Source organism: Cupriavidus sp., assembly GCF_057315035.1.
This window is the reverse complement of the sequence record NZ_DBHKYV010000020.1, coordinates 1-113,634: the sequence shown is the minus strand read 5'-3', so window position 1 is coordinate 113,634 and position 113,634 is coordinate 1. Positions and strand designations below refer to the sequence as shown.

112 protein-coding genes (1 of these 112 only partly in view) are annotated in these 113,634 nt (G+C 57.7%); 67 read left to right on the top strand and 45 right to left on the bottom strand.

All coding sequences use genetic code 11. The annotated features are described in order from the left end of the window. The 16 genes from ACO550_RS22675 to ACO550_RS22600 form a co-directional block, all read left to right on the top strand. Positions 1-253, top strand: the end of a protein-coding gene (locus ACO550_RS22675; RefSeq protein ID WP_315594126.1) for an aromatic ring-hydroxylating oxygenase subunit alpha. 1,019 nt of this gene lie to the left of the window's left edge; 253 of the gene's 1,272 nt are visible here — the last part of the coding sequence; its start codon lies off the left edge, out of view; it ends in the stop codon at positions 251-253. Between the two features lie 20 nt (positions 254-273). After that, positions 274-660 (top strand): hypothetical protein, encoded by a 387-nt coding sequence (locus ACO550_RS22670; protein ID WP_315594127.1) that lies wholly within the window; start codon positions 274-276, stop codon positions 658-660. Positions 661-685: 25 nt separating this feature from the next. Further along, the gene (locus tag ACO550_RS22665; RefSeq protein ID WP_315594128.1) at positions 686-1,102 is read left to right on the top strand and encodes a cupin; all 417 of its coding nucleotides are present in this window, start codon (positions 686-688) and stop codon (positions 1,100-1,102) included. Continuing rightward, positions 1,099-1,479: a cupin domain-containing protein gene (locus tag ACO550_RS22660; protein WP_315594129.1), complete on the top strand. Its 381-nt coding sequence runs from the start codon at positions 1,099-1,101 to the stop codon at positions 1,477-1,479. The genes ACO550_RS22665 and ACO550_RS22660 overlap by 4 nt, the downstream gene beginning before the upstream one ends. Then, positions 1,476-2,711 carry an NAD(P)/FAD-dependent oxidoreductase gene (locus ACO550_RS22655; RefSeq protein ID WP_315594130.1) on the top strand — a complete coding sequence of 412 codons (1,236 nt, stop codon included), beginning with the start codon at positions 1,476-1,478 and terminating at the stop codon, positions 2,709-2,711. Before ACO550_RS22660 ends, ACO550_RS22655 begins: the two co-directional genes overlap by 4 nt. Further along, complete coding sequence (locus tag ACO550_RS22650; RefSeq protein WP_315594131.1) at positions 2,708-3,274, top strand: nuclear transport factor 2 family protein; 567 nt, start codon at positions 2,708-2,710, stop codon at positions 3,272-3,274. Before ACO550_RS22655 ends, ACO550_RS22650 begins: the two co-directional genes overlap by 4 nt. A gap of 21 nt (positions 3,275-3,295) precedes the next feature. Further along, on the top strand, positions 3,296-3,670 hold the full coding sequence (locus ACO550_RS22645) for a non-heme iron oxygenase ferredoxin subunit (protein WP_315594132.1): 375 nt from the start codon (positions 3,296-3,298) through the stop codon (positions 3,668-3,670). After that, positions 3,667-4,710 carry an asparaginase gene (locus ACO550_RS22640; RefSeq protein ID WP_315594133.1) on the top strand — a complete coding sequence of 348 codons (1,044 nt, stop codon included), beginning with the start codon at positions 3,667-3,669 and terminating at the stop codon, positions 4,708-4,710. Before ACO550_RS22645 ends, ACO550_RS22640 begins: the two co-directional genes overlap by 4 nt. 75 nt (positions 4,711-4,785) lie before the next feature. Further along, positions 4,786-5,925 (top strand): porin, encoded by a 1,140-nt coding sequence (locus ACO550_RS22635; RefSeq protein WP_315594134.1) that lies wholly within the window; start codon positions 4,786-4,788, stop codon positions 5,923-5,925. Positions 5,926-5,982: 57 nt separating this feature from the next. Continuing rightward, positions 5,983-6,897 (top strand): dioxygenase family protein, encoded by a 915-nt coding sequence (locus ACO550_RS22630; RefSeq protein WP_315594135.1) that lies wholly within the window; start codon positions 5,983-5,985, stop codon positions 6,895-6,897. A gap of 1,013 nt (positions 6,898-7,910) precedes the next feature. Beyond that, the gene (locus ACO550_RS22625; RefSeq protein ID WP_315594136.1) at positions 7,911-8,888 is read left to right on the top strand and encodes a LysR substrate-binding domain-containing protein; all 978 of its coding nucleotides are present in this window, start codon (positions 7,911-7,913) and stop codon (positions 8,886-8,888) included. A gap of 290 nt (positions 8,889-9,178) precedes the next feature. Then, positions 9,179-10,522 carry an MFS transporter gene (locus tag ACO550_RS22620; protein WP_315594137.1) on the top strand — a complete coding sequence of 448 codons (1,344 nt, stop codon included), beginning with the start codon at positions 9,179-9,181 and terminating at the stop codon, positions 10,520-10,522. A gap of 27 nt (positions 10,523-10,549) precedes the next feature. Beyond that, entirely contained in the window at positions 10,550-12,046 is a 1,497-nt protein-coding gene (locus tag ACO550_RS22615; RefSeq protein ID WP_315594138.1) for an amidohydrolase, read from the top strand. Between the two features lie 38 nt (positions 12,047-12,084). Continuing rightward, the gene (locus ACO550_RS22610; protein ID WP_315594235.1) at positions 12,085-13,482 is read left to right on the top strand and encodes a M20 family metallopeptidase; all 1,398 of its coding nucleotides are present in this window, start codon (positions 12,085-12,087) and stop codon (positions 13,480-13,482) included. A gap of 26 nt (positions 13,483-13,508) precedes the next feature. Then, positions 13,509-14,201, top strand: a complete 693-nt coding sequence (locus tag ACO550_RS22605) for an ethyl tert-butyl ether degradation protein EthD (protein ID WP_315594139.1) — start codon at positions 13,509-13,511, stop codon at positions 14,199-14,201. Positions 14,202-14,261: 60 nt separating this feature from the next. Then, on the top strand, positions 14,262-15,440 hold the full coding sequence (locus ACO550_RS22600; protein WP_315594140.1) for a porin: 1,179 nt from the start codon (positions 14,262-14,264) through the stop codon (positions 15,438-15,440). A gap of 154 nt (positions 15,441-15,594) precedes the next feature. Here the strand turns inward: ACO550_RS22600 and ACO550_RS22595 are convergent, their stop codons facing one another. Next, positions 15,595-16,593 (bottom strand): ABC transporter substrate-binding protein, encoded by a 999-nt coding sequence (locus tag ACO550_RS22595; protein ID WP_315594141.1) that lies wholly within the window; start codon positions 16,591-16,593, stop codon positions 15,595-15,597. A 602-nt stretch (positions 16,594-17,195) separates the two neighbouring features. Continuing rightward, positions 17,196-18,140 (bottom strand): LysR family transcriptional regulator, encoded by a 945-nt coding sequence (locus tag ACO550_RS22590; protein ID WP_315594142.1) that lies wholly within the window; start codon positions 18,138-18,140, stop codon positions 17,196-17,198. A gap of 154 nt (positions 18,141-18,294) precedes the next feature. On the opposite strand from ACO550_RS22590, the gene ACO550_RS22585 reads away from it, so the two are divergent. Together ACO550_RS22585 and ACO550_RS22580 are read left to right on the top strand one after the other, a co-directional pair. Next, positions 18,295-19,314 carry a dihydrodipicolinate synthase family protein gene (locus tag ACO550_RS22585; RefSeq protein ID WP_315594143.1) on the top strand — a complete coding sequence of 340 codons (1,020 nt, stop codon included), beginning with the start codon at positions 18,295-18,297 and terminating at the stop codon, positions 19,312-19,314. A 159-nt stretch (positions 19,315-19,473) separates the two neighbouring features. Continuing rightward, the gene (locus ACO550_RS22580; protein ID WP_315594144.1) at positions 19,474-20,742 is read left to right on the top strand and encodes an MFS transporter; all 1,269 of its coding nucleotides are present in this window, start codon (positions 19,474-19,476) and stop codon (positions 20,740-20,742) included. A gap of 129 nt (positions 20,743-20,871) precedes the next feature. On the opposite strand, the gene ACO550_RS22575 is transcribed toward ACO550_RS22580, so the two are convergent. Next, positions 20,872-22,296, bottom strand: coding sequence for an amidohydrolase (locus ACO550_RS22575; RefSeq protein ID WP_315594145.1), 1,425 nt, complete (start codon positions 22,294-22,296; stop codon positions 20,872-20,874). Positions 22,297-22,912: 616 nt separating this feature from the next. On the opposite strand from ACO550_RS22575, the gene ACO550_RS22570 reads away from it, so the two are divergent. Genes ACO550_RS22570 through ACO550_RS22560 form a run of 3 tightly spaced genes read left to right on the top strand, consistent with a single transcriptional unit; the run spans position 22,913 to position 25,448 of the window. Next, positions 22,913-23,788, top strand: coding sequence for an iron-sulfur cluster-binding protein (locus ACO550_RS22570; RefSeq protein ID WP_315594146.1), 876 nt, complete (start codon positions 22,913-22,915; stop codon positions 23,786-23,788). Then, positions 23,782-24,720: a dihydroorotate dehydrogenase gene (locus tag ACO550_RS22565; RefSeq protein WP_315594147.1), complete on the top strand. Its 939-nt coding sequence runs from the start codon at positions 23,782-23,784 to the stop codon at positions 24,718-24,720. The genes ACO550_RS22570 and ACO550_RS22565 overlap by 7 nt, the downstream gene beginning before the upstream one ends. Before the next feature lie 26 nt (positions 24,721-24,746). Next, positions 24,747-25,448, top strand: a complete 702-nt coding sequence (locus ACO550_RS22560) for an EthD family reductase (RefSeq protein ID WP_315594148.1) — start codon at positions 24,747-24,749, stop codon at positions 25,446-25,448. A gap of 185 nt (positions 25,449-25,633) precedes the next feature. Here ACO550_RS22560 and ACO550_RS22555 read toward each other — a convergent pair whose 3' ends face one another. The 6 genes from ACO550_RS22555 to ACO550_RS22530 form a co-directional block, all read right to left on the bottom strand. After that, positions 25,634-26,446, bottom strand: coding sequence for an ABC transporter permease (locus ACO550_RS22555; RefSeq protein ID WP_315594149.1), 813 nt, complete (start codon positions 26,444-26,446; stop codon positions 25,634-25,636). Then, a complete protein-coding gene (locus ACO550_RS22550) occupies positions 26,443-27,279 on the bottom strand; it encodes an ABC transporter permease (RefSeq protein WP_315594150.1) in 837 nt (278 codons plus the stop codon). Before ACO550_RS22550 ends, ACO550_RS22555 begins: the two co-directional genes overlap by 4 nt. A 7-nt stretch (positions 27,280-27,286) precedes the next feature. Beyond that, the gene (locus tag ACO550_RS22545) at positions 27,287-28,159 is read right to left on the bottom strand and encodes an ATP-binding cassette domain-containing protein (RefSeq protein ID WP_315594151.1); all 873 of its coding nucleotides are present in this window, start codon (positions 28,157-28,159) and stop codon (positions 27,287-27,289) included. Positions 28,160-28,370: 211 nt separating this feature from the next. Next, positions 28,371-29,990, bottom strand: coding sequence for a malate dehydrogenase (quinone) (gene mqo / locus ACO550_RS22540; protein ID WP_315594236.1), 1,620 nt, complete (start codon positions 29,988-29,990; stop codon positions 28,371-28,373). A gap of 428 nt (positions 29,991-30,418) precedes the next feature. Continuing rightward, the gene (locus tag ACO550_RS22535) at positions 30,419-31,369 is read right to left on the bottom strand and encodes a LysR substrate-binding domain-containing protein (RefSeq protein ID WP_315594152.1); all 951 of its coding nucleotides are present in this window, start codon (positions 31,367-31,369) and stop codon (positions 30,419-30,421) included. A gap of 163 nt (positions 31,370-31,532) precedes the next feature. Then, positions 31,533-32,387 (bottom strand): pirin family protein, encoded by an 855-nt coding sequence (locus ACO550_RS22530; RefSeq protein WP_315594153.1) that lies wholly within the window; start codon positions 32,385-32,387, stop codon positions 31,533-31,535. A gap of 117 nt (positions 32,388-32,504) precedes the next feature. Here ACO550_RS22530 and ACO550_RS22525 point away from each other — a divergent pair, with 117 nt between their 5' ends. Beyond that, positions 32,505-33,437: a LysR substrate-binding domain-containing protein gene (locus tag ACO550_RS22525; RefSeq protein WP_315594154.1), complete on the top strand. Its 933-nt coding sequence runs from the start codon at positions 32,505-32,507 to the stop codon at positions 33,435-33,437. 66 nt (positions 33,438-33,503) lie between these two features. On the opposite strand, the gene soxR is transcribed toward ACO550_RS22525, so the two are convergent. Continuing rightward, complete coding sequence (soxR, locus tag ACO550_RS22520; RefSeq protein WP_315594155.1) at positions 33,504-33,935, bottom strand: redox-sensitive transcriptional activator SoxR; 432 nt, start codon at positions 33,933-33,935, stop codon at positions 33,504-33,506. Between the two features lie 263 nt (positions 33,936-34,198). Between soxR and ACO550_RS22515 the strand changes: the two genes are divergently transcribed. After that, positions 34,199-34,510, top strand: coding sequence for a tetratricopeptide repeat protein (locus ACO550_RS22515; RefSeq protein WP_315594156.1), 312 nt, complete (start codon positions 34,199-34,201; stop codon positions 34,508-34,510). Positions 34,511-34,765: 255 nt separating this feature from the next. Here the strand turns inward: ACO550_RS22515 and maiA are convergent, their stop codons facing one another. The 12 genes from maiA to ACO550_RS22455 form a co-directional block, all read right to left on the bottom strand. Further along, positions 34,766-35,419, bottom strand: a complete 654-nt coding sequence (gene maiA / locus ACO550_RS22510) for a maleylacetoacetate isomerase (protein ID WP_315594157.1) — start codon at positions 35,417-35,419, stop codon at positions 34,766-34,768. Positions 35,420-35,434: 15 nt separating this feature from the next. Next, the gene (locus ACO550_RS22505; protein ID WP_315594158.1) at positions 35,435-36,142 is read right to left on the bottom strand and encodes an ATP-binding cassette domain-containing protein; all 708 of its coding nucleotides are present in this window, start codon (positions 36,140-36,142) and stop codon (positions 35,435-35,437) included. A 6-nt stretch (positions 36,143-36,148) separates the two neighbouring features. After that, a complete protein-coding gene (locus ACO550_RS22500) occupies positions 36,149-36,898 on the bottom strand; it encodes an ABC transporter ATP-binding protein (RefSeq protein ID WP_315594159.1) in 750 nt (249 codons plus the stop codon). Beyond that, positions 36,895-37,908 (bottom strand): ABC transporter permease subunit, encoded by a 1,014-nt coding sequence (locus tag ACO550_RS22495; protein WP_315594160.1) that lies wholly within the window; start codon positions 37,906-37,908, stop codon positions 36,895-36,897. The genes ACO550_RS22500 and ACO550_RS22495 overlap by 4 nt, the downstream gene beginning before the upstream one ends. A 2-nt stretch (positions 37,909-37,910) precedes the next feature. After that, a complete protein-coding gene (locus tag ACO550_RS22490) occupies positions 37,911-38,831 on the bottom strand; it encodes an ABC transporter permease subunit (RefSeq protein WP_315594161.1) in 921 nt (306 codons plus the stop codon). Next, entirely contained in the window at positions 38,828-40,009 is a 1,182-nt protein-coding gene (locus tag ACO550_RS22485; RefSeq protein WP_315594162.1) for an ABC transporter substrate-binding protein, read from the bottom strand. The genes ACO550_RS22490 and ACO550_RS22485 overlap by 4 nt, the downstream gene beginning before the upstream one ends. Positions 40,010-40,073: 64 nt before the next feature. Continuing rightward, entirely contained in the window at positions 40,074-40,388 is a 315-nt protein-coding gene (locus ACO550_RS22480) for a Rieske 2Fe-2S domain-containing protein (protein ID WP_315594163.1), read from the bottom strand. Positions 40,389-40,398: 10 nt separating this feature from the next. Next, positions 40,399-40,869, bottom strand: a complete 471-nt coding sequence (locus tag ACO550_RS22475) for a nuclear transport factor 2 family protein (RefSeq protein ID WP_315594164.1) — start codon at positions 40,867-40,869, stop codon at positions 40,399-40,401. A 1-nt stretch (position 40,870) separates the two neighbouring features. Next, positions 40,871-42,127, bottom strand: coding sequence for a Rieske 2Fe-2S domain-containing protein (locus ACO550_RS22470; protein WP_315594165.1), 1,257 nt, complete (start codon positions 42,125-42,127; stop codon positions 40,871-40,873). A gap of 25 nt (positions 42,128-42,152) precedes the next feature. Next, complete coding sequence (locus ACO550_RS22465) at positions 42,153-42,851, bottom strand: fumarylacetoacetate hydrolase family protein (protein ID WP_315594166.1); 699 nt, start codon at positions 42,849-42,851, stop codon at positions 42,153-42,155. 32 nt (positions 42,852-42,883) lie between these two features. Further along, complete coding sequence (gtdA, locus tag ACO550_RS22460; protein WP_315594167.1) at positions 42,884-43,912, bottom strand: gentisate 1,2-dioxygenase; 1,029 nt, start codon at positions 43,910-43,912, stop codon at positions 42,884-42,886. A gap of 42 nt (positions 43,913-43,954) precedes the next feature. Beyond that, a complete protein-coding gene (locus ACO550_RS22455; RefSeq protein ID WP_315594168.1) occupies positions 43,955-44,944 on the bottom strand; it encodes a 2Fe-2S iron-sulfur cluster-binding protein in 990 nt (329 codons plus the stop codon). Positions 44,945-45,087: 143 nt separating this feature from the next. Between ACO550_RS22455 and ACO550_RS22450 the strand changes: the two genes are divergently transcribed. After that, positions 45,088-45,990: a LysR substrate-binding domain-containing protein gene (locus tag ACO550_RS22450; protein ID WP_315594169.1), complete on the top strand. Its 903-nt coding sequence runs from the start codon at positions 45,088-45,090 to the stop codon at positions 45,988-45,990. On the opposite strand, the gene ACO550_RS22445 is transcribed toward ACO550_RS22450, so the two are convergent. Continuing rightward, positions 45,972-46,949, bottom strand: coding sequence for a LysR family transcriptional regulator (locus tag ACO550_RS22445; protein ID WP_315594170.1), 978 nt, complete (start codon positions 46,947-46,949; stop codon positions 45,972-45,974). The genes ACO550_RS22450 and ACO550_RS22445 overlap by 19 nt on opposite strands. Before the next feature lie 219 nt (positions 46,950-47,168). On the opposite strand from ACO550_RS22445, the gene ACO550_RS22440 reads away from it, so the two are divergent. From ACO550_RS22440 to ACO550_RS22325, 24 genes are all read left to right on the top strand, one after another. Next, a complete protein-coding gene (locus ACO550_RS22440) occupies positions 47,169-48,080 on the top strand; it encodes an NAD(P)-dependent oxidoreductase (protein ID WP_315594171.1) in 912 nt (303 codons plus the stop codon). Then, the gene (locus ACO550_RS22435) at positions 48,077-48,391 is read left to right on the top strand and encodes an NIPSNAP family protein (RefSeq protein ID WP_315594172.1); all 315 of its coding nucleotides are present in this window, start codon (positions 48,077-48,079) and stop codon (positions 48,389-48,391) included. Before ACO550_RS22440 ends, ACO550_RS22435 begins: the two co-directional genes overlap by 4 nt. Before the next feature lie 9 nt (positions 48,392-48,400). Further along, entirely contained in the window at positions 48,401-49,324 is a 924-nt protein-coding gene (locus ACO550_RS22430; protein ID WP_315594173.1) for a VOC family protein, read from the top strand. Between the two features lie 7 nt (positions 49,325-49,331). Next, positions 49,332-49,709, top strand: a complete 378-nt coding sequence (locus ACO550_RS22425; RefSeq protein ID WP_315594174.1) for a YciI family protein — start codon at positions 49,332-49,334, stop codon at positions 49,707-49,709. 8 nt (positions 49,710-49,717) lie between these two features. After that, on the top strand, positions 49,718-50,623 hold the full coding sequence (locus ACO550_RS22420; protein ID WP_315594175.1) for a fumarylacetoacetate hydrolase family protein: 906 nt from the start codon (positions 49,718-49,720) through the stop codon (positions 50,621-50,623). A gap of 75 nt (positions 50,624-50,698) precedes the next feature. After that, entirely contained in the window at positions 50,699-51,868 is a 1,170-nt protein-coding gene (locus tag ACO550_RS22415) for an ABC transporter substrate-binding protein (protein WP_315594176.1), read from the top strand. Positions 51,869-52,003: 135 nt separating this feature from the next. Further along, entirely contained in the window at positions 52,004-53,095 is a 1,092-nt protein-coding gene (locus ACO550_RS22410; RefSeq protein WP_315594177.1) for a porin, read from the top strand. A 219-nt stretch (positions 53,096-53,314) separates the two neighbouring features. After that, positions 53,315-54,199, top strand: coding sequence for a tripartite tricarboxylate transporter substrate-binding protein (locus tag ACO550_RS22405; protein ID WP_315594178.1), 885 nt, complete (start codon positions 53,315-53,317; stop codon positions 54,197-54,199). A 405-nt stretch (positions 54,200-54,604) separates the two neighbouring features. Beyond that, positions 54,605-55,822: an NAD(P)/FAD-dependent oxidoreductase gene (locus ACO550_RS22400; RefSeq protein ID WP_315594179.1), complete on the top strand. Its 1,218-nt coding sequence runs from the start codon at positions 54,605-54,607 to the stop codon at positions 55,820-55,822. A 71-nt stretch (positions 55,823-55,893) separates the two neighbouring features. Further along, positions 55,894-56,304 carry a nuclear transport factor 2 family protein gene (locus ACO550_RS22395; RefSeq protein ID WP_315594180.1) on the top strand — a complete coding sequence of 137 codons (411 nt, stop codon included), beginning with the start codon at positions 55,894-55,896 and terminating at the stop codon, positions 56,302-56,304. A 35-nt stretch (positions 56,305-56,339) separates the two neighbouring features. Continuing rightward, entirely contained in the window at positions 56,340-57,143 is an 804-nt protein-coding gene (hpaH, locus tag ACO550_RS22390; RefSeq protein WP_315594181.1) for a 2-oxo-hept-4-ene-1,7-dioate hydratase, read from the top strand. Between the two features lie 5 nt (positions 57,144-57,148). After that, positions 57,149-57,955 carry a 4-hydroxy-2-oxoheptanedioate aldolase gene (gene hpaI / locus ACO550_RS22385; protein ID WP_315594182.1) on the top strand — a complete coding sequence of 269 codons (807 nt, stop codon included), beginning with the start codon at positions 57,149-57,151 and terminating at the stop codon, positions 57,953-57,955. 206 nt (positions 57,956-58,161) lie between these two features. After that, positions 58,162-59,133, top strand: coding sequence for a LysR substrate-binding domain-containing protein (locus ACO550_RS22380; RefSeq protein WP_315594183.1), 972 nt, complete (start codon positions 58,162-58,164; stop codon positions 59,131-59,133). A gap of 300 nt (positions 59,134-59,433) precedes the next feature. Further along, positions 59,434-59,760 (top strand): Rieske 2Fe-2S domain-containing protein, encoded by a 327-nt coding sequence (locus ACO550_RS22375; protein WP_315594184.1) that lies wholly within the window; start codon positions 59,434-59,436, stop codon positions 59,758-59,760. 116 nt (positions 59,761-59,876) lie between these two features. Further along, entirely contained in the window at positions 59,877-60,743 is an 867-nt protein-coding gene (locus ACO550_RS22370) for a fumarylacetoacetate hydrolase family protein (protein ID WP_315594185.1), read from the top strand. 13 nt (positions 60,744-60,756) lie between these two features. Further along, positions 60,757-61,755 carry an ornithine cyclodeaminase family protein gene (locus ACO550_RS22365; RefSeq protein WP_315594186.1) on the top strand — a complete coding sequence of 333 codons (999 nt, stop codon included), beginning with the start codon at positions 60,757-60,759 and terminating at the stop codon, positions 61,753-61,755. A 42-nt stretch (positions 61,756-61,797) separates the two neighbouring features. Beyond that, positions 61,798-62,895, top strand: coding sequence for a cupin domain-containing protein (locus ACO550_RS22360; RefSeq protein WP_315594187.1), 1,098 nt, complete (start codon positions 61,798-61,800; stop codon positions 62,893-62,895). A 4-nt stretch (positions 62,896-62,899) separates the two neighbouring features. Beyond that, positions 62,900-63,418, top strand: a complete 519-nt coding sequence (locus ACO550_RS22355; protein ID WP_315594188.1) for an aromatic-ring-hydroxylating dioxygenase subunit beta — start codon at positions 62,900-62,902, stop codon at positions 63,416-63,418. 19 nt (positions 63,419-63,437) lie between these two features. Continuing rightward, a complete protein-coding gene (locus ACO550_RS22350) occupies positions 63,438-64,691 on the top strand; it encodes an SRPBCC family protein (protein WP_315594189.1) in 1,254 nt (417 codons plus the stop codon). A 90-nt stretch (positions 64,692-64,781) separates the two neighbouring features. After that, positions 64,782-66,005 carry an ABC transporter substrate-binding protein gene (locus ACO550_RS22345; protein ID WP_315594190.1) on the top strand — a complete coding sequence of 408 codons (1,224 nt, stop codon included), beginning with the start codon at positions 64,782-64,784 and terminating at the stop codon, positions 66,003-66,005. Between the two features lie 81 nt (positions 66,006-66,086). Continuing rightward, entirely contained in the window at positions 66,087-66,950 is an 864-nt protein-coding gene (locus ACO550_RS22340; protein ID WP_315594191.1) for an ABC transporter permease subunit, read from the top strand. A 4-nt stretch (positions 66,951-66,954) separates the two neighbouring features. Further along, positions 66,955-67,959, top strand: a complete 1,005-nt coding sequence (locus ACO550_RS22335) for an ABC transporter permease subunit (protein WP_315594192.1) — start codon at positions 66,955-66,957, stop codon at positions 67,957-67,959. After that, positions 67,946-68,689 carry an ATP-binding cassette domain-containing protein gene (locus tag ACO550_RS22330; RefSeq protein ID WP_315594193.1) on the top strand — a complete coding sequence of 248 codons (744 nt, stop codon included), beginning with the start codon at positions 67,946-67,948 and terminating at the stop codon, positions 68,687-68,689. Before ACO550_RS22335 ends, ACO550_RS22330 begins: the two co-directional genes overlap by 14 nt. Further along, a complete protein-coding gene (locus ACO550_RS22325) occupies positions 68,689-69,384 on the top strand; it encodes an ATP-binding cassette domain-containing protein (protein WP_315594194.1) in 696 nt (231 codons plus the stop codon). The genes ACO550_RS22330 and ACO550_RS22325 overlap by 1 nt, the downstream gene beginning before the upstream one ends. Positions 69,385-69,440: 56 nt before the next feature. Here ACO550_RS22325 and ACO550_RS22320 read toward each other — a convergent pair whose 3' ends face one another. Continuing rightward, on the bottom strand, positions 69,441-70,214 hold the full coding sequence (locus ACO550_RS22320; RefSeq protein WP_315594195.1) for an IclR family transcriptional regulator domain-containing protein: 774 nt from the start codon (positions 70,212-70,214) through the stop codon (positions 69,441-69,443). Between the two features lie 393 nt (positions 70,215-70,607). Here ACO550_RS22320 and ACO550_RS22315 point away from each other — a divergent pair, with 393 nt between their 5' ends. The 6 genes from ACO550_RS22315 to ACO550_RS22290 all read left to right on the top strand — a co-directional run bounded on the left by ACO550_RS22315 (position 70,608) and on the right by ACO550_RS22290 (position 76,439). Then, positions 70,608-70,919 (top strand): DUF485 domain-containing protein, encoded by a 312-nt coding sequence (locus ACO550_RS22315; RefSeq protein ID WP_315594196.1) that lies wholly within the window; start codon positions 70,608-70,610, stop codon positions 70,917-70,919. Position 70,920: 1 nt separating this feature from the next. Continuing rightward, on the top strand, positions 70,921-72,465 hold the full coding sequence (locus tag ACO550_RS22310) for a solute symporter family protein (protein WP_315594197.1): 1,545 nt from the start codon (positions 70,921-70,923) through the stop codon (positions 72,463-72,465). 6 nt (positions 72,466-72,471) lie between these two features. Beyond that, a complete protein-coding gene (locus ACO550_RS22305; RefSeq protein ID WP_315594198.1) occupies positions 72,472-73,191 on the top strand; it encodes an aspartate racemase/maleate isomerase family protein in 720 nt (239 codons plus the stop codon). Positions 73,192-73,261: 70 nt separating this feature from the next. After that, complete coding sequence (locus ACO550_RS22300) at positions 73,262-73,783, top strand: cupin domain-containing protein (RefSeq protein ID WP_315594199.1); 522 nt, start codon at positions 73,262-73,264, stop codon at positions 73,781-73,783. Between the two features lie 46 nt (positions 73,784-73,829). Next, positions 73,830-74,699, top strand: coding sequence for an amidohydrolase family protein (locus tag ACO550_RS22295; RefSeq protein ID WP_315594200.1), 870 nt, complete (start codon positions 73,830-73,832; stop codon positions 74,697-74,699). Between the two features lie 381 nt (positions 74,700-75,080). Continuing rightward, entirely contained in the window at positions 75,081-76,439 is a 1,359-nt protein-coding gene (locus tag ACO550_RS22290; protein ID WP_315594201.1) for a hypothetical protein, read from the top strand. Here ACO550_RS22290 and ACO550_RS22285 read toward each other — a convergent pair. Beyond that, positions 76,430-76,564, bottom strand: coding sequence for a hypothetical protein (locus ACO550_RS22285; RefSeq protein ID WP_315594202.1), 135 nt, complete (start codon positions 76,562-76,564; stop codon positions 76,430-76,432). The two genes, ACO550_RS22290 and ACO550_RS22285, sit on opposite strands and share 10 nt — an antisense overlap. A 162-nt stretch (positions 76,565-76,726) precedes the next feature. Between ACO550_RS22285 and ACO550_RS22280 the strand changes: the two genes are divergently transcribed. Then, a complete protein-coding gene (locus tag ACO550_RS22280) occupies positions 76,727-77,809 on the top strand; it encodes a porin (RefSeq protein WP_315594203.1) in 1,083 nt (360 codons plus the stop codon). A 201-nt stretch (positions 77,810-78,010) separates the two neighbouring features. Here ACO550_RS22280 and ACO550_RS22275 read toward each other — a convergent pair whose 3' ends face one another. Next, positions 78,011-78,955 carry a LysR substrate-binding domain-containing protein gene (locus tag ACO550_RS22275; protein WP_315594204.1) on the bottom strand — a complete coding sequence of 315 codons (945 nt, stop codon included), beginning with the start codon at positions 78,953-78,955 and terminating at the stop codon, positions 78,011-78,013. 109 nt (positions 78,956-79,064) lie between these two features. Between ACO550_RS22275 and ACO550_RS22270 the strand changes: the two genes are divergently transcribed. The 3 genes from ACO550_RS22270 (at position 79,065) to ACO550_RS22260 (ending at position 82,238) form a co-directional block, all read left to right on the top strand. Then, a complete protein-coding gene (locus tag ACO550_RS22270; protein ID WP_315594205.1) occupies positions 79,065-79,859 on the top strand; it encodes a citryl-CoA lyase in 795 nt (264 codons plus the stop codon). Between the two features lie 188 nt (positions 79,860-80,047). Next, positions 80,048-81,046: a tripartite tricarboxylate transporter substrate-binding protein gene (locus tag ACO550_RS22265; RefSeq protein ID WP_315594206.1), complete on the top strand. Its 999-nt coding sequence runs from the start codon at positions 80,048-80,050 to the stop codon at positions 81,044-81,046. A 7-nt stretch (positions 81,047-81,053) separates the two neighbouring features. Beyond that, positions 81,054-82,238, top strand: a complete 1,185-nt coding sequence (locus ACO550_RS22260) for a CoA transferase (RefSeq protein WP_315594207.1) — start codon at positions 81,054-81,056, stop codon at positions 82,236-82,238. A gap of 475 nt (positions 82,239-82,713) precedes the next feature. Here the strand turns inward: ACO550_RS22260 and ACO550_RS22255 are convergent, their stop codons facing one another. The 9 genes from ACO550_RS22255 to ACO550_RS22215 form a co-directional block, all read right to left on the bottom strand. Beyond that, positions 82,714-83,706 (bottom strand): tripartite tricarboxylate transporter substrate-binding protein, encoded by a 993-nt coding sequence (locus tag ACO550_RS22255; RefSeq protein ID WP_315594208.1) that lies wholly within the window; start codon positions 83,704-83,706, stop codon positions 82,714-82,716. A 115-nt stretch (positions 83,707-83,821) separates the two neighbouring features. Continuing rightward, positions 83,822-85,009 carry a Gfo/Idh/MocA family oxidoreductase gene (locus tag ACO550_RS22250; RefSeq protein WP_315594209.1) on the bottom strand — a complete coding sequence of 396 codons (1,188 nt, stop codon included), beginning with the start codon at positions 85,007-85,009 and terminating at the stop codon, positions 83,822-83,824. Then, positions 85,006-85,944: a 2Fe-2S iron-sulfur cluster-binding protein gene (locus tag ACO550_RS22245; RefSeq protein ID WP_315594237.1), complete on the bottom strand. Its 939-nt coding sequence runs from the start codon at positions 85,942-85,944 to the stop codon at positions 85,006-85,008. Before ACO550_RS22245 ends, ACO550_RS22250 begins: the two co-directional genes overlap by 4 nt. A 54-nt stretch (positions 85,945-85,998) precedes the next feature. Beyond that, positions 85,999-86,859, bottom strand: a complete 861-nt coding sequence (gene nadC, locus ACO550_RS22240; RefSeq protein ID WP_315594210.1) for a carboxylating nicotinate-nucleotide diphosphorylase — start codon at positions 86,857-86,859, stop codon at positions 85,999-86,001. 50 nt (positions 86,860-86,909) lie between these two features. After that, complete coding sequence (locus ACO550_RS22235) at positions 86,910-87,899, bottom strand: ABC transporter substrate-binding protein (protein ID WP_315594211.1); 990 nt, start codon at positions 87,897-87,899, stop codon at positions 86,910-86,912. Between the two features lie 59 nt (positions 87,900-87,958). Next, on the bottom strand, positions 87,959-89,278 hold the full coding sequence (locus tag ACO550_RS22230) for a Rieske 2Fe-2S domain-containing protein (RefSeq protein ID WP_315594212.1): 1,320 nt from the start codon (positions 89,276-89,278) through the stop codon (positions 87,959-87,961). A gap of 332 nt (positions 89,279-89,610) precedes the next feature. Beyond that, positions 89,611-90,123 carry a MarR family winged helix-turn-helix transcriptional regulator gene (locus ACO550_RS22225; protein WP_315594213.1) on the bottom strand — a complete coding sequence of 171 codons (513 nt, stop codon included), beginning with the start codon at positions 90,121-90,123 and terminating at the stop codon, positions 89,611-89,613. A gap of 54 nt (positions 90,124-90,177) precedes the next feature. Then, on the bottom strand, positions 90,178-90,636 hold the full coding sequence (locus ACO550_RS22220; protein ID WP_315594214.1) for a hemerythrin domain-containing protein: 459 nt from the start codon (positions 90,634-90,636) through the stop codon (positions 90,178-90,180). 153 nt (positions 90,637-90,789) lie between these two features. Beyond that, on the bottom strand, positions 90,790-92,094 hold the full coding sequence (locus tag ACO550_RS22215) for a citrate/2-methylcitrate synthase (RefSeq protein ID WP_315594215.1): 1,305 nt from the start codon (positions 92,092-92,094) through the stop codon (positions 90,790-90,792). A gap of 264 nt (positions 92,095-92,358) precedes the next feature. Here ACO550_RS22215 and ACO550_RS22210 point away from each other — a divergent pair, with 264 nt between their 5' ends. The 5 genes from ACO550_RS22210 to ACO550_RS22190 all read left to right on the top strand — a co-directional run bounded on the left by ACO550_RS22210 (position 92,359) and on the right by ACO550_RS22190 (position 98,466). Next, positions 92,359-93,831, top strand: coding sequence for an aldehyde dehydrogenase family protein (locus ACO550_RS22210; protein WP_315594216.1), 1,473 nt, complete (start codon positions 92,359-92,361; stop codon positions 93,829-93,831). A 143-nt stretch (positions 93,832-93,974) separates the two neighbouring features. Then, positions 93,975-94,943 carry a tripartite tricarboxylate transporter substrate-binding protein gene (locus tag ACO550_RS22205; RefSeq protein ID WP_315594217.1) on the top strand — a complete coding sequence of 323 codons (969 nt, stop codon included), beginning with the start codon at positions 93,975-93,977 and terminating at the stop codon, positions 94,941-94,943. 3 nt (positions 94,944-94,946) lie between these two features. Continuing rightward, positions 94,947-96,698: a thiamine pyrophosphate-binding protein gene (locus ACO550_RS22200; RefSeq protein ID WP_315594218.1), complete on the top strand. Its 1,752-nt coding sequence runs from the start codon at positions 94,947-94,949 to the stop codon at positions 96,696-96,698. 120 nt (positions 96,699-96,818) lie between these two features. Beyond that, entirely contained in the window at positions 96,819-97,874 is a 1,056-nt protein-coding gene (locus ACO550_RS22195; RefSeq protein ID WP_315594219.1) for a porin, read from the top strand. Positions 97,875-98,091: 217 nt separating this feature from the next. Continuing rightward, a complete protein-coding gene (locus ACO550_RS22190) occupies positions 98,092-98,466 on the top strand; it encodes a nuclear transport factor 2 family protein (RefSeq protein WP_315594220.1) in 375 nt (124 codons plus the stop codon). Positions 98,467-99,064: 598 nt separating this feature from the next. Here the strand turns inward: ACO550_RS22190 and ACO550_RS22185 are convergent. From ACO550_RS22185 to ACO550_RS22150, 8 genes are all read right to left on the bottom strand, one after another. Continuing rightward, a complete protein-coding gene (locus tag ACO550_RS22185; RefSeq protein WP_315594221.1) occupies positions 99,065-99,283 on the bottom strand; it encodes a hypothetical protein in 219 nt (72 codons plus the stop codon). 82 nt (positions 99,284-99,365) lie between these two features. Further along, positions 99,366-99,551: a hypothetical protein gene (locus ACO550_RS22180; protein WP_315594222.1), complete on the bottom strand. Its 186-nt coding sequence runs from the start codon at positions 99,549-99,551 to the stop codon at positions 99,366-99,368. Positions 99,552-99,589: 38 nt separating this feature from the next. Further along, positions 99,590-101,110, bottom strand: a complete 1,521-nt coding sequence (locus ACO550_RS22175) for an MFS transporter (RefSeq protein WP_315594223.1) — start codon at positions 101,108-101,110, stop codon at positions 99,590-99,592. 10 nt (positions 101,111-101,120) lie between these two features. Next, positions 101,121-102,308 carry an HlyD family secretion protein gene (locus ACO550_RS22170; protein ID WP_315594224.1) on the bottom strand — a complete coding sequence of 396 codons (1,188 nt, stop codon included), beginning with the start codon at positions 102,306-102,308 and terminating at the stop codon, positions 101,121-101,123. Between the two features lie 9 nt (positions 102,309-102,317). Beyond that, positions 102,318-103,844, bottom strand: coding sequence for an efflux transporter outer membrane subunit (locus tag ACO550_RS22165; RefSeq protein ID WP_315594225.1), 1,527 nt, complete (start codon positions 103,842-103,844; stop codon positions 102,318-102,320). A gap of 24 nt (positions 103,845-103,868) precedes the next feature. Continuing rightward, positions 103,869-104,237, bottom strand: coding sequence for a MarR family transcriptional regulator (locus tag ACO550_RS22160; RefSeq protein WP_315594226.1), 369 nt, complete (start codon positions 104,235-104,237; stop codon positions 103,869-103,871). Positions 104,238-104,406: 169 nt separating this feature from the next. Then, entirely contained in the window at positions 104,407-105,021 is a 615-nt protein-coding gene (locus tag ACO550_RS22155; protein ID WP_315594227.1) for a TetR/AcrR family transcriptional regulator C-terminal ligand-binding domain-containing protein, read from the bottom strand. A 292-nt stretch (positions 105,022-105,313) separates the two neighbouring features. Continuing rightward, on the bottom strand, positions 105,314-106,831 hold the full coding sequence (locus ACO550_RS22150; RefSeq protein ID WP_315594228.1) for an NADH-quinone oxidoreductase subunit M: 1,518 nt from the start codon (positions 106,829-106,831) through the stop codon (positions 105,314-105,316). 471 nt (positions 106,832-107,302) lie between these two features. On the opposite strand from ACO550_RS22150, the gene ACO550_RS22145 reads away from it, so the two are divergent. Continuing rightward, positions 107,303-107,551, top strand: coding sequence for a hypothetical protein (locus ACO550_RS22145; RefSeq protein WP_315594229.1), 249 nt, complete (start codon positions 107,303-107,305; stop codon positions 107,549-107,551). A 502-nt stretch (positions 107,552-108,053) separates the two neighbouring features. On the opposite strand, the gene ACO550_RS22140 is transcribed toward ACO550_RS22145, so the two are convergent. After that, positions 108,054-108,374 (bottom strand): H-NS histone family protein, encoded by a 321-nt coding sequence (locus ACO550_RS22140; RefSeq protein ID WP_315594230.1) that lies wholly within the window; start codon positions 108,372-108,374, stop codon positions 108,054-108,056. A 106-nt stretch (positions 108,375-108,480) separates the two neighbouring features. Further along, entirely contained in the window at positions 108,481-108,756 is a 276-nt protein-coding gene (locus tag ACO550_RS22135) for an H-NS family nucleoid-associated regulatory protein (protein ID WP_485994961.1), read from the bottom strand. Positions 108,757-110,840: 2,084 nt separating this feature from the next. Here ACO550_RS22135 and ACO550_RS22130 point away from each other — a divergent pair. From ACO550_RS22130 to ACO550_RS22120, 3 genes are all read left to right on the top strand, one after another. Continuing rightward, on the top strand, positions 110,841-111,320 hold the full coding sequence (locus tag ACO550_RS22130; protein ID WP_315598911.1) for a YbhB/YbcL family Raf kinase inhibitor-like protein: 480 nt from the start codon (positions 110,841-110,843) through the stop codon (positions 111,318-111,320). Between the two features lie 394 nt (positions 111,321-111,714). Then, positions 111,715-112,455 (top strand): acetoacetate decarboxylase, encoded by a 741-nt coding sequence (locus ACO550_RS22125; RefSeq protein ID WP_315598912.1) that lies wholly within the window; start codon positions 111,715-111,717, stop codon positions 112,453-112,455. Positions 112,456-112,507: 52 nt separating this feature from the next. Beyond that, positions 112,508-113,293 carry a 3-hydroxybutyrate dehydrogenase gene (locus ACO550_RS22120; RefSeq protein WP_315598913.1) on the top strand — a complete coding sequence of 262 codons (786 nt, stop codon included), beginning with the start codon at positions 112,508-112,510 and terminating at the stop codon, positions 113,291-113,293. The last annotated feature ends 341 nt before the right edge of the window (positions 113,294-113,634 follow it).

Sequence of the window (113,634 nt, the reverse complement as noted above, 5' to 3'; positions counted from 1 at the left end):
GATTGCGCATAACAAAATGCTATTCGAAGGCCGCGTGTACTACCCCGAGATGACGACGGCCGGCGGCCGCTTCTTCCTCGAGTACATGAAGGTCGCGCTGCGCGACGTACTGCTTGAGGACATGAGCACGCTTGAACGCACACAGGCTGCGGCCGAAACCGGCGCCAAGACGCACATGATCCTGCAGGACAGCGAGATCCTGGTTCGTCATGGCGCGCATGTGGTCGACCGCCTGATCGGTGCGGCTCAATAGGACACAGCGAGAGCGAAATCATGGAAGAAAAAATCATCAATATCGGCGGCTTGCAAACGCAACGCACGCCGGCCCTGCCCGAGCGCTTTGCGCACCTGAACGCCATCGCGCACTGGAGCCTGCCAACAGAAACTGCGCGCAATATCCAGCGCCACCGCGCCTCGATGGACGAGATTCGCGCATTCGCAAACACCGTGCTCGGGGAACTCGATGCGATGACGGCATACCTGGACACCTTCGAGTTGGGTGCGATGCCGGCTGAGGCGCAGTTGCTAATGAACCTGCTGCTGTCGCTCGCCGAGGTAGCGCCGGCCATCGAGTTCTATCGCCAGCAGGCGGTAATCGATGGCTACGATCCTCGCCGCTTTGTAGCCGACGAGGCCTTCAAACTGTCGCCGTCGCTTTGACTGCCCGGCTATAGAGGAGTCCATCATGCCGAAATGCCGCGTGTTTGCCATCGACAACAACCTGAAGGAAGTGGTCGCCGATGGCTTGTACATGAAACACATGTTTGGCGAAACGGTCAGCGTTGCCGTCGTCAAGTTCGTCGAAGCCGCAGGCAAAGACCTGCCGGCGAAGTCCCACCAGCATGGTGAGGAAGCGTCGCTGCAGTTCTCCGGCGCGTGCTCCGTCTTCGAAGGGCTGGGTGAGGCCGGCGACCGAGAGTCGTTCATGGAGCAGGGCGACGCACTGCTGATCCCCGCCGGCCTGATGCACTACGGCAGCAATCGCTTTGCGCCCGCTGGCGTCAGCATGCGGCTGAACGTCGTAACACCGGCCCGCAAGGAGTACGGCGCGGAGGATACGGTGCCCTACTACCCACTGGCTGAACGGGGAGAGCAAGCATGAGCGCGTCGGAATATACCGCTGTCGACGATCGCTCCTGCGGGCCGCTTTGTCGCCGTGTGGCCGCCGGTCAGTCGAGCTCCACCGAGCCAGCGCGCCACGCCACCAGCGGCAACGCTTTTGACATCGCCGTCCACGTGTTGAGCCAAGGGCAAACGCTGGGTGCTGCGCCAGGCGAAGCAGGCGAGGAAGTGGCCGCCGTGCTGGAAGGCACATTCACGATTGAAGCCGCTGGAGAGACGTATCGACTGTCAAAGGGAGAGGGGATCATCATTCCCAGTGCGGAACCGCGCCGGTGGACCTGTGACACCGAAGGTGGGCGCCTGTATCGCGTCATCAACCGGACCTCGCTGCAAACGCAAGCCGGAGACGCGGCATGAACACTTCCCGGCACATTGTCATTGTCGGCGCCGGTCATGCGGGTGGCCGCGTCGCGCAGCAGCTGCGAGCGCAGGGCTATGACCAGCGGCTAACGCTCGTTGGAGAGGAAGTACACACTCCCTATGAGCGCCCGGCGCTGTCGAAAGAACTGCTCAAGGGCGAGCGTACTGCGGCAGAGCTCACGCTCGGTCCCGCCGCGTTCTGGACAGATGAAAGCGCCGTCGAGCATGTGCGGGGACGAGCGAACGCGATAGATGTGCACGCGCGGATGTTGACGCTGGACGACGGCGTCCAGATTCGCTTTGATGAACTAGTCGTCGCCACCGGTGGTCGCGCCCGCACGCTCAATGTTCCCGGCGCCGATCTACCCGGCGTCCTCACCTTGCGCACCATCGACGATAGCCTTGCATTGCGTGAGGCGCTTGTCCCGGGCCGGCGCGTGGTGATCGTCGGTGCGGGCGTGATTGGCATGGAAGTCGCTGCGAGCGCGCGGGCGCTCGGGGCCGAAGTGACGGTGCTGGAGGCGGGCGAGCGTATCCTCGCGCGCTGCCTGCCGGGGGCGGGCTCGGAATGGCTGCATGGCCTGCACACGGCAAACGGCACGCGCATCGAGACCGGGGTGCAGGTCAGTTGCATCGAACGCGACGGCACGGCCCTGTGCGTCAAGGCTGCTCGCAACGAGCAAACTTGGTGTTTGCCTGCCGACGTGGTGCTGGCAGCGGTAGGCATCGATAGCGGTGTTGACTTCCTTGCCGGGACCGGTATCGCCAACGACTACGGCGTTCCGGTGGGCGCCGATTGCCGCAGTCCTGTCGTGCCGTGGTGTTTTGCGGCGGGAGACGTGGCACTGACGTACAGCGCGCTATATGAACGTCCGATGCGCCAGGAAACCTGGCGCAACGCCGAGAACCAGGCGCAGGCCGTTGCCGGATTTCTTCTTGGGCGTACCGAGCCCTATGTCGAAGTACCGTGGATGTGGACCGACCAGCTCGGGCACAACATTCAGGTGGTTGGCCATCCGGGCGATGCCGACGAACTTGTCGTGCGTCATGGCGCCTCTGGAGATCCCGCAACCATGCTGCTGTTGCGCGGCGGGCAGATCGTATGTGGTGTCCTCATCGACAACGGGCGCGAGCGCAAGCACCTGGAAGCGCTGGTGCGCCACGGCGCGCGGGTTGAACTGGACCGTCTCGCCGACCCAGCAATCCCCCTCAAGGCGCTGGAATTTTGAACGCGCCCGGCATCGAACAGCGGCTGGCACGGTTGGAGGCCGCCGAGGCGATCCGCACCCTGAAAGCGCGCTACGCCGCGCTGGCCGACGCCAAGTACCGGCCCGACCACACACGCGTGTCTGACGACGCCCTGCGCGAGGTGGCATGGCAGCAGACGCTGTGCTTCACAGAAGATGCGATCTGGGAAGGTGGCCGGGGATTCGGCGATTCACTGGTTGGCCGCGTGCAACTGCACGACTGGTTCCAGCGCTCGCCCTGGTGCTTCGCCTTGCACTACTACGGCAGCCCACAACTTGATGTCGACGGCAATCAGGCACAGGGGGTTTGGCAACTGTGGCAGCTGGCACTGCGCGAAGACAATCGCGATGCCGTCCTGCTGGGCGCTACCACGCACGAAGACTACCGACGCGAGGTCGATGGCGAATGGCGGTGCTGTCGAATGCGCTTTACCCAGATTCATATGACATCGCTGGGCCAAGGCCCGATGCCGCTCGCGGCAACCCTGGCGGCGCTGGACGACAAGCTGGCAGAGCGTGCAAGGCACGCTGTGGCAGGCGCTTAGATTCAAGATAGAGGAGGCACCATGATTACCGAGGAAGCACATCCGGTCCGCGAGCCAGTGGCGCGCGAAGACGTTATTCACTGGCATCGCGCTGGAGAACTCGGCGCGCTGTTCGCCGCCAGCGATTGCCATGGACTGGACGTCGGCGGCCATCGCATCGGGCTTTTCAAGGTCGATGAGGAAGTCTATGCGCTCGATGACATCTGCACGCACGGCAACGCGCGGCTGTCGGACGGCGAAATGGATGGACATGGCATCGAGTGCCCGCTACACGCCGGCCTCTTCGATGTGCGCAATGGGCGAGCCATGTGCGCGCCGCTGACCCGCGATGCCCGTTGCCATGCCGTGAAAGTGGACGCCGGTGTGGTCTATGTCGCAACGCCGGAGATGACATGACTCACGCGGCCTCCACCCTTGCCGGGCACGACGCCGTGCGGCCACGCGTTGCAGTGATCGGCACCGGCGGTACGTTCGCGATGCATGCCCGGCATCGGTTCGACTGGATCGAGTACAGCGAAAGCGGTGTAGTCCATCCCATTGGAAAGTTGATCGAGGACCTTGGCGATCTCGGCGAAGTGGCTGATGGGGTAGAGCTGGTGCCTGTGCCGTTTCGGGCCCTGGGCAGCACAGGCATCACGCCGACCGACTGGCTTGCGCTGGCCCGACTGATCGCGGAAACCGCGCGGCACGATCCGGGCCTGGCTGGCTTCGTGGTGACCCATGGCACCGCCACGCTGGAAGAAACGGCATGGTTCCTCGACCTGGCCCTCGCGCTTGACCAGCCTGTTGTGATCACTGGCGCCCAGCGTCCCGCGAACACGGCGGGCAGCGATGTGCCGGCCAACTTGCGGGCGGCGCTCGCGGTGGCGCAGTCCGATGCGGCGCGCGGCGCCGGTGTCCTGGTCGTGATGGACGGACACATCTTCGCCGCGCGGGATGTCACCAAAGCAGCCAGCTTCGATCTCAATGCCTTCGAGGCCCCGCAATTCGGTCCACTTGGCCGCGTCGAGGCCAACGGCGCGGTGAGCATGCGGCGCCTGCCAGCGCGGCGTCGGGCTTTCCCGATTCCGGATCTGACGAATCTTGACGCGCTGCCGCGCGTGGACATCGTCATGTCATATGCCGGCGCCGATCGCACCGCGATTGACGCACTAGTGGTTGCAGGCTGCGCGGGCATCATCAGCGCTGGCTTGCCACCCGGGCGGCCAGCAAACGCAGAAGCGCAGGGCCTGGCCGATGCCGTGCTCGCCGGCACGACCGTGGTCCAGTCGACGCGTGCCGCGCGCGGCATGGTGCCGTCGCAAGCATTCCTGCGCGCCGCTGGCGTGCTGGCCGGGGGCGATCTATTGCCGCAGAAGCTACGCATCCTGCTGATGCTCGCGCTGACGCAGACGCGCGACCCCGTGCTGCTACAGCACTGGTTGCTGGAGAGCTGATCCCTCAGGGACCGGCAACGCGCCGGCCCTACGCAATCCCCACGAGAACCACGGCAGCATCATGAGGAGAAAGAAATGAAGTCGATGTCCAAGGCAGGTATGGCCACGCTCGGCGCATTTGCGACCATCCTGCAAACGGCTGGTGTCCACGCTCAGAGTTCAGTCACCCTGTATGGCGTGCTGTCTACGGGTATTGCCTATGTCAGCAACGAAGGCGGTCATGGTGCGACCAAGCTTGTCTCGGGCACGATGCAGAACAGCCGATGGGGCTTGCGCGGCACGGAGGACCTCGGTGGTGGCACGCGCGCCGTCTTCGCGCTCGAGAATGGCTTTGCCATCGATGACGGCAAGTTCCAGCAGGGCGGGCGGATGTTTGGACGCCAGGCCTATGTGGGACTGGGTAGCGATACGCTGGGGACGCTGACCCTGGGCCGCCAGTACGACGCAATCTATGACACGCTGGACGTGATGTCCGCGCCCGTCGCGGCAAGTGGGATGGCGGCTCACATTGGCGACAACGACGGCGTCTTCGGCAGCTTTCGGCACAACAACGCAATTAAGTATGTCAGCCCAAACTGGGGCGGGCTGCGGGCCCAGGCTTCCTATGCGCTGTCGGACAGCAGCGCTGGTGCAAACAACCGCTCTTTCAGCTTTGGCGCGACCTACGACCGCGCGGCCCTGCGTCTCGCGGCCGCGTACATGCAACTGGACCGTCCGGGCCTGCTCGCCAGCGGCAACGCAAATGGCGCAGTGACAGACGACTATGCCGGCGCGCCGTTCGTGCTGTTCCATGTCAGCCCGATAAATCCCGCGGCCGGTGTTTCCCGCCATCGCGTGGCCGGATTTGCCGCAGGCTATGGGGCCAATGCATGGCGCGCGAACGCCATGGTCACGCAGTCCCGATATGAGTACCAGGATGGTACGGGCCTGCGCCTGACCAACTACGACGTCAACGCTACCTACAACCTCACGCCGTCGCTGGTGCTCGGTGCGGCCTATGTATTCTCGGACGGTTCGTATAGCGGCATCAATAGCAATCCCAAATGGCACATGGGGCAACTGAGCCTGGACTACTTCCTGTCCAAGCGCACCGATGTCTACCTCTATGGCGTCTACCAGAAGGCTGCATCGGCTCAGGCTGACATTTACCTGTTCGCGCCATCATCGAGCAACAGGCAAACCGTACTGGTCGCCGGCATCCGGCACAAATTCTGATCACGCGGTCGGCGAGCGACCCATCGCATTTCCCACTACACAGACAAGGAGACAGCCATGTCCGAACTCGACATTCATCAACTGCTTGAACGGGTGAACAGCCGTCAGGTGGCACCCGCTGACGAACGCGTACGCGCGATCACTGCCCGCATTGTCGGGGACCTGTTCCAGACGATCGACGAATTTGATGTGAACCCAGACGAATTCTGGGCCGCCGTCAAGTGGCTCACCCGGTTGGGCCAAGCTGACATGTTTGGCCTCATTACAGCCGGCCTCGGTTTCGACCGGCTGCTCGATGTCCGCGAGGACGAGGCAGACCGTGCGGCCGAGCGCATGCAGGGCACGCCGCGCGCAATCGAAGGCCCCCTCTATGTCGCCGGTGCGCCACTGCATCGGCGCGAGGTGAAGCTCGATGAGGGCAACGAAGGGACGGGCCAGCCGCTGGTGATGGAAGGCCGTGTGCTCGACGTAGCGGGAAATCCTGTCGCGAACGCGCTGGTCGACGTCTGGCATTGCAACGACCTCGGCCACTATTCCCATTTCGACCCGGACCAACCGGACTACAACCTGCGCCGATGCATCGAGACGGACGCAAATGGCGCTTACCGTTTCCGCAGCTTCCTTCCTCCGGGCTATGCCATTCCTCCGAACAGTCCCGTCTCGGAACTGTTTGCACTGCTCGGCCGCCATGGAAACCGTCCGGCTCACATCCATTTTCTCGTCTCAGGTGCCGGCAAGCGCGCGCTCACAACGCAGATCAACATCCCAGGTGATACGTTCCTGGACGACGATTTCGCATTCGCTACCCGCGACGGCTTGATCGTTGAATTGGAACCAGTAAGTAGCGCGACGGGCTACGAGTCACTTGGCGTAGAAGGGCCGTTCACACGTGTTCGCTTTGATTTTCGCTTGCAGGATGCCCTGAGCGAGGATGAGATCGCGCCTATGAGTCGCTACGATAAAGCGGCTTGACTTCGGCCGCTCAGCGCTCGCGCTGAGCGATGCCACACCGTTTGACGTGTGGTGGCTCGCCAGGTTCAGGTCGCCCCAGTTTGCGGGGCGGTCTCTGGAAAAAAATTGGGAAATCAAATCCGCAACGCGATTGCATATGGTCAGCGCAGCTGGCTCGTGAGCAGGGCAGGCGTCGTCGCACTGCCTTGAGTCGCCAGCGGCTGATTGCATGCCGCGGCCGGTGCATCGTTTGCCCGGGTCCAGTACCGGACAGTGACCGGTTCGGAGCGGCGAACGGTTGCCGTGTGTCTACTCGACGTCTGACGAGGATACGGCTCGCCGCGACGGCGTCGTCCTCATTCGCTAGCAGATCAGCAAGACTGGCGAATCCAGGCGGTTTTCATGACCGCCTCCACTCGAAAATGGCACTGTCAGAGCTGCACCGTGACATTGTTTCATGCGTTCAGGCGGGTCTCGATTAGTGCGACCCAGGCATCGTACTGAGACCATTGGCAATGGCTTGATAGAGCCGTCGTCCGCAACCCCATTGCGGCGCTGTCAAACGCGCTAAGCCCGACTGACTTGCCCTCCGCGCACGTCGCGTTCCTCCAGTTTCGCCAACGGTGGTCAGATCTTCATAGGGCGCTCGCGCTTTTCACGGCGTTACCGCGTACCAGTCTAGCGCTCTCTGCGAGCCCATTGCTGCTCCCATACGCAAAGCTCCGCCATAGTCCAGCATCGATCATCCTCTTTATCCCACGACAGTGAAAGTAGTTTGTGCGTATCACGCGTCGCCCGAGAAGGTACCCGCACGCGAGATTGTAGGAAGCCACATACGTTTCGTTACCGGGCAACGCGACCACCAGGGGCGACTAAAGAGGCTTAGGATGAGCGCCAGGGCCGGCGATTGTTAAGGGTGTCGCCGTTCACCATAGGTCGCCGCCCTGCATAGGGATGTGAGGCAGCTCAACAGTCGTGTTGGCGTACACTTTTGGTTGCCATGAGTTTTGCCATCCATTACAGATCTCCTCAATATGAAGCTGCATCAGCTGCGTGCTTTAGTCGCGATTGCCGATAGCGGAAGCATTCGGAATGCCGCCCGCAACAACGACTACTCTCCCGCTGCAATCACCAAAGCGGTGCGCGAGCTGGAGGAGGAGGTGGGGGTCACTTTGATCATCCGCGAAACCACGGGCATCACGTTGACGCAGGCGGGCCAGGTTCTGCTCGAGCACGCGCGCTTTACGCTGGGTGCGATGTCACGTGCCCGCGAGGACATGGAGGCATTCGCGAGTCAACGCAAGCGAATTCTCAAACTTGCAGTGCCATCTTGGTTTGGGATGACCTTGTTGGTCGACATCATGGCTCGTTTTCAGGACGCGATGCCTGAAACCCAGCTCGAGCTATTCGAAAGCTTCCCATCTCTCACCTTGCCCAAGCTTCGTGACGGGACCTTGGATCTGTCGATCGGCAGGTCGTATGCCCAAACGCCCATCGAGCTCAGTCAACTGCCGCTATTCTCCATCGGCTATGCCGTGGTAGCCCGCATCGGGCACCCGCTGGCCGCCTGTCGCACGTTGGACGAGCTCTCGAGTGCCAGCTGGATTCTCAGTCGTAGTTATGAGGGCGAGGATGGCCCATATCAAGCCGCCTTTCAGGAGTACTGCGAGCGTTACGCGCCCCGAATTCATATTACGCATTCGAGCGCGGTCGCCACGAGTCTGATCGCCAGGACGGATCTGCTCAGCCTGATGCCATGGCCAATGGCCGAGTTGCTGATCGCCAGAGATGGATTGTGTGTACTGCCAATCCGCGATGCGCTCGCTGAGGCGGAAATCATGATCACCCATCGGCGCGGTATTCCCCTAAGCGCCCCGGCGAAATGCTTTATCGAATCAACGATGTCAGTCATCCGGGAGTCGCAGAATTCGACGGATCCCGAGAAGAAGCGGTTCTTCCACACCGTGGAAGTACTGCTCAAGGACAGCGAGAACTCTCGGGGCGGCCGCTAAACCCGCATCCTGCCATACCTGGATTGCCGCTCCCTGTTCGGGTGCGGGATCCACAGTAAGACGGCACCAGCCCTGTGCGCTGTTTCCCGATGTTCAAGGGGGAGCATGGTGCGCTTCAATTTTCCAGCAGAAAGGCATGCACATTCTATAGCGTTTGGCAACCCGCCAAGCGCCAGCATCGCCCTGCGTGCCTACCTCCGGTGCCACCCTACGTTGACGTTCATAAAAACGAAGAACACTATTTATTACGTGATGACGACAGTGTCATCACTCGTTTAACACGGAGAAAGATGGTGCCCCAGGAGTCAATCAGCGCCGGAGCGGCGATCAGCAAAGAGGCGAAGCGCTCGTCTCGAGGAAGCATTATTGCGGTTGTGGCCGGCAATGCCCTCGAGTTCTACGACTTCACTGTCTACGCATTCTTTGCAGTGTTTATCGGCAAGGCGTTCTTTCCATCTTTCTCGCCGGCAAGTCAGCTCATTGCGTCGGTTGCCGTTTTCGGTGTCGGCTTTGTTGCGCGGCCAATCGGCGGAATCCTTATCGGCGCCTATGCGGATCGCGCAGGCCGAAAGTCGGCACTGACACTTACGATCGGGCTGATGGCGTTGGGGACAGCGATCATCGCATTCACGCCAACATACCAATCGATCGGCCTCGCCGCGCCGGTCCTGATCGTGGTTGGCCGCCTCCTCCAAGGGTTCTCGGCTGGCGGCGAAACCGGCCCCGCCACGACGTACCTGCTCGAGATGGCATCGGAGGGCCGCCGGGGATTCTTTACGAGCTGGCAGATGGCGACACAAGGCATTGCTGCGCTGTTGGGCGGTCTCGTGGGCTACATCGTGTCTTCAGTGTTGTCGGAAAGTGCGCTCGCCGCGTGGGGATGGCGCATACCGTTCATCCTCGGACTTCTGATTGCGCCCGTTGGCCTGTACATCCGTAACAAGCTCCACGAGACGCTGGATACGGAGAGTGCAGTCAAGACCACCGGTGAACTCGTCAGCACCATCGTCCGAGGCCATCTTCCGGACCTACTTATTGCCTGCTGTGTGCTGATCGGGCCAACGGTGACTGTCTATATCGTGGGGCACTACATGACCTCGTATGGCATTCGCGTGTTGCACCTGCCCACGTCGACATCGATGCTTGTGGGGCTGATCACAGGCGCGGTCGGTCTCGTGACTTCATTGTTCGCCGGTCATCTCTATGACCGCTTCCCTGGGTCCAAACTGATTGTCCTTCCGCAATTCATTTCGGTGATGGCGGTCGTGCCCATCTTTTCCTGGGTGCTCGAACATGGAACCGGCAGTGTGTTTCTGAGCATGATCGCGGTACTGACATTCTTCCGCGTGTTGATGACGCCGTTTCATCTCTGCTTCATCCCGGAAATCTTTCCGAAGGCGGTGCGTAGCACCTGTGTATCGATCTGCTACAGCCTGCCCACGACGATCTTTGGTGGCAGTGCCCAGCTTGTCGTTGCCTGGCTTGCGAGCGTGTCGCCAAATCCGATGATGCCTGCCTGGTATCTCATTGGGACCAACATCGTCTCGCTGGTCGCGGTGCTCTGGCTCTATTCGCGCCGGCATCGGCAGAGCATCGGCTGCGCCAGTGCATTGGACCAGCAAGCCCAAGCCTAAAAAGACATCAAAAGGTAACTTGACGGAATGGACTTCACAGCAGATTTACAGGTAATCGACCAGGTGATCGCTGCGCGAATCGAGGCCTATCGCCCGCTTTGTTCGCATTTGAGCGATCGACTCTGGGACTTTGCGGAAACGGCATATGCCGAGCATGATTCCGTCGAGCTCCAGATCCGTGAGCTCGAAGCCCAGGGCTTTCGGGTGACGCGGAATGTGGCGGAAATTCCGACAGCCTTTGTCGCCGAAGCTGGCAGCGACGGGCCGGTGATCGGCTTCCTCGGCGAATACGATGCCTTGCCGCATCTTAGCCAGGAAGCGGACGCCACGGCGCGAGCGCCGCGTGTCGCCGCAGGTAGCGGACATGGTTGCGGGCACAATCTTCTCGGCGGCGCTACGCTCATGTCTGCACTGGCAGTAAGGGACTGGCTGCAAAGCACCGGACGCGCTGGACGAGTGCGGTATTACGGTTGCCCGGCAGAGGAGGGGGGCGCGGGGAAGGTCTTCATGACACGGGCCGGCGCCTTCGACGAACTTGACGCTGCCCTGACGTGGCACCCCGCGAGCATTCTTGCCATCGACGCCATGGCCACGCTTGCGACCGTACACGCCCGTTTCACATTCACGGGCGTGGCCGCGCACGCTGCCGCCGCACCGCATCTTGGGCGCAGCGCCCTGGACGCAGTGACTTTGATGAGCGTAGCGGCCAACTATCTGAGGGAACATATCCCAAGTGATGCTCGACTGCACTATGCCATTCACGATACCGGCGGGTCAGCACCTAACGTGGTGCAGGCGCGAGCTGAGGTGGTTTATCAGGTTCGCGCTCCGGAACTAGCCGTCGTGCAGTCCATCATGCAGCGTCTGCGCAAGATCGCGGAAGGCGCTGGCATGATGACCGATACGACGATGACATATCGCGTAGAGCGAGCAATGTCCAATATGCGGCCAAACGGTGTCCTCTCAGATCTGATGTACGAACGGATGCAGGCGCTCGGGCCGACACCCTTCGATGAGATCGACCGAGCCTTTGCTGCGCGTATGCAGGCGGTTATTTCCGGCGAGGAAGCGAAAGCAAGCCTTGAGATCTTTGGCGCGCAGCGGCTCTCGGGTGTGTTGCATGAGGGCGTGCTACCAGTGGACGTGATGCCCGCGGTGCTCAGCGCCTCCACCGACGTGGGGGATGTGAGTTGGGTCGTGCCAACCGCACGGTGTCTCGGGGCGTGCTTCGCACTTGGGACGCCCTTCCACTCCTGGCAACTGGTCGCGCAGGGAAAAGCGTCTGTCGCCCACAAGGGTATGACCCACACGGCAAAGGTCATGGCATCGACCGCCGCCGCGCTGTTCGCCGATCCGCAAATTCTTGCCCAGGCACAGGAGGAACTCCGCCAGACATCCGCTGGGCATGCCTACCGTTGCCCAATTCCAGATGATGTCAATCCGCCCATTATCCCTCGCGCCACCCGCGTACGTAGCACGCTGCGGGGTGCATTCCCGAGCCAGTATGCAGGAGCGAACGAGTGAGCGCAGAACTTCAAGAGCATACCAAGCTTGTCGAGGACATGATCGATGCCAAGTGCCAGCCCTATATCAAGCTGGCCGACCGCATATGGGACCTCGCGGAGACGCGCTGGCAGGAGTTTCAGTCGGTTGAGGCCCAGATTGCGCTGCTTGAAAGCGAAGGGTTTCGTATTACCCGCAATCTTGGCGGCCTACCCACTGCTTTCATGGCGGAAGCCGGAGACAGGGGACCCATCGCTGGGTTCCTCGGTGAGTACGATGCCTTGTCCAACATGAGTCAGCAGTCTGGCGCCATCGAGCCGCATCGGCTATGCGATGGGGGCAATGGCCACGCCTGTGGTCATCACCTGCTGGGCGTTGGCGCGATGCTGGCTGCCGTTGCTGCCCGAGATGGCATCGTCAAGCATGGACAGCCGGGCATCGTTCGCTACTATGGTTGCCCGGCGGAAGAGGGTGGTGCCGGGAAGGCCTTCATGGCGCGGGAAGGCGTGTTCAACGATCTGGATTTCGCGCTGACATGGCACCCTGGACCCTTCTCCGGCATTTTCAAGTACAAGTCGCTCGCTGTGATACAGGCAGCGTTTCGTTTCTCCGGCGTTGCATCACATGCCGCGGCATCGCCGCACCTTGGGCGTAGTGCGCTAGATGCTGCCGAGCTGATGAGCGTCGGCGTGAACTTCCTGCGCGAACACATGCCGCAGGAGGCGCGGGTGCACTATGCGATCACGGATGCAGGGGGCAAGGCGCCCAATGTCGTACAGGAAAAGGCCGAAGTACTCTACGTTGTGCGCGCCCCGGATATCGTAGACGCGCGTGAACTGTTCGAACGCGTGCAGCGGATTGCGACAGCCGCCGCGCTAATGACGGAAACATCCGTCACGATGGAGTTCGATCGGGCCTGCTCGAATGTCGTACGCAACGGTGTGATCGAGGGTTTGATGATGCGCAATCTCGATGCGCTAGGTAGCCCGCCATTCGACGAAGCCGACCACGCTTTTGCTGCGGGTCTGGACGCCAGTATAAGTGATGGGGACTTGCGCGAATGCATCGCTTCCTATAACGGACCCGAAGACGCTCGCGGCCTGAGCTTGACCCCGCTTCCGCTAGCGGACCAGCCTGGCACGTTGACCGGCTCCAGCGATGTCGGTGATGTCAGCTGGATTGTACCGACGACGCAGTACCTCGGTGCTTGCTACGCCGTGGGAACCAATATGCATACGTGGCAACTGGTTGCCCAGGGGAAGTTGCCTGCAGCGCATAAGGGCATGCTCCACGCGTCGAAGGTTCTCGCTGCTACCGCACTGGATCTGTTCAGTAACCCTGAACGTATTGCCGAAGCCAGGGCAGAACTCCGATCGCGCACCGGCGGACAGGGCTACTCCAGCCCGATCCCGTCCGAAATCCTCGCGGCGCCACTACGTAGCCGCCAGGCAAGCTAGCATCGTTGATCTTAACCATTAGCAATATGACATTCTCGTATTTCATTATCGCGGCGAATCCAACCGAGCCGTCGCTCCAACTTGATACCGGGCAGATCTCGGCACTCACGGGTGCGATTCGTGTGACGCCGGGACTGGTTCGTGCGGAACTTCATACGCCGGCCGGTGTAGAGACGTACCATCGTGATGGCGCAAGTCCCATGGTGTTCTTGAGGCTGGAGTTCGCTGCCCTACAGGAGCTCGAGGCCACGATTAGCCAGGGCGGGTATTTATATCAATTGTTCAGCGAGGCGGACTGGTTCGGTCAAACAGGCACTCATGTCGTGCACCAGGTGATGCTGACTCGCCCGTTCCTTCCGTTGGAAAGCCAAAACCCGGGCACCGATCTTTGCAGCTACCTGGTTCACTATCCGGGCGCCGCGGCGAATCTGAACGACTGGCTTGGCCATTACCTGCGGCACCATCCACAAATCATGATGGAGTATCCGGCCGTATGTCAAATCAACGTCTTCACGCGCGTAGATTGGTATGACGATATGCCATGGGAGCGGGTCGACCATATGCAGCGAAACATGCTGTCGTTCCCATCATCCGACGCTTTACAGGCGGCTCTTAACTCGCCTGTGAGAGGCAAGATGCGCGCGGATTCGGAATCCTTCCCGGCATTCAGTGGTGGTGCCATCCACTATCCGATGCGGACCAGGATCTTCACGCCGTAAATCGCGGCCGCCCTCTTTCGAACGGCGGCAAAACTTCACCCTGCCTGAATGAGCCCGGCCTTGCTTCGCAAGGCCGCAGGCGGAACTCGTCCACAAAAAAATAAGGTCGTTGGAGAAATCATGCTTTCCGTGAATCAGGTCACACGTTTTGCAGTTAGTTCGTTGCTTGTGTCGTCCTCCATGTGCTACGCAGAAGAGCCATTCCAGATCATGGCGCCAGACACGCTGGCAGGAAGAAGCGGTCTCATACTATATGGTGTGGCAGATGCAGGTCTCCAGTATTCCAGAGCAGGCAGCAATCGACTGCTTCAAACAGAAAGCGGCGCGGGTGCAACGTCGCGGTTCGGATTCTTGGGCGTCGAGCAGTTGGGTAACGGCTTATCGGTTCGCTTCAATCTCGAGAGTGCGCTCAAACTGAAGAACGGCACGGCCGGCAGCACGACTATGCAGGGGGACCAGAGCCTGTTCAGCCGGGAAGCCAACATTTCCCTGGTGTCTACGCAGTGGGGCCGTATCAGAGCTGGCCGTCAGTACCCGACCGAGCTCTCAACCAATATTGATCCCTTCTATGGTGTTGGTGCGTTCTCACCGCTCGCCTCGCTGGTGGCGCTGAGTTCAGATCTTGGTAAGGGCGCGACAATTGGCGACTCTCGAATCAGCGATGCGATCTCTTTTACGACGCCAATCATCGCTGGCTTCCAAGTGGAATACCTCTATGCCCCGCGAGGCGTGACAACACCCGGATATCCGAAGGCTAGCTTCCAGGGGGCGCAAGTCGAATACACGAATGGGCCCCTTTACCTCGGCGCCTTTTATGACGTTATCAAAACCGACCCGACAGCCGATCTGAGTTCTTTTAAGAACCGGTGGCTCGGCGCTGGCGGGATGTACACGTTCGGTAATCGTGTGAACCTGACCTACGAGTACAACATGACCAACCCGGACAAGGCAGGTTACCTGGTTGCCAACAGCCATATGATCGGGCTCAGCGTACCGAATGGTCGCGACTGGATCAAATTTTCGGCAGTCTATCGTACTGTTGCAGGTCAAGCAGACCGCGACTCCCTCGCCATCGGGGTTGGCTACGACTACAACATGTCGAAGACGACTGCGTTGTATGGTCGGGTCGGATATGTGTGGAATCAGAAGAAAGCCATTGCTTCACTGGCGAGTGTTGCGCTTAGCCAGGCCGGTGACGATGTCAGTGTCGTGGCAATGGGGGTTCGTATGCGCTTCTGACGGGGGTCCCGCTCCGCGCCAAGAAGCGCGTCACGCTTTCGCGAGCCATCGATCATCGGCCGATGGCGCGGACTTTCCATCGGTGGTTAAAAAATCGAACTGGTTCGGACTCATCTGGCCTTTACGTACCCTTGACGCCGAGTGAGGGAATAGCTTAGGGCACAAAGCGATTCACTGCCGAATCATAGTACGACCCCTCGTAGTAGCTTTCCGGGCCGCTCAGCCGTCTGGCAGGCTCCGCCCATCTCTCGCGTAGCCTGAGTACTTCTGTAACCCCCTTTAAGTCGATTCGCGCCTTGCGCTGGAATCCGGACTGTGCGTCCAGCAGATGTACGTACGCCGCCTCTGACATATCGGTTCCCGCCTCCGGCACATGCTTTCGGTAGATCCGCAACGCCTCTCCTTTGTTGGCAGGATCGTAGAGCCACTCAACGCTCTCGATGTAAGCCTCAATGTAGCCTATCAACTGTGCGCGGTGCTCTTGAGCCCAGGATTTGCGAACAGCTGCCACCAGGCCTTGATATGCTCCCAAAGATCCGGCTGCCATTCCCAGCACGTGGTACCCAGCGGCTTGTGCTTGCAGATCGAAAGGAGAAATCAGCAATGTCGCAGCTTGCTTTTTGTCCATCAATGTCTGATATCTCTGCAAGACACCGCCAACCCGTTCCACGCCAAAGTCGGGTTCCGACAAGCCACCGCGCTTCAACAGTTCAAAAAGGACATAGGCATATCCGGTATTTCGGGCATCGACAGACACCTGCCTTCCACGTAAATCAGCGATGCGGTTGACCTCCGGCACGGATACGAGCGACAGGAAGCCGTGATCCCCGCCCATAACCGCGACCAGGTCATCGCCGGAGAGTGGAACTTCACCTTGCCCCTCCCGGTAGGCAATCACATTGTCAATGGCGGTCATCGCAATATGGGAGCGCCCGTCGGCGAGCCTTGTCATCTGCTCAACGGAGTTCGGCGTGGGATTGACCGCCACAGCGATATCGCGCCGCGCAAAGTTGCCTTTGTCTTGAGCCACCCAGATTGGCCAGTTAAAGCCGCCGGGAAACACCGATAGCTCCAATTTTTCCTGGATCGGCTCAGACCACGCAATGCCACTTTGCAATAGCAATGCCACTGCCGCGCATTTGATGAATTGCACTTCTTGTCTCCTGTCGTTCTTATCACCGGTACGACTAATCCATCAATCGATACCTGGCATCGAGCGGGAATCGCCCGGCACCGGTGTGACCGTGTTCTGGCTGGCCAGCGGGGTTTTTCCAGTCAGCTGCTCTGTCCTTCAGAGTCGGCATTTTGTGCAAGGAGTATCGTACCTAGTCAATAGAAGGCGTTGATTCTGAAGAATAAGCAGAATTGATAGCCACGACATGGGCTCGCCATACTAGGATGGATGATTGTGGCAAGGTTGCGCTTCTAGATACTGACCGGTATGCGAACCGCCACTGAGACGCCCACGTCGGCTTCCTTTCTCCAGTTCCTACGCCGGGCAGGTGAACGACTGCGCGATGTGTTTAGGAGGAACGCCCATAGAGTCTTGGCACTCTGTTCAGTGGATTGCCCACTGAAGCAAGCGATGGGCGCTTGGGATGACTTGATCTGGCACGATCTATTGACCCAGGCGGTGGCCCAGGCAGCGGCGCACATACGCCGATCGAGTGCTGGCAGGCTAAGAGTCACTAGCCGGTTGAATGACGCTTCTCCGCGTGGCCGGACGGCGTCGCGCCGGCTACTTACCTAACTCGGTTATACACGACGCCACCCCTGTGGGTTCCCGGAATGCGTCCTGGCGCCCAGGGGAGACGAGCAGGTTCGCTGGATCAGATTGCGAAACCACACATTGGCCGGATCTTTATGGTATCGATCATGCCAGTACACACAAATCGGTGAGTCTTCGATCGGATACGGACTTGGGCGTAAGGTCAGTGCATAGTTGTGAGAGGCTGCGCGAGCAATTGTCTCTGGAGCGATCCAGACGAGGTCGCTCTGCGAGACGATGTGTGCTGCCGACATGAACTGCGGTAGCCGAACTTTGATGCGTGCCCTGGCGCCTGCATCGATCAAGGCCCGCTCGAAGATCAGCCTCTCACTTCCCTCGTATTCAACAAGCGCGAAGTTAAGGGATCGGATCACTCTGTCAGAGAGCTCTTGATGCGCTGCGGGATGGTCGCGTCTCATCACAAGGACATGGTCCTGGCGAAAAAGCGGAGCAAAGTGGAGGTCTGTCTTAAGTGCTGGGAGATAGCCTAGGGCAACATCGATACGACCTCGCGCAAGACCTGACATCGTGTCCTCGTGTGAGCTAAACGTACCGCGCAATATTATGTGCGGCGCCTCTGTGGCCATGCCCGCAAGAATACTTGGGAAGCAGACAATCTCGCCCACGTCTCGGGTCCGGATTGTAAACGTCCGGTGCGCAGTACCGGGGTCAAACACATCGGGTTGGATGAGCGTTCGCCTGACCGCAGCCAGGGCGTCCAGCAGGGCTGGCGCGATGGAAACAGCAAGTGGCGTTGGCTCCATGGTCCGGCCAACCGCAGAGAAGAGCTTGTCTTTGTACTGCTCACGAAGTCGTCGTAGCGCATTGCTCACCGCTGCCTGAGTCACCCCAAGTGCTTCGGCAGCGATGGAGACGGAGCGGTGCTGCCACATCGCTTCGAAGACAAGCAGCAAATTTAGATCCTTTAGCACCTAACACTCTCCGTGATACGGCGGTATTTCGCCAACTGCATCGACGCTCCAGGCAACCGCTTACATACTAGCTTCACGCGGCGCGGCGTTGCTACTGCTCACCAGACCGCCAGCCGCGCATAGATCAGAGAACGGCAATTCCGGAGTGGACACTATGACTTACGCATTGAACAACCGACTTCACGTCGCGCTCGTTTTACCCCTGAGTGGCACCGGGAAGCCCGATGAGGCTGGTATTCGCCGGCTAGTCCAGTATTTTCTGCGACAGCCGGATTTTACGAAACGCGGCGGCTTGGTTGCAAATGCCGAGGCCGGTGACGTGTTCTATCTTACGCGCGAGGAGAAACGTCGCGTACTCGAAGTCATCGTCGACGAAGTGGATGGACGCGTCCCCGTCTTGGCCGGCACCTTCGGCTGGACTACAGCCGACGCAGTCGATGTGGCCCGTGACGCAAAATCAGTAGGGGCGAGCGGCATCTTCGTCATCCCACCTGGCGGTGCGATGGACGTGACGACAAGCTGGGACCCCGCGCGCTATCCCGAAGTCTGGCTCGACCAGATTCGTCTACAAGACCGGGCAGTTGATCTTCCAATTTTTACGCATCCAGTGGGGTCACCGTCCAATCGTTACGGAATCGGGCTCCCTGTAGAAACCACTCTCCACATTTGCGCGGAAGTGCCCAACGTGGTCGGCTGGAAGATGACGTACAACTACGATGGATATCGAGCTGTCTCCCACGCGCTAAAGACGCAGCAACCGCGTGTTGCCGTGCTGGGCGCGGCTGCGCAGTACTTCCACGAGAACCTTGCAACGGGAAACTTTGACGGGACGATATCGGGATCGTGGTGCTATGCCCTTGAGCCCATGCAGGCACACATCGATGCATGGGAGCGAAAAGACATCGAGGCCGCCAACTCGATTTGGAATGGAGGCCTACGAAGCCTTCACGACTATATCTACTCTGAATGGGGGCGGCTGCATATTCGATACAAGATCGCCGCATGGCTTCGCGGCCTGGTTGACTCCCCATTGATGACGGCACCCATGCCGCTCCCGCGTCAACAGGAAGTCGAGGATATTCATACGCGTCTTGTATCCATGGGTCTGGAGACGCGCTCGCTGAAAGACGCCACGGAACAACTAGCGAGCCTGGTTCGCCACCACCAGAGCTAAAAGAGCGATCACCCAGAACAAGAGGATGCCTCGCCTCTGGGCGAGGCGCATATATGGAGACACCTCATGACCCTCCCTGCGTACCAAAGCAGCAAGGCGATAGCACCCCCAGACGGACCTCTCCCCATCTCTCGGCTCCTCGTTCGTGCACGAGTTGCCATGGGCTTTGCAACGTTTTTTGATGGCTTCGATGTCTTGGCAATTGCGTACGTCCTGCCTGTGCTCGCTCCAGCCTGGCATCTGTCCAACGGACAAATCGGTACTCTGATTTCCGCAGGTTTTGCCGGACAGTTGATCGGAGCCTTTCTTTTTGGCCGCCTCGCCGAGCGGTATGGGCGCGTTCCGGTTGCGCTTTCCACCATTCTTCTGTTTTCGGTTGCGAGTCTGGGTTGCGCTGCCGCCTGGAGTTTCTGGCCTCTTCTTGTGATGCGCTTCATCCAAGGTATCGGCCTCGGGGGTGAGATGCCAGTTGCTGCAGCCTACATTAGCGAACTTAGTCCGGCCAAAGGTCGCGGTCGCTTCTTCATGCTCTATGAGCTTATTTTCCCGGCTGGATTAGTTGGAGCTGGCATTGCGGGTTACTTGATGGTGCCTGTATTTGGCTGGCAAAGCATGTTTATCTTGGGTGCGGCTCCGGCCCCTCTGCTGTTCATACTGCGACGCGGATTGCCGGAGTCGCCGAGGTGGCTGCAGTCGGTAGGTCGCCACGCAGAGGCCAACGACGTAATGGCTAGAATTCAGATTCCTGGTTCGGCCGCGTCGGCGCAACGGCAACAGCTTGCGGGCGAGACCTCCGGGACCCAGTCAGCGCCTCGCACGAGCTGGCGGGAGCTCTTCCAGTCAAACTACGGTAGGCGAACCTACGTCGTGTGGTGTCTGTGGGTCACTGCGTACTTTGTCACGTATGGACTGACATCGTGGTTGCCTACCCTTTACCGGAACCATTTTCACCTCCCATTGGGGCAGGCTTTAGGCTATAGCCTGATTACGAGCGTCGCGGGATTTATCGGCGCTTTGCTTTGCGCTTTATTTGTTGATCGATCTGGACGAAAAGTTTGGTTTACCTGCGCTTTTCTCCTCGGGGCCCTGGGACTGGGACTTCTTTGTATGACAACGTTGACTGACGCCGTCCATACACAGATGCTCGTTTCACTTAGCTATGTGTTCATCTCGGCCAATGCAACGCTGCTATATCTGTATACGCCGGAAATTTATCCAACCCGGGTGCGAGCCCTGGGCGTTGGCATTGCCACAGCGTGGCTTAGAATTGCTTCGATGGTAGCTCCGCTCGTCGTCCCAGTCGTACTGACGGCATACGGCATACGCGGCGTGGTGCTGCTCTTTGCGGTCACTGCGGCCCTCGGAGCGCTTGCCTCCATTTTTACGACGGAAACAGCAGGTCGGGCACTCGAGGAAGTATCGCCCTAAGGATGCGTGGGCGTCGCAGCGCCGCAACGTCCACGCGTTGCCATATCGGACGGGTGTCGTGCGCAACGGCCCCGCCGTCGCCCGGAGTCCTTGCTCTAGTCTGGACCGCCGAAATTGGCGATGAATTGTTTAGGTGCGTGCTGGCGGCGGCGGCACGTCGGAAGGGATTGGGCAGGCATAAGGCTTATGGCCCCGTTTGCGCGAAAGCTCTTCTTTCGCTTCCACGAGTGTTTGCGGCTGACCAGCAAGATCGATCGCAGTCGCCGCGAGCGTCTTTGCTGCGAGAAGCATGCCTTTGTGCGCCAGGGAAAGCTTGCCTTGTGACACCATCTGCCATGAATGAAATCCAGTGCCAAACGCGTAGCATGCCGTCAGACACTGAGTTGTCGGCACGACCCAGCTTACGTCTCCAACATCCGTTGACCCAGTGACTGGGCGCACGACGTCGGGCGAGTAAGGCAGGATTTCGGAAACGATCGGCCGCGGATCGCGCAACGCCGCGGCGAAATGCCGGGAGGAGTTGGCAAGATCTTCGGTGGTGATCGTAGTCTGCATCTCGGTTGCAAATCGGGTCTCATCCTGTGTTACGTCAAAGCCGCCAATGGCGCGCATATTGCGATCGAGCACGAGATCCAGCGTGTCATTGTGCAGGATGTCAGAGACCGCCTTGTCGAAAATGATCTCCAGCCGGGTACCAGTCATCAGCGCGGCGCCTTGGGCGATGTCCTTCACACGCTGGAAGAGGTCCCTGGCCTCGTCGCTTCGAGGCGACCGGATCGTATAGAGGACTTCAGCCAGCACCGGAATAACATTCGTCGAGATGCCTCCCGAGTTAATGTAGGCAAAATGCACGCGGGCCTGGTCAGGCATGTGCTCACGCAGATAGTTGACGCCGATGTTCATCAATTCGGCCGCATCCAGTGCACTGCGTCCCAAGTGAGGTGCCAACGCAGCGTGCGATGCTTTGCCGTGAAAACGGAAGTGCGCTTGGATGTTGGCCAGGGTGGCGTTCATGAAGACTGAGTTGGCAACAGATGGGTGCCAACTCAGTGCAACGTCTAGATCGTCGAACAGGCCCTCGCGCGCCATGAACGTCTTGCCAGCGGCGGCTTCCTCGGCTGGACAGCCGTAGAATCGGACCGTAGCGTTAATGTTGTTGCTCGCAAAGTAGTCCCGCGTTACCACTGCGGCCAGATGTGCTGCAGTGCCGAGGAGGTGGTGGCCACATCCGTGCCCATTGCCATTTTCGGCGCCTGCGGCCGGCGTGCAACGGAGCGCGCCACTTTCTTGGCTGAGCCCTGCGAGCGCGTCGTACTCCCCAAGAAAGCCAATTACCGGTCCGCCAGAGCCGGCCTCGGCGACAAAAGCCGTTGGCATTCCCGCGACATCTCGCTTGACTGTGAAGCCGCTCTTTTCTATCTGCGCGGCATGCAGCTCCGCGGATCGGAACTCCGCGTAACGCATCTCCGCAAATGACCAGATTTCGTCGGCCAGCGAGATGTAGGCGTCGCGCTTCGACTCTACGAGGTGTACTACGCTGTCTATATGTTTCACTTGTTCTCCGGAGGATGCACGGTTAGGCCGTTAGGCTATTCCTCTACCGCATGTGGTGCTAGACGCAGTTGCGTACCGGTGTTGACCGGCGGTTGCCACCTCTTGAAAGAGGGAGTTGACCCCGTGGGTATGAGGTGCGACGCGATTGCTCAGTAGGCGAACCAAGCTCGAGCGCGCCCATCTGGCGAACGGATCGGCGGGTTTCTCTGGCGCAGCAGCACAGTAGTCATCCGGTGATCGCTGGCAGCTTCCGGGCATCGCGAGCGCGAGTTGGCGTTTGCGTAGCGGTGCGTGCGGCGGCTGCAAGCGGATCGGCAGCTTGCAGCCGAAATCGGGCTACAGATTCTGGTCACAGTCGCACCTGCTCTCGACTTATGGCATCTCACGATCTCTCTGGTCGATCTCGGTCATCAGGCACCGTCTTCAGGTTTATAAGCCAGCGATATTCGGTATTTGTCGGGCCGAACGTGCACATCGACAACCTAAACTGCCCGGATTATCCATATAAAAATCGACTTCCAGTGGTTGCCCTTGACTTCGTCTGGAATGAACATAGAATGATATTCGTTATTCGATGAGCAAAAGGCCGTCGAATCTTGAGGAGAAGGGGAGTCGGATGTTAGATGACGTTGTGGAGGCCACAACATGCTGCCGGGCGGCGCAGCATGATGGGCAATCGCCGCAATTTGCGGTTGCCGAGAATCTTTGCCGGGTGGTCAGCAACCACTGGGTGAACGACGAATACAAGCACCTTGTTGTCGACGCCCCCGACGTTGCGTTGCAGGCAACTCCGGGGCAATTCTTCCATTTGGCCTGTCCGCCTGACCAACAGGGCGCCGCATTTCTGCGCAGGCCCATGAGCATTTATCGGGTGTCACGGGAAAGCGGCACGATAGAGTTCCTCTACAAGGTACAGGGATTGGGCACGCGTGGTCTCGCAAATTTGGGAGCCGATGAGACGCTGGATGCGCTGGGACCAGTGGGTCGCGGTTTCGTCTTGCCTGCCGGTACCCGACACATTCTCCTGCTGGCCCGCGGTGTGGGGCTGGCGACCCTGACGCCCTTGGCAGATCTGGCGCGCAGCCAGGGTGTGGCGGTCACGGCGGTGCTGAGCGTCAGGTCAGCAGATCTGGTCATGTCGGCAGACTACCTCAGGGAGGCCGGCGCAAATGTGGTCATTGTCAATGACGAGGACGGTAGCAGTCAGGTAGAGCACGTTGAGGCTCTGCTGCGTCGCACGCACGCCGGGCGCCGACTTGACTACGTTGCTACATGTGGTTCGAATCGATTGTTGCAGATGCTCCAGCGGGTGTCCGCCGACTTGGAAATTCCAGGACAGATCGCCGTTGAGCAGCATATGGGGTGCGCACTCGGTGCGTGTTATGCGTGCGTGCGGCCGTTCCGAACGGAGGTGGGCAAGCAGGATCTCACCTATCGCAGGGTTTGTTGGGAAGGTCCGGTATTCGACCTATGGGAGACTGTATCGTGGTAGATCTTAGCGTGGAAATTGGCTTGCTCAAGTTGCAGAATCCGATCATGCCCGCGTCTGGCACGTTTGCCGAAGGCCTTGCAGATGTGTTCGACTTGAACCGTCTTGGCGCCATCGTGACCAAGACTATTACGGACGACCTGCGTGAAGGGAACCCGCCGCCGCGCGTGGCGGAATTCAAGGATGCGACGCTGTTTTCGATCGGTATCCCGAGTAAAGGCGGGGACTATTACCTGAAGGAAACGGTCCCGTTCTACCAAGCTTACAAACCGCCGTTAGTTGCCAGCATCTCGGCGAACACGGTTGAAGAATTCGGCCGACTCGCGCGCAAACTATCCGTGCCGGGCGTGGCGGCGATCGAAGCTAACGTGTCTTGTCCGAACCTCAAGAAGGATGGGCGAGCCTTTGGCATGGATCCGGATGCGACGTTTCAGGTGGTCCGTGCCATGAAGGCAGCGTCCCCACTCCCTGTATGGCCAAAGATGACCCCCAATGCTGCCAACGTTGTGGAGGTCGCCCTGGCGGCCCAGGCTGCCGGTGCGGATGCACTTGTGGTTAGCAATGCAATTCTCGCCATGGCGATCGATGTGGAAACACGACGCCCCCGTGTTGCCAACCTGATGGGTGGTCTGACGGGACCGGCAACCAAGCCGATCATGCTACGTATCGCCTATCAGTGCGCGCAGGCGGTGACGATTCCCGTAATCGGGTGCGGTGGGATTGCGACGGCGGAGGATGCCATCGAGTTTCTGCTCGCGGGGGCGACTGCGGTGCAGGTAGGCACGGCCAACTTTCTCTCGCCGCGATCGATGCCAAGCATTATTGATGGGATCGCCGCGTACTGTGAGCGCAAGGGAGTCACCCGGTTGCGTGACCTGATCGGCTCAATGGAGCTGTTTGACGCGCCCAGCATCTCAGCTGGAGCGGTACTCTGACCGGCCACAACACCCGGAGACACAGCATGCAGTTTTCCTATCTTGTTACCTTTGAGAGCGCGGACCCGTCGGCCCATATCGGGGTGGAGGATCTTCAGCGCGTAGCCGAGGTTGTTACGCGCACGCCGCAGTTGCGCCGAGCGCGACTCTATACGCCCGAAAGCGCAAAGGACTTTTACACGGATGACGGTCCATCGCCGCCATTTGCGATGCAACTGGACTTTGACACCCTGACGGCGCTGGAATCGGCCATAGCAGTGGACGGTCATCTCCAGGCCGTAGCGCAGCTTTCACTGCCTAACTTGCGCGGGTGTACTGTTACGCAACAGGTCATGTCCCGGCGTCCATTTCCCGTTGAGGACTCCATCGGCCGCTCGCCAGTTGGGAGTGCGCCGTGTAGTTTCTTGGTTCACTACCCGGGGCACGCCGCAGACTTCGATGCGTGGCTGAACTACTATCTGGGCCACCATCCACAGATCATGCGATTCTTCCCTGGGATACGCGAGATCGAGATTTTCACGCGCGTAGATTGGGTGGACGCGATGCCGTGGAAAAAGGTTCACTATATCCAAAGGAACAAGCTCGTCTTTGACAGCGCGCAGGCTATTACCGAGGCGATGAATTCCCCTGTCCGACATCAAATGCGCGCGGACTTCGAAAAATTTCCCCGTTTCCATGGCGGCAATGTTCATTTTCCGATGGCAACGCACACCTATACATTGTCGTGATCGAGAGCGGCGGAAGTCAAACGCTCTCTTCCGGAAAAACTGGCTGAAAAAGTAGGGCTGGTGGACTAAAGAACCCGGATTGGTGACCTCGCCAAAGGTCGGCAAGTCAGCGGCCGCGTGTTCCAAATCTGTTGCAAAAGCTCGCGTCGCTAGTTACATGCCTGTCGCACGCGCAAGCGTGCCGACTAGCTGCCCGTGGAGGAGTAGTGGCGCACTCCGACACGCCAGGCGGCGAAGCTCACGGCAAGAAAAGCAAAGCCTGCCAACGGTGACACGAGCCCTGTCCAAGCCGGGGCACCCGTAGGATCAGGCTTGCCCAGTATGATCAGTGCGGGGTAATAGGCGACGCCGGCCAGTGGCACAGCGAACGTTAGCAAGTACCGAAACCATCGAGCGTATAGATCAAGCGGATACTGTGACGCCTGAACGCCCCCGTAGCTCAGCACGCTGGCGAGCTCAATGCTCTCGATTGTCCAGAAAGACAGCGTGCCCCGCAGCACTAGGATGCCGAGAAACAGCGCAACCCCACCTGCAAGCGAAAACAGTGCTACCGCGATCGACGTCTGGGCCCAGGAAATGTCCGCTTGCACTGTCGCAAGCGCCAGGATCATGAGTCCTTGCAGCAATCGTCCGAGGCGCCCGATGCGGAGGTCGTAGGTTAATAATTGCAGGGTCAGCGATTGTGGCCTAAGCAGTAAGCGGTCGAATTCGCCTGTGCGCAGCAGTGCCGTACCGAGTATGTCAAAGCCACGGCCGAGGACATCGGCGATGGCGTACATGCAGTTTACTAGCCCGTAGATCAGTGCCAGCTCGCCGATGTGCCATCCTTGCACCTCTCCGAACCGGTGGAAGAGTGCCCAGGCCGCGAGTATCTCGAGGCCACTGACGAGAAACTGGCCCAGCGTAAGCATCAATGCCGACGCCGGATAACGCATCTGGCCACGCAAGGATGCTCGTACCAGGCGCATCACCAGTGTTAGGGAATTCGTGTTCTTCATCCGCCTTGCACTTCAAGGCCCCGCATGGTGCGATTCATGGCCGCGTGACCGAGAGCGATAAGCAGAACGATCCACGAGCATTGCAGACCCAGTGCAGCGAGCATCTTTGCGCCGTCCAGCTGCGAGAAATAGATGCGCGCCGGAATATCCACCACACCCGCTAACGGCTGCACTAGCAATAACGCCTGCCAGGTGTCGGGAAGTAGTGGCAGGGGTAGCAGATTTCCTGAGAGGACGATGACTATCGGTCCCGCCAGGGTATTGATGCCGCGCTCGTTGCTCGCTGCCACCGCTGCCACAGTCAGCAGCATCACCAGCGTCGTTGAGAGCAGCAACGCGAGCACAACGGCGACAAGGGAGCCAACGCCTGCCATGACGCTCGCCGGCGGCTGCCAGGCCCAGTCGTTGAGTCCAGCAAAAGGCAGCCCAATGCCGGCAAAGGCTAACATCAGCGCTGCGCGCGGCAGGGCGCGCGCAGCCGTCCACCCAGCCGAGCGGGCAAACCAGAGCGCGTAGCCATTCACGGGGCGGAGCCTGTCGTACGCCACCGCGCCCGAGCGGACAGCTTGCGCCACCTCGGGGTCGGCCATCCATGGCAGCAGCGCAAGCAACCCTTGGGCAAGCCATATATACGTGATGGCATGGCCGCGGGACATCGGTGCGCTGGCTGCCGTCACGTTGCCATAGAACGCCGCTAGAACCATGACTCTTACGCCGCCCCACCAACATTGGGTCGCGAAGCCAGTGTAGGCCGAGACCCGATACTGCAGCATTTGCATGAACCGCGCCCTGAACGCGGCAAGATAGGGGCGAAGCAGTTCGCGCAGCGCCATTGACGGCCTATGTTTCAGCTGCGCCGTGCATCTCGTAAAAGCGCGCGATGACGGACTCAATGGTCAGCTTATTGCCCTCGGAATGCTCGGGCTGGTGATCGCTTGCCTGGCGTGCTTGCACCACTTGGGCACGCAAAGCCTCAACGCCGCAATCCGCCAGCACGCGACCGTGACCAATCACGATCACGCGCTTTGCCAGCGCTTCGATGTCGTGCATGTCGTGCGTGGTCAACAGCACGGTGGTGCCGCGCTCCCGGTTTGCGCGCCGGACAAAATCACGTACCGCAAGCTTAGCGGGCGCATCGAGCCCAATTGTTGGCTCGTCCAGGAAGAGGATATCGGGCTCGTGCAACAGCGAGGCTGCTATCTCGGCGCGCATCCGCTGCCCCAATGACAATTGACGTACAGGCTGATCGAGCAAATGCTCAAGATGCAAGAGATCCACCAGTTCGTCGTGCGTACGGGCAAAACGCATGGGGTCCACCCGATAGATGTCGCGCAGCAGGGTGAACCCGTCACCCACCGGCAAATCCCACCAGAGCTGCGTTCGCTGTCCAAACACGACACCGATACGTTCGACGTGCCGTTTGCGGTCGGCATACGGGGCGCGCCCATTGACTTCGACGCGACCACTGTCGGGCCGTAAGATGCCTGCCAGGATCTTGATGGTGGTCGACTTTCCGGCACCGTTCGGGCCAATGAAACCCAGCAGTTCGCCGCGTTGCAGCTCAAATGACACGTCAGCCAGTGCATCGACCGTTCGATAGTGCGGGCGCACTAACGCACGTATCGCACCGCACACTCCGGGACCACGCTCGTGAATGCGGTAAGTTTTGCGAAGATGGCTGACGACGATCTGGGGCCGATGTGAGAGGGCCATTTTGATGGAGATGTCGATGCTGCGAAGGCCGAGAGGGAGGATCTACGCGTCGGGACGGCCTGGCCACGTATTTGAGACCGTCCCATTCTAGCTATAGGCCGCCCCAGCCACGCTTGAACGCTTACGGCTGGGGGGGGGCGGGCACAGTTTCCTGACCAACGTCTTAGGTGAGGCTTGCGTGCTAGCGCAAGCCGGGTACCCGTTCAATTGTTTACAGCGCCAAATCCGCGTCTGCCTTATGCGGTCGAGGCGCCGCCTGTCCGGGCTCTGCTTGTGGGGTGACGGACAAGTCGATCTGCGGCGGCCGCGCCAACTGCAATACTTCGCTCGTATAGCTCCATTCCTCGTATACCTTCGAGGGGCTGTCATTGAGCTTGGTCCCGTAGCTTGGCACAATCTGTCGAACTTTCTGTTGCCACGCCGGTGTTGCGAGCTTGTCCTTAAATACCTTCTCAAGCAGGTTTAGCATGATCGGCGCCGCGGTAGAGGCGCCTGGTGAGGCGCCAAGCAGCGCTGCGATCGAGCCGTCCTTGGAACTCACGATTTCCGTGCCTAGTTTGAGCACGCCGCCCTTTTCACTATCCTTCTTGATAATCTGAACACGCTGTCCGGCTTGCCAGAGGCGCCAATCTTCCTTCTTGGCCTGTGGGAAGTACTCTTTCAGTGCATTGAACCGGTCAGCATCGTCGAGCATCAGCTGACCTGCTAGATACTCCACAAGCGGGAACTCATCAATGCCGACGTGCATCATCGGAACGACGTTGTGGTGGTTTGTGCTGCTAAGCAAATCAAAGTAGGAACCGTTCTTCAGAAACTTCGTTGAGAAGGTCGCGAACGGCCCAAACAGGATGATCTTCTTGCCATCGATGATGCGAGTGTCCAGGTGGGGTACCGACATCGGGGGCGAGCCAACAGATGCTTTGCCATATGCCTTTGCCAGGTGCCGGCTGACAACCTGCGGATTCTCAGTGACCAGGAATGATCCACCGACGGGGAAGGCTCCGTAGTTCTTGGCCTCGGGTGTGCCGGAGGCCTGCAACAGATGAAGCGCACCACCGCCAGCGCCGATAAAGAGGAACTTTGTGTCCACGTCCTGAAGGGGGCCACCTGATTTGGTGTTGGCGTAGCTCACACGCCAAGTGCCATCCTCGTTGCGCTTGATAGTCCGGACCTCGCTGGAAAGCGAAAGGCTGAAGCCACGCTGACCTTGTAGATACTCAACAAACTGACGCGTGATTTCACCGAAATTGACGTCGGTACCTACAGGGGACCATGTTGCGGCAACTTTCTGTTTCGCGTCGCGACCTTCCATCATTAGCGGGACCCATTGCTTGATTTGATTGGAGTCTTCCGAGTACTTCATGCCTCGAAATAACGGGCTCGCCTGTAAGGCCTCGTAGCGTTTCTTGAGAAACCTGACATTGTCATCACCCCACACGAAGCTCATATGCGGTGTCGAGTTGATAAACGACCTCGGGTTCTTGAGCACGCCGTTCTTAACCTGCCACGACCAGAATTGGCGCGATATCTGAAAAGACTCGTTAATTTCTACGGCCTTGGAAATATCCACCGTACCATCTTGTCTTTCGGGCGTGTAATTCAGCTCGGCGAGTGCGGAGTGTCCTGTGCCGGCATTATTCCAGCCGTTGGAACTTTCCTCGGCAACGCCGTCGAGTCGCTCGATCATCATCATTGACCAATTAGGCTCAAGCTCATGGAGCCACACGGCTAGCGTCGAGCTCATGATCCCACCACCTATCAGCAAGACATCGACTTTTTTTGTCTCTCCAGCCTGGGCGGAAATCGCTGTCACGGCGAACACCGCTCCCATTAGAAGTGCTTTAATTGTCTTAATCACTGTGATTCAACCTTATTGGTTTGCGTAGCAAATCGCGCCATGTGCGTGGGTGGAGCTCGATATGGAAGTGCGAGATGGTGTGCGGCCAATCCTCCAGCAAGCGCCCGAGCAAGGAAAGACAAGCAAAGATGCTAATGAACATCTTGCAGGAACAGCCAAGCCGCTACAGGGGGCATTACGAATAGGCCGCCAAGATCATGGAGTCTGAGCCCTGCGCACAATATAAACTACTAATGGCGAGATTAAAGATTTATAAGATTTATACTGCGACATAATTGATATTTATGTGTGGGGAATAATAACTCGATAAATTGTGCATAAAAGATGGTTTGCGATACCCGTGCTTCGAGGAAATTGTCCCGAAGCGTGCAGCAGTACACTCGCGGCGGAGATGCCCCCATTCACAGCACGGAGCCAACCTGATCATGCCAAGCCAGGCTAGCATCCGTTGTGTTCATGGCATCCAAAGCCTCTAGTAGTACACGGACCTTGGGTGGCATATGTCTACGCGCTGGGGTAAGGGCATAGAATGTTATGGGTGCAGATTTGTAGTCTGGCAGTACATGCACCAGGTCGCCGGTATCCACGTACGGCTGGACGAGCGATGTAGCGAGGCGAGCGATACCTATCCCGTCGAGCGCGGCGCGTAGCTGAATCTCCGAGTTTGGCGTTCGGATGCAAGGTCGGATCAGAATGCGGCCAGACTTGCCGTCCGATTTGGAGATGTCCCAGCATTTGTCGTCAGTATCGACGATGGCTGGAAACATCTCGATGTCAGCCGGTGTTTCTGGGGTGCCTCGCTCGTCGAGCAGTTTTGGGGATGAGTAGAATGCCCGTTGCATCGAAGCGACTCGCTTGATAACGAGCGAGCTATCTGGTAGTTGGGCCGTCGTTCTGACGAACGCAATATCGTATCGTTGCTCAACAAGATCAGGAATTTTTCGTGAGTCGTCGATCACGACGGACAGGCGGCTGTGCGTTTTGAGAATTCGCGCAAGCACGGGTGAAAGGTAGAGCCATCCGCTTTCGTAGGAGGCACTGATGCGCAGCGTTCCTTTTACTTCCTGTGTCGTGGATTTTGCTTCCATCTCCACTTCACGAAGCGCGACAAAAAGAGGCGCCGCACGTGCGAATAGCCGTTGCCCGACATCGGTAACTTGCACCCGGCGCGTAGTTCGTTCCAATAATCTCACGCCGATCTGTGTTTCTAGCCTGGAAATTGAGGCGCTTACGGTGGATTTCGGCAAGCCCGCCTTGGCACCCGCCGCGCTGAAGCTACCGGTTTCGACAACCCGACAGAAGATATCCCAGTCTTTCCATTCAGTTGGTTTTTCCTTGGTTTCAGATTGCATGTTTCTTTCCAAATTCAGGATATCGCTACTTCGAATCGAGAGGGAATGTCATCGATGATCCATGATATTTACGAGATGTTGACCGCGGGCTCCATGGTCTTTACGAGATTGTGGTAGAAATACAGAAGTCAGGTATCACGACAGGATGTGGATTTATTTATCGTCAGAGCGTTCGAGAGACGGGTAGTAGCCTTCCCATTTCTCCGTTGCGATAACGCTCGAATGCGGCCGCTAGTTCATCAGGCGTATTCATGATGAAAGGGCCATATACAGCCACGGGCTCGCGATTTTCGGTTCCGGACAGCACTAGGATGTGCGCCGGCGTGGTCGCTCGGAGCAGCAACTGGTCGGCATTTCCTCGCGCAGCGATAGCTTGGTACGGTTGCAACGGGCGGAGCGCCTCGCTAGTGACAACGTCGATAGCTCCCGAGAGCACATAGATGAGTACATTCTCATTGCTGCGCAGCGCGTAGCCCCACTCGCTGACTATTTTCACGTCCAGGAAGTCAAACGGCTCTTTGGCTACAACTGGCCCCCGCGCTTGGCAATACTCGCCAGACAAAACGCGAGTGGAGTTGCCGGAAGTATCCTGGACCACTGGCACGTCGCGTGCCGCGGCATGCATCATCTGGGGGGCGAGCGACTTGTTGCTGCTGGCCAGGTTTACGAACACTTGTACGCCGTGCACTTCATGGCCAAACTGGGCCGGAAACTCATCATGGACGATCCCGCGTCCGGCTTGGGTCCAAACCATTTCCCCTGGTTTAATCACCAGGTTGTGACCTAAGGAATCCCGATTGCGCAGGCCACCGGCAGAGTCTTCGAATACGTAGGAGACAGCCGAAAATCCGGCGTGAGGATGTGGGGCAAACGTTGGGCCTGTCATGCGGTAGTGGTCAAAACCCATTACCGGGCTGGCAAAATCTCCCAAGGCTGGCAAATCCAATCGTCTGACAGAAAAGTGGGCACCCTCTGCGACAAGAGTGGCATGCGCAGTCGGGGAGAGCGTTGTAGTCATGAGCTGAGGCCGTCGATTCTCGGGGTCGAAAGAACGAATACGGAATCGTACGTTTTGCGCCAGTTCCCGATAAGATGGGCAATTCACCAAAGACTGGTGCGTATTTGCAACAATCATATGGACGACCTGAACGATCTGGCCTACTTTGCTGCCGTTGTCCGCCACAACGGCTTTTCTGCTGCAGCGAGGGCGACGGGCATCGAAAAGACGCGGCTAAGCCGCAGAATTGCCGCGCTGGAACGGGTAATGGGCGTGCGATTGCTGCAACGCAGTACCAGACGCATCGCACTCACGGAAGCTGGAGAGCGCTTCTATACACATTGCCAATCGACGATCGACAGTGCGAGTGCCGCTTACGACAGTATCGCGGCGTTACGCCGCGAGCCTGCCGGAATGGTGCGCTTGAGTTGCCCGCAGGTGATGGCACAGAGCTACCTCGCGCCAATATTGCCGGGGTTCATGGCGACTCATCCCAAGGTCAAACTAGATGTGGACGCCTCTGACCGCCATGTCGATCTGATCGAAGAGCGGTTTGATCTCGCATTGCGAGCGGATGCACAGATAGAGGATTCGGTCGGGCTCGTCGCACGTCAGCTTGGGAAGGTGAGGCGCGTGCTGGTTGCGAGCCCGGCATTCCTGGCTCGCTATCGCAGCCCAGAATCCCCGCAAGCCTTGGCCGAGCTAGACACGCTAAGCCGGCCGAGCGATGCGCACGACGGTAGCGCGAGTTGGATTCTGGTCGACTTCTCAGGAGAGAAGACCGTTGTGAATCATTCGCCGCGACTGGTCTCGGGGGACCTCCGCATGCAGTACGAAGCGGCTGTTCATGGACTTGGTGTGGCACTATTGCCGGAGCCAATTGTGGCAGCTTCAGTTCGAGACGGCGCACTGAAGCACGTATTGCCAGATTGGACTGGGACAATGCACCTGGTTCATCTGCTGTACCCCAGTCCCCGTGGGATGCTTCCGTCCGTACGTAGTCTGATCGACTACTTGACCGTCCACCTTCCAGCGAGCATTCAGGAGCGCAGCGTTGTGGTCGACAGATGAAGCCCGCACACCAGTGAATGCAATGCGGGCACGTATGAGACCCGATGCCAAGGAAAAGCGATCTGCTCAGGCGCGCGGATGTGGCAGGAAGCGCGCTCCAACGCCCTCTTTCCCAAGCGCGTCCGCGGGGTTCCGAAGCTTGCACACAGCCAGGGAAAGGCAGCCACAGCCAATGCAGCCGTCTAACGCATCCCGTAAGAGGGTGAGCGTCGCAATGCGCTCGTCAACATTGGCACGCCACTCACTGGATATTGCTCGCCACTGGGCGGCAGTCAACTTGCTGCAGGACGGGTAGCGTCCCAGCGCTTCGCCAATCTCATCCAAGGAAAATCCGCATCCCTGCGCCGCCTTGATGATTGCCAAGTAGCGCAGTACTACCGAACGAAAGCGCCGCTGATTCCCATCAGTTCGGATGCTCTGGATCAAGCCCTTGGATTCATAAAAGTGAATCGAGGAGATGGTCATGCCGCTGCGCCCGGCAACCTCACCAATGCTCATCAAGCGCTCTGTCTTACCCACTCGTCACATCTCCAGCTTGCGGCTACCGGCGTAGCGTCGGCGTGCGGCTCTTAGCATCATCGCGTCTGCCGAGCGCAAGAAATCATCCATCATGACACCGGCCGGCGACGTCAGAAGGTCAAGGGGGCCGTCAATCTCGTCCAGTTAAGACACCTCGGATCGAAGGGGATTCTTACACAGAGATAGGCTAGTCCAACTAGCATAGGGCTGCGCAATCGACGAACTACACATAGACCCCGACAATGGACGCACAAGCACTGGAAAGAATGCTCGCCAACGGTAAAGACACACCCTTGCTCAGGTTTGGCCTCGGTAAAGCCTATCTTGATGCGAGCGACACCGCGCACGCTATCGAGCATTTTCGCCGATGCGTTGAGCTTGATCCAAAGTACTCTGCCGCCTGGAAGCTGCTCGGCAAAGCGCTACTCCTTCAGGGGGATCAAGGAGCTGCACGTCTTGCTTGGGAAAGCGGCATTGCTGCCTCGCATGAAATGGGCGACAGGCAGGCCGGCCGGGAGATGGAGATATTCTTACGGCGTTTAGATAAGGCGTAAATGCGCTGATCTCTCTCACAATCTTTGGACCAACTGGCCCGCAAAAGTATGCACTACCTTATGCGTGTTGAATGAGAAACGGCGTATTAATTGTAATTATGTAGTGCAATAAATGAGAGTAATGAATATGGTCATGTGAGACGAGCTTCTTCAGCGGCGTGACGCGACGAGTTTCTGCCACGGGAAACCCGCCCCCGTGGCTCATCGATCAAATCGCGCTCACGGTTGACCGATGAGCCAAAAAATTGCGCTGTACTACTCAGCGTCAGGCTGTGCGGCCGGATAAGCCATCTGGAATGCCGGCAGCTCTTCACAGGCTTTCCTGATTGATTCGAGTCGTGGGTATGCGCCAAGATCGATTTCGAAGCGCTGTGCATTAAATAGTTGGGGGACGAGGCAGCAATCCGCCATGGTTGGGCGGTCACCATAGCAGAATGGGCCATCCGGTCCGTTTGCATTGATTTCTTCCTCCAGCGCCGCTAGTCCGAGTTCCGTCCAATGACGGATCCAGTTCAATTTCACATCCTCGGGCTGTGCCATTGTCCCGGAAAGATACTTGAGAACGCGCAGATTGTTCAACGGGTGGATATCGCACGCTATCGCAAGGGAGATTTGACGTACCCACGCTCGGCCCGACAGGTCAGGGGGCAGTAGCGGCCGTTCTGGAAAGCGTTCGTCGAGATACTCGATGATCGCGATGGATTGGGAGATCCTCGTATCGTTTTCCTCATAAACGGGAACCAGGGACTGCGCGTTGCGTTTGCGGAAGGCGGGCTGGAATTGCTCTCCGCCATCTCGGTTAAGGTGGACTGCGACGTAGTCGTATGGCAGGCCCTTGAGGTTAAGCGCAATGCGGACTCGATAGGAAGCCGAGCTGCGAAAGTAATTGAGGAGGGTGATAGGTTTCATGATGGACTGGGGCGCTCACACGCCTAGGTAGCGGGGAATAAGTGTTTCGTCGGATTTCAGTGACTCAGAGGTTCCCGACCACACCGTGACGCCTTTTTCAATGATGTAGTGCCGGTCTGCGAGGCGCATGAGTGCCGCAATATTTTTGTCGATCACCACCATCGACATGCCTTCCGTCTTCAGCTGCTGCAGTGCGGCCCAGATCTCGTCGCGCACCACAGGTGCCAGTCCCTCGGTTGCCTCATCGAGTACAAGGATTTCGGGGTTTGTCATCAATGCTCGCCCAATCGCGAGCATTTGCTGCTCGCCCCCAGACAACTGCGTGCCGAGATTTTGCTTGCGTTCGCGTAGGCGCGGAAAGAAGCGGTAGACTTCGTCTAGTGTCCATCGGCCGGTCACTCTTGTATCCCTCGCTGTGGCAAGGAGATTCTCTTCGACCGAGAGAAGAGGGAAAATATGGCGCCCCTCCGGAACAAGCCCGAGGCCTCGTCGCGCGATACGGTGGGACGGTTTGTTTTCGATGCGATGTCCGTGCATCCGTATCGAACCACCCTGAACTGGCAAGAGTCCAAAGAGGCAGGAAACTGTGGTGCTGCGGCCCATTCCGTTGCGGCCAAGAAGCGTAACAGCTTCGCCAGGCGCTAGATCCAGCGACACATCGAACAACACTTGCGATCTGCCGTAGCCAGCTTTGAGGCCCTCGATTTGCAGTAGGTTGCTCATGATCGATTAGTGGGCCTCCTCGCCCAAGTACGTCGCTTTGACTTCGGGGAGACTCCGTACTTGCTCCGGGGTGCCGGTAAAAATCAATTTCCCATAGACCAGCACGCTAATCCGATCCGCCAGCGAGAACACGGCGTTCATATCATGCTCGATCAGTAGCATCGAATACTTGCCCTTCAGGCTGTGCAGCAGCGATATCACTGCATTCGACTCCTGTGCGCTCATGCCGGCCATCGGCTCATCAAGCAAAAGGAACTTTGGCTCGGCCGCCAGCGCCATTGCGAGCTCGAGTTGGCGTCGTTCACCGTAGCTCAGTCCGCCTGCGACGGCATCGGTCTTATCGGCCAGTCCGACCTGAAGCAGCGCCGCGTCCGCCTTGTCACGGAGCTGCCTTTCCGCAGTCAACGGCCACCAGCAACCGAAGCCACTGTGGCGCGTTCCCATTGCCGCGAGGCATACGTTCTCCAGCGCCGTGAATGCCTCGAAGACCGAGCTGATCTGATAGGAGCGCAACAGGCCACGGTGCGCGCGCTCATGCACTGGCAAGCTGCTAATGTTTTCGTCGCCAAGCCATACTGATCCGCGGTCTGAGCCGAGTTCGCCGCACAGTTGATTCATCAGCGTTGTCTTGCCTGCGCCGTTTGGTCCGATGATGGCATGCAGTTCACCCGGTCGGACGTCCAGGTTGACTTCGTCGGTGACGAGCAGGCCTGAGAAGCGTTTGACCAAGCCTTCAGTTCGCAGAGCAATGCTCATGGACGGTGCTCCTGTGGCGTGGATGTGAGGGTCCTAACGGATGCAACAGGGCTTTGCACACGACGGTCCAGGCTCTCAAGAAACCCGATGAGCCCCCCTTTCCCCAGCAGTGATACGAGGATGATCAGGGGACCAAAAACAAGCATCCAATGTTCGGTGTAGCCTTTCAGAAGTTCTTCTGCGAGCAGAAATGCGATGGCGCCGAGTAGCGGGCCGAATACCGTACCCATACCACCCAGTACTACCATCACAATCAATTCGCCCGACACCGTCCATGCCATCGTGTTTGGCGAGGCAAATGCATCAAGATTGGCGAGCAGTGCACCGGAAAGTGCACAGAGCATGCCGGAGATCGTGTATGCGACCAGCTGGTGGCGGAAGGACGCGATGCCAAGCGCATTGACTCGACGTGCATTGGCACTGGCGCCACGCAGAACCATACCAAACGATGCGCTGCGCATGCGGCCAAGCACCATCAATGTCGCGAGCAGAATCACAAAGCTGACGCCAAACAGAACGATAGAATTGCCTAAGCTTGTCGAGCCAATCATGCTGGAACCAGGAATCGGTAGCCCCTCGTCGCCACCAAACTGCTTAAGACTGACCATCAAGAAGTACCCCATTTGACCGAATGCCAGGGTGATCATGATGAATGCGATGCCCGATGTTCGAAGACTGATGACGCCGGTCAGGATAGCCACAATGGCGCTGGCAAATACGGCGTAGAAGACGTGCAGCAGAGCGCTATCGTTGCCCCCTACTATTGGTAGTGCAACGCTGTACGCACCGATACCGAGAAATAGGGCGTGGCCAAAACTAACGAGGCCTGCGTATCCCAATGCAAGGTTCAGAGCGCTGGCGGCTATTGCGAATATCGTGATCCGTGTGAAGAACGTGACATAGAACGACTGATCGGTCGCGTGACTCACCAATGGAACGAATGCAAGCATGGCAAGCGCCAACAATGGTACGACCAACGTTAGGCGAAGTCCGGATAGGAAGCGTTTCATCGTCAAGCTCCTCGCGTGGGAAAAAGCCCTTGCGGACGTACGGCTAGTACCACCGCCATGAGAACGTAGACAGCCATCGCCGCTAGGGCGGGGCCGGCGGCATTGGCGAACTGCCGGGAGGCAAACTCCCGCAGCAAAATGGGGAGGAAGACTCGGGCCATCGTGTCAAAGACACCGATGAGCAGCGCGGCATAGAAAGCGCCGCGAACCGATCCGATGCCACCGATCACAATGACAACCAATGCCGTGATTAACACGGGTTCCCCCATGCCTGATTGCACAGACAAGATGGGGCCAGCCATCGCACCTGCCAATCCGGCGAGCGCGCATCCCAACGAAAACAGCGCAGCATTAAGTAATTGGATATTGACGCCTAGTGCGCCGACGATTCGCGGATGCGTTGATCCTGCGCGAATCAGCATACCCATTCGGGTGCGGTGAATCAGCCACCAGGATCCCACCGCGACCAGCAAGCCTGCCACAATGATGGCAAAGCGGTACGCAGGGTAGCTCACGCCGAATATGTCTACCGTGCCACTCAAGGCTTCTGGGGTCGACACGAAATAGGGTTGTGGTCCCCAGATGATCCGAACTGCTTCATTGAAGAACAGAATCATGCCGAATGTGGCAAGCACGTGGTCGAGGTGATCTTTCCTGTATAGACGCGAGACGATGGAGGTCTCGAGAATCAAGCCTACGAGGGCGGAGGCGCCAACGGCTCCGAGAAGGGCAAGCGTAAAGGAGCCAGTGTGGGCTGCGACGGTCGCCGCAACATATGCGCCGATCATATAGAGCGAACCGTGTGCGAGGTTCACGAAGCTCATGATGCCGAATACAAGCGTGAGCCCAGCCGCAAGCAGGAACAGCATAACCCCATACTGCAGGCCGTTGAGGAGGTGAACAAGGAGCAGTGAGATGTTCATGGTGCTGACTTCCCTACACAGCGATCGACGTAAGCGTCCTGGTGCTCGGGTAGCGGCGTGGCAATCAACCGTGTCGCAGCCTTTCCGCCTGTCGCATACGTTTCAAACGCATAGTAATTTTGAATTGGCATGTTGTTGCGATTGAACCGGAACGGACCACGCACCGATTTGAGTCCGCTGTCTGCCGCCTTGATGGCTCCTGTCAATGCCTTGCGATCAGAGGGAAGCGATCCGTTCAGGTGTCGCGCTGCCGCATCCAACAGATTCGCTGCGTCGTAAGCCGTTGCCGCATATTCACTTGGCGCGCGTCCGTAGCGTTTGGTGAATGCGCTGACAAAGCGTACGTTTTCAGGGGTGGGAAGAGAGGCGTCCCACATCGCGCCACTCACGGATCCTGTGGCAATAGCGCCTAGGCCCGGTAGGGTCGTGCCGTCAACCGTGAAAACGGAATAGAGGGGAACTTTTCCCAGGATGCCGGCTTGACTCAGTTGCTTGATGAAGTTGACACCCAATGCACCCGGATAGAACACAAAGACGCCGTCGGGATGGGCAGACTGCAATGCCGCCAGTTCGGCGGAATAATCTGGCTGGTTAAGCTGGGTGTATACCTCGTCGATAATCTGGCCTTTATAAAAACGCTTGAAGCCAGCAAGCATGTCTTTTCCCGCCTGATAGTTGGGCGCCATCAGGTAGACGCGCTTGATCCCCTTGTCCTGTGCGTATTTACCCATTGCCTCGGCTGCGCCGTCGTTCTGCCACGCGAGTGAGAAGAAATTGGGTGCACATTGCTGCCCGGCAACAGATGATGGTCCCGCATTGGTGGCCAGCGCCGGCACGCCGGAGTCGGTGATGCGACGTAGACTCGCCATGAGGACGTTGGAGAAACCGAGGCCGACCAGTGCATCGACCTTGTCTTTCTCAATGAACTTCTGAGTAATTTGTCCGCCAAGATCCGGCCTGAGCTGATCGTCTTCCTTCAGGAGGATTGCCTTATGCCCGCCGAGCTTCCCGCCGAGCATTTCTACTCCTAGAGTGAAGCCATCCACTTGGTCTTGTCCAACGATTGCTTGCGCGCCGGATAGTGGGGCAGAGATGCCGATCCGGATATCAGCGGTAGCCGGGCCAGCGCAGCACAACAGGCACGCTGCGATGGCGCCAGCTTTGGGGGCGCGTTTCATTTTGTCTCCTCCTGGGGCGTTTCTAGTTTGCTTTACGACTTTGGGACAGAAGAGGCGGGATATCTCATCCGAGGTCGAGGTACACCTTGTTGCCCTCTATGCGTACCGGGTAGCTACGGATGCTCTCAGTCAATGGCGCGCACAGCGCCGCGCCGTTCCGAACATCGAATTTTCCCTGATGCAACGGACATTCGATTTCGTGCCCATCCAGGAATCCATCGCACAGGCGCGCATGGCCGTGCGTACAAATGTTGTCGGTGGCAAAGATTTCACCGTCTACGCTGTATAGCGCTATGTCTTTGCCCTCCACATTAAACGCCGCTACATCGTCAATGGGTACGCTTTCAACAGAAGCGGCTTCAACCCAGGTTTCGCTCATCACATTCACCTCAAATCGGATAGATCAGCGAGTTCGGAATCATCTCGCTGTCAAACACGCAAATGCGCGACTGAAACAATAGGCCATTGGCAGTCCGCCGGACAACATCGATGTATCGGCCTGTGTTCAGTACATCCGTCAACTGATCTGGTTTTGTTCGCAGAACGGCGTAATTGGCTTCGACGTGGATGCAGTCACCGTCGAAACTGCGCACCACCGGAATGCCGACAATATGTCGCTGGTAGTACGGGTCGTGAAAGAGCGTTTCACGAATTCCGTAGACACGGTCCTTGAGCATGCCCTTGCTTTCAAATGAAAGTGTGGCAAGGGGAAGGCCGCGGTCATAGTTTTCACGTGGCTGCAGTCTGTAGACGCAGTCGTCAACGAAGAACTCGGGCCAGCGGTCCCAATCTCCGCTATCTACCGCACTTGCATAGTCTGCGTAGAGGGAGAGCAACTCGAAGTAATCAGGGAATTCCACGTCAAATCTCCATCACCTTGCGCCAATACGAATACATGCCGCGGATCAATGTTTCGGTGACCATGTGATCAGTGTTCTCGGCGGTCTTTCCACCCAGTTCGGCGATAACGCGGTGCCATGGCTTCTGTGCGAATCCTTCCTGGGAGCATTCGATTACCTCGCCATCGTCGGCGGAGACGAAGCCCGCCGGGCCAAACAGGTTGGCCTGGCGCAGGCGGCGGCGTGTCATCTCTTCGCTGTCATCGTCAAAGGCGAAGTGAGTCCAGACGAAATCAAAGGAATTTGGGCCGTTGGGCTGGATATGCCGCGTGGAGACCGAGTTGACTTGCTGTTGGAAGATGACGCTAGGAAAGACCGTCATCATGACCGCCGTCGGCTCACCCCACCAGGGTTCATGGACGATGTCCAGAATTCGGTCATCGTGCAGTGCCATCTGCTCTTTGAAGCTGGATACACCCGATGTCACTTCACCTTTGCCGCCCTGGCCGCGAGTGGAGACCATCGCAGCGTGGCGGAACTGAGGGTCCATGACCAACTTTGACTTGTTGTCCGCGCGCCAGAGACCGAATGTCACAAACCAGGTATGCAGCAAACCAGGATGATAAGGATCCTTGATGTTCTCCTGCATGAGTTTCCAGTTGCCAGGGATCCGTTGCTTGTTGTAGCCCAGGATCTTCAGCTTCCTGCCGTTGAACAGACGATCGAAGTAACCGAGAATTTCTGGTCCGAGGAAGTCCTCGAGCGGTTCCACGTCGTGATCGAACGACGCAAAGACAACGCCTCCGCGGCACGCTACCTTCAACTTGGTCAAGCCATGTTCTTCAGTCTTGAAGTCCGCAGGCATCCCTCCATTGACTTTGCCATCTTGCTTGACGCCGCGTCGGAACGGGACACCCTGAAGGTTTCCCTTCAGGTCGTAGCTCCATTGATGGTAGGGGCACTGGAAGTCCGTACGGTTGCCGGATTTTTCGCGGCAGAACTTCATGCCTCGGTGCGCACACACGTTCTCTACGACGTTAATCTCCCCATCCCGATCCCGGACCAGGATGACGGATCGTTCACCGATGGCGGTACGCTTGAAGTCGCCCGGATTTGGAATCTCGGCTTCGAGACCCACGTAGTTCCAATGCTTCGCGTAGAAACAGCGCTCGAGCTCACGCTGGTACAAATCCTGTTCAGTGTAGACGCGGAACGGCACGCGACTAATATCGTCACCTGGCCACACTTTCCCGACGTCTTGAGTCAAATTCGTCGTCATGTTTGTCTCCTCTAGGGGGAAGCCGTTACTGCTCGACCCGTACGTGAATCGGAGTCAAGCCGGAGACACTCCCAGCCATCAGGTCACCACGCTGCACCGCATTTACGCCTTCCGGGGTGCCCGTCATGATGATGTCGCCGGGTTCGAGTGCGTCAAAGCGGGAGAGATAGGCGATGCTCTCGGCAACAGACCAGATGAGTTTGTCGATGTTGGAGATCTGGCGCGTAGCGCCGTTGACGGTGAGGGCGATTTCCGCGCAATCGATATGGCCAATGTCGCTGGCACGCGTGATTGGGCCAATAGGCGCCGACTGGCTGAACGATTTGCCGAATTCCCAGGGGCGACCTTTGTCGCGCGCTTCCAACTGCAGATCGCGGCGTGTCATGTCAAGTCCGACGGCATAGCCGTAGACATGGGCGAGAGCCTCTTCAACGGGAATGTTCTCGCCACCCTTAGCGATGGCAACGACTAGCTCAATCTCATGATGGAAGTTCGAGGTTTGGGCCGGGTATGGGATTGACACTTCATTTTCACCTGCCTGAACCACAGCCGAGGCGGGCTTCATGAAGAAGAAGGGCGGATCACGATCCGGGTCCTTACCCATTTCACGCGCATGTGCGGCGTAGTTCCGGCCGACACAGAACACGCGATTCACCGGGAAGATCTCTTCCGTGTCATTGACCAGCAGGGTATAGAAGGGTGCAGGGGTAACAGCGTATTGCATGGTTGATTGTCCGTAAGTAAAAAGAAGAAGCTTTACAGGCGCTCTTCGCGCCAGAGTCCGAGTACCTGTTGAACAGGCTTGTCGGAGTAGCTAAAGAGGATGGTGTCCTTCGGCGAGTGGATTGAGTACTGAGTCCACGACGGCACAACAAACACATCGTTAGGGGAGAACTGGAAGGTGTGGTTTCCTACTTGCGCTGTGCCTTCTCCCTCCAGGCAAGCGAACACGGTGGCATCCGTGCTTCGGTAGGATTTTGTTTCAAAGCCTTCCGGAAGAAGTTGTGCAAATGCACCGATTGTTGGCATTGGCGAAGCACCGGTCGCCGGATTCACATAACGTAGCTTGTGCCCGAAATGAGGATTGGCAGCAGTGCGTGCAATGCCGCGCAACGCGTCGACCGTGCGAGTGAACGGATAGACAAAGACCCGCGTGGGCTCGCTGCTCGTTTGCTCAAAGTCCACGGGGAGCATATTGTTGCCGTAGCGCGCCAGCGAATCTCCTTCCGGACGGCCCAAAGGCTGGCTGGCTTGATTGGCCTTTTCGGCAAATCCGGCGTCGAGGAATTGGACAAGTGGAATATCAAGACCGTCCAGCCAGACGACTGGTTCACTGCCCAGATTCCCGTGGTCGTGCCACGTTTGAGACGGCGTGATGATGAAGTCGCCGCGCGTCATCGTAGTTCGCTCACCATCTACGGCCGTGTAGGCGCCGCTTCCCTCAAGTACCAGTCGTAGTGCCGACTGCGTATGTCGATGGGCTGGCGCTACCTCCCCGGGAAGAATCAGTTGCAATCCGGCATAGAGTGTCTGCGTAATTCGTGAAGCGCCCGGGGCTGCCGGGTTTTCAAGAATGAGCACACGTCGCTCGGCTTCTTCGGCTGAGATCAGCTCTCCCGCACGGTGAACAGCTTGGCGTACCTCTGCATACCTCCAATGAGCGGGCTGCATTGGCGATTGGGGGTGCGGCGGCACCAAGCCATGCAGGACCTCCCATAGCGGCGTGAGGTTGCTGGCTCGAATGGCGTCATAGAACTTCTTTCGTTCTTCCTGTGTGGCGGACATTACTGTCTCCTTCCGTATGTGGTTAAGTTCTTCTATTCCGTATTACGTGCCAGACGAGTAGAACGCATCGGCGTAGATGTGCTCTGGCTTGACTCCCTTATGCTTTAGCAGCAGCGTGGCCGCTTCCACCATAGGTGGTGCGCCGCAAAGGTAAGCTCGCCACCCGTGCAGGTCAGTAAAATCTTGCTGCACCGCTTCGGTTACCAGGCCCGTACGGAGGTCGTAACTGCTCTCAGCGAAAGTCGCGATAACTTCGACCTGTAGGTTCGGATGCAGTCGCACAAGCTCGCGCAGCGTGTCCAGCCGATATGCGTCGCGAGAAGAGCGAATGCCGAAGTACAGTCGAATGGGGTTCGTCATGCCCGCTTCCATCGCGCCGCGCACAATCGAGATGACGGGGGCAAGGCCGGTGCCACCAGCGATGCAGAGGATGGGGTCGCTGTTCCGGGTGCGCAGATACGAAGTACCTAGCGGCCCACTGACGCGAACGCTGTCACCGACCTTAAGCGTTTCTTGAATGTAGCTCGTGACCCGCCCGTTCGGTACCAGGCGGACGTGGAACTCCAACTCCGTGTCCGCCGCAAGGCCTGCCATGGAGTAGGGGCGGATATGGTCGGGCGTGAACTGCAGAGTCGCATACTGGCCTGGCGAGAAAGTAAGCGGCTTTGCGGGCAGCAATCGCACTAGTTTGATGTCGTGCGTCAGGTCATCGACTGCCGTGACGGTGGCCTTGATGATCCGGGCAGTGTGTACGACCACTTCATCGGGCTCAGGAATCTCGATCACGCAGTTGCCGGTAACGACTGATTGGCAAGCCAGGACGTGTCTGTCTGTTCGGTGGTCGACGTTGTGAAATTCGTAGCCACCGTTCTCATGAATATCGCCTTCCAGAACTTTGCAGCGACAAGTGCCACAGCGGCCGGACATGCAGCTGTAGGAAATAGGGACCTGATGAGACTGAAGTGCGCTGAGCAAATTCTCGCCGTGCCGAACGTCGAGGCGCTGTCCAATAGGCTGGACAAGTACTTCCATGTCGTCTCCGTGTATCTATTGATGTATGGAGAAATCATGGTGCATCCACGTTCATAAACCAATAGAATGTCAGTTATATGATCTATTCACAGATCTTATAGTGGCTGCGATGGCCGAATTTTTCCGGTGATGAGGAGCCTGCAATGGAGTTGCAAGATGTCGACTTGAATCTGCTTGTTGTGTTCGAGCACCTTCTTCGATTAGGTACGGTGTCGGGGGCAGCCAAAGCCCTCAGCGTCAGCCAACCGGCCGTCAGCAATGCGCTATCAAGGCTTCGTAAGACCTTTGAAGACGAGCTCTTCGTGCGCAGCAACAAAGGCATGCTTCCCACACCTTTCGCGCAGGAGCTTGCTGAACCGATTGCCTATGCACTGGATACCGTTCAGTCGGCATTGAATCGAAGGACGACGTTTGATCCAGCGACAAGCGATCGCTTCTTTCAACTGGCAATGACCGACATTGGTGAGGTCTATTTCATCCCGCGCTTGATGAGTGCAATTCGGGAGGAAGCCCCGCGGGTCTCGATCGGGACAAGTCGCAACAGCATCACAAATCTCGCGGATGAAATGAGCCAGGGAAAGATTGATCTGGCAGTGGGCCATCTGCCAGAACTGACGTCCGAGTTCTTTCAACGCCGCTTGTTTCGCCAGCGCTACGTGTGCATGTTTCGACCCGGACACCCGCTAGACAAACGCGTAGTGCGGCTCAAGGATTTTGAGCAGGCGGATCATGTTGTGGTCACCGCTTCCGGGACCGGGCACGCCAAGGTGGACGAGATCCTTGCGAAGCGGGGAATTCAGCGCAATATTCGATTACAGGTGCCGCACTTTGTCGCGGTGGCCGACATCGTGCAAAGCACTGATCTGGTGGCTACCGTCACCGAGAAATTTGCGCAGCGCAGCGCTGAATTTTTTGGCCTGAAATATATCAGGCACCCCGTCGATCTTCCGGAGATTCAAATCAACCTCTTCTGGCATTCTCGATTTCATCGCGACCCGGCCAGTCAGTGGCTTCGCAGTCGGATCTTTCAATTGTTCTCGGAGTAGACAACACCGGGGGCTGGCTCCACCTTGGTAAAGCCGGTTTGTCCCGCTGGCCCTTCTGGCCAGGGTGTCCGGTGGATCGCCTCGATGACCAGGCTACGAAACCACACATTGGCGGGATCTTTGTGAAAGCGCTGGTGCCAATACAGTGCGACCTCAAATGGTTCGAGGGTGAGCGGCAGAGGACGAATGGCCAGCGGGTAGTAACGGGCGAGCACATTCGCCAAGGCTTGTGGGGCCGTCCAAATCAGATCTGAACCCAGGATTGCATGTGGCGCTGCAAGGTACTGCGGCATGCGTACCTTAATGCGCGACTTTGCGCCTGCATCGACGAGAGCGCGTTCAAGAAGGATGTGGCCGCTGCCCGAAAACGTAACCAAGAGGTGGTCCTGGGCAAGGAACTCGTCGAGGGTAATGTCGGTTCTGGCCGTGAGCGGATGTCCTGCGCGCATGACGCAAACATACTGCTGCTGGAAGAGTGCGCGCTTGTATATGTCGCGCTCCAATGTTGGCAGATATCCAACAGCCAAATCGATTCGCCCGGTTGCCAGCGCGGACAGCGTTTCATCAATCGGCGCGTAAACGGTTTGGATGCTGCTTTGCGGTGCCGCTCTCAGTAGTTCGTCTTGGATCTGGGGTAGCAACAGCACTTCCCCTACATCCCGCGTCCGAATGGTGAACTGACGGCGCGAATGAGTTGGGTCGAACGGCGTTAAGGTGCCGGCAGTTTTGCGGATCGTCGAAAGTGAGTCCAGTAGTGCCCCGGCAATCGAAGTCGCGAGCGGTGTCGGCTCCATCCGCCGGCCTACGAGCATGAAGAGCTTGTCCCCATATTCAGTCCGCAGACGCTTTAGGGCGCTACTGACGGCCGCCTGCGTGACCCCGAGATTTTCAGCGGCGATTGTGACGGATCGATCTCTCCAAAGGGCCTCAAATACATAAAGCAGGTTTAAGTCTTTCAAGGGTTTCTCCCTAGTTCGCCAGCGATTGAGGCCAGATCTGTGCAACCATCGTGGCGTAGACCCGCCATTCTACGGCCTTCTGGCGCCTGGGAGCGCGCTTCATAGGCCGAAAAATCGTCATTGTGAAAGTATAAATTCAGTTTATACATTTCTTTCATCGTCGGCGTCTGGTTTTCAGCGTCTCCATTGACAAGAATGCAGTCATAAATAAGGAGACATATGTCGTACCCGACTGTAGGAATGATCGGTATTGGCCAACTCGGCCTGCCGATTGCTTCCAATCTGATGCAAGCTGGCCTGCGCGTGGTGGGCTTCCGTAGGACGGATCGCGAGGCCTTTGTTGCGCGTGGTGGGATTGCACTGGAAACCCCCGAGCAGGTCGCCAGCGAAGCCGATGTCGTCTTGCTTTGCCTGCCGGGTGAGAGTGCGTACCTGGAGGTTCTGGAGGGCCCGCGGGGACTGCTTGCGGCACTTGGCTCACATCACCTTGTGATTGATCTCGGCACGTTTCGTAAGGCCTTCAAGGTCGAGCAGGCGCGGAAAATTGAAGCGAAAGGGGCAAGAGTCCTTGAATGCGAGGTCAGCGGCTCGCCTCCGATGGTGGCAGATCGGAAATGCGCCTTGCTACTTGGAGGATCGGAGGAACTGTGCGAGCGCGGCCAGCCGATTCTGGACGCCATCTCACCCACGCAGTTTCGTATTGGCGAATTAGGTGATGCTGTCAACATGAAGCTGATTGCCAACCACTTGGTGGCGGTCCATACGCTTGCTGCGGCCGAAGCTATGAACTTGGCGGCAAAGGCTGGGTTTGATCTGCAACGTGTCGCCGAAGTTATCCGGCACGGCGCAGGGGCTTCCGCAATGTTCAACGTTCGTGCTCCGCTCATGGCAACTCGCCAATTCAGGCCTGCGATGGGAGCGTTTCAGACAATCGAGAAATACATCGACTTTGCGGAGTCGCTCGCAGAACAACTGGACTGCGCGACCCCGCTGTTCGACACCGCTGCCCCGTACTACAAACGGGCCTTGGCATCGGGCATGGCGGACGAGGATATCGCCGCTGTCATCAAACTGCTTGAGGATGACACTGCCACGCTCGGGCACCGCAATTCAACGAAGCAATCATCATGATCATTGAGCAACGCGTCTATTCCCTGAAGCCAGGCAAACTGAGAGAGTTCTTGTCCGTTTATGAAGCCGAAGGCCTTGCTATCCAGGCCAAAGCCTTGGGCAATCTGATTGGTTACTTTAGTACCGAGACCGGTGAACTGAACCAGATCGTCCAATTATGGGGCTTTACCTCGTTCGAGGATCGGATGAGCCGGCGCGCTACGCTTGCCGAAAGCAAAGAATGGCATGCATTCCTTGCAAAAGCCGGACCTCTGGTCGTTGCTCAGAGAAGCGAACTACTCACCCCGGCACCATTTTCTCCCATTCGCTAAGGAGGCACGATGATCCGCTCGTTGCAGCACGTCGGTCTTACGGTTCCGGAGTTGGAGGTCGGGCGTGCGTTCTATGAAACTTTCGGTCTCGCTTCCCACGTGGTTGGCAATGATCTGGTGTTCCGCTGCGACGGGCGAAACCAGGATCAGGTCAGGCTGATTGCAGGCCCCCAGAAAAAACTCTCCTACGTGTCGTTTGGCGTTGGCGAGGGCGAGCTCGATCGTTGGAAGAGGCGCCTTGAACAACACGGCGTCCAAATCTCAGACGGCCCGTTCGGACTTGAGCCTGGAGGGGTCTGGTTTCAGGATCCCGATGGAGGATGGCTCCATATTGCCGAAGCTCAAAGTCAACCCAGTCGCATCGTCACCGCGCAAGCGATCAATACGCCAGGAGACTATCGCCGCATCGGTAAGCGGGCGTGCACACCGGAGTCCCAGGGCATGCGAGCCGCCCCGTTGCGGCTCGGCCATCTGATCAAGTTTTCTCCCGACGTCAACCGGCAAGTTGCGTTCTACACCGATGTCCTTGGCATGAAGGTTTCCGACCGCGCAGGAGATATCCTCGCATTCCTGCGCAGCGCAGCTGGGGGCGACCACCATATGGTCGCCTTTGCCAAGAGCTCACATCCCGGCCTGCATCATCTGAGTTTCGAAGTTGGAAGCCTGGACGAAATCGCAGTGGGCGCGGCCAACCTGGTGGATCGTGGCTATCGGTCTGCCTTCGGCATGGGTCGTCATGTCGCTGGATCGAACTACTTTCACTACATTCGTGATCCATGGAACAGCCTCTGTGAGTACTTCTGGGATATCGACATCATTCCCGAAGATGATTCCAACTGGGTGCCGCTCGATGCGTCACCGGAGCAGTTGACAGCCGTCTGGGCGACCACGCCTCCGCCCCCGGATTTCGTAGTGAATTTCGAGGAACGGTGAGGCAACCATGATGGATACCGGTCTCAATGCCAGTCAGATGATGGCGAAGATGCTGCGCAAGCGTTTGTTTGTAGCCATCCGTAGCCCCGTCGACGCAGAAAAAGGCGGTGAGATTCTCGCCAGTCATCTGCAGTGGGCAATCGATGCTGAAAGGCGCGGAGAGCTATTCATGTCTGGGCCGTTCCTGGGTGGCGCTGCCCCTGGCGAACTCGGTGGCATGACGTTGATCCGTGCTGGCACCGAGGAGGAAGCCCGGACGATCATGAATTCGGATCCCTTCATCATCGATGGCGTATTCACATTCGAGTTGCGGGAATGGATGGTCATGGAGGGAAGCATCTCCATCAACGTCAATTTCTCCGATAAATCCGTCAAGGTATTCTAGGACGTGGAATGAAATATCAACTCTTCAACTTCTCCGGCCACAACGGCGATACACATCTGGGCATGCGTGTCGGTGACGGGCATTTCGATCTCGGATCGGGAACGATTGATGCGTTGCTCCAGGATTGGGACAAATCCAGGGAAATTCTTGAGCGACTGGCGGCTGCAAAGGCTGGTACCCCTTCGGAGCTGGACGAAGCGGCCATTGCATTTCTGCCACCGCTGTCCCGTCCTGGTGTCATCTACGGAGCCGGGGCAAACTACCGTGACCACGTGATCGCCATGGCGAAAGCCTTCGATATGGAACTCGCCGCTGATCCGAAGAAGGAGGGAATTCCGCCCTGGCATTTCATCAAGGCCGGGCGCGGAACCCTTGCGGCGCATCAACAGGCGTTGCCATATCCCGCACATACGCAGTGCCTGGATTGGGAGGCCGAGTTGGCCGTGGTGATTGGCACGGAATGTCGCTGTGTATCGGAGGCGGACGCCCTATCCCATATTGCCGGCTATACCGTTGCAAACGATTTATCGGCACGGGACAACCTGCGCCGGGACAAAGTGGATGTGACGTCGCCGTTCCGATTTGACTGGATCGGCCATAAATGTTTTGAAGGATCGTGCCCGATGGGCCCTTACTTCACGCCGGCAGACTTCGTGCCGTCGCCTGAGGTACTCGATATCAAACTCTGGGTGAATGATGAGTTGAAGCAGGACTCAAATACGTCCAACCACTTGTACTCCGTCGCAGAGCAAGTCGCCTATCTGAGCGAGCGTCTAACACTGTATCCGGGCGACGTCATCCTGACCGGCACGCCTGCAGGGGTTGGCATGGAGTCCGGCACGTTCTTGAAGCGTGGCGACCAGGTGCGCGTCTGGATTGACGGACTCGGGGAACTCTATACCACGTTGCAATAGCGCACCGCATCCATCCGACAGATTTGAACCTGCCAATCAGAGTGGGTGTCGGGCTACCACCTCAATGGAGGAGACATGAAGAAGAACGTAATCGCGCTTGTCGCGGGCATTGGCCTGCTTGCGCCCATCGTGGCGAATGCCGAGATGAAAGTCGGGTTCCTCGGTACGCTATCTGGCCCATCGGCCGATATCGGCCGCGACCAATATGACGCCTTCGCGCTTGCCGTAGAGCAAGGAGGAGGCAAGCTTGGCGGCCAGGTCGTCAAGCTCTACAAAGAGGACGATCAAGCCCGAGCCGATGTTGCCCTTGCCGCGACTTCGCGTCTGTTGGACAAGGAGAAAGTCGACGTTGTCACAGGTTTGACCTTCGCCAATGTCGTTGTGGCACTTCTTGGAAAGATCTCCGCTACTGACGTGCCTTTTCTGGGCAGTGTCGCTGGACCGTCCACAACCGCAGGCAGCCAGTGCAAGAAGAACCTGTTCATTACCTCATGGCAAAGCGATGCTCCAGCGGAAGCGATGGGGAAGTTTCTGTCCGACCAAAAGATTGCGAAAGTTGCCGTAGCGGCACCGAACTTTTTGGGTGCGAAAGACAAAGTTGCCGGCTTCAAGCGCTTCTATCGCGGCCAGCTTGTTGAAGAAATCTATACACCTCTGAATCAATTGGACTTTTCCTCGGAATTGGTCCAACTGCAGGCTAGCCAGCCGAATGCACTCTTTGCATTCTATCCGGGAGGGCAGGGCGTAACGTTCCTACGGCAATATAAGCAGGCAGGCTTCCAACAGAAGCTTCCACTCTATTCGGTGCAAACCGTGGAGGGGACGACCATGGCCGCTATGGGGGAGGCTGCTGTCGGCTCTGTCGTCGCCGAGGCCTGGACACCGGACTCGAGCGTTCCCGCGTCGCGTCGCTTCGTGGAGGCTTTTGAGAAGCGGTTTGGCCGTACACCTTCCTCATATGCGGCTTTCAGCTACGATGCCGCGCAACTACTCGCTGCGGCCATCTCCTCAGTGAAAGGAGAAACCAGCAACAAGAAGGCACTGACCAAAGCGATCCGCGAGGCGAAATTTGAATCTGTACGTGGGCCGTTCAGATTCAATACCAACAACTATCCGGTGCAGAACTATCACGTCTACCGAGTAGTCGCTGGCGCTGACGGCAAATCAAAGTTCTCGACCATCGCGCGCGATGTCCTCGTGAATCACAGTGACGCGTACGCGAAACAGTGTCCGCTTGAGCAGTAGTAGCCAAGTGGAGCTTTTCGGCAAGTAGGCGGTCCACGAACGTCCCGGGTTCGTACCTCCATAAGCGGGGGTATTGGGGGAACTCGCCCGTCGCTTGCGCTACAGCCATTGGGTGGCGACTAGAAGGAGGAGAAGATGAAATTCCGTACCATGATTGCTGCGATCGCTGCCTTCGGTCCAGCGCTGGCCGTAGCGCAAAACGTTACGTTGTATGGCGTTGTTGACACCGGTGTCGCCTTTGTCAACGGTGTCGGTTCGGCACGAAACACTGAGGTGTTCATGCCAAACCTGACAGGCACTGTACCTTCGCGCTGGGGGATGCGAGGAAGTGAGGACATCGGCGGGGGCAACAAAGCAATCTTCTGGCTTGAGTCCGGATTTTCACCTGACAGTGGTGTGGCAAACCAGGGCGGCAGGTTGTTCGGTCGCCAGGCCCTTGTGGGACTGTCCGGGGGCTGGGGGCAGGTCGCCTTGGGCCGCCAGTACACAATGCTGTTCTGGGCAATGGCTGAGCCCGATATGCTAGGGCCAAACATCTTCGGATCCGGCTCGTTGGACACCTACGTTCCGAACGCACGAACGGATAACGCGGTCTCTTACAAGGGGACCTTTGGCGGGGTGACTGTCGGGGCAACCTACAGCTTTGGACGTGACACCGTGAATGCGGGTCCCAGCCCCGCTGGCACCAACTGCGCTGGAGAAAACCCGGCGGACAAGCGTGCATGTCGCGAATGGTCCGCGTTGCTGAAGTACGATGCTGCGCGTTGGAGCGTCGCGGCTGCATATGACTCGCTACGCGGTGGTCCTGGGGCATTCGGTGGACTCACGAGCAGCGCGCTCAAAGATGACAGATTGTCGCTAAACGGATACTTCTTGATCGGAGACGCTAAGGTTGGAGGTGGATGGCTTCGCCGCGATAACCGGGCCAGCACCACACCGCGTAGCGACCTCTACTATGCGGGGGTATCTTATGCGATCACCCCAGCGATCAGCGTGGATGCAGAAGCCTTTCATCTCCGCTATCACAACAGCCCGAACAAGGCGTGGCTATTTGTGGGGCGAGGCACCTACGCATTCTCAAAGCGGACCTCCGTCTACGCGACAGCGGGCTTTATCGACAACCTCGGCAGTCTCGCGTTGTCCGTCAATGGTGGTCAAGCAGGCACCAACCCGCCGCCCGGCGCCAACCAGATTGGGGCCATGATCGGTATCAAGCAAATCTTCTAAGTGTCGTCGATCGCTAGGCGCTGCGATGCGGCGTCTGGTCGGCGCACTACTTGCACCCGCCCTCGCGCCACGGGGTCGCTTGAGTGGTGCTGTCCAGTTATCGGGGGTTATGTAATGCCTGTCATCATGCCGCGTCGACGCTTTCTTCGGTATGTCACAACCTTCCTCGCCGGGGGAGCGGTGCCCCCGATGGTCCACGCGAGTGCTAAGCCGCTTCGAATGCTTGTTGGTTATCCGCCCGGAGGCGCCACCGACGTCATTGCGAGACTGATCGCGCAGCATCTCGGCGAAAGTCATGTTGAAACGGCCATCGTTGAGAATCGGCCGGGTGCGAGCGGGCGTATCGCGCTGGAGGCAGCGCGCCGTGCCGATAGGGACGGCTCTACGGTTATCGTCACTCCGGACTTTCCACTTACTATCTTTCCGTCCCTGTATCGGAAGATTGCATACGACCCAGTCCAGGACTTCGTGCCCGTCTCGATGGTGGGTAGATCGGAATTTGCGCTATGTGTCGGGCCGGGCGTTCCTTCGCATATCGCGACCGTAGCGAAATTTGTCCAATGGTGTCGCGCAAATCCCAGCCACGCACTCTATGGTTCGCCCGCACCCGGATCCACGGGGCACTTTGTGGGGACGATGCTCTCCCGGGCAGCCGGGCTGCAGTTGACACATGTGTCGTACAAGGGGGGCGCGCAGGCCATCCAGGATCTACTCGGTGGTCAGGTTCCTGCGAGCATCAATCCAATCGGGGAAATCCTTTCTCATTTGCCAAGCGGCAAGCTTCGCGCTCTGGCAACGACGGGCGGCAGTCGTTCGGCCTTTCTTCCCGCTGTTCAAACGTTCCGCGAGTCAGGATTTCCGAGTGTTGTGGCGGAGAGTTGGATCGGGGTGTTTGCACCCCGATCCACGGATCGAGCACGAGTGGTGGCGTTGGACTCGGCGCTCTCCAAGGTGCTTCAGATTAACGCTATCGTAAGCGGCTTCGCGAACTTTGGCATTAGTGTTTCATACGGAAGCGGTGAACATCTTTCGTTAGTTCTGCGCTCGGACCTGCAGCGATGGAGTGGCGTAGTAAAGGATTCGGGCTTTTCGCTTGACGACTAGACCGACGAAGTCTCCTGGGCCGCAGGGCGCGCTCACCGACGTAAGCACACTGGATCAGACGTGGATGAGTGGCCTGGCAATGCTCGCGGGCTTCAGACAGGCAGATATGCGAGCGTCCTGCCGTGCAACTCGCTTCGATTCCCCAACACCCGCTAGCCATTCGGTTGGCAACATTGTGCGAGGTAATGTGGTGAGGAGTTACTGGCGCTGCACATGCAGGCGTTGAGACGATATCTCAGTGTACGGTTCTTGATCCGGGATGGAACAAATCCTTTTCCCGCCGCAAGCTTGTGGGGCCTTTCCCGGTTGGCCACACTTCCTGAAAGGGCCCGGAGCGCAATCGCCCTGCTATCCGGGGCTGGGCAAGTTACATCGTAGCCGTGTTCCAAAGGAAGGTCTGTTCGTATGAGCCTTGAAACCGTAGTTGTCGTTGGCGCCGGACAGGCAGGTGCATGGGCGGTGCGTACGCTACGCTCGGAGGGATTCAAAGGTCGGCTCGTCTTGATTGGGGCAGAAGACGCTCCCCCTTATGAGCGGCCACCCCTAAGCAAAGAGCAACTGCAGCGAACACCCCCAGTCATGCAGTACTTGATAAGCCCAGCGGAATTAGCGGAGCTTGGTATCGAATGGATACGATCGAGTCCGTGCACGCGTATCGACCCGTCAGGTCAGTTCGTGGTGCTTTCCGCCGGCGAAGCCATCGGGTACGACAAACTCATTCTGTGCACCGGAGGGGCCGCACGACTTCCCACCATACCCGGCATTGATGCGAGCTTCGTCCACACGCTGCGCACCATCAAAGATGCGGAGCGATTGCGCATGGACCTGGAAGATGGTGTGCGGCTGTTAGTTATTGGGGGTGGCTGGATCGGCCTGGAGGCGGCTGCAGCCGCGCGCGGCGCCGGCTGCAGTGTGACATTGGTGGAAGCGGCACCGTTGCTCTGTGCGCGTACCGAGTCGCGGATGCTCTCCGCGTACCTGGCGCGGTTACACCGTTCTAATGACGTCGATGTTCGTTTGGGCCAAAGTATCCGTGCGCTTGATCGGCAGCCGTCGGGTGGGTGCCGTGCTGTATACACGGACGGGGCGGTGCAGGAGTTCGACGCCGTCGTTGTTGGCATTGGTCTTGTTCATAACGACGGGCTTGCCCGAGAAGCTGGCCTATCGTGCGATCGCGGGATTCTCGTGGATCAGCAGTGCCGCACGTCCGACGCGAAAATCTATGCGGCGGGGGACGTTACGGTGATGCGCGCGAACGGGGACGCGCAGCTACGCCTGGAATCCTGGCAGAACGCCCAGGACCAGGGGATTGCGGCGGCGCGTGCGGTGCTCGGCCAGCGCATCCATTACCAGCCGATCCCGCTTTTCTGGTCTCATCAGTATGACGTGTTGGTGCAGATCGCCGGCAAGTGCGAACCAGGTCGGTCGCTCATCACGCGTGGTGCCGAATCGGGCAAGCTAGTTACCGTTGAGTTGGCCGACGACGGGCGAGTGGTCTCGGTGGTGTGCGCAAACGCGCCGCGCGAGTTCAGGCAACTTCGCAAGTTTATGGCTGAAGGCGTTCGCGTGGATGCCGGGCGGTTGGCCGATGCCACGGTACCGCTCGGGGCAGTGCCGGCATAGTTTCACCACCAGAGCACCATAACGGGATGATGGCGACGGCAGAAGTCGCGGTTTGAAGGGAGGCTAACCCAATGCGTTTCCATGAGATCGATAATTTGTCGGCGGTGGCGTACCAATTTTTCGCGGGACTGGACAGCCGCGACCACGAATCCACTGCACGGCTAATGGCGAGAGAGGGTATCTGGCATCGCCAAGGGGTAGAGCTTGTCGGGCCCGTCGCAGTACTTGAGGCCTTGCGGCAGCGTGATTCGACAAGGAACACGGCACACCTGGTGACAAACCTATGGATCGAGCATGAGACGGAAGTAACAGCACGCCTGCGCTACTACATGACCGCCTACGAATCGATGCGCGGACCTGATGGGCGCGTGAGTGCGCCAAAACTCCTAGGGGTGCGCGACTGTACGGATGATCTTCTCATGGAAGACGGCCAGTGGCGTATCCGTTGCAAGAAAAGCAATTTGATCATGCTTGGCGCGTGAACACAGATAGCGTCACTCTACCGCGGAAAACCGACATGCTAGCTCCTTTGATCATCGAGTCCATCGCAGCTGAGTTCTTTGATGCAGAGAAGACGCGCACACCGATCAGGCAGATCTCTGTGCGGTACCCGCAGATCACCATCGCCGACGCATACTCGATACAGCGTGCGTGGGTGACTAGAAAAATCAATGACGGTAATCCGTTGCGCGGCCACAAGATTGGACTGACTTCGCGCGCCATGCAGATGGCTGTCGGAATCAACGAGCCCGATTTTGGGGCTTTACTTGATGACATGTTCTTCCAGGATGGCGCGACGGTCCCGACGGACCGTTTCATCGCACCGCGCGTCGAGGTCGAGCTCGCCTTTATCATGGGGCGCAGGCTTGAAGGGCCAAACGTCACGCTATTCGATGTCCTTGACGCAGTGCGCTACGTGACCCCAGCGCTGGAGATCATCGATTCTCGCTCTCATATGGTGGATCCGGAGACGAGGGGCACGCGCAAGGTTTTCGACACGATCGCCGACAATGCCGCGAATGCGGGTGTGGTCATGGGCGGGCGGCCGGTTCGCGTTGACAATGTGGATTTAAGGTGGGTCAGTGCGATTCTGTCGCAGAACTCCGTTATCGAGGAAACGGGAGTAGCCGCTGGCGTACTGAATCATCCGGCGAATGGCATCGTCTGGTTGGCAAACAAGTTGTCCACGTACGATGTCGCGCTGGAAAAGGACCAGGTGATTCTGAGTGGATCGTTTACGCGGCCTGTCTTCGCCAAGAAGGGCGATACGCTGGTAGCCGACTATGGTCCACTAGGACCGGTTTCGTGTCACTTTGGATGAGTGCTATGACTGAGAATCTGTTCAAACGAGCATTGGAGCAGCGCAAATCCCAGATAGGGTTGTGGCTCGGCATTCCGAATGCATACACGGCAGAGATGCTTGGCGGGGCAGGATTTGATTGGTTGCTGATTGACGGGGAACACGCGCCCAATACACTCGAAACAATATTAGCGCAGTTGCAGGCATTGGCCGCATATCCGGTGCATCCGGTTGTACGTTGCGCGTGGAACGACCCTGTGGAGATCAAGCGGCTTCTTGACCTCGGCGCAAGAAACCTGCTTGTACCGATGGTGCAAGACGCCCCGCAGGCTGCGGCCGCCGTCGCGGCCACCCGCTATCCGCCACGTGGCATCCGCGGCGTTGGCGCGGCATTGGCACGTGCTTCGCAATGGAGTCGTTCCACTAACTACCTCGCCCGGGCCGACGACCAGCTTTGCGTGCTTGTGCAAGTGGAAACTCGCGTGGCGTTGGAGAATCTTGAAGCCATACTCGCGGTAGATGGCGTCGACGGGGTCTTCGTTGGCCCATCGGATCTTGCCGCTGACATGGGCCACTTAGGAAATCCGGGCCATCCTGACGTCCAATTTTCGATAGAGAAGGCCATTGAACGTATCTGCCGCGCCGGTAAGGCTGCCGGCATCTTGATCGGTGATGAAGCCCTTGCGCGGCGCTATCTCGAGCTGGGAACAACGTTCACTGCAGTTGGCGTTGATACAACGCTTCTCACGCGCAGTGCTGAGTCACTCGCGCGACGGTTCAAAGCGGACGATCCGGTCGCTGAGCAGATCGCACTTCCGCTAAATGTGTATTGACTACGCTCCGGATCTCTCCTCGCAATTTCTCGCACTGCGGCAACGCTACGCCACCATGAAAGTCCTAGCTTTTCATGCGTTGAATGCTCGCTGAGAATGTCTCTGTAAGGGCGCGGGCGTCTCTTTGTCCCATGGCGGCTGTAGCAGCCAAACCGTGGCGAAGTCTCGCTGGCCCGAGAATCTGTGCTGCCACCTGAGGCGCACTGATGAGCATGGTGCTCCGGGGAGAAGTGATGAGCAGGGTAATGACCGAGTTTATGGAGGATCACGCGCATGTTGGGGGAGGGTTCGAAGATCTCACCACCCTGCGCATATTCGTCCGGACTGTCGAGATTGGAAACTTCTCTGAAGTGGCCCGGCGCATGGGCGCGAACCCGGCCATGGTTAGCAAGCGCGTCGCCGCGCTTGAAAGTCGAGTCGGTCAGCGTCTGCTGAATCGCAACACCCGCCGACTTGTTGTGACTGAAGTTGGCCAGTTGCTCTACGATCACGCGATGCGCGCGCTCCACGAGCTCGACCGAGCGGCTGAGGAAATGTCCTGCATGCAGGATGAGGCGACTGGACATTTGCGCTTGACTGCTCCGCTCATGTTGGGGCAAGCCATTATTGCGCCGCGCTTGGCGAACTTCATGCGGCAGAACCCACATCTATCGCTAGACTTCAACTTCTCCATGGAGAAGCTCGATCTGTACAAGGCTGGTATCGATGTGGCCGTGCGAATTGCGGATGAGCTGGATCCAGGCCTAAAGGCAATCAAGCTTGCCCCATACAGTCGGGTGTTCTGTGCGGCGCCGGGATACCTTGACGCATACGGGACACCCTCCGTCCCGGAAGATTTGATGGACCACAACTGCCTGATCACACGCGGTTACACGTTCAGCACGCGATGGCAGGTTCGGCGGGACGGCGACATTGGGAGCGTACACGTCAAAGGGAACTTCGCTACTGACAGTGGCCAGACTGTGCGGATGCTTTGCCTCGCTGGCACCGGCATCATGATGGCACCGCGCTGGCTGGTCGAGCCAGACCTGGAGGCTGGGACCCTCTGCGAAATCCTGGCGGAGTATGTTCCCACGAATCGAGCCGTATATGCCGTACTGCTCCAACGCAGCACGACGTCTCCGAAATTGGGGGCTGCCGTGGAGTTCCTGCGCGAATGCTTCACCGGATTGCGGTAGCTCGACGTAACTACCAACGTGCTTACTACAGAGCGACGTAGCGCTTGTTTGACTGCTCACACCTTTGTGAGATCAGCAATCACCAATCGTACTTTGGCGAGGCAAAGGAGATACACGCACGCCGCGGCGATATTGAGCGACCACAGCCCCTTCTCGTGACAGCGTTGATCCCCTCCTTTCTGGAACAGATATTGTTCCGCTCAGCGCCGTAGCCTCCTCGATGGTTTCCTACCACAATGCAATCAAAGACAAGGTCAAATCCCGCTGCGGGTAAGGCCAAAAATGTAAGGAGACTATTCCATGAACGAGGAGCGCTGGCTGGACGTGTGCGCGGCTGAGGAAATTTCGGAGGAGATGCCGCTGCCGGCCGTTGTCGACGGCAAGGAAATCGCGCTTTATCGCATCGAGGGCCAGGTGTATGCAACAGATAATCTCTGCACTCACGGCAGCGCTCGACTATGCGACGGGTTTCTAGAAGGTCACGAAATCGAATGTCCATTGCATCAGGGACGATTCGATGTCCGAAATGGAAAGGCGATGTGTGCCCCGCTAACGTCCGACCTGCGTGCTTATGCGGTCCGGAAGATGGGAGAGCGCATCCTCGTCAACCTCGAATTCCAAAGTTGAGCGCGTGACGAAACGGATGCTGCTGCCTCGGCAGTGTCCGTCCGCTTGGGCTCCACCAAACCTCATTTCGAGTCTCGATATTTGGAAGTTCTGATATCAGGCTCAAGGAGAGAATAGTGAGACTGGTCAGTTATCTCGTTCCCGGTGAGCAAGCGCCTTGCATCTCGTTCGGCGCGGTGGTGGGCGGGTTGATTATCGATCTGGCAACGCCGGTTGCAAGGACGCTTCGTGAAGCGTTGGAAACTGAAGGTATTGACGGCATCGCGCTTCGCTTGATTGCGAAGGAGGCCACAGAAGGTGTCGCCCTATCTGACGTCATGCTGCTCCCGCCCATCACAGATCCGCAGAAAATTCTGTGTGTTGGCTTGAACTATCCGCTGCACGCTAAGGAAGCGAATCTGCCAGTGCCGGAGCGTCCATCGTTGTTTGTGCGCTTTAGTTCTTCCTTCGTCGGACATGGCGAACCTGTCTTGCTTCCGGCCGAGTCCGAACAGTTCGACTATGAAGCCGAATTGGCCGTAGTTATAGGACGTTCGGCCCGCCGCGTACGAGAGGAGGAGGCTTTAGGTTATGTGGCGGGTTATTCGTGCATTGCCGAGAACTCAGTGCGCGATTGGCAACGACATTCGACACAGGCTACTGCGGGGAAAAACTTCGTCGCCTCAGGCGCCTTCGGTCCTTGGTTGGTGACACGAGACGAGGCACCCGCGCCCGAGGAGATGACTGTGATTGGTCGACTCAATGGCAAGACTGTCCAGCGTGACAGCGGGGCAAACATGATCTTTCCAGTGGCCAAGTTGATTGCTTATCTATCGACATTCACGGAGCTTCGTCCGGGGGATGTGATTGCGACTGGCACGCCGGCGGGTGTGGGTATGTCGCAGAAGCCACCCCGTTTCCTTCGCAATGGCGATGTGTTTGAGGTCGCTGTGAGCGGAGTCGGATCACTCCGCAACAGGGTCAAGAATGATTGGCAGGATTGAAAAAGGAGCAGTGATGAACGAGGCAGCCATCTGGCTCAGCGAGCAAGAAATTACCTCGCTTGTTAGTCTGAAAGATACGGTGGGGGCGCTGGAGGATGGCGTGCGGCAATTGGGACTGGGCGAAGCGTTCAATGTTGCGAAAGCACTCGGTAGCATCGGTGTTGCATCATCCATGCACTCGCTTGGATCCGCAATGGTCAAGGCCGGATACTGTGGATACAAGAACTGGATCAATACGCCCAAGGGTGCTAAGGCCGTGTTTGTTCTCTTTGACTCCAATGAGGGCCGTCTCTTGGCAGTGATGGAGGCCAACTGCCTGGGCCAACTGCGCACGTCGGCAATCACTGGTCTCGGCACGCAATGGCTTGCGCGCAAGGACGCCAACGACATGGCGATGATCGGTACCGGCAGGCAAGCGCTCGCACAGGTCGCCGCCGTTCATCTGGTGCGCCCTTTGGAGCGCATCAGAATCTGGAGTCCGACCCCTGAAAGGCGGCGCGCCTTTTGCGCGACCGTAGCTGGGCAATTCGGTTTCGATGTTGTGGAGGCCGCAACGCTGGAGGAAGCAACCGATGGCGCATCGATCGTTACGACGGTTACGCGAGCCAATGCCCCGTTCTTGACGTCGGGAATGTTGTCGCGCGGTGCGCACCTGAATGCCGTCGGAGCAATTCTTCCAGGAAATGCTGAGGTCGATCAGAACGTGTTTGCGCGCGTCGGCTTCATCGCCGTGGATGACATAGCGAATGCGCGCAAGGCGTCCCGAGAACTTATCGATTACTTTGAGAACGGGCCTGGTGGAGGCGACTGGCAGCCAGTTCACGCACTCGGCAGCGTAATTGCCGAGCGCAAAGCTGTGCCGGGTGATTGTGACCTTACGCTTTTCAAGTCCATGGGCATGGGCATCTCCGACCTCACCGTCGCCACCTTGGCATACGAGCGCGCCTTGGAAAGTGGAAGCGGTACGCGCTTGTGCGTGAACGGCAAGGCCTCCATTCGCTGGGCTAGTTGAGCGAAGCGCGAAAAGGCGACAGAACGATAAAAGGAGACACAGATGAACAGCGATATCACCTTGGTTGACTTGAGCGGTGCGCCGGCACGAACGCAAGCTTTCTGGCCAACCGTCGTGCTGCGCAAAGCAGTCATTGAGGCAGAAATAGATCGTCTAGCAAGCCTGTCTAGACCAGCGAACGGCTTACGTGCCGCAGCAGTCAACCACCCCATGAATACGGGACCGGTTCCGGCCTTCGCCCCTGGCATCGACGTTCAGATTATTGTGCTCAAGCCCGGCGAGAAGAGCGAATCGACGCTGCGAAACTCGAGTCGCGTCGATATGTGCATCCGCGGCAGCGGTGTGGTGAGAACGGGATCGCAGGTATTTCAGGTCGCGCGGTTCGATGTATGGAATACGCCATCGATGCAACCGCAGGTTGTAGAGAACACGGGGGATGATCTATTTGTCCGGTTGTCCTACAGCAACGCGCCATTGCTTGAACGGCTCGAAGTCCATTACGTCAGTGATACTCCTCAGCCGATCGAGGCACTTGCTGGCGCTAGCGAAGCGACAAGAAACACGCATCGGGCGCGCGATGCGTCCACGCCGATCCAAATTGGTTCGGACGGGGCGCAGTTGCTTGGTTACGAATGGCTCGTCGACATCGACCCCGTAGAATCCAGGGCGCTCCATTGGCCATGGAACGATGTTTCTCCTCATCTGGAAACGGTCTATGGCATGGACTTGGGCTACACGGGCAGGCATCTTTACGTTTTGTATAACCCGGCGACTGAGCGTCGGATCGGTACCTCGCCCAGCTTTTTTGCCACCATCGCCAAACTTCCGCCAGGAAAGGTCGATAAACCTCACCGGCATACATCGGCGGCGATCAACTACATCATGTGGGGGCACGGCAAGAGCGTGGTAAATGGTGAAAAGATCGAGTGGTCGGAAGGGGATTTGCATTTCTCGGCGCCGGGCTGGTCGGTACACAACCATGCTTCGCGAGAGCAGGGCTTCATTGCACTCACGATTCAGGATCATCCATTGCATATCGCAAACGAATCGCTCTTGTGGCAGGAGACGCTCAAGTCGCCGATCCTGAAACTTGGTTCGGAGTGTGGTGTGCAGACGAACCTCATGGGTCCACAGGAGTGATGACATGAGAGTCAGGATAGCCCCGTTGGTCACCGACCTGCGCCGCAATGCGGAACTGATCATGCTGGAAAACGAGGTTCGCAGCCTATACGAGGAGGTTGGCGATTCGCTCGATCACGATCAGGTGGAACGGCTCCCCTCGTATTTCATCGATGATTGCATGTACCAGGTGGTCTCCCGAGAGAACTATGCCGAAGGCCTACCGCAGGCGACCGTCTATTGCGACGGCATCAGTATGGTGCGCGACCGTGTTACTGCGTTGCGTGAAACCCAGGTGTTTGTACCACGTATATGGCGGCATTTCATCAGCGGCGTTCGTGTCACAGGGATTGCGGAGGGGGAGATTCATGCTAGGGGCAATTTTCTCCTGACTGAAGCAATGTCCGACGCTGACCCCACGATATTCCTGGTCGGCCAGTATCTTGATGTACTGGTTCGCGTGGGCGATAGCCTGAAGTTCAGACAGCGTCTTGCTGTATTTGACAATCACCACGTGCGACGTTCCCTGATCGTGCCAGTGTGACAAGTTGCGGGAGACAACGATGGAACAAACACTGCAAGCCGCATCCGCTCCAACGATCGCCGACGAACGTCGTTGGCCGCGCAAGGGTTGGACGCGCGTACCCTACTGGGTCTATACCGATCCCGGAATCTACCAACGAGAGCTTGAGACGTTCTACTACGGGCCAACATGGAACTACGTAGCGCTTGAGTGTGAGATTCCTGAACGAGGCGCGTACAAGCGTAGCTGGATCGGCGAGCGACAAGTCGTAGTGGTCCGCGGGGAGAATGATAGGGTCCACGTCTGGGAGAACCGTTGCGCGCATCGCGGAGCCCGGGTGTGCTGGAAGAATAAAGGAAAGGAAGAGTCCTTTACCTGTCCATACCATCAGTGGAACTACAGTTTGGACGGGAGCCTTCAAGGTGTACCGTTGAAGCGTGGGGTGCTCAAGAAGGGGGGAATGCCGTCTGATTTTGACAATAGCCAGCACGGTCTCCGCCCCCTCGCGGTGCACGTCGAAGGAGGCACAATCTGGGCAAGCTTTGCCGAGAACCCACTGCCATTCTCCGAGTATTGCGGGGAAGAAGTCTTTACTAACCTCCGTCGTCAGTTTCCTGGCAAGAAGCTTCGGTTACTCGGATACAACCGTCAGCTTATCCCTGGCAACTGGAAGCTCTATTTTGAGAATCTGAAGGATCCCTACCACGCGACGCTACTGCACTCGTTCTTGATTACGTTCGGCCTGTGGCGTGCAGATACTCAATCCGAATCGATTCCGGGTGATGCAGGCCATAGCATCATGGTCTCTCGCAACGTTGGGAAAAAGAAATCGGAAGCCGCCGTCGAGATAGCGCGATTCAAAGAGGCGCTCGAGTTGAGGGATCCTGACACGGTTACGCCGCGGCCCGAGTTCGAAGATGGCAAGGTGGTGGCCATCGCACATTTTCCAAGCGTCGTCATCCACCAACAGGCCAACACGCTCGGCATCCGGCACATCATTCCGAAGGGTACCGATTCCTTCGAGCTGGCGTGGACTTTCTTTGGTTACGAAGATGATGATGACGATATGACGCGTCTGCGTGTTCGTCACGCCAACCTTTACGGCCCTGCGGGCTTTGTCGCAATGGAGGACGGTGAGGTGCTATGTGAGACTCAACTAGGTGCTCATCATTATGGGCACCGCGCCGCTGTGGTGGAGATGGGTGGGCGTGAGGTCGAGAGGCAAGATCACATGGTGACGGAGGTGCTTATCCGGGCGTTCTATAAGCACTACCGGGAAATGATGAACCTGTAGGCCGCATCCCTTCAAACCTCGCAAAACGATAAACCGGCCTTCTGACTGCCAGCGCAGTCTGTGATGCTGCCCATTGAGAACGGTGGAGACATGTACAACTATCAAGAGGATAACGGCGTCGCGACCTCGCGTCGTCATTTCATCAAGAGCGCGGGAGCGCTTGGTTCCGTTGCATTGTTCGGAGGCTTACCCCCGGTCGTACTCGCGAGGTCGACTGCACCGTTGCGCATCGGGGTGTTAAACACTTTCTCGAAAGTTTACGCGGCGCTGGGAAACGCCAATCTCAATGGCATGAACCTCTACTTCGAGGAGATCGGACATAAGATCGCCGGGCGTAAGGTTGAGCTCGTCAAGGAAGACGATGAACTCAACCCCCAAGTAGGACTGCAGAAGCTGAAGAAGCTCGTGGAATCCGATGCTTGTGATCTCATCACCGGTATCCAGGGCAGCAACATCGCGATGGCGGCAGTTCAGTACATGCGCCAGAGCCAGGCGTTCGTGCTGTGCTCGGGCGCGGGGATCACCGACTTGTCGTACACAGGCCTTCCTTACCTCTTTCGCTGCTCAACGTCGTCCTACACGACGCTGGCAACAATGGGAGAATGGTTGTATGCCAACCTGGCAAAGGAGGCGGTTATCACGGCTTCGGACTTTGCCGGTGGCCGCAATGCGGTGGCCGAGTTCAAGGTCGGCTTCACACGGCGTGGTGGGACGGTTGTCAAGGAAGTCTACCCTCCGCTTGGCAACAATGACTTCAGCCCATACTTGGCCGACATTCGCAGCACTGGTGCAAAGGCGACCTTTGGCTTCTATGCCGGTACAGATGCAGTCCGGTTCGTCAAGCAGTATGACGAGTACGGACTGAGCAAGAACTGCCGGCTGACCGGTTCTGGTTTCATGCTGGAAGGCGACACGCTGCCGGCACAAGGACGCGCAGCCCTTGGGGGCATCAACGCGCTGCACTACGCAGACACGCTGGACAACGCCGCGAACAGAAAGTTTGTGGCGGATTATCGGGCTCGGTACAAGGAGTTCCCGAATGTGTATGCCGAGTATGGATACGTCGCGGCTCGCATTCTCCATACGGCGATTGAGTCAGTGGACGGAAATACGAGTGACAAGAACAAGCTGCGCGAAGCGATGCGTGCAGTTAAATTCGATGCGCCGCGCGGACCGTTTCGCTTCACCCAGGAAACGCAGAGTCCGACCCACAACGTATACATCCGGGAGGTCGCCGAACTGGATGGCCGCATCACGAACAAGGTAATTCATACCGTGCGTGACGTAGCGGAGCCGGCCAAGCGCCCGCTCTGACCTGACGCGCACACGAGCCAATCGCAAGTCGGCAGCCAGATGGATGGCTGCCCGGGTATCTCATACCTTCGAGAAGACGCTATGGATTTCTTTGTTTCACAATTGATCAACAGCCTGTGCCTCGGCGCGTTGCTGTTTATGGCATCTGCTGGATTGTCGCTAATATTCGGCCTGATGAACGTGGTGAATCTCGCGCATGGCTCGTTCTTCATGTTCGGCGCCTTCTCAGCGCTTTCCATCATAAAGTTGACCGGGAGCTACTGGTTGGGCTTGGGGATCGGGTGGATTCCCGCGTTCGTTGTCGCCATCCTGATGGAGCGATGCTTCATTCGTCCGATGTACGCTGGGGGACACCTTAAGCAGGTGCTGCTTACCTTCGGTTTCGTCATGGTCTTTGGTGACGCTTGCAGGTTTCTGTGGGGTACCGATATTCGAACCTTCGCACCCCCGGACGCGCTGGAGGGGAGTATCCAAATCGGCGGGGCGGTTCTGCCGCTGTATCGGCTCTTCGTTGTGGCATCCGGCGCTGTCACCTCCCTTGCGATTTGGTGGTTTCTGGAGCGCAGCAGAGTCGGCGCAATGGTGCGAGCAGGGGTGGACGACGCGGCCACGGCCGCCGGAATTGGGATTAATGTCCCGCTTCTATTCTCCGCGATCTTCGCGCTTGGCGCCGTCCTTGCAGCGATCGGGGGAATTATCGCGGGGCCAATCCTCGGTGTCTATCTGGGTATGGATATCGACATCCTCATACCAGCATTTATCGTGGTCGTGATTGGTGGGATGGGAAGTCTGCGAGGCGCGCTCGTTGGCGCGTTGCTCTATGCATGCATCGATACGTTTGGTAAGGCGTTCTTCCCAGATTTCGCGCTGTTTCTGGTTTACTGTCTGATGGTGGTAGTGCTACTAAGCCGGCCCCACGGCCTGTTCGGTGTCGCAAGGGGGTAAGCAAATGACGCTCCGAAATCAATCGATCGCGTTTGCGTTGATGAGCCTACTGTTGGTCGCCGGAGGATTCGCATCGGACTATGCGCGGGAGATCATTGCTGAGGTGTTGATCTTTGGCATCTTTGCGATGAGTCTCAACCTACTCGTCGGCTACACGGGAATGATGTCATTCGGCCACGCAGCTTTCTTTGGCGTATCGACCTACACCGTCATTGCTCTTGGTGTCCATCTCGGACTTTCCGGCTGGCTAGGTCTCGTCTCAGGGGTTGCCGTTTCCATGTTGCTTGCTGGGATCATCGGCATGTTCTGCATCCAGGTTAGCGGGATATCCTTCCTGATGCTCACCATGGCGTTCTCCCAGTTGCTGTTTGCGGCGGCGTTAAAGTGGCGAAGCCTGACTGGGGGTACCGATGGATTGACCGGATTTGTTGCGCCTGAACTCTTCGGCGTTAGCCTGGCTCAGAGTTCCAGCGCGCGTTACGCGGTGATCGCGATCGGCTTCGTCGTCGTTGTGATCCTGTTCTCTTGCCTCGTTCGTTCGGCGCTTGGGTCGATTTTCATCGGTATTCGCGACAATGAGCAGCGAATGCGGGCTATTGGCTATCCTGTGCAGCGCTTTAAGTTGCTTGCGTTCGTGATTGCCGGTGGACTGGCTGGTGTGGCAGGTGGCCTATACGCGTTCCTGAACGCATACGTGTCGACGGATATCCTCCATTGGCAGCAGTCTGGCGACGCAATGATCATGGTCGTGTTGGGGGGCAGCGGTACCGTCATCGGGCCAGTCGTCGGCGCGGGGATCTTCCTGTTGCTCAAAACCATTGTCAGTTCTCACAACGAGTACTGGGCGTTTTGGGTGGGTGCGATATTCATCGTATGCGTGATGTTCCTGAAGGATGGCGTTTGGGGACTAGTCTTGCGCAGCCTTGTAAAGCGTAGCGTTGCCTCGTGCGATGAGTCGGGCGTGGCGATTACCAAGAGGATCTCGGAGGCAGAGAATGACGTTGCTTAGAACAGAAAAGCTCCGTAAGGCCTATGGGAGCCTCACGGTCACCAGGGACGTCGACCTGGAGGTCGCGGTTGGCGAACGGCACGTGATCATCGGGCCGAACGGTGCCGGAAAAACAAGCCTGGTTCATCAACTCTCAGGTCAGATCAAACCAACTGCGGGCCGGATTTTTTTTAAGAACATCGATGTCACGGGGGCCGCTCCAGAAGCCGTCTGCCGGATGGGAATGGGGCGCACCTTCCAGAAAAACAACCTTTTCTTCAGCTTATCGGTGCGGGAAAATGTGCGCCTTGCCGTCCAGGCGAAGCACGGCGGTTGGTACGACGCAATGCGTAGTGTCGCATCGAAGCGGACTCAGTGGGAGCGCGCCGACCAACTCCTCGAACAGGTCCGTTTGTCAGGTGACTACGGCCGCTCCGTATCGAGTCTGTCGTACGGGGAGCAGCGGCAGCTTGAAGTCGCGATGGCGCTCGCCACGGATCCCGAGATGCTACTGCTCGATGAACCGACTTCAGGAATGTCCCCGGCGGAGACCGATCGTATGATCGATCTCGTGCGCGAGCTCCCCGCCTCCTTATCGATACTGATGATTGAGCACGACATGAAAGTCGTGTTCTCGCTCGCCCATCGTATCACTGTGCTCTACTACGGTGAGGTTCTTGCATCGGGAAGTCCGCAAGCGATTCAAGGCGACGCCCGCGTGCGGGAAGTCTATCTCGGAGGGAAGCACTGATGCTCGAAGTCAATGACATTCATACGTACTACGGCGACAGTCACGTCTTACGAGGAATTTCGCTAGAAGTGAAGGCGGGGGCGGTGACTTCGCTGCTCGGTCGCAATGGCGCAGGGAAGACGACAACAGCGCTCTCGGTAATGGGATATCTGAAGCCACGTAAAGGGAGTATTAGCTATCACGGGAAGGCGATCGTCGGGGTCGCATCCCATCGCATATCCCGAATGGGAGTAGGCTTCGTTCCGCAGGAGCGCGGGGTCTTCCCGAGCTTGTCGGTGGAAGAGAATCTGACCGTTGCCGCGCGGGGAGGACACGACCGCCGATGGACGCTGGAGCGTGTCTATGAAATGTTTCCGCGCCTAATGGAGCGTCGGAAGAATCGCGGCTTCCAGCTTTCCGGCGGAGAGCAGCAGATGGTCGCGATTGCGCGGGCTCTGATGCTGAATCCCGACGTCATGATTCTGGACGAGCCATCAGAAGGGCTCGCGCCTCTTATTGTCGATGAGATTGTAGAGTTCTTGCGGAAGATGAAGGCCGAGGGCCTGGCAATTCTATTGATTGAGCAGAATCTTCGCGCGGCGCTGGACTTAGGCGATATCCATCATGTCTTGTCCAAAGGGGAAGTATGTTTCAGTGGGACGAGCGATCAGCTGCGAGGTAATGAACGAGTACTGAGTGATTACCTGAGTGTCTAGGGCCACGTAGCGCGCGGGCGCTGCGATGGGTGGGAGACGAGGCCAACGAGCCAGTCTCAACGCCCTGTTCGGCTGGAAGGGCGTCGTGGCCCTTCCACTCGCTCAGCAAGCACCCGCGCCCCGCTTTTGAGAATCTCTGCCTGGTAGTCGAGATCCTCTGCCGAAACCATCTTCGTGGGAAAGGCATTGCCAATCGCGGCAAAGATGGAGCCGTCATGGGCGATAACGGGGACCGCCAGTGCGCCGATGCCAGGCACCCGCTCGCCGTCGGACGAGGCGTAGCCGCGTCGGAAGACAAGATCTAGTTCGTCGACCAATTGAGTCTTATCTGTAATGGTGCGCCCAGTCAATCTATCGAGTGACGCTTCTTCGAGCATCTGCTCGCGAACATGACGGGGAGAAAATGCTGCGAGTACCTTCCCTGCCGCGGTGGCGTGAAAGGGAAAGTATGAGCCAAACGCCGAGGATAGTTCGACAGGTACGGGCCCGGCCATGCCCAACAGATAGAGTGGCTTGAGGTGATCAAGAATGGATAGGGTAGTGTTAAAGCCGCTTCGATCAACGATTCCCCGCAGGACAGGAATTGCATGCCTCGTCAGAGGGTGAATCTGTACGAAACGAGAACCAAAGACATACGCGGATAAGCCCACCGCGTATGTCCTGGACTTCGAGTCCTGCTCCAGCCAACCGGCATCTCTGAATGTGCTCAACACCCGTGACATCTGGCTGCGCGGCATGCCAAAGCGCTCGGACAATTGACTGACCGACTGGGGCTCTGTGCTGTCGATGAATGCCTCAAGAATACGGAGTGCAGTGGAGATCGTCTTCACGGTTTGAGGTTGCAAATATAGCAACAAGAAGGTTAGTGATGGACAGAATCTTGACAGGATAGTCTGCAGAAGTCTCTGATCTAGCGGGTATACACCTAAATGTTTAGGAGAATGCGATTGCAAATAGAGCAACTTCTTACCTTTCCTTGCGTAGTGCAAATTTCCGGTGAAACAATGCGACAAAGGCGAATCGGAATATCACGTGCGGGTGCGAAGGGCGTGGAAAGTACACGGATCAAACGGTCTATGTCGGATTCTTAAGAATCTAGGTAGCGTGGGTTTCGTCAACGCAACCAGCGACAGGTGTACTTTCAGTTTTCGATTAATAAGAGGACCAAAGACCATCAGAGCAGTTCAGGCGACTAAATTGAATCGCTAACTAGGAGGAGATAGATGAGTACAATTTATTCTTCGGTTGATGATTTATCTTCACGCGAAGAGATGCTGACCGCCATCGGTGTCAGGCGACAAAGAGTTTCACTGGGCGCGACGGTTTTGATACTGTGCATCTATTTTTCGTTCGTGATCGTTGTCGCTTATTTCAAAAGCATTCTTGTTGTCCAGCTAGTGCCGGGATTGTCGATTGCGATCGCCGCTGGCGTTGCGACGATCATTATCGCGCTGCTAATAACATTCGTTTATGTCATCTGGATCAATTGCGTGCACGATGTTTCCATGCACGCTTTCGAAGGGAAGGTGAAATGAAATGGGGGGCGTACTCAGTAACGGTCGTGCAAATTTCAGTTCCACGGCGTTCTTTGTCCTGTTCTTGCTTACAACCCTGATCATTACCTGGTGGGCGGCAAGACGCACAAAAACAGCTGAGGAGTTCTTTACTGCTGGCCGGAGCATCGGGCCGTTGCAGAATGGGGTCGCACTTGCGGGTGACTTTGTTGCCGCGGCGGGATTTCTGGGTATCGCAGGGCTGGTGTCCCTCGTTGGCTTCGATGGACTGATATACGCCATCGGCGGTGTGATTGGGTGGCCAGTGATGTTGTTCCTCTTCGGTGAGCCACTCAGGAACCTCGGAACTTACTCGTTCGGCGACGTGCTCGCGTACCGACTTAACGCCCCGCGTATTCGCATTGTTACCGGGATCACCACGCTTGGCATCACGATTTGCTACCTGGTCATGCAGATGGTAGGTGCAGGCGATCTGATTCATCTACTGTTCGGGATGGAGTATGACGTCGCGATCTGGATCGTTGGTGGCTTCATGCTCGTCTACGTGATTTTCGGCGGCATGCTCGCAACGACATGGGTGCAGATTATCAAAGCGGCGCTGATGTCCTTGGCGGCGGTGATGATGACCCTCATGTCACTGTCGCACTTTCAACTTAACCCGATAAAGTTGTTTGCTGACGCAAGCGCGGTGAACGGCGATGCGGTGCTCGCCCCGGGGCGGCTGATTTCGAACCCGCTCGACGCGATCTCGGTGAGCATTGCACTTGCACTTGGCGTGGCCAGCTTGCCACATGTCCTGATGCGGTTCTTCACAGTCGCGGACGGAAGGGCTGCGAGAAAATCCCTCGTCTATGCCACGACTATTATCAGCATCTTCTTGCTGCTCACATTTGTTCTCGGATTTGCAGCGATGCAACTCGTTGGCAAGACCGCGATTGCGTCGATGGACAAAGGCGGCAACATGGCCATTCCGCTTTTGGCTGAACGCCTTGGTGGGGTGTCCTTCCTTGGCTTCGTGTCAGCAGTGTCGTTTGCGACGATCCTTGCCGTCGTCTCGGGACTTCTGATAACAGGGGCTACGACGGTGTCGCATGATCTGTTTAATGCTGTGCTCAAGAAGGGGCAGGCGACGCAAACGCAGATTATGTTTGTTGCGCGGTCCGCGACAGTGGCGTTGGCGTTGGTGGCCATCGCGCTCGGGTTGGTTCTCCGCGGGCAAAATGTGGCGTTTCTCGTGGGTCTAGCAACGGCAGTCGCCGCGGCAGCGAATTTTCCCGCCATCTTCTTGTCGATCTATTGGCGGCGATACACCGCGAGTGGTGCGGTTTGGGGAATGATGATCGGACTGGTGTCAAGCCTGGTCCTTATTTACCTCTCTCCGACGATTCAGGTGGACGTACTTAAACATTCGGCGGCAGTCTTCCCGCTTCGCAACCCCGCAATTGTCTGCGTTCCACTGAGCTTTGTGACAAGCGTCGTGGTGTCATTGCTGACTCGCGGTCAGGGCGATCCGCTTCGGTATCGTCGGATTGCGGAGCAGATTCTTCTTGGCCAACGGGAGGCATAAGTGGACTTGGCACGGCTCAACTACGGCACACGGGCGCGCATAGGCGTGATCCTGCCGTCGGGTAACATCGCCGCTGAAGCAGAGTTGACGGCGATGATGCCGCAAGGTGTCTGCATGCATGTCACACGCCTGCCGCTTGCCGGCAGTCGGCGCGAGCAATTGTTAGGCATGATCGATGATGTCGAAGGCGCCGCTTTGCTGTTAAAAGACGCACAACCCGATCTTATCGTCTTCCATTGCACGGCCGTTTCCACGTGGGATGCGACGCTGGACGATGTCATTCGGCAGCGTATCCACGATGCAACCGGAATCCCCGCGACCACTACAGCGCACGCTATCGTGCAGGCCCTGGGGGCGCTAGGCGGTCAACGCATCGTGTTGGTCAGCCCATACATAGAAGAGATCAACCGGCGCGAATCCGACTTTCTTGCGCTTCGCGGCGTTAAGGTCTTGGCAGCGCATGGCTTGGCGCTCAGCACGCCAGGGGACATGTTCCAGGTGGAACCTCGCGAGTGGATAGACATGACCGTCGCCGCGCGTGACGCGAGTGCGGATGCTTATTTCATCAGCTGTACGGCTATCAGGTCCCTGGGTGCGGTGGCACCTCTCGAAGAGATTCTGGGCCGCCCTCTCATAACCAGCAATCAAGCCATGGCGTGGCATGCACTTCGCCGTGTCGGAGTTAGCGATGGCCTGCCTGGGCTTGGATCATTGTTTATGAACTGAGCGGCAACACGGGAAAGCCGCGCGGCCTTGGCCTTCGGCTCATTGGTAGTGCCCCATTTTTGGAGACCATATGCAAACGTCTGATAGTGAGCGCGATGTCGCTCCCATTGCAAATAGCGCGCGGCAATGGCGCGAGGAAATGGAAAGAATGGCTCAACGCAAGACACCGAGCTTCTTCCATATTCGCGCGCGTCTGCCGAAGCAAGGGCGCACCAATCAGGTACTCGGCGCGTCACCGTACATGAACGTCGTACTGAAGACGTACGCCAGCGGTGGAGAGAATGAGATTCACGCGCACACTAACGAGGACCATGTCTTCGTAGTATTGCAGGGCGGTGCGACGTTCTTCGGCCCGCGGGGGGAGACGAAGAATGTCGGCAAACTCGACTGTGTTCTTGTCCCTGCTGGCGCCTTCTATTCCTTTCACGCCAACGAAGGCGAGCCGCTGGTGATGCTACGTGTCGGCGCTGCAATTGATCCTTCATCAGATGTGCTCGCGCGAGTGGATGAACATGGCAATCCCTTTGACGGATACTCGGAAAAGAACCGCGAAGTTCCCATTATCCTGGACGAGCAAAGGTGGTTTGAGTAGCCATTTGTGAGGCAACGCCATATCGCACTATCCAAGGATCGGAGAGATGATCGAATTCTGCCAGCCGCCGGACCCGAACCCGCGCAAGCCCCTGTTGCACTGCCCGCCGGGAACTACGGATTGCCACGTTCATGTGTACGGGCCATTGGGACGCTATCCAGTGGCTTCCACTCGTGCGTTTGATGTTCCAGACGCCCCTCCAGAGGATCTTGCAAAGGTACTCGATACATTAGGCGTGGCGCGGGTGGTTCTGGTGCAACCGAGCGGATATGGTACGAACAACAGGCGGCACCTCGATGCCCTGCGGGAGGTTGGGCGACCCGCCAGAATGATTGCGGCGCTACGCTCCGATGTCACGAGCGATGAGTTAAAGGAGCTCGACCGGGCGGGTGTGCGCGGCGTTCGCTACACCATCGGTCACGCGGGCGCCGCCCCGCTCTCGGAGATGCCGGTGCTCGCAAAGAAGATCGCGGACCTCGGGTGGCATGTCCAGTTGCATGTCATGAATGATGGCGGTGGCGCGCCTTTAGCCGAGATGTCACCGCTATTGGCTTCGCTGCCAACGCCCGTCGTGATTGATCATCTTGGGTCCGTACGACCGGATGCAGGAATCGATCAACCGGGATTTCGTGCATCGCTGAAGCTTCTCGAGTCCGGCCGGTGCTGGGTCAAGTTGTCTGCAGGGTACAGGATGGGCGCAAAGCCTCCCTATCCTGAGTTGTTGCCTTTCGTACAGAAGCTGTTGGAGATCGACAGTGATCGACTTGTATGGGGAAGTGACTGGCCGCACGTAGCCTTCAAAGGCACCATGCCAAATACCACCGATCTACTCGATCAGATGCTGACATGGGTGGCGGACGAATCCCTGCGAAAAAGAATCCTGGTAGACAATCCCGCGAAGCTGTACGGATTCTAGTTCTCCGGCCGCATTGGATATCACCATGCGCTATTCGATACAGGCCACCGCTCCATAAACCTTCTAGCCTGTCAGGACCATAGCGCTCCGCCTTTCGCGACGGGTTGGGGCGTCTTGCCAAGGGAGAGCGAGGTGCTCGCGTGCCCTGCGCGTGACGTGATCCAATACTTCAGTCGCTGCGTTCAACCTCGCGTCTAAGTGGATTAAGTTTCCGCGAGGTTTTGGCGACTGTCGTATATATTTTTGTCCGTCAATATAACGTTGATTGATACAGGCAAATAATTCCAGCTGTCTCGTGTTTGGCGGAAGAAGACTTTACTATTTAAACAGTAGCAGTTTTACGGCCCATAAAAATTTCATAAAAGACAGGAGACAGAGTAAATGAAGAGACTTGCCACCTTAGTAAAGGCAGTTTCCGTGGCTGCGGGGCTTGCGTTGGGGTGTGCGTCCGCCAATGCTGATCCGATTCCATCGGGCTGGCAAGCGAGTGGGCTCAAGCCGATTGGTTATACCGATATGGGCGGGCGTCGCGGACTGGGTATTAAGCTTGCAATCAAGCGGGTGGGCGACCGATGGTACCTGTATAAAGGAGGGAGGGGTATCGAGATTGTCGACGTCACGGATCCCGCGAATCCGAAGTTCCTGAAAGTTGTCCCGGGCCCTGCCGGAACAGCGGCATCGCAGGTCACGTTGAGCGGAAACTTGCTCATTCTTGGTTTAAGTCGACCCATCAGCTCGGAGGAGTCATCCGGGCACGCGGATGGATGGACGACCGTTCAGGAGACCGCCCCCAAGGACAAGCCTTTCGAGGAAAGCGTTCAACTCTTCGACATCAGCGATCCCGAGAACCCTAAGCCGCTGTCCAAATGGAGCGCCGGCGCGCAGGGAAGCCATCGCAATGGATATCCTGGCGGCAAGTATGCGTTCCTATCCACGACTGTTCCTGGATATCGTGGCTTCATTCTGGTTATTCTTGACGTCAGCGATCCAGCGCATCCCAAAGAGGCAGGTCGCTGGGCGTATCCAGGAGCCAAGGCAGGTGAAGCACCGGGGGCGGTCGCGCCAAGCTATCACGGCCCGGCTTTTGTGAGCCCAGACGGGAAGATGCTGACGTTGGGCTACACACCGTCTGTCGTGAACCTGGATATCAGTGACATTGCTCACCCGAAGATGATTGGGGAAGTGAGGATCATTCCTCCCTTTGTCAATACACTCACCCAGTCCATTCACACCGCGATTCCACTCTGGGACCGGAAGCTCGTGTACTTCTCTGGCGAGCCGATGAGGCGGAACTGTACGGAGGCGATGACGCCGGTAGGGTTCATCGACAATTCGGATCCGACGCATCCCTTTCTCAAGTCGCTGTTCCCGACGCCCGTACCTCCGCCGGGTGCGAAGTACAAGAGTTTCTGTGACAAACCTGGTCGCTTCGGTCCGCACAATACCGTCACGGAACTCTACAACCCGGATGTCATGACCCCGAAGGACACGATGTACGTTGCGTGGTTCACCGCGGGGCTTCGCGCATTCGACATCAGCGACCCGCGTGACGTCCGGGAACGTGGCTGGTTCCTCCCTCCTGATCCGCCTACGCCAGTCACGAGCCAGGGAGGAACCTTGACGTCGAACGCGACGCAGGATGTCCTGCAGGATGCTCGAGGGAACATCTACGTCACCGATTCTGCGTGGGGGATCTGGGTTCTCCGTGATGAGCATCAGTCGTCAATGAGTCAGAAGTAGCTGGCCGGGGCACCGGTCTCCGGTTGATGCAGCGTTGCGCGGATCTGCGTAGCCTGCGCATTCAGTGCGCAGGCAGCATCGTGCGCGCAAACCGGCGGTACCGGTGCGCAGTTCAGTCGCGCCATTCTTGGATTGCTGAAACAGGGCTCCTGGCGTCAGATCGGGGCGATTCGCGGCGAGGCTGATCGGTTGCAAATTTCTGCAGTAAAAGGAATTTTCCGCGTGAGGTGGAAAGGCCGGCGCTCGTCTGGCGAGCGCGAAATATAGAGCTGGAGGAGTGAGAGAAAATGAAGATGGGGAGAGTTGTCGCATTGGTTGCGGGGATATTTCCGGGGATGGTTTTAGCCCAGAACGTGACCCTCTATGGTGTCGTCGACACGGGTGTGGCTTACGTTAATGGCGTTGGCGCTGCGAGGTATAGCGATACTTTCATGCAATCCGGCGCGGTGCCTTCGCGCTGGGGCTTGCGTGGTACGGAAGATCTCGGCGGCGGAAACAAAGCGATCTTCTGGCTGGAATCGGGTTTCGCTTCTGATACGGGAACGATCACGCAGGGTGGCAGACTGATTGGCCGTCAGGCTCTCGTCGGTGTCTCCGGGAACTGGGGGCAAATTGCGTTGGGGCGGCAGTTTACGATGCTTTTCTGGGGCATGGCGGAGAACGATCTGCTTGGCCCGAACATCTTTGGATCCGCGTCACTCGATGTATATACGTCTACCGCGCGGGCTGACAACGCCATTTCATATAAGGGGACTTTCGGTGGGTTGACCGTCGGCGGAACGTATAGTTTCGGGCGGGACACAGTGAATGCAAACAGCCCAACCGGCACTAACTGCGCCGGGGAGAATCCGGCGGATTCACGTCAATGCCGTGAGTGGTCTGCATTGGTGAAGTATGGTACCGATACGTGGAATATTAGTGCCGCGTATGACTCGATCCGAGGCGGGCCTGGGGCATTTGCCGGCCTGACGAGCAGCGCGCTCAAGGATGACCGGATGGTCCTTGGTGGTCAGTTTAATGTCGGCAAGGTCCAGATTGGCGGCGGCTGGCTGCGGCGAGACAATCGCGCGAGTGCAACGCCGCGCAGCGACCTGTTCTATGGTGGCGTGTCCTACGCACTGACACCTGCCGTCACGCTTGAGAGTGAGATCTATCACCAACGATTCCACAATAGTCCAAATAAAGCGTGGCTCTTTGCGGGTCGGGCGCTCTATGCGTTCACGAAGCGAACATCTGCATATGGAACCGTCGGCTACATCAACAACTTTGGTAACGCAACGAGCGCGGTGAACAGCGGGCAAAGCGGTACCAATCCCACGCCGGGAGGGAATCAATTTGGCGCAATGCTAGGCGTGAAACACATCTTTTAACTTCGCGCACCAGGCGTATATTTTGCCCAAGGGGAGACTCGCTTGGGCGAACGGTCAGCGCGTAGTGAAGCTCCCATCCTTCGTGGCTGGTTGGCAATTGCGCCATTCTCTGAGTCTCCATGTGGTCCTTTTACCGGGTGGCGGCGCGAGCAATCGACTCCCCACTCGGTTTTTCCCTTTGCCCGAAGGCACTGGGCGTGACTACTTAACTGGGATGCCGCTAAACAGGTCGGCAATCTGCTTTCTCAACCAGCGATTTCCGGCATCCTGATGGTTGCGTGCATGCCAGAATTGTTTCACGTCGAAGCTCGGTACATCGAATGGCAGGGGCAGAATCTTTACCCCGAGTCTTGGGGTGCAGTGGCGGACCATATAACTTGGAATGGTTGCGATAAGGTCGCTGGACTGCACGATGTCAGGGACCGCCAGGAAATGAGGGACGTATAGGGCAACTTTACGCTTCAATCCTCGCTCGGCCAGGAAATGTTCGATCAGCGTCGTTGTCGAGGTCTGGTGAGCTGGCGTGACATATCGGGAGCCGCTGGGTTCGACCAGTACGTGTGACTCTTCCACGAAGCGCGCCAAGGAAAGCGTACTACGCACGCGGGGGTGGCCATCGCGTACGAGGCACATGTAGGTATCGCTGAACAGGCGCTGCTGATAAAAGCCGGCACCAAGTCCGGGCAGGAACCCAATAGCCAGATCGGCTTCCCCAGAGAGGAAAGCTTCCACATACGCTTCGCGAGGCAGATTGAGAGCACGTACGGTTACGCCCTTGGCGATCTCACGGAGATGATTCATCAGCCGCGGAAGATATACAAGCTCGCCAATGTCGCTCAAGAGTATCTGGAATGTGCGCTCGTTTGACTGCGGGTCGAAAGGTGCGTCTCCTTCGAACGCCGTCTCCAGAAGACGAATCCCCTCTTGAATCGATGGCGCAATGCGCAGCGCATGTTCCGTCGGGTTCATGCCCGTCGGGACACGTACAAACAAGCTATCGCCAGTCAGCTTGCGTAGTTTCGACAACGCATGACTCATCGCAGGTTGCGATAGCCCAAGCCGGTAGCCGGCTCGCGTGAGATTACCGTCCTTAATCAGCGCGTCAAACACCCGAAGCAAGTTGAGATCGATTTGGTCGCCATCCATAGCGCGAATAGTCTACATGATTCCACGTGATTGGAAAGCTGCGCGACGAGCTTTAGAGTCCGCCAGGATGCTTGCGAGATAGCAAATCTGATTAGACGGAGACAAGAATATGAACAGAGAGCGAAAGCCATTGCGTTCGGATATGGGATGGAGTGATGCCACCCGTATTCGCGTCAAAGGTATGGACCTGATGACGGACATCATGGGCCACCTCAATCTGGGAGACTTCGCATTCCTCGAGATGCAAGGGCGGTTACCAACAGCGTCAGAGTCCGTCGTCTTTAATGCGATGCTGGCCACGCTTGTCGAGCATGGCATGACGCCCATGGCGATTGCCACGCGGTTGACGTACCTCGGAGCGCCCGAATCGCTGCAGGGAGCTGTCGCGGCAGGGCTGCTCGGGATGGGCACTACTTTCGCCGGGACTGCGGAAGGCGCAGCGCGCATTCTGCAAGAAGCGCTCGCGGGCGCGCCTGACAACCCAACCGGGTCGGAACTCAGGTCCCTTGCGGAGGCCATTGTCAAGCGCTGCCGTGAGTCGCGCCAAGCCATCCCAGGCATAGGACATCCGGTTCACAAACCCGTGGATCCACGTACCACGCGCTTGTTCGCACTTGCCGCAGAACATGGGCTGAGCGGGAAGTATGTGACGCTTATGCAATATATCGCTTCGGCTGCCGAGCAAGCGCTAAACAAGCCCGGCCAGCTCCCCGTCAACGCCACTGGCGCGATTGCAGCACTCTCGTCAGAGCTAGGAATTCCGTGGCGTTTGAGCCGCGGCCTCGCTGTGATCGGTCGAGCCGTTGGTCTCGTCGGCCATATTGCCGAGGAACTACGTCACCCGCTGGCGCAAGAGGTATGGGAGCGTACGGAGCAAGAGTCGTCGTCGCACATAGCCGGCTGAGCTTGCGCCGGATAGTTCGACGGCTACGCGATATACCAAAACAACCTTTCCCCACCGGACGACGAGATCCGGCGCAAGCAATGCGAAGCACTCTATTCGCACAACGTTAGCTCGATTCCGCGATGCGGAAAATCCGCCAACTCGCGCAGAGTCATGAGTCGGTTACAAAATAAATTCGGAGACAAAAGATGTATTCAGGCAAGCATTGCGCGCCACGGCGCAAGGTACTCGGCGCAGTCGCGCTCCTTCTAGCGCTCGGTCTGCCGATGGGGAGCGCAACGGCCGAGGGCAATTACCCGAGCAAACCGATTCGCTTGATTGTGCCGTACCCACCGGGTGGCGGTACTGACATCGTCGCGCGATTGCTCGCGCAGAAGCTCTCGCAATCCATGGGGCAGCAGGTGATTGTAGACAACAAGGGCGGAGCTAGCACCATCATCGGCACGGACCAGGTAGCGAAAGCTGCGCCGGATGGCTACACCATCGGCCTGATTACCGACTCGCATGCCATCAACGCCTCCTTCTTTCCGAAGCTGCCCTATGACTCCGCAAACGGCTTCGCACCCATTAGCCAACTGGTGTCCGTACCGCTTGTGATGGTGGCAACACCGTCTGCAAACATCAGGTCTTTGGGAGACTGCATCGCATTGGCGAAGGCGAAGCCGGGAGTCCTCAACTACGCGTCGATCGGGAACGGAACACCCCATCAGTTGGCGATGGAGTGGATCAAGTCCCTGGCGAGGATTGATGTCAACCACGTGCCCTATAAAGGAGTCGCGCCTGCGCTCGCCGATCTGATGGCGGGGCAGGTGCAACTAATGTTCACCGGGACGTCTACAGCGGCGCCGTATGTAAAACAAGGCCGCGTGGTTCCACTCGCAGTAACCAGTGCCAAACGTCAAGCATCGTTTCCTACGGTGCCGACCGTCGCAGAAGCAGGGTTACCGAAGTTCGAGTTTATGTCGTGGTATGGCATTGTCGCACCGGCCGGAACGCCACGCGAGGCGGTGCAACGACTAGCGCGTGAGATAAAGGTTGTCCTCAGCGAGCCGGAGATTAAGGAGCGCCTCGAGGCTCTTGGCGTTGTCGCGTCACCCTCGTCGCCGGAAGAATTCCGCAGCTTCCTGCGAAAAGAGACCGAAAAAATGGCAAAGCTGGTGAACATGACCGGCGTCAAGCCGGATTGAGGCAGATATGAAAGACACTGGAAAGCAACCGCTGGAGGGGCTGACGGTCCTGGATTTTGGCAACTTCATTACCGCTCCCTATGCGGCGATGCTACTCGCTGAGATGGGTGCGGACGTTATCAAGGTCGAGCGACCCGGCGCGGGCGATCCCTTTCGGGCCTTCAATGACGGGCTCTATAGCTCGCATTTCCAAGGACATAACAGGAACAAGCGCAGTGTCGCGATCGACTACTCGTCGCCATCAGCTGCCTCTGCATTGGAGTCGTTGATCCGCAAGGCCGATGCGCTGGTGATCAATGTGCGCCCCGGCGTCGAGAAGAAACTGGGGTTGGACTACGAGCGTATTCATTCGCTCAACCCACGCGCAGTCTATTGCAGCATTACGGGATACGGCTCCAGTGGCCCCTATGTCGACAGGCCGGCATACGACAACGTTGGGCAAACGTTGTCCGGATGGCTTTCTATGTTCCACCAGGGCGCGGACGCACGTGTAGCGGGGCCTGCCGTTTCCGATGCCATCACCGGAATGTTTGCTGCGCTGGGGATTCTTGCTGCGCTAAATGAACGTGATCGCACGGGGCGTGGTCGGCATGTGGAGGTAAGCATGCTCGAATCGATGATCGCCTTCGCGACTGAACCGTTGGCAAGACTGTTTTCCAGCGGGCAGCCAGTCGGATTTTACTCGCGAGGCGCCGCCTCTCAGTCGTTCGTCGTAACTTGCGCTGACGGCTTGCGGATCGGCTTGCACCTATCCTCGCCGACAAAGTTCTGGGAGGGTCTCGTTGCGGCAATCGAATTGCCGGACTTGTTGCAACGGTACCCGGACCGCCAGGCGCGAGTGACGCACTACAGGGAGCTAGCGGAGGAGTTGGCACAGGTCTTCTCGTCGCAGCCGCGCTCACATTGGCTGCCATTGCTGGAAAAGCACGATGTACCGTTCGCACCGGAACGGCGGCTGGAGGACCTTGCCGACGATATCCAAACACGCCATTTAGATGTTTTCTATGAACTTGTCCATCCGAAACTGGGGCCTGTGCGCGCTGCGAACAGGCCAGTTCGATTCGACGGTGATAACCGGAGCGGCTTCTCTCCGCCCCCAGCGTTAGGTGAGCACACCACGGAAGTGCTACTGGAAAGCGGCCTGTCGGCTGAGGAGATCGGGTGCCTGTTGCGGGATGGTGTGGTAGCTTGAGCCTTACCTGCACCTGCACCTGCAAGTGACATGCGTCACGTTCACTACAACGTGTCCGCACCAACTTGTACCAGGGTGGGAGGAGGGGGGAGCTTGCCCCTTCTCCCGGCCCGTCCGGACCGAGCGGATCGTTTTTTGCGTGAGTCATGACTGTCGCGCCGATGCAGGGTCGCCCGTTCAGCCGCGGTCACTCCCGCGCGCGCGACATCCGACGGGAGGATGCCTTTCACCGGCTCAGCTTATTGATGCCACAGCCATTGTAGGTGTGAGGGGACGTACGGGTTTGTTGTCGGTACCTGTCGCAGCCTGCGATACAGGATAATGCCCATCCATGCTGTACTGGTTCCGTACTCACCACAGATTAGGTGAAAGCGGAACCAGTGTCTGCATTAGTTCTAAAGTGGCGCGGACGGACCGAGACTACCCGCCTATGGTTGACGGCGCGATGCTCACCGCGCCTATGCGAGCTTCCCTCCTATTCCGCTACGACATGGGCGATCTTGATCGCCTCGGCATAACGCGTGGCTTCATTTTCGATGGCCTTAGCGTATTCGGCACTGGAACCACCAACGGGTTCAATGCCTGCCACGTGGAACTGGGAAACTACTTCTGGCGTCTTGACGGCCTCCGCAATGGCATCGGACATTTTTTGAATGACGGTGGCGGGCGTACCCGTAGCCGCCAGCACGCCGACCGTCACCGCGTAGTCGTATCCCGGTACCACCTCCGAGATCGCTGGGACTTCCGGTGCAAGTTTCGACCGCTGGAGCGAGTTCGTGCCGAGGATCTTCACTTGTCCAGATTTTACGAATCCCGATAGCGAGGGGAGCGCGGCGAATACCACTTGTACCTGATCGCCGATCAGCGCGGGAACAGATTGTCCGGATCCTCGGAAGGGGATGTGCTTGATATCCAGTTTTAATGCAATCTTCAATGCCTCCATCGACAATTGGTGACTGCTGCCGATCCCAGACGAACCATAGTTGAGCGTGCCGGGCTTTGATTTGGCCAAGGCGATGAAATTCTGCAGAGTGTTGGCCTGAACATGCGAGTTCACCGCCAGGAAGAGCGGGGACTTGGCAGCGAGCGCAACCGGTAGAAAGTCTCGCTTAGGATCGTACGATAGGTTCTTGTAGATCACCGGGTTGATCGACATCATCGAGCCATCGGTGACGAGAAACGTATAGCCGTCGGCAGGACTGGATTTTAGCGCTTGTGCAGCCACGACACCATTCGCGCCAGGACGGTTGTCAACAACGACGGGTTGGCCGAAGCGCTGCGTTAGCTGCTGCGATAGTGCGCGTGCAACTGTATCGGGCAATCCACCTGGTGCGTACGGTACGATAAAGCGAATTGGTCGTGATGGCCATGCGTTCGTGCTGGCGTTTCCGAGCGTGGGACACAGGGCGAGGGCCGCGAGGCCGAGGCAAAGATTTCGTCTGGCGAAGTTGATACGCGGGGGCTTCATATCTTGTCTCCAATTCATATCCGAGAAGCGCCGCTCTAATGGCGACTATCACGAATGCAATGTTATGACAGGCAGTGAGGGCGTTGGGATGACTCGCACGCCACGCAAAAAGTCGTTAGCGCTGACGAGTAAGAGGGATATCCCGGAGCTCCTTATCAGAGGCCAGCATGGCAAGGCACACTTCGAGAGTCGCTCTGGCCCACACCCCGTTATGGAGCGGACTACGGTCATGAACGATCGCGTCCACCAACTCGTCGATGACTTCAAAGCGCGGAACGGCAGGGGGCGGCAAGGGGATGTGTTCCTGGATCGCGTCACCATATACCCATACACCATCTGGTGTGGGGCGAATGTCCGCATGCTCGCAGCTGACGATAATGGGACCAAAGTGCTGGTTGGCTACCGGTGAAGCACTGTTGGGTGTTCGTTGCCATGATGGGCCGCCATAGGTGCTCTCGGCCTTTAGGCGTGCCTCTGCTTCTGCAGATCCAATTGTTGCAAGTCTGCGCCTCGTCTTGCCATAGTCCGAGTCGGATTTCGCAAATCCCATCTCGGTGATATTGCCGTTCCAAACATCGGAATCGAAGCGCCCGTAGCCACTGTATGTCATCGACGCAAAGACACCATCGTCGAACCACATCGTGGCGGAGTAGGCGCCCTCTGTTGGCCGTGCGGGATCCCATTGTCCGAGGGTTGCACGGACACGGCAGGCGGCGGATCCTGCCAACAGTCTGACTACGTCGACCTGGTGCGCGGCTTGGCTAAACACTACGCCACCGCCCGCTGCCGTTTGAAGCTCTTCGGGGCGTCGGGGGCGATAGAGGAAGTCCGTGTAGTTCAATGCGTGAATCATGCGCACCGCGCCAAATTCTCCGGACGCGATAAGTCTGCGAGCATGTAGATACGGCGAATCGAAGCTGTGGCAGTGACCAACAATCATATGGACACCCGCGCGCTCGCATGCCGCGATCATGAGGTCGCACTCGGCCATTGATAGCGCCATAGGCTTCTCAACCAGCAAGTGCTTCCCACTTTCTGCGGCCAGGCAAGCGTGCGCTGCGTGAAACTGGTGAGGGCTCGCGATGTAGATTGCATCAATGTTCGGCGATCGTGCCATCGACGCCAGATCTTCAAAGACTGGGGCACCGAAATCGTGCGCGAACTGCTGGCGCGCTACTTCGCGAGGGTCACATGCGGCGGCAAGCTTGATGCGCTCATCGGCCAGGAACGTTGGCAGCATCAGGGAGAATGCGCGACCAAGGCCTGCCACCCCGATGCGTACTGGATTGACAGGATCGGTCATAGATCAATCACCAACTCCGGTCCTTTGGATCGTGAAACGCAGATCATGATTTCATGCTCCATTTCGTCCGGCATAAGCACCATGTCCCGGTGGTCCGCTACGCCCGAGACAATCTTCGTCCTGCATGTACCGCAAGTGCCGCTCTCGCAAGACGAGGCGGGATTGCATCCGTGCTGGCGAAGGACGTCCAGAATCGTCTTGCCGACGGGCACTTCGAAGCGCTGCCCGGAGCGGTCGAGCACCACGTTAAAGGCTGTGTCATCCGGACGCACCTCGCCGCCCTGGTTAAAACTCTCGAAGTGGATCCGCGTTGCGGGCCAGTGTCCGGACATATCACGCACGGCTTCCATGAGACCGCGAGGGCCACAGCAATAAACATGGGCGTCGCACGGCCGTTCAAGCACTGGCCACAGATCGAAGGCGTTCGCGGGGTCACCGAAGTCATGATGAATCTTGACTTTGCCCTTCAACTCGGGTTGTTGAAGTGTTTGTAGAAAGGCGGTTGTCTCAGGGGAGCGCGTGAAGTAGTAGAGCTTCCACTTAGAGGTCGAGAGTTCGCCGAAGCTTCGGATCATCGAGAGAATCGGTGTAATCCCGATACCACCAGCGATGAAGATGAACGACTTGCCATTCTCCGCGAGAGGGAATGCGTTCTCGGGAACGCTGATGGGGATCAGGTCGCCTTCCCGGGTCTCGTCACAGAGACTTACAGATCCTCCTTGTCCATGTTCATCGCGTTTCACCGTTATGACATAGCGGTGACGTTCCGCGGGATCGTTGCATAGCGAATACTTGCGCAGCAGGCCGTTGGGAACCTGTATCTTGATATGCGAGCCAGGCGTAAACGCGGGCAGGTCTGACCCATCCGGCTGCACAAACTCAAAACTGCGGATACCTTGTGCCGCGTCACAGATGGTTGCGACACGCAATAGCATTTGCGTGTCAGCATGAGATTCAATATGGGATTGGGTCACGATGAGCGCTCCGTATCAGCCTTCGATGCGCATCGAGAGATCGATGGCCCGAATGTTCTTGGTCAGTGTCCCGCTTGAGATACGATCGACTCCGGTTGCGGCAATGTCACGCAACGAATCAAGACTAACGCCGCCTGATACTTCCAGCACCGCGCGGCTTGCGTTTAACGCGAAGGCGTTTGACATATCGGCAAGACTGAAGTCGTCAAGGAGTACGCTATCGGCACCAGCATCTAGCGCTTCTTCGAGCTCGGCGAGATCTTCGACCTCGATCTGAATGTTGATATTCCCACCGAAGGTCCTGGCAAGCTCAAGTGCCTGGCGGACGCCTCCGGCAGCGGCAATGTGATTCTCTTTGATCAGGATGCCGTCCCATAGTGCCATGCGATGGTTGGAACCCCCTCCGACACGGACAGCATACTTCTGCGCTTGTCGTAGCCCTGGCATGGTCTTGCGGGTATCAAGAATCACGCAACCTTTAGGATTTGGTGACACGCCAACTATCTGCTCGACATAGCTACGCGTTACGGTGGCAACGCCAGACAGCATTTGGAGAAAGTTCAGTGCTGCGCGCTCTGCGGACAGGAGCGCTCTGGCTTCACCGCTGATCAGGCACAAGAGGGAGCCCGCGGCCACGAATGTACCTTCTGGAACAAGCCATTCAATGCGCGCGTTCGTGTCGAGCGTAGTAATACACGCCTCGAACCACGACTGGCCAGCTATGACCGCGTCGTCCTTCGCCGTAACCGACGCTCGTGCAGGTTTCCCGGACGGCACAAGCTGTGCCGTCCAGTCCTTGCAGCCGATATCCTCGCGGAGGGCGTCTTCGACGTTGCGCTTACGCGCCTGCTCAAGGGTTTCGTTGTACTCAAACATCTTGGCTCCATGCGGCACGCCCGGCGAGACCGCCGGTGTGCGCGATACTCTCAAATGCTGTAGGACTCGTACGTAGACGGATGGAAGATCTCTTCCACCGACACCAGGCGATCGGACAGCCCTTGGCCATGGTGATGCCGCACGAACGTGTCCAGCGTAGGTCGATTCGCTTGGACTCCGTACGACCAGTAGTCCTCACCAAGCGTCTCGCGCGCTGCCTTGAGCATTTCCTCGACAAACGGCATCGTCACCTTGGTGGCTGACGTATCGGCAAGCTGCTCCAGCGCGTAGGCTTTTGACTGGTTGAACGCCTTGAACACAGCGCCGGGCAACCAAGGGTGTGCCTCAGCAAGGGTCTTCCGAATTCCGACCACGTGCATGATGGGAAAGACGCCTGTGCGCGAGAAGTAGTTCTTCGCTTCGGCAGTAGGATCATCGAAGAGCCACGCGACATCCTGGTTTCGTAACGCAGCCGGGCTTGGCGGCCGCGGGGCAATGAACCCTTCGATTTCGCCGCTGGCAAGCATCTCGGAGATTGTCCGCCCTTCGGGAGCAGCCTCTACGCGTACATCGGCAGGCAGTTGCAGCTTCACCTTTTCGGGACGACCCGGCGTGTCAATGCCACCACGTACCCACGTGACATCCGACGGACGGATACCATAGTCATCCTGCAAAATGGCGCGCGCCCAGACGATGGCGGTGAGCTGATACTCGGGAACACCGATACGACAGCCCCTTAGATCCTCTGGTCGCTTGATACGGTCTTTGCGAACATAGATCGACGTATGGCGGAACGCGCGCGAAAGAAACACCGGCACCGCGATGTACGGGCAATCGCCACGCGAATGCTTGACTAGGTAGCTCGAAAAAGAGAGTTCACTTATGTCGAAGTCTTGACTCCGCATCGCGCGAAAGAACATTTCTTCGGGATTGAGCGTCATGAAGACCGGATCGACGCCATCAATCTGGACGCGGCCGTCCAGTAGGGCGCGTGTACGGTCATAGTCGCCCATGGCGACAGACAGGCGGAGCTTGGTCATCTGATAGTAAGGTCGTAGGTATCGTTTGAAGTGCGATCTGCCAGCATCGGATTCGCGCGCTATGCGTTCACCGAATACGACGGCTCAAGCTCTGAACGGTCGATTCCGTCGGCCCATACATAGCTCACAGCGAAGCTTCGCCAGTCATCGGTCTTGGGTACCACAGACTGAAAGGCGCAAACGTTCTCCGGAATTGCATTGCTACCGATTCCGATCGCTTCACCGGTTGCCTGGAAGTCTTTGACGGCATCCAGCATTTGCTTGCGGAACTCGACAATTGCCAGATCGCTTGCACCGAGTCGATCGTGCGTCCTGTCGGCAATTGGCCCCATGGTCAACCACATGGCAACGTCCTGGTTCGGAAAACCAGTGATCCCAGTGAAGTTCCCTGCCTTCATCGCTTGTCGATCCTGCCAGAATCGATTCTCCACATTTCGTAGTGGCCGATAGTATTCGTCGAGATCCACGCCGACCGTCTGGCGCAGGAACTTTCGCCACGTTTCGGTCTCAGGGGTCTGCGCGGGGTGACCCCAGGCAATGAAATAGAAGGCCGTATTCGTGTCGTCCATCGGTACATTGACGTTGGCGACGTTGTAGAGATTGTTCGGCGGAATCAATGCGGTTGCCGGCGCGACAAATACAGTGGACCGCACGTAGTCATGCGTCTGCGCCTGATGGATTGGGCGACGGATAGCGGCGTACCGGAAGCCGTAAGCGCCGCGATCTACCTGAAGGCGCGGTGCTTTGTCAGTGGATGGGCGCAGCCACAAGTTGGTCGTCGCTTTCGCTCCGTCTACGCGCGCCGGCACCATGTCCGAACTGTGCAGGCTTGAGCTATGCGCCGAGTCGATGGCGCCTTCCAGAACTTGCGCCCAATTGCAGGGGAGGAGCACCTTGGCGATGCTTACGCGCGTATCCGCTGTGGGGGCCCAGCGTGGAGGCGTGAACGCTGGAGCCGCGTCGGCCGCGCCCATATAGGCCCACACCATACCGCCCCATTCCTTGACCGGATAGGCCTTGTGCTTGACTTTTTCAGCCATGCCGCTGGACGCCGGCTCGGAAACCATCTCAAGGACATTGCCGTCCACGTCCATTTTCCATCCGTGATACAGGCATCGCAGACCGCCCTCTTCGTTGCGGCCAAAGACCAAAGATGCCCTTCGATGCGGGCAATACTCGTCCATGACGCCAACGCGTCCGTCGCTGTCGCGGAATACGACCAGGTCTTCGCCAAACACGCGTGCCTTCACTGGTGCCCCGTCAGGTTCGGAAACCTCTTCGAGCAGGCACACTGGGGTCCAGTGACGCCGCATCAATTGGCCCATTGGAGCATCGCCTTCGACTCGGCAAAGCAGATCGTTTTCCTCTTTCGTCATCATTGCAGGGACTCCTTATGGACGCATCGTTGGCTGACGCCCGATGCAATCCTTATTTCTCGTTAAAAAAGCTTAGGTGCCTAAGCATAGTGAGCGTGAGCGATGATGGCAACCAGCAGATTGCTGAACCGAGGGAAAATACTTAGTCGACTAAGTATGTAAGTGGTTAGTGGGTGACCGAAGGTGCCGGCGGCGTGCTGAACAGTTGATTGGCACGACGTGGTAGAAGTGCGTCCGTGAGCGGGACGCGAATGTGGTGGGAGACCAAGGTAGGACGCGCAGAACGCGCGTCCGGTATGGGACAGTACGGAAAGAAAGCGGGCAGGGCGGCCGGCTTACGGTGCTGCAGTACCTTCTTGATCCTGAGTGAGGTTGTCAAGCATCACAAGAAGGGCGCGCCGTGTAATGGCCACCTCGTCTGGAGAAAGGCGGTGTACGGCCACATCGTTCACTTCCTCGGCAAGCGGTACGAGCGTCTTTCGGAGGCGCTTGCCGAGTGGGGTCAAGAAGACGTAGATGTTCTTGCGATTGTTTGCCCGCCGCTCCAGCGTGACATAGCCGAGCGCCTCCATAGCTTGCAGGGCGGAGAACGTCGTTGGCTCCATCACCCCGGCTTCGGCACTGAGTTCGCGTTTGGTCAGGCCGTCGCGCTCCCAGAGAATTCGCAGGAAAGTCCAATGGCCCAACTGCACGTCGTGCTTTGACAGACGGTCCTGGAGCGCTCTCAAGAAGGCTCGTGTGGTGTCCTTGACGAGGTGCGCCATCCGGTCGTTAGGGACATCGTCGTGCCAACGATGCAGAATGCGCAGAGCAATCTCATGCTCTCTCTGTTCGGACGCTTTTGACATAAGGGAAGGCAGTTCTATTGTCGAAGCCATATTCTGCCACGGCGCGCGACACCCTTACGCAGCTTCCCTTTGTGGCGACGGGCCGGTGGACCTTCGGAATACCAAAGGTTTGGCACCTGCCGATTGCTTGCAGATCCAGTGCGCGAGTGCGGAATCCAGGTGTTGTACATGGGCAGGGAACCAGCGCGTTAGCTCTTGGGCCAGTTGACGCACTGGTCGCACCTCGCCGTGGGCCAGTCTCGTCTTCACCCCGGTCATCGATGCAATGACAGCAGCATGTTCGCGGATGTGGCAACCGCGTGGCGGGAATTGACTGTCCTCCATCACGGCGTCTTCGTGGGAGAAATGAGCGCGCGCAGCAGCCAATACCGCGTCAAGTGCCTGCTCCAGTCCACTGTCAGGCGCTTCGCCGAGTCTACGGATCAGGGCCGAAAATTCTCGATGTTCCTGATCAATTTCGGTGTGCCCGACCAGTAGCCCGTCGTGCCAGTCAAGCAGTTCTGCGTCTCTCATTAGCCGCCTGTACTTTAATATTAGGTGCCTAAGTATAATGGAGCATTCTGCGAATGCAAGGTCGTCGCGGGACGTCGATCATATGAGGTTTATGAGGCGCTTGAACTTCTCTGTTACGCCTGAGGGATTCTGTGCGGCGGCACGGGGCGCCTCTCAACGCGTAGGTGGTCCGATATACCGGGCTCTGGGTCGCAGCATGAAGCCCGCTTCGCGCTGTTCGATGATATGGGCAACCCATCCCGATGCTCGTGCGAGGGCCCAGATGATTGAAGCTGTGCCAGGCGGAAACCGTAGCGCCATCGCCAATGAAACCAGGCCAATTTCCAGGCTAGGCTCGAGATCGAACCGTCGTCCGACGTCGGTGACAAGATCGAGGACGGGCTGTGTTTCCGTTCCGAGGGACGCCGCCAGTGCCAAAAGCTTGCGCGCGCGAGGGTCGCCCTTGGGATAGGCCTTGAGGTTGTAGCCGGGGATGTAACTGCCACTGCGCTCGAGCTCGGACAACAGTTGATACATTTCCTCTGTGTCGTGGGCCTTTCGAAGCAGATGTTCACTTTTTTCACATCCGCCAATAACCAAAGACCCCGAATGGGTCGCGATCGCGGTGACGAGGCAAGCGGTCAAATTTGCACCGCATGACGCTGCCACCCTTGCGGAGAGAGTCGCTGATGACAGCTCATGGTCAGCACACAGTATCAAGGCTGCGTTCAATGCACGAAGTGCAGCCTCTGTAATAGGGACGCCCAATGCCGTCAGGAGGACCGACGCGACGGAGGATGGCTCCAGGTTCTGATGACTGATGTACTGCCGCCCCGGACCCATGAGGCCCATCGCGGCTGCATATATCTGCAGTAGAACCCTGGCATCCGCGGTCGTCGTGGCTTTGTCAAAGCCGGAATGCCCGCTTCCATCCAACTCAAATAGAGAGGTCGCAATGGACATGATGCGCAAGCCCGTCAGCCCGACGGCGCCGTCAAGGGCTGTAGAAAGTCGCGTGAAAAATGCCTCAGGCAAGCGTGGTGTGTCCCAGTGTGCAAGACCTGGCTGGTCAAGTCCATCCCACAGCAGTTCTGCGACGGACTCAAAACCTCGATCGCACTCCGCGAGTGCGATTGCGGATTGGCCCCGGTAGAAAGGCCCCTCGTCTGTCAGATCCGTAATAAGAGTATGGAAGACGGGGTGGCCCCAGCTCATCACCGCCTCCACCGTTTCCGGCCGCCCAGCCCGTCCGCCGATACGCATTGTGGCCCGCTCGACATCTTCGCGATAGTAAAGCCGCGACCGACTACCCGGCTGCAACACGGATCGAATCAGGCCGCGACTGACATATGTGTATAGCGAGGCCTGCTTGATCCCTAGCGCCTGGGCCGCCTGTTCTGCCGTGACATACGTCTGAGCGATACCTTCTCGAGGTGGTAGTGGCACCTTGGCCACCGGTTTCTTTTGGGACTGTGTCATCGGTTGCCCTTTGATCAATGTGAACGGTAGCGACTGGCCACGATGCTCAGTTCCATGCCACACCTCTGAGGGAAGCCTCAATTCACGCTGAATGCGTGAGCTCTACGCTTTGCAAGCGCGCCTCGGCATCTAGACCGACAGTACACGACTTGTGTCGACTAATTAATCGAGATTGATATGTAGAAGACTCGGCCGTATCGTACACCGCAACTGTTGGAGGCAGCAGCCCGCGAACCATCCGAGTACATATAGAGAAGAATAGCCATGAGTCATCAAAGCGTTCCCCACGGCGTTATGCCGCAACACATGGCGCTGTTCTATGGCGGTGCGTGGCATGAGCCCAAGGACGGCACGTACGCCGATACGATCGATCCTGCATGCAACAAGCTACTGGCGCGAACGCCGGTTGCATTGCCAAATGATATCGATGCAGCGGTCCACGCTGCCCATGCAGCGTTTCCCGCCTGGGCCAGCACACCGCCTCTCGTGCGTGGACGGCTGCTTCGTGAAGCAGCGGCAGTCATCCGCGAGAACGCATTCGCATTGGCGCAATTGGATTCGCTTAATACGGGTAACCCCGTATCGACGCTCGCAAACGATGCTCGTTTTGCGGCTGACGCCATTGATTATTTTTCCGGTTTGGCAATGGAGGTGAAGGGCGAGACGATCCCTCAGGGCGACAGCAACTTCAACTTCACCGTTCGCGAGCCACTTGGAGTCGTGGCGCGGATAGTCGCTTACAACCACCCGCTGATGTTCGCCGCCATGCGCATTGCGGCGCCGCTGGCCGCTGGCAACACGGTCATCGTGAAGGCACCCGATCAGGCCCCACTCTCAATCCTGCGTCTGGCCGAGCTGATTGGCGAACTGCTCCCTGCGGGCGTCGTGAATTTCGTCACGGGGTTTCGCGAGGCGGGGGAGGCGCTGGCATCGCATCCCCTGGTCAGGAAAGTCACGTTGATCGGTGGCGTGCCGACTGGCCGCGCGATGATGAAGACTGCGGCCGAGAGCATCAAACCGGTGCTGCTGGAGCTCGGCGGGAAGAATGCACTGGTAGCCTACCCTGATGCAGATATTGATCGTTTGATCGACGGCATCATCGGCGGCATGAACTTCGCGTGGGCTGGCCAGAGCTGCGGTTCTACCAGCCGGGTTTTTCTGCACACAGACATTCATGACGAAGTGCTTGAGCGAGTCGCCAGACTTCTCCCTCAACGCCATAAGCCGGGATTCCCTTTAGATCCTGCCACGACGATGGGCGCCCTTATCAGTCAAGTTCATCTCGACAGGGTGAAGGGGTACGTGAACTTAGCGTTGGAAGAGGGGGCGCTACTGGTGTGCGGTGGTCGCACACCTGCTGCCCCCGAGCTAGAAGATGGCTTTTTTTTCGAGCCCACCATCTTCTCTGAGGTTCGTCCAGACATGCGTCTCGCGAGGGAAGAGGTTTTTGGTCCAATCATGTCCGTCTTCCGATGGGAGGACGAGGATCAGCTTTGGGATGTAGTCAATGACGTCGACTACGGATTAACCGGATCGATCTGGACCAATAATCTCAATACAGCACATCGCGCCATTCAAAGAATGCAAGCGGGATACATTTGGGTCAATAATACCAGTCAGCACTTTATTGGGGCACCATTTGGTGGGGTCAAGCAGTCTGGAATTGGAAGAGAGGAGTGTTTCGAAGAACTTCTGGAATTCACCAACACTAAGAATGTCAATTTGAAAATTTCGTGATTGTCGTATAAAGAATTTGCGTTGCCCATCGGCTGTTTAGTAATTCTATCGCCGCGAAGGGCGATGGATGATATGAACCGATTCTGAATTAATAGTACATAAACCAGAGTCGAGAAAAATGAAAAAGTCAGGAGACAAAGATTATGATTCAATATTCCACATGGCTGGTTTGGATGGCTTGCGCCCTTCCTTTGGGTTGCCTGGCTAACGGATCATTTCCGGACCGACCGATTACCGTGATTTCTCCATTTCCAGCGGGCGGCGGGGCGGATGTTGTGGGTCGAATCCTTGCGCCACGCCTGGCGGCAAAGCTTGGACAGCCAGTTGTAATGGATAACAAACCAGGCGCCTCCGGGAATCTGGGTACCGAATTCGTTGCCCGAAGCAAACCTGATGGCTCAACCCTTCTTATCCATAACAATACTCTGACCATTAGCGCTGCACTGGGTGTCGCGCATTCCCTGAATATTCAGAAGAGTCTGAGGCCAATTGCCGCAGTGGCGTCGACACCCATTGTCATTGCAGTCAATCAATCGCTGCCGGTAAAGACACTGGCCGAACTTGCGGAGTACTCGCGAAAGCAAGGCGACAAGCTTGGCTTCTCTTCCTGTGGGACTGGAACAGCACCGCACTTCGCCGGGATTCGGTTTAATCAGTTGGCCAAATCAAACATGGTGCACGTCCCATACAAGGGTTGCTCGCAGGCGGTGCTTGATGGACTTTCCGGTCAGGTTCCTGTGCTATTCAGCACCATGCCGAATATTGACGCACAGGTGAAAGCAGGAAAACTTCGCTACATCGCGGTTGCATCGAGCAAAAGGCTGCCATTTATGCCAAATTTGCCAACGATTTCGGAATCTGTTGGTTTTGAGGGATTTGAGGCCGAAGTCTGGTATGGATTTATCGCTCCGGCGGGACTTCCAGATGCTGTTGCACAACGATTGGAGAAGGAAATTATTGCATCAATGAGTGATAAGGAAGTGCAGAACTCATTCACAGAAAAGCTGATTTCTATCAGGGTTCTAAATAGCAAGCAATTTGAGAAGCAGATCTCCTCAGATCTGGAAGATTGGAAGCTTCTGGCTAACAAATTCAATATCAAACTGGATTGAAGTATGGGCGAAGATTCAAGCCAACTTTGTTGGGGGAGCGACCACCTGGCATCCTTGCTGCGACATATCGGATTGGAGTATGTCGCGCTGAATCCGGGGGCTAGCTATCGCGGTCTGCACGATAGTCTGGTCAATTATCTCGGAGACCACAATCCGAAGATGCTGACGGTCCTTCACGAGGAACATGCCGTCGCGATTGCGCATGGATACGCTAAAGTAACTGGCCGTCCAATGGGTGCAATACTGCACGCGAACGTGGGTCTTTTGCACGGCTCGATGGCAATTTTTGACGCGTTCTGTGATCGTGTACCGGTGCTCGTGTTCGGTGCGACTGGTCCAGTTGATTCGGCTAAGCGTAGGCCTTGGATTGACTGGTTGCATACCTCGAAAGATCAAGGTGCTCTTGTACGCAGCTTTATCAAATGGGATGCGGAGCCGGCGTCGTTGGAGGCTGCCACTGAGGCAGTCATTCGCGCTCGTCGCATTGCTACGACCGCACCGTTTGGGCCGACTTACGTCTGTTTTGACAGCGCCCTTCAGGAAGCACCTGTGGCAACGCTTCCAAAGCTGCCGGAGCTAACGCGCTTCTCGCCGCCAGAGCTGGCCGGAGCTCGTGAGCCCACGATTCGGGAACTCGCACGCCGACTTCAAGAAGCCAAATCTCCCGTTCTGTTGATTGGGCGGGTCAATCGCGACGAGGAAGCCTGGAGCCGTCGTGTGGCCCTCGCAGAGCGTCTTAACGCGCGTGTAATTACGGATTTCAAGCTCGGAGCAGCATTTCCCACGCGCCATCATCTGCATACGGGATCCCCAGCGTATTTCCTCACGGAGCCATCCCTCGAGGCGCTCCGCTCGGCCGATCTGATCCTGAGCCTCGATTGGCTCGATCTCGCCGGCGCGCTCAAAACGGCCTTTGGCTCAGAGCTCCCGTCGGCGCATGTCGTGCAGATTTCGATGGATCATGTTCTCCACAATGGATTTGGGGGAGAGCAGCAGGCGATGCCTTGCGCGGACACCTTCCTCGCGGCCGATCCCGACACGGTTATTGAGCAGCTATTGCCGCGGCTTGATCGCAAGCTGGTCACGTCGGTCCGGCCAACAGTGGGGCATATCGCCCGCCGCATCGATGAGACGAACGACGGCGACATCCCATTGGAAGCGTTCGCCCAGGTCGTCAGTGCCGCGCTAAACGATGCCGCACCGACTTGCTTGATCCGGACGAACCTCGGGTGGCCGGGGGATGCCAAGGCCTTCGAACATCCCCTGGACTACCTGGGATATGACGGAGGCGGCGGTGTCGGCTCGGGGCCTGGGATGTGTGTCGGTGCGGCGCTTGGCTTGCGGGGCTCCGACCGCCTGCCCGTGGGTGTGATTGGGGATGGCGACTTCCTAATGGGCGCGACGGCACTGTGGACCGCCGTGCGCTATGACATTCCGCTTCTCTTGGTAGTGGCCAACAACCGCTCGTTCTTCAACGACGAGGTCCATCAGGAGAGGGTTGCGCTGACTAGATCTCGGCCTGTCGAGAACAAATCTGTTGGTCAGCGTATTGAGGAGCCCGACGTAGACCTAGCCGCCATGGCGAGAGCGCAAGGTGCGAAGGCTTGGGGGGGGATCCGTACGATCTCCGAGCTTCAGAGTGTCTTGGGCGAGGGCATTCAGGCGGTCCGTGATGGGCACGTGGCTGTTATCGATGTTCGGGTTGCCAAAGAGTATGCAAAGGCAATGTCTTCCGGACTGACCCGGGGGGAATGACATCGGTCGTAAGGCGCAAAGGCAACGCGATCCCGTAGCCACCCGGGTCATTGCGCCATAGCCGGAGCACGAGACGGCGAGAGCGGTCTCGATTCTATAAGTAAGAAGATTGGGGGAGACATGAAAAAATTGGCCATTGCAGGGATGCTGACGACGCTTGGTTTGAGCGCTCATGCTCAGTCATCCGTGACAATCTACGGCGTTGCTGACGCAGGTATCGAATACCTGAACCACATTCCTGACGCAGCAAAGCAGAGTTCCAGCGTAGTGCGGATGACATCCGGGAACATTGCGGGGAGCCGCTGGGGGTTGCGCGGGGTCGAGGATCTAGGCGGGGGCTTGAAAGGTGTCTTCGTTCTCGAAGGTGGCATGTCTTTAGATACGGGATCCGCCGCGCAAGGTGGGCGGCTATTCGGTCGCCGCGCATATGTCGGATTCGATTCGACATATGGGCAGCTTACGATGGGCCGGCATCACAATCTGACCTTCGATTTAATCATCGGCTTTGACCCGATGTTCCTGGCGCCCAAGTATTCCGCGTTCTCCCACGACACGTGGCTGGCTGGACGATCAGACAACGCAGTCAAGTACACGGGAAAATTCGGTGGGCTGACGGCAGCAGCGCTCTACAGCTTTGGTGTGGATTCGACCATCGCGAATGGCTCGGAGGTTCCGGGCAATAGTCGGGTGGGACGGGAGATGAGTGCCGGCTTCACCTATGACATGGGCAAGCTTCGATTTGGCGGGGTCTACGATCAACTCAATGGCACAGCCGCTGTAACTGCAGCAAAAACAGAGCGCCGCTATGTGGCTTCAATTGCCGGAGACATTGGTCCTGTAACGGCCTATCTCGGCTATCGGCGCCTGGTTAGCCAGCTTCTGACTACGATGACCCGCACGGATCTATTCTGGGCGGGGGCAAACTGGAGCGTTGGTCAGGCGGTCACGCTTACCGGCGCAGTGTACAAGACCAATGATCGAACCTCTGCGAAGGATCCAATGTCTGTTGTGCTAGCCGCAGATTATCGTTTTTCAAAGCGGACTGATGCGTATATCAACGGATCCTATACTTTGAACAAAGGAGGGTCTGCATTGAGTGCCAACGGCTACGATGGATCAGTGATCGCTGGTGCAAACCAGTTCGGTGTCGTGGTGGGACTTCGACATACGTTCTGATGACTGGAGCGAGCAGCTTCGAGGCGTAATGAAATCTACAGTGCTCGATCCGTGGTTAGGATAGATGACACTGTTACAGTGAATGGGAGATAAGGTAGTTATTATGAGCATCGCACGTTCAATGCGTTTATTTCTATCTTATCTTCCGCTATTTTTGGGGTCTGCAGCCCACGCAGCATCTGCGAGTAGCCAGCCACCATCGGATCTTGGAAACGAGATGGAAGAAACTCAGGTAATTCAAGCGGAAGCCGCGCGCGCGAAGGCGTTAGTCGACGTGGATGTTGCCGGCCTTCGGGATATGACGGCGGAAGATTACACGCACGTTGAGAGCAATGGGAAGTATCGGACTCGTGACCAATTTTTGAAGGGGCTCGAGGATGCCGATTATAGATTCAAGACATTCGCGGTTGATAGAATTCAAGTTAGGGTGGAAGGGAAAGTCGCCATCGTGACCGGAGACTATCACAATGATATTGTGACTCACGGCGATCTAATGCCGACAAAGTATGCCAGGTTCATTCGAGTCTGGATGCTCCAGGGGGGGCGGTGGGTAAACGTGGCGCATCAAGCCACAGAGTTCAAATCCAACTAGAAAGTGTTGCTTGTAGATTCGTTACTGTCCTGCATCCATTGCTAGCCATCGTCATGCACTGTAATGTAGTGAATATGGGGATCGGTAGTGACCGGACGTGCTTCAGAGGCCAGGCTTCGTCAACGGGACGACTTCTGAGTGCCACCTACGCGATTGGTTAGCCGATGAGGGTTCAAATCGTTTGCATTAAGCATTGCATGCCATGCAACGCGCTTGCGTAAGCCCTATCTGCCAGGCTGGAGCCTTGCGTGCATCATTGATTGGTTCTGTTGGGTGCATTGATGCTCCGACCGCTTCAAGCGTAGACCCCTGTACCCCTTTGCGAGCGCTGTGCCGACGACACCGGAGCGTTGCTAGTTATTGCGCCCAGATCCGTTTGGGACGCTTGGATTACGCGAGAGTGTCGAGATTCACTCATGGCATTGAGCATTTCCGGGCGCGGTCCTTTTCTAGTGGTCAGAATCCACGATCGCTACGACGCGCCTCCTGGCATACCTTGGCAAGACTTAACTTGCCGAGCGCTTACGGCTTAGCGTGTTTACACACTGCCTGTTCAGCGGGACATATTCGATAAAGGAAACGCTGCCATGTATCGTGCCTATTGATTGTCCTGCGCATCTATCCATTGCTTTGCATGCGCGATTCCCAGTTGTTGAGCTTCCTCAATGTCATAGCATATGCCGAGTGAGACAAAGTCAATTTTACTTTCCTCGTCATTTTCCCTCCAGACCGTTGCTTGTGCGTCAAATGTATAGGAATCAAACGGAAGAGGTGTGCTTTGGATGATAAAGCCTTTGTAATGTATAAAGGGAGACATGGATTATCGATCTGGAATTAATGGTAAAAGCGCCGCAGGGATGGGGGCGTTATCCCAGCGGCAGCTGTCGGCCTAGTGGCGTTCAGATTGCTGCGTCCGATACTGCCCAGCTATCGGTGTATGGATCAACTTTCCCAACACGGTAGCCGTCCAGATTTGTTGGGCGAATATGATTGCCTTCGAGAGGTACAGCGTGAGCAGATGAAAGACTCGATGCGATTACAAATACGAAAATTAACCCGGCAATGACGTTCTTGGTGGTGAGCATTGGATTTCCAGAGAGTGCTACGTTACAAAAAATTCTCACTATTTGAATACTTTTTGAACCAATGAAGTTAGCATGGCTGCAAGGGCAACCCAGGTGACAATCCAGAAGTAGTCGATGCCGGCCAGCAGCGAGGACTGCTGACTGACAGACTGTGCGAGCTGTGCGAGCGCCATCTTTCCTGCCAAACTGGCTTCGTGCGTGGCAGAGAAATAGTCAGTAAGGTGTTGCAGTTGTTCGGCATAAACGGCGTCACCCGGCGTCATTCGTACATGGATGGAGCCGTAGTGCACGGTACTTCTCCACTGGAGAAAGATTGTTGCGAGTGCCGTTCCAGATGCCGTCGCAACTTGGGCAATCATGTTCTTGACTTGCTGTGCGTGAGTGAAAAGCGCCTCCTCACTCCCAAAATCCCTAAACGTTTGCATGGCAGTTGTCGCCAATACAAGCATTACGAAACTTCCATTGAGAGCCAACGCAGGAAGCACGTGCAGCGAGATCTGAACGACTGGGGATAACGACGACAATATCCATGCTGCGCCTGCCAGTGCGAGAAATCCGAGTACGAGAAACTTCTTGGGTCCCGGAGATTTTGGAAGAACTTTGGCCATTACCTGCCACGTGAGCAGAGCGCCAATAAGTCCCAGTGACTGGGTTTGACCGACCGTTTCCCACGTATATCCCAGCCCGGATTGGAGATAGAGCGGAAGCACGTAGTTGTTCGCACCGAGGAGCAGATAACTGAAGGAGAAGAGCGCTACACCCAACGTATATCGGGGTGTCAATAGCTCACGAACGCGTAGCAACGGCTGCTCATGTCGATGCTCGACATGAAAGTACGTGTAAAGCGCTATGACCCCTAGCGTTACAGAGATCAATGTAATCAGTGCATCATCGTAGAATTGATAGTAGGAACGCTGCAGCATATAAAGCAAAAAGAATGAGCTGCAGGCCAACAGCAATAGTCGACCGGCACTGGTTCGGCTAAGCGCTTCGGCCGGGGGCGCTTCCCGAGGGACGCAGCGGATGGCAAGCGCAGCGACTGCCAGGGCGACGGCAACCAGTATCGAAAAGATGGACTGCCAGTTATCTTCGGAGACAGCGAGTGAGGCGAGTAGCGGTGCCGATGCCATGCCGAGTGCCAGTCCGACGGCAAACACCTTGATGCCAACAAATCGGCCGGGACCCGGCGGAATCTGATTGACGAGAATGCGGGAGGTTGTCATGAAGGCAGCCCCGCCCAATGCCATGACGATGCGTCCCGCTGCGAACGAGTAGTAGCTATGACTTGACCCGCAAAGCGCGGCGCCGGCAATGAACATGGCGATCGAGCCAAGAATATAGTTGCGCCAGCCTAGTCGCTCTGTGAGCCAGCGCTGCTTGGCGATGACCACTACCGCCACACAAGCATACAGGGCAGCGATCAAGCTATATTCTTCCGGGCTGGCATCAATTTCGCCGCGAATCGGCACGGACGCGAACGCTATCATCCCCGACTGAAGGAAATCGAGAGCGCACATTAGTGCGATCGTCGAAAGAAGGGCGGGATATCTTCGATACATGCTTGCGCTCTTAATTGGAGGCGCGCTCGCGCGGGTTATCTGTTGCGGCGCCGGCGTTCTGGCGGATGATGGACTCTACCAATGCCCCTGCGTCTTCCAGTTCCCGCTCGAAGACTTTCGTTTCGTATGCGGCGCCGCGTTCCGATGACGGCTTGATGATTGCTCCGCGTTGGTCGCTTGTGTCTACGCCAACGCGCATGGACAGTCCAATACGCAATGGTTTGGATTTGACCTCTTGAGGATCCAGGGCGATTCGTACAGGCACGCGCTGCGTCACCTTGATCCAGTTTCCGGTCGCGTTCTGTGCGGGCAGGAGTGCAAAAGCACTGCCTGTCCCGGCATCTAGCCCCACAACCTTTCCGTGATAGATGACATCACTACCATACGCATCCGCGTGGAGCTTGACCGGCTGCCCGATGCGTAGATGCTCGAGTTGTGATTCTTTGAAGTTTGCGGACACCCAAACACCGTCAAGCGGCACGACGGACATCAACGCCACGCCTGGGTTGATGCGTTGACCGACCTGAACGCTTCGTTTGGTAACAATGCCGCCTGCAGGTGAGCGGATCGTAGTTCGCGCGAGTGCTACGTACGCGTCACGAAGGTTGCTCGCCGCGGCCTGAACATCCGGATGGGTGTGAAGGGAGGTATTGTCGACCAAGGCCCGGCGCTGTGCGAGCTGCTGAATGGTTGCTTGAAGCGCCGCCTCTGCATTCCTGGCCGCCTCCTCAGCATGATTGATTTCTTCACGGGAGACAGCGCCATCAGATGCGAGCTCGGCGCGGCGCGCTAAATCCGCGCGTGCCTTGCGCAGGTCATTCTCCCGCTGGCGAACCTCGGCCTGAAGTTGATCCACTTGGGAGTATTGCGTGCGCGCTTGTCGAGTAGCCTTTGCCAACGCCGCTTTCGCGCGCTCAAAGTCGACTTCCTTGTCGACGGGGTTCAGCTTGACCAGCGGGACGCCTGCCTCCACATTGTCGGTATTGTCTGCGCTGATGCTGACAACCGTGCCGACTATTTGCGAGGTAATTTGTATGGCATTGCCATCGACGTAGGCATCCTCTGTGCGCTCTGTGTCGAATGGGAGGATGGTCCAGGCGGCCAGCGCTGCGGCCGTCGCGAGAAACGTCACACTAGCCGGAATTAGCCATTTCTTCTTGGGCTGTGTGGGTGTTGTCGTCTTGGAGGGTTCGTCCATGGCTGATATTTAGTTGGTTGTGGCTGTCGTTTGCAGATCTGGTTCATACCCACCGCCAAGTGCGCGGCTCAGATTGGCCTGAATCGATAGACCCCGTGCTTGTAGCTGTATCAAGAGTCGGCGCTGAGTGAGTGCAGCGTTAAGCGTTGCAAGCACCTGCAGATAGGTTGCAACGCCTACGGCGTATCTGCGGTCGGCCAGATGGGCGGCCTCGTCAGCTGTACGTACGGCTTCGCCTTGTCGATTCATGCGCTCACTGAGCCACCGCAGGGACGACAACTGGTCGCCAATGTCGTGCAGACCATCAATCAGCGCCTGGTTATATGCCTCGACGGCGATGTCGTAGGCAGCGTCTTTTGCCGCCAAATTTCCTCGTAGTCGCCCACCTTCGAAAATGGGAAGATTCACCGCCGGACTGATGCCCAAAACCCGGCTTGTGCCCAGCGTAAAGGCATCGAACCCGAGGCTTTGCAAGCCAGCGAAAGCGGTCAAGTTTACGTTCGGATAGAACTGTGCCTTGGCGACCTTGATGTCTTGGTGCGCTGCTTCGACGCGCCAACGCTGGGCAATTACGTCTGGCCTGCGTCCAAGTAGTTCGGCGGGGACATTGCTCGGAATGGAAACCGAGGCGGGCATGTGCATTTGTGGCGCACTGATTTGCCGCCCTCGATCTGGGCCTTTCCCCAACAGTGCTGCCAAGCGATTGCGACTAAGCTCAACGGCTTCGTTTAAGGCCGCAATGCTGGCTTGCGTTGCAGGAACTGCAGCCTGTGCTTGCTTGATATCGATCTGAGAATCGAGCTCTGCCTGGAACCGCCTTTGTGTCAAGTGCAAGACCTTCTGCTCGATCTCGAGCTGGCGCTGCGCGAGTGCGAGCTGGTCGATGGTTTCTTGGAACGTGATGTACGCTTGAACGACCGCCGAAGCGACGACGAGGCGTGCTGCGTATTGGTCCACTTCTGCGGCACTACGACGGCCGATGGCCGCTTCGACAGCGGCCCGGTTTTTCCCCCAGAAGTCGATTTCGTAGCCCACTGTCAGCATCCCCTGATTGACGGTCTGCCATGTGCCGTTAACCGGGTGCGGGGTAGTGCCGTTTGAGCTGAATCGTTCTCGGGTACTGCTTACTGACCCGTCAACGCGCGGCAGCAGAGTCGCGGCTTCAATCTGTCGAAATGATTCCGCTTGACGCACACGTGCCTCGGCAATGCTGATCGTCGGGCTGTTGGCGATCGCTTCACTCACTAATGCATCGAGTTGAGGGTCACCGAAACTTTTCCACCAAGCAACGGTTGGCCAGTTGGCAGAGGAGACTGGCATGCCGCCAAGTGCGGCGCTCGCTTCGAGTTTATTCGGAGACAGTAGCGTTGCGCTTGGATTGAGGTCGCCATACGCGCAGCCGGAGAGATAGACGACACATGAACACGCGACTGCTGTAAGAAGTCGGGTGAAGGCGGTGTTTCGGCGCCCGGTGGGCGCTAACCATGCCGTTTGTTTGCGCGGGCACGCAACTGACACTTGTGAAATTGGTTTCATGGGGAGCGGTAGTGAAGTCCGGGGTCAGGAAGATTGACTCAGGGAGACGCGACGGCCGGTGACATCGCGGCTGTCCGAGTCGCCAAGCAACACGCCAAGTACCCGCTTAAGTTTGTTGGCATCGGCGAGAGGGAGCTGTTTGAGGAACTCTTCCTGGGTATGGGTGACGGAAAAACGTGTCTTGGCGTAGAGTTCGGCGCCCCGCGGCAGAATCTGCAGCTGCACCACGCGCCTGTCGGCCGATTGACGATGCCGCTCCACAAGTCCCATCGTTTCGAGTTTGTCGAGAATGCGAGTGAAGGCACCCCCATCCATTCCCAGCCGTGCGCAGCACTGGGATGGAATGCACCCATGTGATGTTGCAATTGCTTCGAGCGCGTAGAACTGCGACATCGTCAGATCCCACGGAATAAGGGCGCGCTGAAGGCATCGCGTCAGTTGGCCCCTCGTCAGGGTCAGAAGTTGATATAGATCGTTATCCATCATCCGATGTCTTGTGATTGCAGCCGCGAGCGCTCAATAGAAACCAATGGTGTCGTTTAGCTCAAAAAAAAGCGCCAGGCTAGGACGCGGCGCGAATGCCCGCGCAAAGGATCTGGATGGCCTCATCGATGACGCTTTCCGTCTCCAGGTTATCGGTCAGCAGGTGAAGCCACGACATACCGGTGAGCATGGCGACGGCGGCATCGATGGATGCGTCGGGCCGCAGGTCTCCACGGGCCATCGCTCGAGAAAAGATCGCTCGGAGCACCCGTTCTCGGCGGGCCAAGAAGTCTTCGCGGAAATTCGCCAGGGACGTAGGGTCCAGTTGTATTTCAGTGATGAAGCTCCGGAGCGCTTCGCCGGCGCGTGTCGTGCGCCACCAGTTCCACAATGAATGCAAGTGAGCGGCGAGGTCTTTTTCCATGCTTCCCGTATTGGGGTAAGCAAGTGAGGCTTCCCCGGAACGTTCGTACACGTCGCGGATGAGATCTCCCTTGTTTCGCCACCACCGGTAAATCGTCGGCTTGCTTGCGCCCGCCCGCTTACAGACGGCCTCTATCGTGAAGGCACGATAGCCGGCCTCCTCAAGAATCTCCGCGGCAGCCGAGAGAATGGCCTCCGTAGATGCCGGGTTCCTAACAGCACCAATCGATGATCGGCTGCGGCGAGTCAGGGTAGAGGACGAGTTGGACATGGCTGCTCATTTGCGTTGCATAGCTTTAGTCAGCAATATAGAAACTAGTAGTTTCTATGTCAAGTCAAATATTGTGCAATGCACGGGAAATGCCTGTTCGCGGATCGAGGGTAGGGCAGCCGGGGTGACGGAATACGTGCATCATAATGCTCTCAATGAGCTGTGCTTTTCCGCCCTTGCGGCCAACCCCTTCAGAAAGCGACGAATTGCGACACGCTGTTTTCGCCGCCGTCTGCCTGGCGAGACATTCCACGCGGCTCGCCAGGAAGTTCATCGGATCGTGTTGCCGGCGTCAGTGCCGCGGTCGGGCGGTCGGCATGGCGGGCGAAGGTGTGTCGGCAATCTCCGATCGCAACGAAAGTGACAGCAGCGCGCCGGTAGACGGATCGATGGCGTCGGTGAACGGCTTCGGACGTATCCCGATGGCCAGCACAAGAACCGCCAATGCGCCAAGCACGGCGAATTCGCGCCTGCTGAGATCTACCAGATTGGCGACGCTTCCGTTTGTGATGCCGCCAAACATCACGCGCTTGACCATCCAGAGCGTATAACCGGCACTCAGGATCAGCGTCAGCGCGGCCGCGCCTCCGACCCAGAAGTTAAAGCGGAGGGCGCCCATTAGCACCATGAACTCGCCGACAAAACCCGCCGTTCCCGGTAAGCCGACGTTTGCCATCGAGAACAGCATCACGAACGTGGCCAGGCGCGGCATGGTGCTGGCCACGCCGCCGTAGGCGTCGATCGCGCCGTTTCCGGTGCGGTCGACGAGCATGCCCGTGCAGAGCAGCATGGCACCCGAAACGATGCCGTACGTAAGCATCTGCACAATGGCGCCCTCGGTGCCGATACGATTGAACGTAAACAGGCCAAGTGTGACCAGCCCCATGTGCGCGACGGCCGAGTAGGCTAGCAGCTTGCGCATGTCACTCTGAACTAGAGCCACCGCGCTCGCGTAGATGATGGCGACCAGCGACAGCGTGATCATTGCTGGCGCAACGAAATGGCTGGCGTCAGGTGTTATCGGCAGCGAGAAACGCAGCAGGCCATAGCCGCCCATCTTCAGCATGCCGATCAGCACGGCTGCGGCGGTCGGGCCTTCCAGGTGAACGTCGGGCAGCCATGTGTGTACGGGCCACATGGGCACCTTGACCGAGAATGCGGCCAGGAAGCCAAGGAACACGAAGATCTGTGGCCAGAAGCCCAGATTCAAATTGCGCCACCCCGCGATGTCAAAGCTGTGCGACTGCGTATATAGGTAGATCATCGCAAGCAGCATCGCGAGCGAGCCGGCCAACGAGATGAGGAAAAACTTCATTGCCGCGTATGAGCGGTGCTCTCGCCCCCAGCCGCCGATCAGCAAGAACAGCGGAATCAGCGTGGCCTCGAAGAATTGGAAGAACAGTATCCCGTCCAACGAGGTGAACACACCTTGCATGAATCCGGACAGCAGTAGGAACGATCCGAACCACGTCGCAAGGCGGGAGCTGACCGATCTCCATGACGAGATCACAATGATCAACGTAGTCACGGCGGTCAGGACCACGAACCACAGCGAGATGCCGTCCACGCCGAGGTGCCACGATATGCCGAACGCGGGCACCAAGGGCGCGTTCTCGACGAATTGCATCGCGGTGTTCGTTTTGTCGAAGCCCGACAGGAGCGGAATCGTGGGCAGGACGCCGAGCACGGCGCCGACCAGCGAGACCCAGCGGGTCCAGCCGGGGGCGCGGTCGGAACCCGTAAAGAGGGCGAACAGACCGGCCGCAACCGGAATCCAGATTGCGAAGCTGAGAAGCAAAGGGGGTTGCATAACGATGGGGGCGTGAGACCAAGTGCGACAAAAAATGCAAAAATTAGCCCTGCGGCGCTTACGTGATCGCAAATGCCGGGCACGGGATGCTGATATCGAGAGTCGCGTCAGGAGCGCTCGATTGACGCTCTTTGAGGCGTTGTGTACTACGCAGCGGAGGGACGAACCCTTCTTAACCCTCGCCCCGCTTCTCTTGGGTGAGGGTTAACGATATTAGCGTTAACCATGATATCTGGGTTTGGATGATTACCTTGCATCACCCTTGTCACGGTGGGGATGAACCGCGTGCGGCATTGCCGTTAGCCGGATCCCGCTTGAGGCGTCAAAAAATTCTTCATGGAGAATGTGTGCTGGCATGCTGTCCGGGTTGAGCTATCTCTGTCGGTAGGGGATCGGTGTTCTGGGATACGGGGGAAATCCCGAGATCTAGGCCAGGTGCACTGTGCTACGCTTTTCGCAAGGAGGTGCGGCATGAAGAAGGCATTCCAGGTGATGGTCGTAATGTTGTTGGCGTTTTTCATTGCCGACCGCTCGGCGATGCACGCGCAGGCTGGCACAGGCGGCACGATCTCGTGCGCGTCGGGGGCTGCTCACACGCGTGCCAACGCAATCGGCGCAGGCTTTCCCGAGCGCGCCGCCGACAGCCAAGCCGAGGGCTTCCTGTCGTCGTGCCTGATCTCGGGGAGAGGTCAGGTGGGGGACTTGGTTGCGCGCAACTGAGCCCGCGCGGGTTGTCGCACACCGCGGACATCAATGTCCCTCGCTAGCGCATGTGTGGTACGCGTGTGGGCGTGTGGTGCAGTCAGCTATATCTGTGCGGCGAATGTCCGCCACAATCTCCATATAGATGGCGTCACCGGGCCAGCATTGGGCCCTTACCAACCATTAGTTCTCAGCTAGAGTTGGGTACCCGGCGGGCACTGACAGTCGTGGCTAGCCTTGGACCCGTCGTGCCTGCATGTCGCGATAACTTTCATCGGACTTGGCATCTGTTACCACCCGCAGTCGAGCCCGGGAATGCCGATCGCGCTGCCGGACGGTGCTAGCGGATTGTCGAGCAGCGCAATGCGCTGCTCGACCCAGTCCAAAATCGGTTGGAGGCAGATGCCCAACTGCGGATTTTAGTGGGTGTGAAAACTGGTGCTCGCAGGAGCCCCGGTCCTGACCATGCGAATCCGTGCACGATCTCCGGACGTCGGCTCGACATACTTGACATTGACGATTAAGCTGCCTCTTCCGCAATCAGGAAGCGCTTCGGGTTCTTGCCAAGCCAGGCCGGTGCGCGACCGCGGCCAGACCAGGTCTTACCGGTCTTAGGATCCAAAAATTTGGGCGGCAGTGCGGCTTTCGCAGTGCCATCGGAAGCGGCCTTGGCAGGACGCCCGCGGCGGCGTTTGGCCGCGATATCTTCAACTGTCAATCCATAGTCGGCCATCAGCCCCTGGATTTTCTCAATCACTCCAGAAACCTCGGCGGCGCGAACTTCCACCAGCTTGGCTTCCAGCGCGGCTTTCTCGGCTATCAATTGCTTATATGTTGCCATCGGATTCCCTTCGAAGAATGGTTCGATGGAATCATCCTATATCACAAACCGCTGAATGAGAAAGTGAAGTATTACGACGAGCCGGAGAAACGGTCAAGACCTTCACTCAGGCAATCTTGAAATGTTCGATGGATTGGCCCGCGTTGACGGCACGCTGTAGCCAATCTGGCAAGACGCCCGCGCCATTCCAAGTGTGTCCCTGGGCATCTTTAAATCTGACAGTTTTCTTAGATATTTCAACTGACTTCTTTGGAATAAAACACCCAGCCGCTTCGAGTTGTTCGAATGAGATGCCATGACGCGCGATGGCTGATCGGGCCCATAGAATGGCGTCAGCCCGAGCTCGGTGCGCGGTCGCTGCGGATGATTCCGAAAAGGGCATTGCAGACGTGGCCGTCATGCCTGTTGGGATTGCTAGGGGCATATGGAATCCGTGTAGTAATGAAAATGCAGACCTAGACAAACGTAGGGTAAAAGCGCTCTACTGGCTCGACGCGTTCAGGCTTTCGACGGGATGCGCGGAGAAGCAAGCGGTTCACACTCAAAATGGGCGGCGGCATAGGTCGCGTTGCATGCCCAGACTTCTTGGCCCTCGCGCACAAAGCTCACCCAGTTTCCATCGCTGGTACATTCGGCACCCGGAAACACCTCATCGTGACCGTTCGGTACGTCAAGCGGAAAAGGGGCGTGTGGGACTGCCCAATATCGGCCCGCTGGCAACGCGGCAATCTGTTTCCTAATCATGCTCTTCAATTCGTTTGCGATCCGCTACGGCAACGCCATTTTCCAAAGGAAATCTCACGACCTGTCAATACTGCAACAGCGTGACAGCCGCATGATAACGGCTCGTGTAGTCTCCAGCCCGTCACGTTTTGCAGCTCCCGCCCGGGTCTTCCTCAATGGCGCATTTACTTTCATTGACTCTCCGTGCTCTGGCCGTCGGCGCCCTTGTCATGGTAGCCGCGATTGCCGCGCGGCAGGTCTATCTCAGAATGCAAGAGGAAGAGACAGCGCCGTTCGGTGCCGACGACGATGTCCCTGCCATGATGCTGGCCCGTTGCGAATCGGTACATAGCAAGCTGCAAGGCCCCCGCGGCTCGAAAGCCGGCGCTCGCACTGAGGAGATGGTCCGAGCCATCCGGTGCATCGACTCATGATCATTCGGTATGCGCTGTCTTGATCATTAGCGACCTGTTTGACTAAGGATTCTTAACAAGCTTGTCGCGTGTGCCTGATTGTTTAGGTTGTCGCGCCCATCCCGTCTAGTGTCAGCGCAAACCAGCGATCCGGATAAGGCGGTGGAGGTCTACATTTCGCTAATGCACGCGATCCCGCGGACATGGACGCGACGTTGGCCGGTGGCGGCGTCCATCCGCTAACCGGAGAGTAGGTCGGGAGCCTTGCGATCAGCGCGTAACGTTTGCGGTAACGTCAACGGCAGGTCTGTGCGAGCTCCGGAAGGTGGCTCTACGACGTGCACGTGCCTGGCATCCGCGGCGCGAGCGGCGGCATGCTCTTTCGCCTGCGTATGCGCGGCGACATATGTGCCAACCGAGCGCGCACGGTAATCGATCGTCATTGCGCCAAGCCTACTTGCGGCGCTGCCTTGCGCGAGCACGGTCTGACCGGCTTGCCAGGTACGCCCGATCGACGATATCCGCGTAGGCCGTGATGAAAGCCAGCGGCAGAGCCGCGGCCGCGCGCACAAATAGCTTGTGGGCACGCTGTTTGGATGAAACCTGATGGCCGAATAGTTAGCTAATAATGCAATTAACTGACAAGCAAGCTTACCATCATTGAATGGGTACTCCGAACGAAAATCGCCTTCACGACGGAGCAGGGGAACTACAAGATGTGCGTCATCCTTGCTGCTCCCCGAAATCTACGCGGAATCCTCCTAACCATTTGAAATCGTGAGGATTGCGTTTCCCCTCCCTCGCACCAGAATTTTCTTTCAAATCAACGGCATAGGTCCTCTGTGCTGTCAAAAATCCAGCCAGTCTTGCAGTGGATTTGCCAGCAAATTTGCCAGCATTTCCGCTGACACGCTTTCAGCAACGAGAGAAGTGACAATTGACCCGTCTGTTGACCCGTCTGGTCCCTCCGGGTAAGCGCGGCATCTGACTGGCGAGCGAAGACTTCCGCGCTCATGTCGTTTCCCATTTCAATAAACACAGTGCGGCGATGGTGAGGAGCACTTGCTGGCCCACCACGGGTTCGGCATACCCGCTTCGGCTGCGGAGTATGCTCTGGTAATTGCGGAAAAGCCGATCGGTGCCCGTAGGTCCGCGAATCTTCCTTGCCAAATTCCCCATGTCGACCGCCGAAGGTAGGCAGCGTACGTGCGCAGACGGAATGAGGTACCCCGGGGATGCCGATATGTCGCGATTCTCAGTTCTACCGTGGCTGCTGGCTGGCGCGGCCGCGTTGACCGGGCCAGCGCCACTCGCCCAAGCGAGGCCATCGATGCCACTCACTCTGACGTCCACCGCATTTGCCCATGGCGGCGAGATTCCCACCGTGCACACCTGCGAAGGCGCGGATCAGTCGCCGCCGCTGGCGTGGTCCGGACTCCCGCCCGGTACTGCAAGCCTGGCCCTGATCGTCGATGACCCGGACGCCCCCGATCCGGCGTCACCGCAAATGACATGGGTCCACTGGGTCATGTACGACCTGCCGCCGCACGATGGATCTCTTGCGCAGGGCGTAAAACGGGTCGATCTCCCAGCCGGCACGCACGATGGCCTCAACGACTGGCATCGCGCCGGATACGGCGGCCCATGTCCGCCGATCGGCCGGCACCGTTATTTGTACAAGCTGTACGCGCTCGATGTCGTGCTGCCAGATCTGGGTAAGGTGAACAAGGCAGCGCTGGAACGCGCGATGCAGGGGCACGTCCTGGCGCAAGCCGTGTTGATCGGGACCTACCAGAAGCACAAGCGCTGAAGCGCATCTGGGAAGTACCGTGCTACGTGAAGCAGAATGCCAAGGTCGGCAATCGGCGGAGGGCGACAATGAGACGCTCTTCCGGGAAGTCCTCTTCTGGGCGCCTCAAACTGCACTTACGACGAATGCGACGGGGATGCCTGCAATATGGGTCAATAGTCGTGAGCCGTTGCGAGGCATACTGGCCTCAGCCAGTAAATCCACTGACTACCGAATTGGCGAGCGGGGCATGCTTCACGAGACAGTCGCAATCGCATGGCACGCTTTCCGCATCGATCGCCTGGGAGGCTCTACATGAACGTCGAGCGCTGCCAGCAGCATGCACACCGACGTTGGGCAGGGCTACGAGGGCAACTTCTGATCCGCGACGGCGAACCCACCGCAAGGAGTCCATATGAAGACAAGTGATGTCCGATCGAAAGCATTCGCGATGCCGCTGACGAGCCCCGCTTTTCCCATGGGGCCTTACCGTTTCGTCGATCGTGAATTCCTGATAATCACCTACCGCACCGATCCGGAGCGCCTGCGTGAAGTCGTGCCCGAGCCATTGCAGATTTCCGAGCCGCTCGTGCATTACGAGTTCATCCGCATGGCCGACTCTACCGGCTTTGGTGACTACACCGAAAGCGGGCAGGTGATCCCTGTCGAATACAACGGGCAGGCGGGCGGTTACACGCTAGCAATGTACCTCGACGATCATCCGCCGATCGCCGGTGGTCGAGAGCTGTGGGGCTTCCCGAAGAAGCTCGCTTCCCCGACGTTGCAGGTGAGTACAGATCATCTGCTCGGTACGCTCGACTATGGGAAGGTAAGGGTCGCGACGGGGACGATGGGTTATAAGCACCGTGAACTCGACATTGCCCAGCAGACCACGCGCCTGGCCGGCCCGAACTTCCTGCTGAAGATCATTCCGCACGTCGATGGGTCCGCGCGCGTATGCGAACTCGTGCGGTACTACATGCAGGACATCGTGATGAAGGGGGCGTGGACCGGACCTGCGTCGCTCGCCCTGGCGCCGCATGCGCTAGCGCCGGTTGCAGATCTTCCGGTGCTCGAGATCGTCGAGGCGCGTCACCTGGTTGCCGACTTGACACTGGGGCTCGGCGAGGTCATCTACGACTACCTCGCGCAATGACGCAAGTGACTTGTCGATTTTTACCACCACCTTTGAAGACAGGAGTTCCTGTATGAACACGCTGAATGGCAAGACCGCAGTGGTCACGGGCGCCGCGAGCGGCATCGGCAAGGAAATCGCGCTGGAGCTGGCGAAGGCCGGCGCAGCGGTGGCGATCGCCGATCTGAACCAGGACGGTGCGAATGCTGTCGCCGAACAGATCCAGCAGGCAGGTGGCAAGGCAATAGGTGTCGCGATGGACGTCACGAACGAGGACGCAGTCAATCGCGGCATCGACAAGGTCGCCGAGACATTCGGTTCTGTCGACATTCTCGTGTCGAATGCGGGCATCCAGATCGTCAACCCGATCGAGAACTATGCGTTCGCTGACTGGAAGAAGATGCAGGCGATCCACGTCGATGGTGCATTCCTGACGACGAAGGCCGCGCTCAAGCATATGTACAAGGACGACCGCGGCGGTGTCGTGATCTATATGGGCTCTGTTCACTCGCACGAAGGGTCCCCGTTGAAGTCGGCCTATGTGGCGGCAAAGCACGCGCTGCTGGGGCTGGCTCGCGTGCTGGCGAAGGAAGGTGCCAAGCACAACGTGCGTTCGCATGTCGTGTGCCCGGGCTTCGTGCGCACGCCGCTAGTGGAGAAGCAGATTCCGGAGCAAGCGAAGGAGCTTGGCATCAGCGAAGAGGACGTGGTGAAGAAAGTAATGCTCGGCGACACGGTCGACGGTGTGTTCACCACGGTAGAGGACGTCGCGCAGACGGTGCTGTTTCTGTCGTCGTTCCCGAGCGCCGCGTTCACCGGCCAGTCGTTTGTCGTCAGCCACGGCTGGTTCATGCAATGAAGCCGCACGCCAGCACCGAGAGGCGCTTGGCGCGTTGACGCATTTGCTGTCGCAACTGTGAAAAATTCTTTTCGCTCTACGCCAGACCACCCACGCGACGCTGCGTGGATCCAACTTGCTGCCCTCGTCGTCATAGCGTAGTCAGTAGCCCACGCGGCACAAGCGCGCGTGGGTGCTGGCAGTTCAAACTGCCGCCAGGTTGCCACCCCATTGGGTCGGGTTGACGTTGAGTGCGACCTTGCCCAGATCGACGCCAACGATCTTGTTGTTGTTGAACGCGGCAACGTTCACTTGCTGAAGCTGCTGCACGCTCTGGTTGATATTGATGTTGACCAGCGGGC

Excerpts from the sequence above, each read along its gene's own strand:
- ACO550_RS22120 (WP_315598913.1), top strand. The coding sequence starts at position 112,508 with ATGAACACGCTGAATGGCAAGACCGCAGTGGTCACGGGCGCCGCGAGC.
- ACO550_RS22220 (WP_315594214.1), bottom strand. The coding sequence starts at position 90,636 with ATGAGAGACGCAGAACTGCTTGACTGGCACGACGGGCTACTGGTCGGG.
- ACO550_RS22555 (WP_315594149.1), bottom strand. The coding sequence starts at position 26,446 with ATGAAGAACACGAATTCCCTAACACTGGTGATGCGCCTGGTACGAGCA.
- ACO550_RS22625 (WP_315594136.1), top strand. The coding sequence starts at position 7,911 with ATGAAGCTGCATCAGCTGCGTGCTTTAGTCGCGATTGCCGATAGCGGA.
- ACO550_RS22570 (WP_315594146.1), top strand. The coding sequence starts at position 22,913 with ATGTTAGATGACGTTGTGGAGGCCACAACATGCTGCCGGGCGGCGCAG.
- ACO550_RS22365 (WP_315594186.1), top strand. The coding sequence starts at position 60,757 with ATGAACGAGGCAGCCATCTGGCTCAGCGAGCAAGAAATTACCTCGCTT.
- ACO550_RS22160 (WP_315594226.1), bottom strand. The coding sequence starts at position 104,237 with ATGTCGCAGTTCTACGCGCTCGAAGCAATTGCAACATCACATGGGTGC.
- ACO550_RS22630 (WP_315594135.1), top strand. The coding sequence starts at position 5,983 with ATGTCCGAACTCGACATTCATCAACTGCTTGAACGGGTGAACAGCCGT.
- ACO550_RS22655 (WP_315594130.1), top strand. The coding sequence starts at position 1,476 with ATGAACACTTCCCGGCACATTGTCATTGTCGGCGCCGGTCATGCGGGT.
- ACO550_RS22580 (WP_315594144.1), top strand. The coding sequence starts at position 19,474 with ATGGGCTTTGCAACGTTTTTTGATGGCTTCGATGTCTTGGCAATTGCG.
- ACO550_RS22375 (WP_315594184.1), top strand. The coding sequence starts at position 59,434 with ATGAACGAGGAGCGCTGGCTGGACGTGTGCGCGGCTGAGGAAATTTCG.
- ACO550_RS22645 (WP_315594132.1), top strand. The coding sequence starts at position 3,296 with ATGATTACCGAGGAAGCACATCCGGTCCGCGAGCCAGTGGCGCGCGAA.
- ACO550_RS22440 (WP_315594171.1), top strand. The coding sequence starts at position 47,169 with ATGTCGTACCCGACTGTAGGAATGATCGGTATTGGCCAACTCGGCCTG.
- ACO550_RS22165 (WP_315594225.1), bottom strand. The coding sequence starts at position 103,844 with ATGAAACCAATTTCACAAGTGTCAGTTGCGTGCCCGCGCAAACAAACG.
- ACO550_RS22310 (WP_315594197.1), top strand. The coding sequence starts at position 70,921 with ATGGGGGGCGTACTCAGTAACGGTCGTGCAAATTTCAGTTCCACGGCG.
- ACO550_RS22205 (WP_315594217.1), top strand. The coding sequence starts at position 93,975 with ATGATTCAATATTCCACATGGCTGGTTTGGATGGCTTGCGCCCTTCCT.
- ACO550_RS22295 (WP_315594200.1), top strand. The coding sequence starts at position 73,830 with ATGATCGAATTCTGCCAGCCGCCGGACCCGAACCCGCGCAAGCCCCTG.
- ACO550_RS22215 (WP_315594215.1), bottom strand. The coding sequence starts at position 92,094 with ATGACACAGTCCCAAAAGAAACCGGTGGCCAAGGTGCCACTACCACCT.
- ACO550_RS22265 (WP_315594206.1), top strand. The coding sequence starts at position 80,048 with ATGTATTCAGGCAAGCATTGCGCGCCACGGCGCAAGGTACTCGGCGCA.
- ACO550_RS22465 (WP_315594166.1), bottom strand. The coding sequence starts at position 42,851 with ATGCAATACGCTGTTACCCCTGCACCCTTCTATACCCTGCTGGTCAAT.
- ACO550_RS22405 (WP_315594178.1), top strand. The coding sequence starts at position 53,315 with ATGCTTGTTGGTTATCCGCCCGGAGGCGCCACCGACGTCATTGCGAGA.
- ACO550_RS22635 (WP_315594134.1), top strand. The coding sequence starts at position 4,786 with ATGAAGTCGATGTCCAAGGCAGGTATGGCCACGCTCGGCGCATTTGCG.
- ACO550_RS22330 (WP_315594193.1), top strand. The coding sequence starts at position 67,946 with ATGACGTTGCTTAGAACAGAAAAGCTCCGTAAGGCCTATGGGAGCCTC.
- ACO550_RS22200 (WP_315594218.1), top strand. The coding sequence starts at position 94,947 with ATGGGCGAAGATTCAAGCCAACTTTGTTGGGGGAGCGACCACCTGGCA.
- nadC (WP_315594210.1), bottom strand. The coding sequence starts at position 86,859 with ATGTTTGAGTACAACGAAACCCTTGAGCAGGCGCGTAAGCGCAACGTC.
- ACO550_RS22545 (WP_315594151.1), bottom strand. The coding sequence starts at position 28,159 with ATGGCCCTCTCACATCGGCCCCAGATCGTCGTCAGCCATCTTCGCAAA.
- hpaH (WP_315594181.1), top strand. The coding sequence starts at position 56,340 with ATGCTAGCTCCTTTGATCATCGAGTCCATCGCAGCTGAGTTCTTTGAT.
- ACO550_RS22505 (WP_315594158.1), bottom strand. The coding sequence starts at position 36,142 with ATGAGCAACCTACTGCAAATCGAGGGCCTCAAAGCTGGCTACGGCAGA.
- ACO550_RS22420 (WP_315594175.1), top strand. The coding sequence starts at position 49,718 with ATGAAATATCAACTCTTCAACTTCTCCGGCCACAACGGCGATACACAT.
- ACO550_RS22140 (WP_315594230.1), bottom strand. The coding sequence starts at position 108,374 with ATGGCAACATATAAGCAATTGATAGCCGAGAAAGCCGCGCTGGAAGCC.
- ACO550_RS22500 (WP_315594159.1), bottom strand. The coding sequence starts at position 36,898 with ATGAGCATTGCTCTGCGAACTGAAGGCTTGGTCAAACGCTTCTCAGGC.
- ACO550_RS22550 (WP_315594150.1), bottom strand. The coding sequence starts at position 27,279 with ATGGCGCTGCGCGAACTGCTTCGCCCCTATCTTGCCGCGTTCAGGGCG.
- ACO550_RS22450 (WP_315594169.1), top strand. The coding sequence starts at position 45,088 with ATGGAGTTGCAAGATGTCGACTTGAATCTGCTTGTTGTGTTCGAGCAC.
- ACO550_RS22610 (WP_315594235.1), top strand. The coding sequence starts at position 12,085 with ATGATCGATGCCAAGTGCCAGCCCTATATCAAGCTGGCCGACCGCATA.
- ACO550_RS22335 (WP_315594192.1), top strand. The coding sequence starts at position 66,955 with ATGACGCTCCGAAATCAATCGATCGCGTTTGCGTTGATGAGCCTACTG.
- ACO550_RS22230 (WP_315594212.1), bottom strand. The coding sequence starts at position 89,278 with ATGATGACGAAAGAGGAAAACGATCTGCTTTGCCGAGTCGAAGGCGAT.
- ACO550_RS22285 (WP_315594202.1), bottom strand. The coding sequence starts at position 76,564 with ATGGCGCGACTGAACTGCGCACCGGTACCGCCGGTTTGCGCGCACGAT.
- ACO550_RS22560 (WP_315594148.1), top strand. The coding sequence starts at position 24,747 with ATGCAGTTTTCCTATCTTGTTACCTTTGAGAGCGCGGACCCGTCGGCC.
- ACO550_RS22495 (WP_315594160.1), bottom strand. The coding sequence starts at position 37,908 with ATGAAACGCTTCCTATCCGGACTTCGCCTAACGTTGGTCGTACCATTG.
- ACO550_RS22665 (WP_315594128.1), top strand. The coding sequence starts at position 686 with ATGCCGAAATGCCGCGTGTTTGCCATCGACAACAACCTGAAGGAAGTG.
- ACO550_RS22470 (WP_315594165.1), bottom strand. The coding sequence starts at position 42,127 with ATGACGACGAATTTGACTCAAGACGTCGGGAAAGTGTGGCCAGGTGAC.
- ACO550_RS22400 (WP_315594179.1), top strand. The coding sequence starts at position 54,605 with ATGAGCCTTGAAACCGTAGTTGTCGTTGGCGCCGGACAGGCAGGTGCA.
- ACO550_RS22180 (WP_315594222.1), bottom strand. The coding sequence starts at position 99,551 with ATGCTCACCACCAAGAACGTCATTGCCGGGTTAATTTTCGTATTTGTA.
- ACO550_RS22255 (WP_315594208.1), bottom strand. The coding sequence starts at position 83,706 with ATGAAGCCCCCGCGTATCAACTTCGCCAGACGAAATCTTTGCCTCGGC.
- mqo (WP_315594236.1), bottom strand. The coding sequence starts at position 29,990 with ATGGGAGCGGTGTTCGCCGTGACAGCGATTTCCGCCCAGGCTGGAGAG.
- ACO550_RS22620 (WP_315594137.1), top strand. The coding sequence starts at position 9,179 with ATGGTGCCCCAGGAGTCAATCAGCGCCGGAGCGGCGATCAGCAAAGAG.
- ACO550_RS22185 (WP_315594221.1), bottom strand. The coding sequence starts at position 99,283 with ATGTCTCCCTTTATACATTACAAAGGCTTTATCATCCAAAGCACACCT.
- ACO550_RS22145 (WP_315594229.1), top strand. The coding sequence starts at position 107,303 with ATGAAGAAGGCATTCCAGGTGATGGTCGTAATGTTGTTGGCGTTTTTC.
- ACO550_RS22235 (WP_315594211.1), bottom strand. The coding sequence starts at position 87,899 with ATGACCAAGCTCCGCCTGTCTGTCGCCATGGGCGACTATGACCGTACA.
- ACO550_RS22135 (WP_485994961.1), bottom strand. The coding sequence starts at position 108,756 with ATGCCCTTTTCGGAATCATCCGCAGCGACCGCGCACCGAGCTCGGGCT.
- ACO550_RS22300 (WP_315594199.1), top strand. The coding sequence starts at position 73,262 with ATGCAAACGTCTGATAGTGAGCGCGATGTCGCTCCCATTGCAAATAGC.
- ACO550_RS22340 (WP_315594191.1), top strand. The coding sequence starts at position 66,087 with ATGGATTTCTTTGTTTCACAATTGATCAACAGCCTGTGCCTCGGCGCG.
- ACO550_RS22270 (WP_315594205.1), top strand. The coding sequence starts at position 79,065 with ATGAACAGAGAGCGAAAGCCATTGCGTTCGGATATGGGATGGAGTGAT.
- ACO550_RS22125 (WP_315598912.1), top strand. The coding sequence starts at position 111,715 with ATGAAGACAAGTGATGTCCGATCGAAAGCATTCGCGATGCCGCTGACG.
- soxR (WP_315594155.1), bottom strand. The coding sequence starts at position 33,935 with ATGAGCATTGGTGAGGTTGCCGGGCGCAGCGGCATGACCATCTCCTCG.
- maiA (WP_315594157.1), bottom strand. The coding sequence starts at position 35,419 with ATGAAACCTATCACCCTCCTCAATTACTTTCGCAGCTCGGCTTCCTAT.
- ACO550_RS22585 (WP_315594143.1), top strand. The coding sequence starts at position 18,295 with ATGACTTACGCATTGAACAACCGACTTCACGTCGCGCTCGTTTTACCC.
- ACO550_RS22350 (WP_315594189.1), top strand. The coding sequence starts at position 63,438 with ATGGAACAAACACTGCAAGCCGCATCCGCTCCAACGATCGCCGACGAA.
- ACO550_RS22605 (WP_315594139.1), top strand. The coding sequence starts at position 13,509 with ATGACATTCTCGTATTTCATTATCGCGGCGAATCCAACCGAGCCGTCG.
- ACO550_RS22430 (WP_315594173.1), top strand. The coding sequence starts at position 48,401 with ATGATCCGCTCGTTGCAGCACGTCGGTCTTACGGTTCCGGAGTTGGAG.
- ACO550_RS22640 (WP_315594133.1), top strand. The coding sequence starts at position 3,667 with ATGACTCACGCGGCCTCCACCCTTGCCGGGCACGACGCCGTGCGGCCA.
- ACO550_RS22315 (WP_315594196.1), top strand. The coding sequence starts at position 70,608 with ATGAGTACAATTTATTCTTCGGTTGATGATTTATCTTCACGCGAAGAG.
- ACO550_RS22210 (WP_315594216.1), top strand. The coding sequence starts at position 92,359 with ATGAGTCATCAAAGCGTTCCCCACGGCGTTATGCCGCAACACATGGCG.
- ACO550_RS22455 (WP_315594168.1), bottom strand. The coding sequence starts at position 44,944 with ATGGAAGTACTTGTCCAGCCTATTGGACAGCGCCTCGACGTTCGGCAC.
- ACO550_RS22275 (WP_315594204.1), bottom strand. The coding sequence starts at position 78,955 with ATGGATGGCGACCAAATCGATCTCAACTTGCTTCGGGTGTTTGACGCG.
- ACO550_RS22425 (WP_315594174.1), top strand. The coding sequence starts at position 49,332 with ATGATGGATACCGGTCTCAATGCCAGTCAGATGATGGCGAAGATGCTG.
- ACO550_RS22670 (WP_315594127.1), top strand. The coding sequence starts at position 274 with ATGGAAGAAAAAATCATCAATATCGGCGGCTTGCAAACGCAACGCACG.
- ACO550_RS22360 (WP_315594187.1), top strand. The coding sequence starts at position 61,798 with ATGAACAGCGATATCACCTTGGTTGACTTGAGCGGTGCGCCGGCACGA.
- ACO550_RS22615 (WP_315594138.1), top strand. The coding sequence starts at position 10,550 with ATGGACTTCACAGCAGATTTACAGGTAATCGACCAGGTGATCGCTGCG.
- ACO550_RS22480 (WP_315594163.1), bottom strand. The coding sequence starts at position 40,388 with ATGAGCGAAACCTGGGTTGAAGCCGCTTCTGTTGAAAGCGTACCCATT.
- ACO550_RS22355 (WP_315594188.1), top strand. The coding sequence starts at position 62,900 with ATGAGAGTCAGGATAGCCCCGTTGGTCACCGACCTGCGCCGCAATGCG.
- ACO550_RS22325 (WP_315594194.1), top strand. The coding sequence starts at position 68,689 with ATGCTCGAAGTCAATGACATTCATACGTACTACGGCGACAGTCACGTC.
- ACO550_RS22130 (WP_315598911.1), top strand. The coding sequence starts at position 110,841 with ATGCCACTCACTCTGACGTCCACCGCATTTGCCCATGGCGGCGAGATT.
- hpaI (WP_315594182.1), top strand. The coding sequence starts at position 57,149 with ATGACTGAGAATCTGTTCAAACGAGCATTGGAGCAGCGCAAATCCCAG.
- ACO550_RS22225 (WP_315594213.1), bottom strand. The coding sequence starts at position 90,123 with ATGTCAAAAGCGTCCGAACAGAGAGAGCATGAGATTGCTCTGCGCATT.
- ACO550_RS22395 (WP_315594180.1), top strand. The coding sequence starts at position 55,894 with ATGCGTTTCCATGAGATCGATAATTTGTCGGCGGTGGCGTACCAATTT.
- ACO550_RS22190 (WP_315594220.1), top strand. The coding sequence starts at position 98,092 with ATGGAAGAAACTCAGGTAATTCAAGCGGAAGCCGCGCGCGCGAAGGCG.
- ACO550_RS22345 (WP_315594190.1), top strand. The coding sequence starts at position 64,782 with ATGTACAACTATCAAGAGGATAACGGCGTCGCGACCTCGCGTCGTCAT.
- ACO550_RS22250 (WP_315594209.1), bottom strand. The coding sequence starts at position 85,009 with ATGACCGATCCTGTCAATCCAGTACGCATCGGGGTGGCAGGCCTTGGT.
- ACO550_RS22260 (WP_315594207.1), top strand. The coding sequence starts at position 81,054 with ATGAAAGACACTGGAAAGCAACCGCTGGAGGGGCTGACGGTCCTGGAT.
- ACO550_RS22490 (WP_315594161.1), bottom strand. The coding sequence starts at position 38,831 with ATGAACATCTCACTGCTCCTTGTTCACCTCCTCAACGGCCTGCAGTAT.
- ACO550_RS22175 (WP_315594223.1), bottom strand. The coding sequence starts at position 101,110 with ATGTATCGAAGATATCCCGCCCTTCTTTCGACGATCGCACTAATGTGC.
- ACO550_RS22155 (WP_315594227.1), bottom strand. The coding sequence starts at position 105,021 with ATGTCCAACTCGTCCTCTACCCTGACTCGCCGCAGCCGATCATCGATT.
- ACO550_RS22515 (WP_315594156.1), top strand. The coding sequence starts at position 34,199 with ATGGACGCACAAGCACTGGAAAGAATGCTCGCCAACGGTAAAGACACA.
- ACO550_RS22380 (WP_315594183.1), top strand. The coding sequence starts at position 58,162 with ATGAGCATGGTGCTCCGGGGAGAAGTGATGAGCAGGGTAATGACCGAG.
- ACO550_RS22280 (WP_315594203.1), top strand. The coding sequence starts at position 76,727 with ATGAAGATGGGGAGAGTTGTCGCATTGGTTGCGGGGATATTTCCGGGG.
- ACO550_RS22435 (WP_315594172.1), top strand. The coding sequence starts at position 48,077 with ATGATCATTGAGCAACGCGTCTATTCCCTGAAGCCAGGCAAACTGAGA.
- ACO550_RS22290 (WP_315594201.1), top strand. The coding sequence starts at position 75,081 with ATGAAGAGACTTGCCACCTTAGTAAAGGCAGTTTCCGTGGCTGCGGGG.
- ACO550_RS22485 (WP_315594162.1), bottom strand. The coding sequence starts at position 40,009 with ATGAAACGCGCCCCCAAAGCTGGCGCCATCGCAGCGTGCCTGTTGTGC.
- gtdA (WP_315594167.1), bottom strand. The coding sequence starts at position 43,912 with ATGTCCGCCACACAGGAAGAACGAAAGAAGTTCTATGACGCCATTCGA.
- ACO550_RS22195 (WP_315594219.1), top strand. The coding sequence starts at position 96,819 with ATGAAAAAATTGGCCATTGCAGGGATGCTGACGACGCTTGGTTTGAGC.
- ACO550_RS22660 (WP_315594129.1), top strand. The coding sequence starts at position 1,099 with ATGAGCGCGTCGGAATATACCGCTGTCGACGATCGCTCCTGCGGGCCG.
- ACO550_RS22245 (WP_315594237.1), bottom strand. The coding sequence starts at position 85,944 with ATGCTATTGCGTGTCGCAACCATCTGTGACGCGGCACAAGGTATCCGC.
- ACO550_RS22525 (WP_315594154.1), top strand. The coding sequence starts at position 32,505 with ATGGACGACCTGAACGATCTGGCCTACTTTGCTGCCGTTGTCCGCCAC.
- ACO550_RS22150 (WP_315594228.1), bottom strand. The coding sequence starts at position 106,831 with ATGCAACCCCCTTTGCTTCTCAGCTTCGCAATCTGGATTCCGGTTGCG.
- ACO550_RS22535 (WP_315594152.1), bottom strand. The coding sequence starts at position 31,369 with ATGCAATCTGAAACCAAGGAAAAACCAACTGAATGGAAAGACTGGGAT.
- ACO550_RS22170 (WP_315594224.1), bottom strand. The coding sequence starts at position 102,308 with ATGGACGAACCCTCCAAGACGACAACACCCACACAGCCCAAGAAGAAA.
- ACO550_RS22410 (WP_315594177.1), top strand. The coding sequence starts at position 52,004 with ATGAAATTCCGTACCATGATTGCTGCGATCGCTGCCTTCGGTCCAGCG.
- ACO550_RS22530 (WP_315594153.1), bottom strand. The coding sequence starts at position 32,387 with ATGACTACAACGCTCTCCCCGACTGCGCATGCCACTCTTGTCGCAGAG.
- ACO550_RS22415 (WP_315594176.1), top strand. The coding sequence starts at position 50,699 with ATGAAGAAGAACGTAATCGCGCTTGTCGCGGGCATTGGCCTGCTTGCG.